Raw genomic sequence first — 115,343 nt, 5'->3', positions numbered from 1 at the left:
GAAGCCAGCGACGCAGCCAGCCCCCGTTTTTCGTTGCCTTTTTCGAAGCGTTCGTTCGGCTTAAACGTAAGCACCACGCCCGTATAGGCTTCGTCGAACTCGTCGTAGGTGACCGCGTACCGCCCCTGAGCCGGATCGCTGAGGTAGACTTTGTCTTTTGAGAAGCCCTCCAGCACCAGAAAGTGGTTGAAGTTCCAGAAGATGATGGCCGGCATTTCGACCTGCATCAGCTTCTCGACCGACTTGGCGTAGCCTTTGGCATCTAACCCGAACTCACGGGCCGCCTTAATGATATTGGTTGCTTTGAGGCCATCCCGGGATACGCCACAGGCAATCCGCAACTTTTCGAGGGGTACAAATTTGCCGAAATGGCCCAAAATAATGCTCAAAGCAGCTGCGCCACACTCTACACTCTCCATCTGTAGAACGGTGGGCACCTTAACAGGCCGCGCCTGTTTCCCAATGGGAAAAGTTGTATTGGTTGCCATCTCGAAAATCGGTATCAGTATAGATTGAAGAATTTCTTAAATGCCGGAACAACGATCGCAATCGGGTTCTCCTGCTTTATGGTAATCTGACCCATGCAGGAAGTCCCTTCTTTGATAGCGATGTCGGGGCCCTTGGCCGATGTCCACTTGAAGCCACTGTACGACTCATTGTCTTTCTCGAAGACGACATGGACTTCGAAGAGCGGGCCCATGGCTAACAGGCCTTTGGCCAGCTGGTCGTTCTTGACCGACGTCATCATACCCTGCTGAGTGATTGGGAAGTCAGACACGTAGGTAACCCTGCCTTTGATGAACCCGTACTCCTGCGGCTGCACGGTCGATGGCACCACGAAAGCCTCCATGTCGCGTTTGATCTTCTTGCCATCCTGCGACGGAATATAAAGGACCCCCTTCAGGCTGGCCAACTGGCCTTCTTTCTGGTTTTTCAGTTTGAACAGTGGGGTACCCGGCCCAACCATCACGCCCGCGTCGGTGAGTACTTCGACCACCTCGCCATTGTAGGGGCTTTTGATGTTCGACTGCGTATCGTAGCGCTCGGTCAGGAACTGAAGGCTCCGTTCGGCCTCGGCAATCTGCTGCTTTTGGGTCGCCACGCGCTGTTGCATTGAGTAGCCCGCATCGTGCTGCCGGTTGGAGACTTCGGCCAGCTGCACTTTCAGCCGTTCGATGGTGTTCTTCGACGCATCAATCTGCTGTTTGGTGTTGGCCACCTGCGCTTTTACGATCAACCCTTTTTCGAAGAGGCCCACCTCCGACTCGAGCTGGTTAGCCAGAAAAGCCAGCTTCTTTTTCTCGGCTTCTATTTCGCCCTGGATACTGACCCGGTTCTGGCTCATCAGCTCCCCTTCCAGCAAGGTGCCTTTGTTGCCGTACGAGATTAGCTTGGTCAGTTCGTATTGGCGCTCCGACAGAGTGGCTTTGGCGTTTTCGATCTGCTGAACCAGCTCCGGCTGCTGCACCGTGGCGATAACAGCGCCCTTCTGTACCTTATCACCGATCCGGACCTGTAGTTTTACCAGTTGTCCCTGCGAGGTGGCCACCACTTCGTGCACTTCGCCACCCAGCACTACTCCGGTTACGTTCAGTTTGGTACTGACCCGCCCGAAGACCGACCAGCCAATACCCGTAGCGAGCGCGGCAAAAACCACCGACAGCGTGATCCAGGCTTTGGGGCTGGTCACTTTAATCAATTGATCGAGCTTCTCGGGAGTCGACAGCTTTTCCAGGGCTGACTGTCTAAAAAATCCTGCTGCCATGACGTTAATTGTTGTTTGTATCAGGGATGGTATAAAATGCGTTTCTGTCGATCACAAAGCCTTTGTTATCGGGGACCACCAGCGTTCCGGTATCGTGTCTGAGGTTGATGATCGCTCTGGCGAATTGCTGGTAAGCCTGCAGGTAGCGAAGCTGGGCGGCCGTAAGCCGTTCCTGAAACAGGATCAGACTCAGGATGGTCGTCAGGCCCGACTGGAATTTGACCTGCTCGTCTTTGAACACGTCCTGCGTGTAGTTGAGGACTTCTTCGGCTTTCTGGAGGTTTATGACGCTGTTGTCGAGGTAGTTTAGATCGTTATTGACGTCCAGCTCGATAATCCGCTGAATGTTATTGACCACTACGTTCTGGTCGCTAAGGGCCATCTGGCTTTTGACCAGGCTCCCTCTCGCCCAGTTGTTATTAACCGGAAAGGTGAACGTTAATCGGGCACCGGTTCCGATGTTGCGACCTTCGTTGTTCGAGAAGGAGGCCATCACATCGCCCATTCGGTTGCCTGTACTGGCGCTTCCATAGGCCAGAAACCCAGTCAGGTCGAGCTGAGGTTTTGTGTTGTTTTGGGCCAGTACGAACTGCTGCTGCAGAGCCTCATGACCATGCCGGGCGGCCATCAGATCGGCGCGTCGTTCTTTGGCGATTCGGATATAATCGGCTTTGTCGACCCCTTTTCTGAACGCCGATTCGGCAATGGTTGGGAAGTCATTCTCGGGGACGTCGATCAGCAGGCTTTCTTCCGTACTTAACCCGATAACTTTCCCCAGCTGTATTCTGGCGTTATACAGGTCCTGCTGGGCCATGATGGTCAGTTTCTCCTGGTTGGCCAAATCTGACTTGACCTGTATCAGGTCGCCAGCCGGTTTTTTATCGCCTTTTACCAGCTCTTCCGTTACCGACAGTACGTTCCGAATCCGGCTTTCGCTCTGTTTGTAGATTTCCAGGCTCTTGAACGCGGTATAGTAGTTCCAGTAGGCCAGTCCGATTTGCCAGATCTCATACGAAGTCGTATACTCATTACCACTTTTTGCATTCAGCACATAGAGGGAGTTGGCCCGCTCCAGGGCGGTGGTAATGACCCTTCCTTTACCCCGAAGCAACGGCTGGGTCAGCGAGAAATTGATCGTGCTGGTATTATTGCCCAGATAAAGACCAATAGGCTGGTTGAAGCTGTTGACCGGATAATTGTTGTTGGCAAACCCGTAGTTCAGGCTAAACTCGGTTAACTGGCCGGTACGCAGCCGTTTACGTAGCCCTCCCGACAGGTTTAGCGCGTTGTTTCGCAGGATGCTGTTCTCCAGCAGGGCGTTTCGGGGATCAGCCCCCGGCAGCCGGTATTGGTTGTTCTGAAACAGCAACTCGGAGAACGAGTTGAGGTCGAACGTGCTCCGCTGAATCTGCAGGTCCGCTTCGGCGCTCCGGATGGCCAGTCCGCTCCGTACGAGCGTGGGGTTCTTATCGAACGCCTTCCGCGAAATCTCGAGTAAGTCGCACCTGACCTGGGCGCACACGTCGCTGGCCAATGCCGTTACGCCTATCAGAATGCCGTATAGACAGTGTCTCATGTGCCGGTAGATTTTCAGTGTTAAACCTCCGAGAATCTATGCAACAGCTTGACGAAGCGCGATCCGGCCTGGGCTACCCCGTCGAGTACATTAGCGTCTACCAAATCTTCGTCATCCGGGTTGCCGAAGCCAAGCTGATCCGTGGTTTTACGGAGTCGGTTGGAGAGGAACAGGGCCAGGGCGTAGTAAAAATTGGCTCTGAATTCAGAATTGGTCAACAGCCGTAGATTGATCTTTTCGCGGGAGATCTGATAAATAACCGACGGGGCCGTAACGATGACCGAAACAGACGGCGGAGTCGATTCCAGAAACGACATTTCTCCCACCACTTCACCGCTTTCGAGCTTGGCGATGCACTCATTGAAATTGTTATTGGCACAGACGGCTAACTGACCCGACAAAACGATATACAAACTGTCGATAGCCTGCCCTTTATTGATCAGCCTATCGCCTGTTTCCAGCGTCAGTTTATTGCCATTCTGAAGCATCCATTCTACATCTCTATCATTAAGATGGCCTAAGAAATACAGTACACGTTTCATAGAATTTATTGATTTATAAAATATAATATTGTGTATAAACAAATGTCTGATTTTAGAGCCAGATAATTATGCCAAAAAGACCGTTATAACTGCCAGGAGACCGGCCTATTTTCCCAAATTTTACCGAAATGAGCCCAATAATTGCTTAGGCGAAATACTATATTGTTCAGCAAAAAGTTTTGAAAAATAATGCACGTCTTTATAGCCAACCGTGTAAGCAACCTGCGAAACAGATTGCTGCACATAACTGTCAATTAATTGCCGGGCTCTATGAAGTCGAAGTATTCTAACGTATTTGTTGGGAGTCAGGAACACCAGGTTTGCTACTTTTCGGTGTAGCTGTCGTTCGCTTACCGCCATCTTATATGACAATTCGTTCAGATCCAGATATTCCTGATTTATATTACCGTATACCTCGCGTTCCAAACCTACCAGCCAATTTTGATCTATTTTTGCTACTTTCTGAGGCTGCAACTCCCCGGTGCACATCTTTCTGACGTTCTCATTAGATTCATAAATATGAAATATATCCGGACGGTCGTGGTAGGTTAAACTTAGTGTGTTTGTTCTGACTTTAGCCAGAATATCTTCTACTATATCGTTTATTTCTTTGCTGCTAGAAAATAAAATTTTTTCAATATTTTTCGGATCACAAGCAGTACTAGTTTTACTCACATTTATGATACTCTGCAAAGGGTTTCTGATGTGTTGAGCAAGTTGCTCCAATGCATCAGGCGAGTTCCAGTCAATGGTATTCTTCTTTGCTGTATGCATCGTTGATTAGATAATGTTAGTTATAATTATTTCTACATAAAAAGTTGCAAACCCTATAATGGCAACAAAAATTCATATATAGGTAATAAGTTTTTATGCTAACGCGTATTGAATAACTTTTCCCATTTCAAAATTTGTCATTGTACTGGCGATTTCACTCTGTAATTTTTTCATTACGTCATAATCTGTTAACGTGTCACTTTCAAACCTATTAATCAATTCAAGAAAAATAGTCCAATAGTTCGGATTATCATCTGGATGAGGGACATGACCCGAAACACCGAGTTCCTGTAATCTTATCGCTATGTCTTCCCGGTCGTAACATTGAGTGCCTATAGTTAAGGATGGCACTCCATTCATTATTGGGTAGTGATACATCCCTGATCCGCATTGATGAATTACTAAGTCTGAAAGTCCGCAAATATGGTGTAATGGAAGAAATTTGTTGTAAAAAATCTGACGCGCATACGTTTCATTTACTACACAACTACAAGTTGTAATAACAGCATAATTGCGTTTTACAAAGAATTCAATAAATTTTTCAATAGGTGTTTTATCTACTGTACCCGTTGTAATAAAAACGATAGGTTTCTTTTCATTATTATTTAAAAACTCTCTTAGTCTAATCGTAAGGTTCTTTGAAGGTTTATCCAAGACCAGTAGTGGACCAGAATAAAAATATGATTCTTTATCCTCTATATCTTCTGGTAAGCGCTCAATAGCTGGTATCCCAGGAATAATTTTAGCTTTTGGCTTCGCGTACTGTTGTAAAAACCGAAAGTCAGGGTTACTGTAAGTTATTAGCTCTGAACTATTTGAATTTACATCTCCTGGTTTATAACTATTACTACCTTTCTCTAATGAATGCATATGACTGGCATTTCTATAACGTTTGTCAATTGATCTAAAGATTCCGGTTCGTTGAATTGAAATTCTCGGCAAGTTATTCTTCTCCGCAATCAACGGAGTAAGAAAAGACGTATCTTCAATGACTAATGATGGTTTAACTATACAATAAGCCTCCCTCTCAATTCCCATCACATAGTTTTTTATGATTAAAGATTCATTAAGTATAGAAAGGTTATCTTCAAAACTATAATTAATAGGTACACAGGATATACCCTGCATCATTAGAAACTTTTGGGAGTTACTATCAACTAGAAAATGATTTTCAATTTCACTATTTTTTCTTAAATATTTTTGCTGTAAAACATAGAGAGGAATTAAATGCGAGAGTCCGCCAGCAAAATAGGGTATAGTCAGGGCTTTCATTGAATTAATACTATTAATAAATATTGAAATAATTAATACAAAGTGTTATACAGTTATTCCGCATTAGAATCCTGACAGAGATACCTGAACATCATTAAATGAGAAGCTATGTGTGAAAAAGTCAATAGTCTTTATCTAAGCGCTAAGCCACTGTGTAATGTATTCAAGTTGTTCTTTCTTATGGTACGTAGATAATAAGCTTGCTCTGTACTTAATATTTTCAATACAATTATACTTAAATATTTTTAATGCTTTATCTTCTTCAAAATGAAGATCTGAGCTATTGAGATGAAATAATGGAATGTCACCAGATAATAGTTGCTTAATCTCACATTCAAGAATAACTTTGTAAGTTTCTAAGTTTTTTCCTTTATAAGCTTTCGACATCAACTCATACAATTTCGATTTATATACCTCAAAACTTGTCATAAAAACTGGTCCTCTCATGTAGTTCAAAATTTTAGAATACACGAAAGTGGGTCTCCAAACATAACGTACTTTCTGATCATTGAAACGTAAAATTGGCGACTCGCTGGATAGCAATTGTTCTTTCGAATTCATGAACATATCGTATGCAGCTGAAAAACCTTCTATAAAATACTTTTTGTGATCACTAGCAAATACAAAACAATTGTTTTGTATTGGAATGTTGTTTTTTATCAATTTTCTAAAAACAAACCGGGTTACTCTTTTTGCACTGATTGTGTTTGGATTGATTACCTTTTTTTCGAAATCCATAGCTTCACAGTTCCCCTTAATGCCATATCCAGTATATTCCGAAGGAACTCCTGTATTTTGATTAGCTATTAACATACTCTCTAAAACAGAAAAAGGAGCTACTTTATGCTGATCGTCCCAGGTACGAATAGACTGCTTTGATAGAAAAGGCTGAACAATGGTTTCGTGATCTATAATAACAGGATTTTGCCCTGATGCAATTATATTCTCGTAATGGCAGTCTTTACTGCCTAAAAGAAAGGCAACGGCTAAAAGAATTCCAGCCTTATGATAATACTCATGAAGTTCTTCAGAAGTGTTAACTTCATCATTAGTAATATATTCTAGCCAACCGTAACTTTCAAAACTCAAGCTTTTGAACGTTTTAAGATTTGTTTTCAATTTTTTGTTAACCCAATCAATAAAGAAATTATAAGAATTTGTAGTATCAATATTTCTTGGTTTATAAATTAATTTGCTATCATCAGCCAATGTGATCAAAGCAGTACTTTCACCACTATGCCCATCGCCAAGATTTGTGTCTATATCTGTAATTACTGCTTTACTTTTATCTAAAGTAATAAAGAAATGATCTACAATAAGACTGAAATCTTTATAAAAATTTGAAAATATATTATTTATATATGTAGAATAATTTTTTGCTAAAGTTTTTAAAATATTATCTAATACAGGATATTTACTTTCTAAAATTAAACTGGTCTTCTTTACAAAATCCTGATAATGAATAAATCCGTTATTAACAAAAATAGTTAGTTCTTCCTGTAAAGTTACTTCAGCAATAGCGCTAAGTTCTCGCAGAAGCGTTAAATTTAATTTTTTTATTAATTCAGCTGAAACTCTATTTTTTTCAATCTCCTGCAAAAAATTCTCAGTATAAGGTAATATTATATGTATAAATGGTATTTCTTCAAGTTCATTTTCAGATAAATACTTATTCTGATTATTCATGTCAATTTGTACGTTTAAGTACTTACTTTTGTAGTCAACAGACAAAGCATATTCATATGCAAAAATTTATTTAACTTTGTCTGTTGACTAATTTTGTATAGATTACTTTTTTTCCCATTTATTTTGAGATTTGTCTTTAAATATATAAAACAACATACTTATAAAAGTTATAATATATAAAAAATCCAACCAAGGCTTTTTAAACGCCAACGTATCAAAATCAAAATGTTTAATTATTATGAAACCCAATACAAGCGATAAAATTACAGCAACTGGCCTAAACTGATTGTTATTCATAACTCTGCAATTAATAACTGAACAAATATTTATGAAAAGATTTATCAAACAATCATCTTAATTAAAATGATTGTTTGATAAATCAGAAATAGGGTTCCGATTGTAGCTTAAAGGTGAGAAACAGCCCAGCAGACAGCAGTACCTACCGCAAACCCAACCAATATACATGGAATAACTCCACCTGCAACCAGTTCTAATTGCTCGTCAGTCAATTCTAATTCATCCAGGTCAATCTTTGCCGGAATATTAAGGTAAATTATAGAATCATCAGTTTGATCTTCTACTACAATTCTTTTGTCATTGGGAATTGATAATTTTTTTCCCAAAACTTGCTCAATTACTTCGGCAGGGTTATTTACCAATTGCTCTTTAAAAGCTGTGCTTTCCCAGGCTTTCTGTGCTAGAGTTTTCATTAACTCTGCGCCTTTCTCTTGATCTTCTATTGTAATTCTCATTATATTATTATTTTAAATAGTTTTTAAGATTTTATTGATGCGTCGCAGCCCAAACTGCAACCGCACATGCGAACCCTACATAGAAGGTTGGACTTAAACCGCCTGCAACCATTTCTAATTGCTCTTCAGTTAGTTCTAAGCTATCAACGTTTACTTTTTTTGGAATATTGAAGTAAACAGTAGACTCATCACTTTGGTCTACCACTACCAGCTTTTGACCTGCAGGCAAACTAATTTTGTTACCCGTTAATTTTTCCATCGTCTCCGCAGGGTTGTCTATCAATTCACTTTTGAATTGTTCATCTTCCCATGCCCTCTGAATGACCTGAGCGTTTAGCTTTTGTTCTTGTGTAAATTCCATGACTTGACTTTTTGAGTTATTGATTTGTTATATTTTATAAAGTCTATTGATATTAAATTATGAATTACTAGTATTCAATTATTGGCAACTTAGGCAGAGGAAAGATAATGATAGGCCAAATAACAGTACCACCAGCTACAGTCTCAAGTTGCTCTTCGTTCAGTTCAACATCGTCCAAATTAGGTTTGGCTGGAAGATTGATATAAACAGTTCCTGCTTCAGTTTGATCGCGCACGACTATTGACTTACCTTCGGGTATGTTAAGTTTTTGGCCGGTCAATTTTTCGATAGCAGCTACGGGGTTTGCCGTAAGATCCGCTTTGAATTGGGCGTCATCCCAGGCTCTTTGTACGATCTGGCCATACAGTTTTTGCTCTTGTGTAAACTCCATTGTTTTGTTTGTTTTGGTTTATTGTATATATAATTAAAGGGTAATGCAATCTTTCAGATTGGGGAATAGACTAACCATAAAGCTCCCCCAAATTTGGTGCCCGCCACCGGCTACGGCTTCAAGTTGCTCTTCACTTAACTCCATACTTTCTATTTCTGGCTCAGCGGGAATATTTACGTAGATTTTTGACTTGTCAGTCTGATCATTAACAACTATGGTTTTTCCTTCTGGTATCGCTACTTTAACGCCCGTCAATTTTTCTATTGCTTTTATCGGGTCGGCAATTAACTCTTTTCTATAATTGACATCCTCCCAAGCTTTGGAGATAATCGCTTCTATAATCTCCTGTTTTCTCTGTTCCATATCTTTATTGGTATATTATAAAGAAGTAGTGTATCTATCCTATAAATTTGTTGTAGCTACTAAAAAACTACCTTATTTTTCACGCTTAGTCTATGATAGCAAGTAGACTATTTTTCAAAGAAGAGATAAATGTATATAGCCAGGCCAAAATTGGTAGATGTTGTTGAGATTAGTCGATAGCCCTGAGCCGTGTACTCATCAAGCTTAGCCTGAATCTCTTCCTTCGACTTCTTTACGATGTGCTCTGCATCGAGCGTCAATTTTGAATAATATATCAGGGATTCTACTTTACACTCTTCCATTATTTTATAGATATAAATCTTCAATCAACAGTATCCTGGCGTCCATCAAGACAGCCTATTTAGCTAAAGCAGAAATTCTGTAACTACTTTGTATAAAATAACACCAAGTGCCGCGTATAAAGCTATTTTCCAAGTATCCTTTCTTTTGTCTTCTCTGCTCTTTTCCATGATCACGCTAGTTCATACACAAACTTTTTCTCCACGAAGTACATACCCATATCCCCTTTTCCTTTGGCATGTACCTTCCCCCTGTATTCGAACGAGAAGCACTCTTCGTCCTTTATCAGATCATATAGGGTCTCACTTATATTAACTTTCCCGACCAGCCCGCTACTTTCCATTCGGCTGGCGGTGTTTACGGTGTCGCCCCACACATCGTACTGGAACTTTTTGACCCCTACGATACCCGCTACAATTGGCCCGGCATGGATGCCCAGGCGCATGTCAAAGGCGGGACGACCCTGGGCGCGGCTTTCAGCGGCTCGCTGTGTCATGAACTTCTGCATCTCCAGGCCGGCCAGCACAATGTTTTTCAGTGCCCGTTCGTCCGTATGTGGGATACCGCCTGCCGCCATGTAGGCATCACCAATAGTTTTTATTTTCTCGATCTGATATTTACCGGCAATCAGGTCAAACGCTTTGAAGCAGGTATGGATCTCTTCGACCAGGCTTTGCGGAGACATCTGCTCAGCGGTTTGCGTAAACGATTTGAAATCCGTGAATAAGATCGATACCAGGTTATATTCCCGGGCATCGACATGCCCCTTCTCTTTCAGCTCCTCTGCAATCTCTTCAGGCAAAATATTCAGCAGCAAAGCTTCAGAGCGATCTTTTTCGACCTTTAGGGCTGCTCTTGATTTCCTGACGTAGTTGAGCTGAGCCCATAAACCAGCCGCTACCAGGAGAATAAATCCCAACGACAGGATAATCATGTTCCGCTGTTTCTCCTGCCGCTGTACCTCCTCCTTATGCTTCAGTTGAATGGCATGCTCTTTTTTGACGTAGGCAATACTGTCGACCAACTGCTGCTTCTGAAACTCCATGCCCATGACCTTGTTGGCCGTTTCTGAGAGATTCAAGCTATCTTCCAGCGTGTTAGCCTGCTCAAAATAGTGCAATGCCTGCCGGTCATTTCCTAATGCCTTGTACGATTGGTATAGACAATCACATCCCCGTTTTTTTAGTGAGACAGACCCTATTTCTCTTGCCAGTCGCAAACCGTCCCGGCATTTGTTTACCGCGTCATTAACTTTTGCCAACCGATGCAAAATACTGCCAATAGCGATCTGCGATTCTGCCTGGCTCTGTAAGCTACCTATCTGATTGGAATAAGTCAGACATCGCTCATAGTAGGGTAAGGCTTTTTTATAATCTGACTGCGCATAGAACAAATCACCCAGGCTGTTTAATGCCAGAATCTGTAACTGCTTATCCTTCTTCCTGTCGGCAATTTGTAACGATTCGTTAAAACTCTGAAATGCGTTATTGTACTTGCCCTGTTTCAAATAGATATTACCAATAGCATCCTGTATCTGGGCAATTCTTTCCTGGTTACCTCCTCGTTTGTATACAGCATAAGCCTGAGTAAAATACTTCATAGCGTTGCTGTAATCTTTCGCCTTGGTATAAATTAAACCGATATTATTGGTGACGGCCGTCAAATTATCAGTATCACCAATTTCTTTAAATATGATAGCCGCCTGCCGAAAATGTTCCAGTGCTTTCAGGTAATTTCCCTGGCTATTATATACACTACCAATGTTATTCAGCGTTGAAGCAACTCCTTTTTTGTATCGTATCTTTTTAAAGGTTTCGGCTCCTTTTTTGAAAGCCGCTACTGCTTTCGAGAAATCGCCCTGATAATAATAGGTTATCGCCATGTAATTAAAGCAATCTCCTACTCTCTTTCCATCACCAATGTCCTGGTAAAGTTTTTGGCTTTTTCCAAACAATACCAACGATTGTTGATAGGCCTGCGTATCCTGAAAGCGAACCCCCTGATTAAAAAGGCTATCAGCTGTTTTCCTGTCAATGGCCTTAGTTACACTGGCCGGTGCAACTGTATTCTGTGTTGACGTGGTTTGTGCATACAACCTGTTCTCCATTCCTGTCGACAGAAGAACCCCCAGCAATATGCACATCCACGACTTCATCATCCTTTAATAATAAAACCACCATCTCCTCCACCAGATATAATATCCAACTGCTCGTCGTTCAGCTCCATGTCCTCCACCGGCTCGGCCGGGAAACTGGCAACCTTGTTAGACACATTCACCTGATCAGCAACGATCACCTTGTTGTTTTCCTGGTTGTTCTGTAGTTCCATGACTTTGTCTGTTTTGATTGGTTTTTCAGAACAAAATTGCCTATGCCTTAACTGATAAAACTGACAAAAAAACCGACAAAACCGCAATCACGCTTCCTGATTCGTTCCATTTCAGGACAATCTCCCCCGCTTCTGGTGCGGGGGAGTACCTATGCCCGCCTGGTTCGTTTTAGTATGGATCACTTTGAATCATTTCCGGTGTAGCTACGGTGCTACGCCCCGGCTTCCTAGTATTATGTGTATAAGTAGTACGCGTCTGTATAAATTCTTAGCTTTTAGTTGTGTTCTGTTGCCCTGATGACACTGTAAAGGTCTTAGTCAAAGGCATGTATATCAATAACTCGAGGTTATACTTTAGTCACTCAGGTTATAAGCGCAGGACTCTGTCAGGCTGCCTCGTCGTAGTGCTGCAACGGCTCGTCGGTGGGCAGTTCCAGGCCGTCGAACAGATCACCGGCCGACACGATCCAGTTGTCATCGAATGAGCCAATCTCGTCGGCCATCGAGTCGATGTCGTTGTTAATCCACACCTCAAAAGAGAACTCAGACGTGATGCGCTTTTTCATGATCTTACTTGTTTAGAGAGTCATTGTTCGTTTGTTTTTGTGATCGATTTGTTGATTCAAAGTTGCGACCTAACCAGACTGGTTTCAATAACCGGCCGTTATAGCTTAATCCATTTGGGCAAACTTTATTCGCTTTGGTTATACAGCCCATAAAAAAGCCCCGAAACGCATCGTCCCGTGGCTTTTCGTAAACGGATCACGTAGTATCCTATAATTTCTGCCGTGCCCATACTGAATCGTAATGCTTGGCCAGGCAGTAGTACAGCACAAGCTCATAGGCCCGCTGTTTGGATGGAAACAACCGATTCACAACCATATGGATCAGGCTGCTCAGCATGGAATGCAACGTTTGCGGATTGTACTCATAAGCGGCTACCAGCTTCTGCAACAGTTCGGTTTGCCGGCAGTGCCACTGGTTGTGTTCATCGGCCAGTGGAAAATCGGCCGATAGGGCATGCTCCAGAAGCGAGCGGTAGGTGCGGTATTTTTCGTTCAGTTGCCGACGCAGCGCCGACTCGCCCCCGAACTCCAGAAAAAAGCTTTCTTTAAGTCGGCTCATGATAGCCAGGCACCCGTCGGGCAAGAGGCCTGCCCCGGCCAGGAGCTGGTTAATTTTACGAATGGCAAACGCAAAGCGCAGGTTTTCGTCGAAGGCATCGCCGGTGCGCGCCATGAAGGCCAGCGTCGACAGACTGTCGCAGTGAAACAGCGTTTCGCAGAGGCTAATGTGTTCCATACCGTACCGTTCCAGCTCGCGTTGGTAGGTATCGATCTGAACGCGGTGTACGATACCCGCTTCTATAGATTCGGCCAGCGCCTTTTCTACCACGCGCACAACGTGATGGTAAAATTCGAGGTGCGCGTTGCCCCGAAACCTAAGCCGCAGGTGGGGGTCGGTGTCTTTGTAACGCACAAAGAAAAACTCCTGGATGATCTGCGTTTTCAGCAGCTGCTGCACAACGGGATAAATGGTTTGCAGCAACAGGGCGTCGGATGTTTTTTCGCCCGTGTACACTTTCAGGTAGAACCACTCGCTGCCTACCGAAAATTTGCGCTGGGGCAGGTGCGTATTCGTCTGGCTCAGACCGGGTAACGGCTGGGCGGCTTTATTGTGAAACGGAATAATGATTTCGTGCGTAAAATGCTCGCGTTTGTTGATCAGCGGGCAGCGGTCAGGCTGGGTCAGGCATTCGACCAGCCGAATCTGCGTCTGTTTTTTGATTTCGTCGATGAGCAGGTTGAGCGACGCCGGTACGTGCAGCGCTATGTACAATTCATTATCGCCCTGAGCCAGCATAAACTGATCGGGCAAACCTACGGCCGTCAGCTGGGCTACCAGCCGCAGCGGATTATCGGGGGTGAGATTACGGCACTGAAGCTGCCAGGTAGCCCGGCTTATCAGGATGTTGCGGTACCGAACGCGGGGCAGGTAAGCTTGGGTTCGCAAAACGCCCCAGTTCCAGACCACGTTCAGGTGCATATCCTGCGCCTGTAAATCGCAGAGAAACCGGTAAATCGGCAGGCCCTGGCTAAAATTATGCGCGTTGGTCAGACGCGGCACTACGCGCTGGTTCAGGCGTTTTGAACGCAGCACAACCCGATTGTTGCGCACCGATACCATCAGGTCAGACAACGAAATTTGATAATCGGGGTCTACCGACGACTGGCCCATGTAGGGGATTTCGTACTGGTAGAGCGTAGGCCGGATCAGGATGTTACCCGCCCGGTTTTCGGGCAGGTGTACAATTTCGGCCATGATCACGTTGGGGTGGTGCTCTTCTTCGGCGGTAGCGCAACTCCGGATGTGTTTGGCTAGCTGGGGGTCGCCTTCGCCAAAGCGGCTCATGAGATTAACGGCCGATGGCCCTTTGCAGGCCAGTAGATTGAACAGAAAATCACCTTCGTCGAGTGCCCGGGCCGAGCGGGCCAGCAGCGATCCAAACGCGTAAAAACTGCCCGGCAACGGTGCCGACGCGGTTTGCTGGCTATTGATGTAGGTCAGATCGTCGTCGGTCAGGATGATTTCGTCCTGTTTGGTTCGCAGGGTTTCGGCGTATTTGTCCATGACCAGTGTCTGCCACCAATCCCAGGCGGTGGTCTGGGCCACCGCAGCACTGGCAAACGTAAGGTCGTCGATGAGCGGGGCGTAGCCTACACCCAGCATGGAACTGTGGCCGTAGCCAATGCCGAACTCCCCGTCGAGTGCCAGCGCCAGCGGCACCTCTTCGTCTTCGTACCGATTATAAAACAGCCGCTTGAACTCGTCGAGATTGGGGCATACGTAGGGCTGGTTCAGGGCCATCAGTTTCTCCAGCGGGCGCTGCAGGTGCTGCATGGCGCGTTCGCTCAACTGCAGGCCTGGCGTATCGAAAAATGTGTCGACCTGTACGACATCGGCAGTGGGCACGGCAATGGACCGATCCAGAAACCACTGCCGAACCTGCGTATACGCCACGAGCCGGTCGGGATGCTGCAACTGGTGCTGAAGCTGGCGCAGGTCGCTGGCCCAGGCGTCGGCATTTTCCAGCGAAGCAATTTGTTCGGTCAGCCGGTCGAGGTAGTGCAGGCCCGTTACGGTAGGTTCGATCTCGAAGATGAGTAACTGTCCTTCAATGAGTTGCTCAACAAAGTCGATCGCTTCGTCGGCCTGGGCATCCCGTTCGATCAGCAGCGCGGCCAGTTCCTGGATGGTGGCGCCGGTACGGGCGGCTTTGAGGACAAGGGTCAGGTACTGATCGGCTTCAACAACGCTGATAAAGTAGTTCCGGTTGCTGGCTTCGCGCTGCTGCTCGACATAACGAAGCGACGAACCAACCGGATAGAGCGATGAGTTGGGAAAAAGGCGTAGCTGCGTCCGAATGGTGGGCTGGTTCGTGAGCCACTCCCGAATGCCCAGCAGGCAATCCATATCAACGCGGGTGTGGGTACGCAGCGAGTGGGCCGGAGCAGCCTGAAATTGGGTGTATTCGCCAAACTGACCCGTCGTGCATCCCGCAAACATACCGTAGGGCGTAGCGCGGCTGCACATTCGAATCAGGTACTTGTGTAAAGTAGCCAGCAATTTATCCTGCTCGGGCAGGACCTCACCCGCCAGCCAGCGCCGGAAACGTTCGTAGAGGGTTGGCGACGCAGCCAGGATAGCCTCCTGCGCCAGCGGATCCTGATAATGTTGCCGTAAAAGTTCTTCGAGGGGATGGGAACTCAGCTGCTGGTAAAACTGAATTAGCCGGTCGAGGGAATAAAGGGGCCGACGTATCAAAAAAAAACGGCTTAGCTGGATCATTCGGGAAGTATATCGACGTGGAGGAACTTACTAATATAGTGAGCCCTGCCAGGGGTGTCAACAAAACCCGCTTTTTTTCGACTAATTACCCAAATAAATTATTGTTAATAAACAGACCGGAACGTATTGGGAATCGTTTTCGTGTAACTACATCTTTATCCGAACACAGCGACATAGCGCTCCATACTGACCGCAAATCGGTCAAATGAATACGGTTCGGTCAGAAAATCAAAGGGATGCAGGTTCAGATAGCTGAACAGATGAGCTGGATACGGCGAGGTAACGATAACCGCCGGATGCTGGCGAAGGGCGGCCAGAAACGGCTCCGGTACATCTTCGTCAGGGGCCGACAACCGCAGAAAAACCAGCGTACACTCTCTTGACCGGATGCAGGCGAGCGCATCTTCAGTAAACGCACCAGTCTGGCCAAAACATAGCCAGCCGGTGCGCTGAAGATAGTGAGCAAGCTGGCTTCGGCTTACTCTCGAATAGTTAAGGGTGAGGTAGGTTTGCAAGAGGTACTAGCCGCCAATAGTCAGAAAATCACAAATTCGGCTCGACTTACCTGTGTTTGAATTAGTCACACCAGCGGGCGTTAGGCACACAATGCGCTCTTTTTTCAGCGTAAGGCGGGGCGATACGGTAGCTGTTTGATTCTTCATGGTAATAGGCGTTAGAAAGTTGGTTTAGAAGTTAGCAGGTCGGTAGAAACAACTGTCGCTGGTGACCAGTGGCCGTTGACATGATAAACATAGCAGATGACCCAGGCCCGCAGCAAGTTGTTTAGATCGATTTCAGCCACTTTTCGACTAATTGCCGTCTTTTTTCGATGAATGATTGCCCGTCAGAAACCAGGAGTCGTCGCACCGCCAGCTAGCGAGTCGTCTCCTGAATGGGCTCCAGGTCGATAACGAGCTGAACCCGGTACACATCGGCCGCTGGTGTAATCGTCAGCGTGTGTTTATGAGCATACAAAGCCTCCAGCCGACGGCGCACATTCACCAGCCCTACCCCACCTGATTTAGCCCTGGTGCCAGCGGCACCTCGTCGGGGCGCTACGCTGTTGACTACGGTAAACGTTAGCCGGTGTTCGACCACAGTGGCGTCTACCCGTACATAAGCATTGGACATGCCTCCCTTTATGCCATGCTTGAAGGCGTTCTCCACGAAGGCGATCAGCAGCAGCGGAGCAACCTGACACACGCCGGCATCACCCTGCTGCTGGTAGTCGATTGTGATGGGCTGATCGGCCAGACGATTGCGCTCCAGATTGAGGTAGTTCTGAATATACGCCAGCTCTTTGTCGAGGGCAATGCGAGGCTGGTCGGTTTCGTAGAGGTTGTAGCGCATCAGCTCGGCGAGTTGCAGCACCAGGTTGGCTGCGGGCTCATCGGTATCGAAGATGCGGGCGTAAATGCTGTTGAGCGTGTTGAACAGAAAGTGCGGGTTGACCTGGGCCTTCAAAAAATTCAGCTCCAGAGCCAGTTTATCGCGTTCGGCCAGGACCAGTCGTCGCTGATAACTGATAATATCCCGAAATGCTTTGAAGGTTAATAAAACGATAGGCAAGCCAAACGCATAGAACAGGTTCCATAAAGCAACCCGTAAGCTGGTAAAGCAGCCCAGCCAGCCAGCCTCCCGAACCATCGCGTTTATTTTGGTAGCATACGTTGGTTTTCCGTCTGGCCGAACTTTAGTACTAATTGAGTCCAGGTAGTTGAACAACTCACTATTGAGCTGGTACATGACAAAGAAAACCACCAGGATGACGGTAGCCAGACGCAGGTACTTCTGGGAGTAGATGAAGGCCGGAAATACATAATACCCCAGCAGATAATACAGCCCGACTGTTTCCAGAAAATCAACGACCGACGCCGTACGGACGACTCGCTCATTGTCTTCAAAAATCCGGCTGCCGGTGCTGTCGATAAGCACAACGTACACGACCAGCCACATCAGCAGATGGCCCAGCACCCGAAACAGGCGTCGGTTTGGCCGATACACTGTGTCGAGTAGCTGACGCATTGGCTGACCAGCAGACCCTGGCGTATTTGTAAACGGATTTGTCACATTACCTGGCAACTAGAAACGTATACATTGGGGCTATAGCATATTCTTTTTCAGCTCATTCATAACCGTTTCGCGGTAGGTAACGCCAATGACTACTTTCTTGCCATCAAGTGTCGTAATCTGATTGCCGTCAATTTCTTTGATGGCCTGCCGACGCACAATAAACGAGCGGTTGACGCGCAAAAACTGGGAAGGCGGTAACATGTCTTCCAGCTTGGTCATGGTCATGTGCGTGACCAGCACACGGCCAGTCAGATGCAGCTTCAGATAATCTTTCATGCCTTCGGCAAAGACAATATCTTCGGGAGCCACCCGCACTAGTTTTTTATCTTCTTTGATCAGGAAGTAGGGTACGTTCTCACGCGGGTCGGCGGGGGCCTGCGCGGGCTGGCTAACCGGCGCTACTACGGGCGCGGCAGCACCGGCGTTCGGCACGAAGCCCAACCGTTTAACAACGCGGTTGATAGCTTCCAGAAATTTGTCGAAGCCAACGGGTTTTAGCAGATAGTGCGAGACCGAATCGAAGTCGTAGGTTTCGGCCGCAAACTGGGGCGAGGCCGTAACCATAATCACCATCGGATGCGGCTGCGGCAGTGACTTCAGAAACTGAACCCCGGTCATATCGGGCATCTCCACATCCAGAAACAAAATATCAGGTTTCAACTCCTGCACCTTCTCCAGCCCCTCAAACGGGTCGAAGCTCTGGCCCAGCAATGCCAGGTACGGCATCCGACTGATGTACTTCGACATAATCACGTGTGCCGGCGACTCATCGTCTACCAGATAGCAGGTCAGGGTTTCATTCATAGCACCGGCAATATATTCATTAGCCTGCTTCGATACACAATTGGTCGATGAAGCTGACCAATTGGTCGAAATAAGTTTCTGTCAGCTACCGCCTGCGTTTGTTTTGTAGTGTTCAAGTGCTACCAAAACCTCAAATCAGAAAGTCATGAACCCAATTGCTCTCAAGATCCGCAAACTACGGGAGATTCACGGCTACCCGCAGGAATACGTTGCTTTTCAGCTTGGTGTCAGCCAGGCAGCTTATAGTAAGAAAGAAACCGGGCGTACTGAGTTGTCGCTGACGGTACTGCAGCAGGTATCGCAGCTATACGGCATTAGCCTGATCGATCTGCTGAACCTCACCACGCAGGATTTGATTATCATGGCCATCCGCCAACAATAACCACCCCACCAATCCATTAGCAAACCGGAGGTTTTACTTACCACCAAACCCTGACAGTGGTCGTAGACCCTGTCAGTGGCAAACACCCTGTCAGTGGAAAACAACCAATACCCGGATAACAACTAGTGTAGACCGCTGATAAGACACAGGCGCACTGCCCACAACCTGAGTTACAGACAACCAAAGCCACTATACGAACAAATCTGGATTGGCGTGAACACGCCGAAGGTGAAGAGCAACACTGTATACGCCAAAACCGGCCCACCCAACAAGTGCTGCCAGGTCAATTGAGTAAACAAATCAGCCGTTGGCTATTGGTTGACAATAGCCAACGGCTGCGACTAATTCAGACCAAAGGCCGATAGCTTCACAAACTCGCTGACACGCTCGTCGATTTCGTCCTGCGTCAGGTTCATGATCCGCTCAGCCCCGAATTTCTCGACGCAGAACGACGCCATGGCCGACCCGTAGATGATGGCCCGCTTCATGTTGTCGAACGATATATCGTCGGTTTTGGCCAGGTAACCGATAAATCCGCCCGCAAACGTATCGCCGGCACCGGTCGGGTCGAAGACCGATTCGAGCGGCAACGCCGGCGCGAAGAAGATTCGGTCTTCCTGGAACAGCAGCGCACCGTGTTCACCTTTTTTGATGATGACCGTCTGGGGTCCCATCGTGCGGATTTTGGCGGCCGCCTTCACCAGTGAATACTCTTTGGTTAGCTGCCGCGCTTCTTCGTCGTTTACCACCAGCACATCGACCAGTTTCAGGAGCGCCATCAGGTCCGGATTGGCAATCTCGATCCAGAGGTTCATGGTGTCGAGAACGATCAGTTTAGGGCGGCTGTTCAGCCGCTCGATAACCGTTTTCTGAATAGCGGGGGCCGTGTTGCCCAGCATCAGGTACTGGCAATCCTGGTACGAAGCCGGAACAACCGGATCGAAGTTTTCCATCACGTTCAGCTGCACCTCAACGGTATCGCGGGTATTCATATCGTTATGATACTTACCCGACCAGAAAAACGTCTTCTCTCCTACCCGCACCTGCAATCCATCGGTATTGACGCCGTGACTGTTCAGATCGCGGATCATCGACTCCGGAAAATCATCGCCTACCACAGCAACGAGGTTGTTGTTCTTCGTGAAATACGAAGCCGACAGGGTGATATAGGTAGCGGCACCGCCGATGATCTTGTCGGTCTTGCCAAAGGGCGTTTCCAGCGCGTCGAAGGCTACGGAACCGATGGTTAATAAGCTCATTGTTTATCTTTTTTTGTTTACAATTTTTCGGTATTCCAGTTACAGTTTTCGATCTCCACTGTGGTCTGTGTCCCCACTGTGGTCCGTGTCCGCACCGTGGTCCGTGTCCCCACGGACCACTCGTGCGTCAGCAACACCATCCGCATGATTGGTCCGACTGCGCGTCCCGGTGGGGTCTGCAACCGTCATTCATTTTATCTTTCCTTCTTCCGGCCGATAACGGGGCAGCGTTTGAACGGCTTCGTCCGATCGAACAGGTAGCGGTAGGTAACGTGCGTCTTAACGATCGTTGACCCGAGCTGACTCACGAACCGAACCATAATGGGGTTAAAATCGCCAACCCAGTTCATCTCCAGCGTGTCGTACTGAAAATTCGGGTTGTGGTCGGCTTCGTGCGGCATCCGGAGCGCAATGGCCGCTTCGAGACCCTTGCCCTGATGCGCGGGCGCTACGCCAAAAACGACCCCAAAGGCCTTACGGTTGGTTTTGCGCAACACATGCCACAAAAAAGTCAGTTTGCCGAAAAGATCCAGTTTGCCGTTTACGTGCTTGAAAATCTGGTTCAACTCGGGCAGGCAGACGAAAAAGGCCACCGGTTCACCCTGATAATAAGCGAAATAAATAATTTTCTCGTCGATAACCGGCTTTAGCTTCTGCATCAACACCTGCGCCTGCTCGGCCGACATTTCCTTCACGCCCGAATGCCCGCCCCAGGCTGCGTTGTAGATATGCCGGAATTGCTCGGCCGCGGCCGGCAGCTGCTTTTTATCGATGGTCCGGAACGAGTAGTCGGGATTCTCGTAGATGCGCTGCGCCCGGTCTTTAACCGACTGCGACATCTCGGTCAGCCTCGCCCAGGTAGTTGGAATGCCGAAGGTGAACTGCCGGAAATAATCCTGGAAGCCGTAAGCCTCGAAGAAACTGATGTAGTACGGTTTGGTATACGGCATGCAGTAGTTGGGCTCGCGGTCGAACCCGTCGACCAGCAGCCCCCACCACCGGTCTCGGTCGCCGAAGTTGATCGGGCCGTCCATGGCTTCCATACCGCGGCTCTGGAGCCAGACTTTGGCCGCATCGAACAGCCGGAACGCAGCCGCCTGATCGTCGATGCATTCAAAAAAACCCATGCCGCCGGTGGGCTGGTCATTATCCAGGTTGGCAATGGCATGATCGATGAAGACCGCCACGCGCCCCATGGTTTCACCCCGGTCGTTGAGCAGCAGATACCGTACGCATTCGCCCTGCTCGAACCGCTTGTTCCGCTTCGGGTCAAAAACCTCCTCAACATCGGCGTCGAGCGGCCGTATCCAGTTGGCATCAGCCTTGTACAAACGAACCGGAAACTGGATGAACTCCTTTTGGTATTGGGGATTAGTGCCTACGTCTACGATCTGCATTCCTGATCAACTCGTGGTTACTGACAAACGGATAGCGGTAAGGCCAGGCCTGAGCCTGTTTTCGTTACCACTTGTACGCTGGTCATGTCAAGTAGGCAAAGATAGCGAGTTTGGCCCGGTCCGTCATTTTCCGGGTAACAATGCGTAGCTTTGTCTACTATAAACGAGTCGTTCAGCTGTTCCGGACGAAACCGGTTTCGAACAGCCGAGCAAGCCCATTACCATGACGCAGCCGCTCAAGCTATACAATACGCTTTCCCGCCGAAAAGAACTGTTTGAACCGCTTAATCCGCCCTACGTGGGCATGTACGTCTGCGGACCGACAGTGTATAATTACGTTCATCTGGGTAACGTTCGTACGTTCCTGACCTTCGATACCCTCTACCGCTACCTGACCTTTATCGGGTATAAAGTGCGCTACGTCCGTAACCTGACCGACGTAGGCCACCTGGTCGGCGACGGCGACGAAGGCGAAGACAAAATCGGGCGCATGGCCAAACTGGAAAAAGTAGAACCAATGGAGATTGTACAGCGGTTTACGAACGATTTCCACACGGTAATGGCCCAGTTCAACACCATTCCGCCCAGCATCGAGCCGACGGCCACGGGCCACATGGTGGAGCAGATCGAAGCCGTACAAACGCTGCTGGCCAAAAAACTGGCCTACGAGTCGAACGGGTCGGTCTACTTCGACATCGAGACATACAACCAGCAGGGCGGCAACTACGGCAAACTGTCGGGCCGGATTCTGGACGACCTGCTGAACGAAACCCGCGAGCTCGACGGCCAGTCGGAGAAGCGCAACCCCCTCGATTTTGCCATCTGGAAACGGGCCTCGCCCGAGCATATCATGCGCTGGAATTCGCCCTGGGGCGAAGGCTTTCCGGGCTGGCACCTCGAATGTACCTGCATGAGCACCAAGTACCTGGGCAAACAGTTCGATATTCACGGGGGCGGCATGGACCTCAAGTTTCCGCACCACGAATGTGAAATTGCTCAGGGCGACGGACTCACCGGCCACGACCCCGTGCGGTACTGGATGCACTCCAACATGCTCACCGTCAACGGCCAGAAAATGAGCAAGTCGCTGGGTAACTCGTTCCTGCCCGCCGAGCTGTTTGCCGGAAGCCATTACCTGCTTGAGCAGGCATATAGCCCGATGACGGTGCGCTTCTTTATGTTACAGTCCCACTACCGCAGCACCCTTGATTTCTCGAACGACGCCCTCAAGGCCGCTCAGAAAGGCTACCGGCGACTGGCTAACGGGCTGCGGGTGGTCAAAACCATGAGCTACCGGCCCGACGAGAGCGTATCGGCCGACATGGCCAAACAGGAAGATATCCGCAAAGCCGTTCAGCAGTTTTACGAAGCCATGAACGACGACCTCAACACCGCCGTAGCCATTGCGCAGGTATTTACGCTCCTCAAATACGTGAATATGCTGTACCTGAACCAGCTTCAGCCGGCCGCGCTGGGCGACGATGTGTTCACGCTGCTGAAAGAGTCGTTCAGCACCTTCATGCAGGATGTATTGGGCTTGAAAGAAGAAGGCAGCGACAATCAGCCCGTGCTGGAAGGCCTGCTGACCCTCTACCGCGAATACAAAGAACAGCGCCAATACGACAAAGTCGACCAGATTCGTTCGTACTTCAAAGCGCAGGGGCTGGCCATCAAAGACATGAAACACCAGATCGACTGGGCCTACGAAGAGTAATTACCTGTATGAGCAGATTCTTTTTTAGTATCCTCGCCACGGCGCTTATTATGGCCGCCTGTAAAGAAAAACCCAGGCAAAGTGACGCGACCCAGCCTGCGGATCAACCCGTACAGGTAACGGCTCCTCCGTTCAACGCCGACTCGGCCTATACCTACATTGACCGGCAGGTAGCGTTTGGACCGCGGGTTCCGAACACGCCCGCCCACGTCGCCACCGGCAATTACCTCGTTGCCAAGCTGAAACAGTTCGGATGCGAAGTAACGGAGCAGAACTTTGTGGCCACCACCTGGGATAGCAAGAAGCTGAACGCCCGCAACATCATCGGCACTATCAACCCCCAGGCTACCAAGCGTATCGTGCTGGCCAGCCACTGGGATTCGCGCCCCCAGGCCGACCAGGACCCCGATAAAGCCGATCAGTCCAAACCCGTAACAGCCGCTAACGATGGCGCCAGTGGCGTAGGCGTGCTGCTGGAACTGGCCCGCACCATTCAGCAGGCCCAGAAAAAGCCAGGGGTCGGTATCGATATTATTTTCTTCGATGCCGAAGACTGGGGTAACTCCGAGAAAGCGGCCAACGATTTTGAACCGGCAACCGGCAATCAGTACGACTACATTGGCTTCTGCCTGGGCTCGCGCTACTGGGCCAAGAACCTGCATAAACCCGGCTATACGGCTTACTTCGGTATTCTGCTCGATATGGTTGGCGCCAAAGGGGCTACCTTCGCCAAAGAAGGCCTTTCGATGCAGTTTGCGCCCAGCGTGGTGAATAAGGTCTGGCAAACCGCCAGCGCGGCTGGCTACAGCCAATACTTCATCGATCAGCCCGGCGGTCAGATTACCGACGATCACCTGGCTCCCAATACTATTGCCAAAATCCCGATGATCGATATCATTCACACCAACGCCGGTACGGGTGGCTTCTTTCCGGCCTGGCATACGGCCGACGATAACATGAGCAATATCGACCGGGGTACCCTCAAAGCCGTTGGTCAAACGCTGCTCCAGGTCGTATATAATGAATAAGCGGGCTATGAATATGAACCTGTTTGGTACAGGCCGTCGGCTGGCAGGTGGCCTGTTTGTCGTTTGCTGGAGCCTGACCCTGCTGGCCTGTGGTACGGTACCGGATCAGTTTGGCAAGCTTAACCTCAAAAAATGGCGGGGCGACCGGGGAGGCTGCACGGGCACCCGCTCCGCCCTCGAGGCCGACTTCAGAGCTGAGATTCCGAACCTGAAGGGCAAAACAGCCAATACCATCGGCGAGTGGCTCGGCCGGCCCGACGCCAACATCCTGGCCGATCGGAACCAGAAATTCTACGTCTACTACCTCGAAAAAGGCCCCCAGTGCGATAAAGTCGGGGCAAAATCGAGCAGCCGCTCGGTAGCGATTCGGATGAGCGCCATTGGCTTGGCTACCGAAATCACCTTCCAGAACGGATTGCCGTAGGGCCGGCCCTGCGGGGCTATAAGTAGAATTTTTTACGCTCGATCATCTCCCCCACCACATCGGGTACCATATACCGGATGGATCGGTTGGCGCGGATACGCTCGCGGATGAACGTGGCCGAGATGTCGAGCAGGGGCGCTTCGACCACGCGTACGTTCGGGTGGGTTTTGAAGGCACTCTCTGCCGAGCGCGGCCTTTGGTAGACATACAGGCCGTAATACTCCAGAATAGCTTCGTGATTTTTCCAGTTGGCAAACTGCTCCAGGTTGTCTTCGCCCATAATGAGCCGAAACCGATGCTGCGGATATTTCTCCGACAGCCGCACAAGCGTATCGATCGTATAGCTTGGCTTGGGCATCGAGAATTCAATATCGGTTGCTTTCAGTCGGCTGTTGTCGGCTATGGCCCGCTCAACCATGTCCATCCGGTCAAACTCGTGCAGGAGGCTTTTGGTCTTCTTGAATGGATTCTGGGGCGACACTACGAACCAGACCTGATCCAGGTCGGTTGAGGTTGCCATGGTATCGGCAATGATGAGGTGTCCGACATGAATCGGATTAAACGAGCCGAAAAAAAGACCTACGTTCAAGAGTACACGTGTGTTTATGACGGTGGGGTATGTACGCACCGAAACATCAGTAAGCAACCCCAAATCCGTTTGCCTTACAGTATCGACGCTTTGGGCGGAACCTTATCTTCGTTGACGAAGTCGTTCACCAGCTTCTGGGCTTTTTGCAGCGATGTTTCCAGATCGTCATTGACCAGAATCACATCGAACTCGTTCTGAAAGCTCATCTCGAAGTGCACCTTGAACAGCCGTTTCGACAGGCTTTCTTCTGTTTCAGAACCGCGGCCAATCAGGCGCTGACGCAGGGTTTCTTCGTCGGGTACTTTCACGAACACGGCCAGGGCTTTGTCGCCATAATATTCTTTAAGCTTCAGCCCACCTTTTACATCGACATCGAAGAGAACGTGTTTTCCACTGGCCCATACGCGTTCGATTTCGGATTTCAGCGTGCCGTAGAACGCGCCGACGTACACTTCTTCCCATTCTACAAACTCGTGGTTATCTATTTTCTGCTTGAAATCTTCGGGTGTCAGAAAGTAGTAATCCTGCCCGTTTTGCTCCGAACGGCCTCTGCGGTCGCGGGTACAGGCTGAAATAGAAAAACCGAGATTGTTATTCTCGGCCAGCAGATGCTTGACGATGGTTGTCTTACCAGAACCTGAAGGAGCCGAAAAAATGATGAGTTTCCCGTTCAATGTGTGTTGGTGGTTTACCGGTTATAAAGAAAATCGGGGTAACCAAGGTGGCGTGGGCCAGATCCTTAATTACCCCAATTCGTGTAATGTCTTTCTTAACTAAACGTCAGAATCTTGGCTTTGATCGTTGCCACCAACTGATCGGGGCAACACCGTTTTTCCATGCGTTTGGTCAACAACTCTTTTACTTCTTTTTCGAGGTGGTACATCTCGATGCAGGGTTTGCATGATTCGAGATTGACCTTCAGTCGGGCGAGCTGCTGTTCGGTAGCTTCCCCATCCAGAATCAGCTGGATCATCTTCAAGCAGTCTGCCTGATGACTGCAATGTTCTTTCATCGCAGGCTCTGCGCTGGATGAAGATGACGATGGCAAAGACGTTTGCATTGGAAAAATTTTATTTATTCCAAGAATAATAATACGTTAAGTTATCAGCAGAACCAAAATACAGATAGAAAAAGTTCGGTTTATTCGTCAGTTTCTTCGTTATATCCCATGGATGCTGCGTAATCCCGTAGTTTCTCTTTCAGGAGGTTACGGGCGCGGTGCAACCGGGAGCGAACGGTACCGATCGGGATGTCCAGAATCTTAGCCATCTCTTCGTAAGTAAACCCTTCGATATCACAAAGGATAATTACCGTTCTGAAATCAACCGGCAACGCGTTAAGCGCTGTGGCCACTTCATCACCAATCAGATCTGAGACTGACTCAGCCCGCAGATCAACCGTATGCTCTGTTTCGGCGTCTTCTGAATTATAGGTCGTTTCAACGTCCTGATAATCTACTTTAGCCGGCTCTTTGCTTTTCTTACGATAATCGTTGATGAAGCTGTTCTTCAGTATTCGAAACAGCCATGCTTTAGCGTTGGTTCCCTGCTCAAACGACGAAATAAAGCGGAAAGCCTTTAGATACGTATCCTGTACGAGGTCGTTGGCATCATCCTCGTCAGTTGTCAGGCGGAAAGCAAAGTTGTACATGGAGTCAATGTGGGGCATGAACTCCTTGTTAAATACCTGATACTTCTGCTCGTCGGTATATCGGCGGGCAGGGGCATCAGCCGAGGGCTGCTCAGTAGAACCGCCATCGGGTGTTAGTTGATCGTCGTCGCGAGTTGGCGTATCTGACATAACTTCGGGTATGGTCGCCATAAAAGTAAGCGTTTATTGCCGTTTGCAAGCGGCAGACTTCAACGAATTCCTGAATCAACTGAGACCAATCCGCTGAGTATGATCAAAGGTTGACTGCAAAAACCAATCCTTTGTTCAAAAAAAAGGTTTAAAATCAATGGCTTATGCCGAATTGTCAGTGAACGTTTCTAAATCGGCGAATGTTAAAGCCGGCCAGTGATTAATCATCCGTGATTAATCACTGGCCGGCTTTGAGAAACGGACGCTGTCAGGCCGTAATAGATGAAAAGTAGCGTTTTAGCCACGAATCGGCCGCCCTGATCTGCCAGTCTGTCAAAAATTCAGCTTTCGTTTTCACCAGCGTGTTGAAAACCGGCGTGTCAGGCTGGATCGTCCCATCGGCCACCGCGGCTTTGATGGCGGGCAGCGCAAACGTGCCCACCGACCCATCAGCCTGCCGGATGGCAGCCGATCGGTCGAAGAAATCGACCGACAATTGCTGGCCAATTTCGCGCAGGGTCCGGACCGACGCATCGATCGAGCAACCACTTGGCAGGTTATATCCTTCATCGACACCCACGACCACAAACCGGTTCTCGACAACCTGGGCCGAAGCCAGCAGGGGTTGCCCGTGCGCGGCCCAGTCGCCAAGCGCCGGTTTCAGCCGCTGTTCGATAGCCAGTACATCAGCATCCGAAAGCGACCGGCTGGCCTGGTAAACCCAGACGCGGGCACCATCGGGCAAGGTTTTAAAATCGGTATACATAAGTTGAATGATAGATCTATAATGATAAATGATGAGTGATAAACGATGAATGGGCTTGTTGGCTATTACCTGGCAGCCGCATTCATCGTTCATCACTCATCATTTATCATTTGTTTACAGTCCTTCGCGCTGAGCGATTAGCTCCGCAATATCGTAGACCCGAACGCTGTCTTCGCGGTTCTGGTTCTTAACGCCGTCAGACATCATGGTCATGCAGAACGGGCACGAAACCGCAATGGTGTCGGCGCCAGTGGCCAGGGCTTCCTGAACCCGCTCTACGTTTACATCTTTATGGCCGGGTTCGGGTTCTTTGAAGTATTGGCCGCCACCGGCTCCGCAGCAGAGACCGTTGGCCCGCACGCGCTTCATCTCAACCAGATCGGCGTCCAGAGCCGCCAGCACATCGCGCGGGGCTTCGTAGATTTTGTTGGCCCGGCCCAGGTAGCATGAATCGTGAAAGGTAATTTTACGGCCTTTGAACGACTGCCCGTCTTTCACCCGCACCCGTCCTTCGTTGATCAGGCCCTGCAAAAATTGCGAGTGATGAATCACTTCGTAGTTGCCGCCCAGCTCCGGGTATTCGTTCTTGATGGTGTTGAAGCAGTGCGGACAGGCCGTCACTATCTTTTTCACGTTATAGCCGTTCAGTACCTGAATATTGGCCATGGCCTGCATCTGAAACAGGAACTCGTTACCAGCCCGCCGGGCCGGATCGCCGGTACAGGCTTCTTCGGGCCCCAGCACGGCGAACTTGATACCCACGTGGTTCAGGATGCGGACAAAAGCAATGGTCACGCGCTTGTAGCGATCATCGAACGAGCCCGCACAGCCCACCCAGAACAGCACTTCCGGCTCTTCGCCAGCCGCAGTCATCTCGGCCATTGTTGGAACACTATATGTTTTCTCGGTTGTCATTTTCAGCAGGTAGTTTTTTCAGTATTCGGTTTGCAGTGGTTCGTTGTATGGTCCATCACCGTGGTTCGTGTCCTCACGGACCACTTGTCCGGACGGTTTGCTGACGCCTGAGAGGTCCGTGAGGACACGGACCACGGTGAAGCGCAGAACGCACAAACCAACGGCGCATACTGGAGCAAACCGAATGGGTGTATCTGGTTTATTTAATTACAGACTCGTTAACCTGATCGGCCCAGTTGAACCGGTCGCCGGGCGAGAACTTCCAGGGCGCCATGTTGTTCTCGATGTTGCTGAACATCGCGTTCCAGGAAGCGGGGGCCTGCGACTCTTCCATTACCCGATACCGGCGTAACTGAAGAATGATATCAAGCGGGTTAATATTGATGGGGCAGGCGTTAATGCAGGCCTGGCAGGTGGTGCAGGCGTTCAGCTCCTCGGCCGTGATGTAATCGTTCAGCAGCGATTTGTCATCCTTATAGTCGTCGCCCTGGGTTTGCCAGCCGCGCTGAATCTCTTCGAGCCGGTCGCGGGTGTCCATCATGATTTTGCGGGGCGATAGTTTTTTGCCGGTGATATTGGCCGGACAGGCGGCCGTACAGCGACCACATTCGGTACAACTGTAGGCGTTCATGAGGTTGATCCATTTCAGGTCATGGACATCTTTGGCGCCAAAGCGACCAACTTCAGCCGGCTGCTGCCCATTATCATTCTCCTGCGACCCATCGGCCTCGGTCGTAAGCGGTAAACCCAGTGCCAGCTGCACCTCTTTGGTGATCTCGGGCATATTCTGCATTTCGCCTTTGGGTTGCAGATCTGAGAAGTAGACGTTTGGAAAGCCCAGTGCAATGTGCAGGTGTTTCGAGTAGGTTACATATACCGCAAAGGCCAGGATGCCGAGAATGTGCAGCCACCACGCCCCGCGTTCGTAGGCTACCAGCGCCGTATCGCTAAATCCGGTAAACAGCGGTTTCAGATACTGGCTGATAAGGAAATCGGGCACCACGCCCTGCAGCTCGCCATAGTGGCCAACCCCCCGGTCGCGCAGTACACTATCTGACGCATTCCAAGTCAGGAAGGCAATCATCAGCACGATCTCGGCTGTCAGGATAATGGTAGCATCAGGAACCGACCAGCCGCGCAGTTCCCGGTGTCGGCCGGCCTGTAGGCGGCTTACCCGCGTCACAAACCGGCGCGTCAGAAACACGACGCATACGGCCAGCACGCCGAACGCCAGTACTTCGAACACATCGATCAGGATCGGGTAAACGGGAGTGATATATGGCGCAAACAGCCGGTGCGTACCCAGCACCCCATCCAGAATGATCTCCAGAATCTCGAGGTTGATGATGACAAACCCGGCGTAGATCACAAAGTGCATTATACCGACCAGCAGATTGGTGAACATCTTCTTCTGGCCAAAGGCAACCAGCAACATGGTCTTCCAACGTTCGGCAGCGTTATCGGTGCGGTCTTCGGGCCGACCGAGGTTAATAGCGCGGGCTATAAGCTTCACGCGTTTGGTTATGTACCAGGCCGTAACTGCCAGGGCGGCTACGAACAAAATTTGCTGAATTATTTCCATGTGTATTTCAGAGCAACCTTGCCTGATAGTCAGCAATCTAAACGCTCAACCAGGACTTACTTAAAAAATATTCCGTTACAAGTATTGCAAAAGGCCGACAAACCCGTACTTTTGCACCCACGTTTCGCAGTTCAGCGCAACCCGGTGATGTAGCTCAGTTGGTAGAGCAAAGGACTGAAAATCCTTGTGTCGGCGGTTCGATTCCGTCCATCACCACCAGAATATGAGGCAGTTACAGCTACAAGTTGTGACTGCCTTTTTTGTTGGTACAACATAGGTACAACATTCACGTTTTTTGCGGTCTTGCTCGACCTTTGGACAAGGACAACGACTGATTCTAGTGCACTACAAAAAAAGCCTTGAATCTTCATACTCTATAACGACTAAAGTACCCTCTTCGTTTTCGTAATAATAAAATAGTATGCGTGCATACTATTTTTAAAGAAGTAAAAGTACGAAGCTTGATGGAGAGTCACAAGTGGCTATAGTGGACAGTCCTTCATGAACAGAACCTTATTTGACCATATTTTACCGTGATGAGTGAACAGGCAATAGACGAATAGTATCAATCAGCCAATCATCATGGATACGCTTACACGTCACACGGTATAAGCGTTTGAGTTCGGTATGTTTGAAGGTGGGAAACACAAGTGGAATATCATCTCGCTTGATTCTACACTTGTACCAAACGTATTCGGAAGCAGCTGGTTCAAACAGTTTATAAAGCTCAATTCGGTCAAAACCACGCCCACCTGCTGCTTCAACCTCTGCCTTAAGCCTTTTTACTTTGCTGACAAACTCGTCTAGATGGGCTACTGTGAATTCATCCCATCCACTTAAAGTCGGTGATCGGTAATTACGAAACTCATCGATGTAATAAACAGAACACTCAACTGCACCCTCGGCGCTACTGGCGACGTTGAACACCTTAATGTTCTTGATTGCAACCGTATTATTATAACCTTCACAGAAGCGGTCAAAATCGGACTCACAAATGCTGTGTTGCAACCTAGGCGTTAGACAGGACCAAGCCTCTTCATAATGAGTAGGTCCGTTATTAATTGCATCGTAAAAGCGCAAGACGGTAGCGGTCGCCTGGTCCCATTCGGATTTCTGTGGGAGTGATTCAGCCTGCGCAATTGCGCCGGTATTTGCATTTTTTTTTCGGCTGGGGCGCTTAAGGCTGTTACGAAAATTGGGATTCATTTCCGTAAAAGTACGCCCCGTGATTCCGATGTAGCCTAATACAGCGACAGCCAAGCGTTCGTCCAGGCTAATAGACTTGCCTTGTTTAGCACGACAGTATCGATCATAAAAATACTCTGCATTAACCTCGAAGCGTTCAAAAACGAGACGCCTTTTCTCGCCCTGCTTAAGCCATACACTATATTTTCCCTTAGATACAGCTTCATCATTACCCCATTCCTTGCGAATGAATGCCTCTTTCAGCATCTCATACATATCCATGTATTCGGTAGGAGTGTATGTATATCGACGTATTGGTGCGGTTAGCATAATTGCGCAAATTTTAGCGCAAAATATTATCCATTGACTTCACTGTCAATGGGTTCACATCTTTGTCTTGCTCAAGCGGCCGCACTGAATTGAGCAGGTCACGCTGGAAAACCTGTAATCATCCAGCACGTCAAAAATTCCTTATTGGATGACCACTGTTGAAGACGCGTGTGCACATGGCTGGATTTATCATGAAAACGGCATCATGACTAACCTCGACGGAAATCGTGTACTAGATACCCTGATTGGGGAGACCGGCCAGCTGTACGTGAAGCGTCTTGGCGACGATGATGTTTACAGGCCTTACAACTCTGATAAACATCTGTCCGACGTTTGGATCTGATGAGTGCCGTAATTCTAACCATCGGTCTTTTCCTGTGCGCAGAAGTCAACTGTTTCAAATGCTCTATTAATTCTAACAATTATGGCACAGCCAACTAGTGATGATCTCGAGCGCGCTTTACGCGAGTCCGATTTCAGGAAAGATGCACACGATGATTACTATTACCGGATCAAAGATGGCCGGGTTGAGAAGCGCTGGACGGACGGTGACCATTCTCAGTCCTCTGAAAATGGTCACCGTTGGGAAAGGCACCAAAGCGGGAATGAATACTAGTCTTTTTAGACTCAATTGATGATCGCTAACGGCGTATTGCGGGTCAAAGTCAGCCTACTTTGACCCGCTCTTAAAAGAGATTGCAACGACTGTTTGGATAGTAAACCGCGACAATTCTATGAGGACATTCGATCTAGATACCCCTCTTATGGATTTGGTATCCAGCACACAACGGTCAGCCTTCCGTATCCGTCACAGCGTGGAGGGAATTCTGGTCACCGGAGGTATAGGCTCGGGCAAAAGCTCCGGCTCGGGTCGCATGATCGCATTGAAATATCTACAAGCAGGCTACGGTGGTCTGGTACTCTGCGCTAAACCGGATGAAAAAGAAGTTTGGCAGGCATATTGCCGCATGACTGGGCGCGAAAGCGATTTGCTCATTATAGAGCCGAAAGGAAAGCATCATTTCAACTTTTTGGAATACGAGTCTGCTACCTCAGCAGGCATTTCCAGCACTGACAATCTGGTTCAAGTTCTTAAGACGGTTATTCGTGCAGGCCAGGAACAGAGTGCAGGCAAAAGTGATGATGCCTTTTGGGAGACAGCACTGGATATGCTAATTGCCAATACCATCGATCTATGCAGAATGGCGTATGGTAAGGTCTCTGTACAGGCGCTCTATGATATTGTCCAATCCATCCCCAAAAGCCGGGAGGATTTACAGGATGGTCAAGAAAGCGATGAGGTCAAACCGTTTTTTAAAGCGTTTATAGCCGCCCGTCGCTATGTAATGGATCAGATTGATGCATGGCATGACAAGCAGCCCAAGCATATGCATGCGCGTTGGGCCGATGATGCTCTTTATGAAGCCGACATTTTAGATGCTTTACCGGACGCGCGGCTGTTGCGCGTACTGGATAGCTTTTTCAATGAAACGTTGATTGATCTCAGCGATAAAACACGCTCGATTGTCGATTTTTCCTTCAGCGGGTTTTTGTTCCGCCTGCTCCGAGAGCCTCTTTACTCTCTGTTTTGTCACGGTCGCTCAACTCTGACCCCTGAAGACTGCCTGGAGGGTCGTATCATCCTAATCAACCTACCCGTCAAAGTGTATGAAAAATCCGGACGAGATGGACAGATTCTGTTTAAGTACTGTTGGCAACGGGCGATGGAAAAAAGAGATATCACGAAGAATCCACGGCCTGTCTTTCTGTTCGCCGACGAGTGCCAGTTCTTCCTGCACGAGCATGACCAGGCCACCCAGACAACCGCTCGCAGCAGCCGGATCGCGACCGTTTACCTGACACAAAACTTGCACAATCTGTATGCAGCGATGGGCGGTGAAAAATCCGAACATAAGGTCAAGTCGTTCCTGGGAACGCTCGCGTCCAAGATTTTCCACGCGAACAGCGACGAAACGACGAATGACTACTCATCGAAGCTGATTGGGGACGCCTACTTTGTTGATGAATCCGAAAGCACCACAGTTTCCCAAAACTTTTCACAAACGCGCGGCCGCTCGCTTAAGCTCGAACGGGTCGTGAGGCCTGAAGAATTTCAACGCCTGCGGTGTGGCGGCCCCCTGCATGACTGTCGTGTTGATGCTTACTTCTATCGTCAAGGTGATTTGATGAATGGACGTAATTACATCAAGTTGACCTTCAATCAAAATTACCAACCCGATTACACTCTCTAATCTAAACGATCCAAAGCCATGCAAAAGAAGACTTATTTTCAGACCATGTACCGGCGTCGCGACCCTATTAAAGAGACGTTACTCGCGTTCTTCCTCGGATTGAGTTCATACCCGCGTATGCTGATCGAGACCCTCATCCGGCGGGACATGGGCGAGCGCTACTTTAGTTTCTCAGGAGCCATGACCTTAGCGATTGTGCTTGGTTTTATACCTCTATTCTTAATGAAGGGACTGGAACGTCTATATGGCGGCATAACGACCTTTCAATTCCTGGGAACGTATATGAGCTGGTATCTGTACCTAGCCGTGTTTGTTTACATGGCTATTCAACGGCGCGATGAAATTAAACACCTACCCGGTGTCTTTGATTTTGCACGTTTCAGCCTGTCTACCGGTCTCATTCATCCCTGGTTTCGGAGTCTCGAATGGCAAGGGAGACGGTTCGATGTGCGCACAATCGAGACCGTTCTGGAGCCCGGTGTCTTTTTCTTTTCAGGCATGATTCTTTGGTTCTCCGGTCAGCCCATTGGGTTTATCCTCGTCGTTAGCAGTATTTTCTATTCGTTCAGTTATCGGGCGGCCTATCATGCGGGTGACAACTATATCATGGACAAAATAGACGAGCGGATCTGTAACGAAGAATTAGTTAACACGTTTGTGGACGACAAGGACGACGCCCAAGCCAGAGGATTTCACTTCTACGGCCGCCGTCCAGCGGACCCGGATGCGCGCCGTCTTGTGGCCGAAATGTTCATGCAGGAGGACGAATCGGTAGAGGTTATGTAATTCAGAGCTGTGCTCCGAGAAGACGTCTGATGGAAAAATGACTATACGACGAGCCGCCTTCCCGCGCACAGCTCTGGCTTAGATTATCGGTGATGCACCGTGTCTAAGAAACGCGCAAAGTCCCGTCAATGTGAGCCAACTCCTGTACACTGACTGCTATGATCCGCATGGTCCAGTCTAAATCCAGTGGACACGCCAAGGCTTATTTTTCCGAAAGCCTGGTGAGGTCCGATTATTACCTCTCCGGTCAGGACCAGGAGATTAGCGGACGGTTGCAAGGGAAACTGGCCGAGCGTTTGGGCCTCGCCGGTCCGGTCACGAAGGAGGTGTTTTTCGACCTGTGCGAAAACATAAATCCCACGACCGGCGGGGCTTTAACGCCGATCACCAAGCATGACCGGACGGTCGGCTATGACATCAACTTCCACTGCCCGAAAAGCGTCAGCATCATACAAGCCCTCTCCCCTGACAATCATATCCAGGAAGCTTTTCAGGAGGCCGTCCGGCAAACCATGCTGGACATCGAGAACGATGCCAAGACACGTGTGCGTAAAGACGGTATCGTCGATGAGCGACAGACGAGCGAACTGCTCTGGGCCGACTTTACCCATTTGACTGCAAGACCCGTTGAAGGCCATACCCCTGATCCGCACTTGCATATGCACTGCTTTGTCATGAATGCAACGTGGGACGCTGAAGAACAGCAGGTCAAGGCTGTGCAGTTTCGAGACATCAAGCGGGACATGCCATTCTATCAAAGCCGCTTCCACAAGAGGCTGGCCGACAATCTGATTGATCTGGGGTATCAGATCCAACGAACTGATAAATCGTTCGAGCTAACTGGCGTCCCTGAAAACGTCATTGACCTGTTCTCAAAGAGAACGGATGAGATTGGTCGTGTCGCCGAGGCAAAAGGCATTACAAACCCTGACGAGCTGGGCGCATTAGGAGCCCGGACACGCGCCAAAAAGCAAAAAGGCTTAACAATGGCGGAGCTAAAAGATGACTGGAAACGGCAGATCAGCGAACTGGGTAAAACGTCTGAAAAGGACGGGAAACAGATCCTTCGTTATGCACCGGTCCAGGACAAAGAGGCCCCCTCTCCCCAACGCTGTGTCGATCATGCCATCGAACATGGCTTTGAACGGGCTTCGGTGGCGCAGGACCGGAGATTATTGGCTGAAGGTTACCGGCATAGCCTCGGTCACCGCAGCGTCTCACTGGACGAGATTACAAGCGCGTTTGCAGCAGACGAGCGATTGATCCACGTCACGGACGCTGGCCGTACATTGACGACCACGAAAACGGTCCTACGCGAAGAACAGCATATGGTGAATTTAGCCCGTCAAGGTCTGGGCAAGCTCAAGCCATTGTATGCCCAAGCGCCTGAGCTGACGTTGGAGGGACAACAGGCCGATGCGGTCACGCATGTGCTCACCACCACAAATCGGGTGTCTATCATCCGGGGGGCGGCAGGCTCGGGTAAGACCACCTTAATGAAGGAGGCCATTGGGCAGATGGAGAAAGCCGGGAAAACCGTCACCGTCGTGGCGCCAACGGCTCAAGCGTCGCGGGGCGTCCTGCGTGACGAAGGATTCGATAAGGCAGAAACCGTCTCCCTACTGCTAAGCGACCCTAGAAGGCAGGACGCTTTAAAAGGACAGGTTCTTTGGGTGGATGAAGCGGGGCTGTTGGGGAATGCCGATATGACAGCGCTCCTTGAACTAGCGAACAAGCAGAACGCCCGCTTGATCCTGGGAGGCGATACCAGGCAGCATAGCGCGGTCGTGCGGGGTGATGCCTTGCGTATACTGAACACCGTTGCTGGCATCAAAACGGCGGAAGTCAACAAAATTTACCGCCAACGGGATACGGATTACCGGGCGGCTGTCGAAGATCTCGCCAAGGGAAATGTCGCGTCCGGGTTTGGCCGGTTGGATGACATTGGCTTTATCGAAAACGTTGATCCTTTAAAACCGCATCAAGGACTGGTGCACACTTATGCCGATGTTCTGCAACGTGGCAAATCGGCTCTGGTGGTGTCTCCAACCCACGAACAAAGTGACGCCATTACCAACAGCATTCGCACAAAACTAAAGGAAGGAGGATTGCTGGGACAACGTGAAATCCAAGCCAAGCGTTACACGAACCTCAATTTGACAGCTGCCGAGCGGGCCGACTGGCGCAATTTTAAACCCGGCCATAAGGTTCAGTTCAACCAAAATGTACCGGGCTTTAAGCGGGGGAGCCTCTGGCAGGTCAAGAGTAGCACGAAAGAAGGTGTTGAAGTCGTAGATGAACACGATCAGATGATGCGCCTGCCCCTCGATAAGGCCAATTATTTTGACGTACTGCGGCAAAGCGAGATTGCACTTGCCAAGGGGGATAAAGTTCGTATCACCCGGAATGGCTTTGACATGAATGGCAACCGGCTTAGTAACGGCCAGCTGCTGGATGTGGTCAAGGTCAGTAAAAATGGCCCCATTCTGCTACGTAACGAAACCAGCAAAGTTGAATACACGCTGAAACAGGATTTCGGTCACATCGCGCATAGCTATTGCGTGACCTCGCATGCTTCTCAGGGCAAGACCGTCGATGAGGTCCTGTTGTGGCAGCCTGCCGCCACCTTCCCCGGCACGGATGCCAAGCAATTTTATGTCTCTGTCTCACGCGGACGCGACCGGGCGCGAATCTTTACGGATGACAAAGACGAATTGTTGAATTACGCGAAACGGTTGGGTGACCGGCAATCAGCCCTTGAACTGGTTGCCAGCCACGACCAGACACGCGAACACATCCAGCACCGCATCCGTGAGGAATTAAACCGGACGCCTGCCAAAGCAGACAAAGGCAATGCAATTACGAAAGCACCGCGTGTAAAAGACCGTGACTATGAACCAAAGTTTTAAACTCCGCTTTGACCAAATGCGGGACAATAACCCCACCAGCGACAACATTTCGCTGGCCGAGATAGACAGCGACTACCATGCGCCAGGGCATGCGCGTAATTTATGTCTTGTCTGGCCGGATGGACGCAAGGTGTTTCTCAACTATGCGTATTTAATCGAAGCGGAGTTTGACGTGGGGAGTGAGAAGAATATCATTCGCCTAAACTTCTCGGCGCATAATGTCCTGTTGCAAGGATATGGTCTAGATAGGCTATTTATGGAGCTGCTGGATCATCTACCGCGTATTATTAAAGCAGCAGACGAGCGATATACGATTGAAACAGAGGAATCAGCAATTATTACCAATATAGTCGTCTCGCAACACCATTAATTTTTTTAACGCTCAGACCAGCTTCGGCTCCGTTCTTGCTATTGCCAGATTCTCACGCTTAATTTCTTTGCATGCAGCGTTGAACCCAGACTGCGCTAGAATATTGGTTACTTCACAGACCTCTCTAATCGTCCATCGCGCACTATGTTTCTCAGGGTCATAGCGCATCAACTTCAAAGCAATTTCGAAACTATCTTTATACGCTTGACCCGTGCCACCTGCGACACCTCTATCATCCCGAACTTGAAGCGGCTGGACGCGCTCCGGTTCATTAACCTCGACGTCTAACACAAGATTTTTTCTATTCTTCACTGGATGATGCATGTTCTCAATAACATCATTGTTTTTGGGATCGATCCAGTGAAGCGTGAATATAGGCGGGGCTTTGGATGCATAGTGGATCAGCGTTTCGCGTGAATCGTGAATGAGGCTCAACCCCAATGATGTTTGTATGGTGAACTGATAAGCCATTGTAAGTATCCTTTCACTTACACATATATAGCTTATTACCTCTTATGTCAATGTAAGCCCCTGATTTTAAGAAGATTTTACACGCTATTTCAACCGCCCAAATACTCTCGTTTTATGAATTGATAATGGTCATGCGGAGAATATATACTATAATCTCCGCATAAAATGCGGAGATTATAATTGACAGTGCGAAGAATAGCTGCTATATTCGACGCATATCGTGCGGAGAATAAAATGTACATTTATCAATACAGTCACTGGCCGCATTTTCACTGGGATCAGAATAGACTTATCAACACACTGGCTGATCTGCGCCATAAGCAAGGCCGCTTGATTGGTCAAATGGCAGGTTTAGGCTTCTCATTGCGTGCAGAAGCTATGCTACAAACCCTGACGCTTGAAGTCCTCAAAACCAGTGAAATCGAAGGCGAGATTTTGGATCAAGATCAGGTTCGCTCGTCTATTGCCAAGCGTTTAGGGATCGAAACCTTTGGCCTGGTCCCTGTTGACCGGGACGTGGATGGCGTTGTGGAGATGTTATTGGATGCCACTCAACAGTATGACAAGCCACTGACCAAAGATCGATTATTTGACTGGCATGCAGCCCTCTTCCCAACGGGGCGCAGTGGTATGTTCAAGATTATGGTCGGCGACTGGCGTAACGGGAATGCGGGCCCCATGCAAGTCATCTCAGGCCCTTTGGGCAAAGAGCGAGTCCACTTTCAAGCACCGGATGCCAGTGTGCTGGATCATGAAATGCAAGCGTTTCTCGACTGGTTCAACAGTGAAATAGCCCTTGATCCGGTGGTCAAAGCAGGGATCGCGCATTTATGGTTTGTGACCATCCATCCTTTTGATGATGGCAATGGCCGTATCGCCCGCACGATTGCCGATATGCAGCTAGCCCGTGCCGACAGAAGTGCCCAACGTTTTTACAGTATGTCCGCTCAAATCCGTAAGGAGCGAAATGCGTATTACGACGCTTTGGAGAAAACGCAACGGGGCGATCTCGACATCACAAACTGGTTAGAATGGTTTCTGGGCTGCCTGGATCGTGCGTTATCCGCAACGGATGAAATATTATCCAGTGTGTTGTTGAAGGCCCGTTACTGGGAATGGTTGAGTACGAAAACGCTCAGCGAGCGGCAACGCATGATGATTAATAAATTGCTGGACGGTTTCGACGGTAAACTAACAACGTCGAAATGGGCAAAAATTGCTAAATGCTCACAGGATACGGCGTTGCGCGACATTCACAATCTGATAGAGCAAGGGGTGTTGATCAAAGACGAGTCGGGCGGGCGAAGCACGAGCTACTTACTGATGACCATCGCGTAGAGCTTATCCAAACGTGCTGAGTCGTCAAAGCTTTTTCGAATTTTGTCAAAATAACTATTCATGCGGTCCGTTGCGCTTATGATGATATTATCCAGCTGCACAAAAATATTGGCGTCAGCATCACTATAGATCCGAGCTAGTAAAATGCATACACTCAACAGCGTATCGCGCAACCACATTTAGAGTTGCATCCGAATCAATAAAAAATCCCTGGGTGATGCCTAGGGATTTTTTATTGATTGTTGAAGTAGTGCATTTTCGACGACTATCGAATTCTGGCCTTTGTCATGTCTAGCACCATACTTATCAAGTAGATGCAAACAATTACCACGATACAAGCCATATTTTCTAGATTTATAATGATAGAACAAAAATTGGGAATGCATTCTTTTTCAACGAGCAAAACGATAGTTTACAATCATTTTACAAGTAATTGTAAGAATGATGAGACCGCAGAATGATAGCATACCGATATGATCGCTAGACAGAATAACCAACCAACCGATTATCGCTAATATGATAAGGCTAAACACGATCATTACCACTGAGCAGAATATGTTTTCAAGCATGGCTTTTAGCGTTTAGATGTAATCTATCGGAGCACTGTTGAGTGCTCCGATAGATTACGTTCGAGATTACTATTTGTTATTTGATTGATTAAAGAGCTTTTTTTTGAGCTGATCAATACCCTTGAGTATGGCTACTGCGATAGTATGAAGCGTTATAAGTCCCAATATCTCAACACGGTGCTCTATGGCGTAGAGTGTAGCCTCCCGAAAGGTCAGGAGCACCTCTAGTAGGAGGAGTAAAATCGTGGTTATCATGACGAAAGCAAGCTTTGTACTGATGAGCGAGACTAATCCTGTCAACACCTAGCGATTTTTTTGGATCGCTTCCCCGTCCCCCTTGGAGAGACAGGTTAAGATTTGCGTTTCCAGATTGGATACTACGTCGCGGAGGTATGTCGCTTTTCATTTTTGTAACCGTTTGGTTTTTAGGGTTAAAACAACTAATTTTGCTTTTATAATGGATCAATCCGTTATAAACCTAGTGATAAAAAAGTGTTATCCAAACACTTTTCAGAATTTTTATTTTTATTTGACTTAAACACGTGTATTATGGCACTAGACGCGGTTGTTCAAACAATTGCTCATTACAGACAACTAGAAGAAGTTGGCAGAAGGCCTGAATTACAATACAATGGTGTTTCCTCTGAAGGAAACAATGTTGAGCTGTTCATTCGAGCCCAAACCTTAAACACCCTCTACAAGATAAATGCTATACCACCTAGCTTAAACCTTGTAATAAAACCGGAGATTAACTCATTGCTTGACAAATCATCTGAAACATCACTGCGTGAATTTGAATCATCAACAGAAGCTATTCTGAATGCGATAATAAATGGCAAAACAATAGAAGGCGTAGATATAGCCGAAAGTATTCAGAATCCACAGTTTCGTTTCAAATCAACTAAGGATCCTGTTATTAGTGCCTCCATGTCAGAAGCGTTTGCCATTTTAATGAGCCGCGCTCGTTCAGAAGCCGGAAAGAAAGGAAGCGCAGAACGCAACCGAAAATCCGACGAGTTTGCTGCTAATATGTATAATGTTATTCAAAATATGCAAGTAGAGTCAGGTGTTACGACGCTCCAAGCAACTGTTGATTTGTTGAACGAACGAGGTGTCAGAACATATAGTGGCCAAGAAGGAAGTAAATGGCACCTCAAAACACTTCAAGATTTACAAAAACGCTGGGCGAAGCTAGGATTAACGGATAAAAAGCCTAACATTGAATGATTGAGTAAGCTCCCAACACACATAAGTCAACAGAACTCTTGGTAGAACTAGCGGTGTCGGTAGAACCGACACCGCTAGTCCGATGAGAAGCCTTATGATGGTTGTAAGGCATGAATGTAATCTACAGCCTTTTGGGCATGTGATGCTGCTTGAAAGATAAAGCGCTTGTCGTCTTGCAAAGCTTGCAGCCAGGATTGAATATAAGCCGCATGATGCCTCTCCGGCATCGGTTCAAAGCCAAGATCGGCAGCTAGGTAACATGCTCCTAATTCCGCCACTAATTCTTCTTTGGCATAACCTGCATCGCCGTACACCTTGCGGCCTAAGTCACGATCCAGACGGCTTGGATGGCGGGTCCAGTGGGTGATCTCATGGGCAAGTACAGCGTAGTAACTCTTAGCGGTTTCAAAGCTCTCCAGCGGTGGCATCTGAACTCGGTCAGTGGTGATGGAATAGGCCGCCTGTGTACCGGTGTAGATATCCGCTTTCGTCTGGGCAAAGAAGCGCTCAATTGATTGATCTCGGGTGATAGAATTGGCAACTGGCACTTCGGGTTTTGTATAGAATGCATCGGAGAGACCATCGATCTGGTGCGCGTTGAAGACGGTGTAGCATTTGAGGAATGGAATCTGCCGGGTGCTGGTCTCACCGTTTTGACCTTCCTCTTCCTTGACCATTTTGTCAGCATAGACGATTTGCGTCCCTTTTTCGCCCTTGCAAACGTTGGCTTTTAATTCAATGGCTTGATTATACGTCATCCAATAGGGTGAGATATAGCCCTGCTCGGCAGCAGTCCCCCACAACATCAGGGTATTGATACCGGTGTAAGGAATGTCATTCCAACGCAGGGGCTTCATGACGTGACCGTTCAGATGATCAGCGTTCCAAGGCTTGCGCCAGGTGAGATTGCCTTGTTCGAGATCGGTGAGGATCTTATGCGTGATCCGTGTATAAACGTCGCTTTGAGATATAGAGGTGTTATGTGGAGTTGTTGTTTTTCGGCTGCGGCTGGATGATTGATGGGGAGTGGTTGTCATCGTCTATTCTCCATGGTTGAGGGTTACGGGAATGACACGACCCGGCTCTAACGAAGGAGCCAGCAAGAATTTTGGAGCGCGAGGAAAGGCCGTTAGGCCTGGGGAAAATTGTTGTTGGCGGAATGAGTGAGCTGGGTACAGTCCCGCTCGAGCCGTCATGCCTTGGCAGAATGAGTGAGAACAACCGCCCTCACCGTCCAACCCTTGTTAGAAGCCAAGAGCATTAACCCGGCATTAGACCGTCATCCGCAAAAGAGCGATAGTTGTGCGGGGTGACAATCAGGTGATCGAGTACGGCAATGTCGAGGAGCTTGCCGCCGTCTTGCAGCTTACGCGTCAGCGTCTTGTCCTGCTCGCTCGGTGTTAAATTGCCGCTCGGGTGATTGTGGGCCAGAATGATGCCGGTCGCACGAGCTTTCAAAGCCGTGGCAAAGATGACTTTTGGATCAGCCAGACATGACGACATACCACCGGTCCCAATGTCGGATACGCCAAGGCAGTTATTTTTCTGGTCAAGCAAGAGGATCTTGAACTGTTCCACCAGTTCTATACGGTTTTCAGCCCATGTTGCCAGGAGGATTTCATAAGCAGTCGAGGAAGACCGAATCTGGATGCGATCCTGGTACGGCACCGTGTTACGGTAGATGATCTCGATCTCGTTGACCTTAAAAAGCGATTGCAGCGATAATTGATCCATAGGAAGCGCTCCTTACAGGGTGAGACCTAATTGATGCATGTGCCAGGCGTTAACATCTTTATGCGGAGCGTAAAGCCGGTTCATGCACTTGTGGGTAAGATCCACTTGCGTCTTGAAGAATTCGCCCAATGTGCGCGTGGCAGTTTTACCGGCTGTATCATTGTCAAGCCAGGTGTACGCCGTCCGGTAGCCGTAATTGTGCACATACGGCAGAAGCTGTTTGAGGCAGGACAATGAGTTGAGAACTATCGTGTCGCCCTTGAAGCGTTCGCCTTTTAGCTGAGCGACAGCTGAGAGATAGTCAATTGCCCCTTCAAAGATGTGGATGCCATTGGCTTGCGGGTCGGTGCCACGAATGAACGATACAGATTTTCTTCCCAGTGAGCCTTTAAAGAACGGGTTGCGCAGTTCGTAACCGCCCTCTTCATTGTCGAAACCGAGAGCAAAAAAGCTTTTGCCCGTACGTTTGTTGCGCACATGAACTTGTTTGAGGTGCATATTGGCCACAGGCGTTGGAATACCACGCTTATGCACGTAGTGAACAAGTCCGACGTGCTCAATAGGGCCTACTTTTTTGAGGGAAAGACAATGGTCGTCCTCTTCGGCAGGTGCATCAATATAAACGGGCGCAAACGCGTAAGGCGTATTGTGCATGTTGGTTATCCACCGCAAGGCGTCTACAACGGTGTGATCTTCTCTAATATACCTAAGGTAGGCGCATATAAGATCGACCGGATCACCGCCCTGCCCGATACCATAGTCATGCCATCGATTCGGCTTGAGATAGACCCAAAAGCTCGGTGTCTTTTCCTTACGAATGGGTGAGAGATAGAGGAGCTTGTCGGGGCTTGTTTTGCGCGGCTGGATATTGAGCTGTCCTAGAATGTCGGCAATAGGAATCGTCTTCGCCTGATCAATGTTCATGGCGACCTCCAAAGATGCAGAAGGTGAAGAAACGGCTTACGTGTTAACGGCGTGCACTATCGGGCGGGTCCGCGTTTGTCTTGTGCGACGACCAAAGCCGCTGTTCAATGAATTTATCGAGATCTGCCTTACGGTAGCGGACAGCGCGGCCGATTTTGATGGGACTAAGATCATAGCGTTTGGTACAGTCCCAAACGGCTAAGGTACCTGGCGATAGGTTAAGGTACCTAGCCGCCGTTTTACGGTCGAGTAGAGGTTCGTTTTTGTCTGACATCATCTCCCCCTTTGCAAGAATCAGGCTTTCATCCAATCATCCCCCTTGATCTAGGAATATATTCATGGTACACCAAGAAATACGCATACACAATAGGATCACTGTCCTATTAATATCAGATAACAAGAAAACGCGGATCAAGCTATACAGGAAATAATTCTGCTTTTGGATTTTGGCACTTTTTCAACTCTGTTAAGTAGACTGTATCAAGGAAGTCAGCGTAGCGTTGCATCATTTCGATACGTTGAGGCAAAAACTGCGCACGGTCATAAGCACGATCTACACTGCTTTTCGGCACGTGGGCAAGTTGGCGATCAGCTATATCATGCGTGTAGCCTAGCTTTTCTTTTAGGATTCCAAGAGCTAAGGTCCGGAAACCGTGTCCAGTCATTTTGCGGTTATAACCCATTCGCTTGATAGCGACGAGCATTGTGTTTTTGCTCATGGGCTTTCTCCAGCTGTAGTAACCAGGAAAGATAAACGCGCGGTGTCCATTCATCCCTTTGAGCTCACGAAAGATGGCTAGCGTCTGTTGAGACAACGGAACGAGGTGAGGCAGATTCATTTTCATTCGTTCGGCTGGAATTACCCACATTGCTCTTTCAAAATCGACTTCTTCCCATTTTGCTTCGACAAGCTCACAAGTACGCACAAACGTTAGAAGCAGTAATTTGAGAGCAAGAAAAGTTTGGCGATTGACACGATTCTCATAATTCATCAAGCATTGTAGAAACTCAGGCAATTCATCCACAGAGATCGATGCGTAATGTCCTCTCCTGAACTTCTTCATGGCGGCCTCTAAGCCATATGTCGGATCACGTTCAGCCCGACCGGTCGCCATAGCGTATTTAAAGACATGGCTACAAAGCGCCTTCATCCGGCGGGACAGATCAGGCGCGGTTTTTTCAATCTTTTGTACGCAGTTCAACATCATCATCGGTTGTATCTCTGCAAGCGGAAAGTTTCCCAAAAACGGAAACACATACTTTTCAAAGCGGTGTTTGATGATATCAGCGTGTTTTGGCTTCCATAAGGGCGTCTGTTTTTGATACCACTCCATGGCCATCGATTTAAAATCGAGTTGTTGGATCAAGGCCTGGGTCTGAGTTGCCTGCAACCGTTTTAGAATAGGGTCAATACCAGTCTTTATATCGCGCTTAATTTCATCTTTGGCCTTTCGGGCATCCGCTACTGAAACGGAGGGATAAGCACCCAGTGAAATGCGCTTTTCTTTGCCGCGAAGTCGATACTTGAGCCGCCAGAACTTGGTTCCCTTCGGAGTGACTTCAAGATACAGCCCTTCACCGTCGGCCAGCTTATAAGGCTTGGTTTTAGGTTTAGCGGTCTGACAGGTCATGTTAGACAAGCCCATTAGTACCCCCCTTGATTCATGCTACCCAGATGGGCAGTGCCCAGGGTCAATTTGATGCCCCCATTCATGCCCCCACTTTGGGTTACTGTGGGTCTATCTGGAGAATTGATCGATAAAGGAAGGATAGCCTTAAGCCGTTGCCAGAATTGAAAAATTCTCGCTTCGCTAAAAAACAATAAAGTCAGTAAAAAAAAGAGTGGTGCCGGATGTCGCATCGCCATTTTCGTCCTAAGTGCCTGAATTCATTAGTAGTAAAACGGATTATTCGGCTGGCTGCCCCCAATCATGCCCCCAGTCACGATGAATGTCCATATAGCCTAGAGTATCATCTCGCTATTGGTTAGGCAACACAATAGGTCAGAAGCCATATTGACTATCCCCGCTGTTCTATATTCGTATTCGGCGGAATCCCACGACCGCCCAATTCTCAATGGGTGAACGGTTCACTATTCGGATGAACCTCATTATCAAGGAAGTAGGTAAATTCGCTTAGGTCTAACCGGGAGTTTCAGCTATATTGACCACCCGTGAGGGCATGCGGTAATCAGTGAGCTTCATAAACGTTTTGTTTGTTGCTTGTTGTATAGATAAATCAACTCGATCCGGTGAACGTGGGTAACCTGCCGATTCACGGAGAGGTTGGAAAGTACGTACACAACCATAGCTATTCCCCCCGAAGCTACTTTAGCGATAGTATTTGCCAGCGTTGCGATAAAGAAAGAAGTGGTGAGATGGTACCTCACCGCTGGGGATTTCGGGGATATTGACCATATAGTTTCGTAGTAAACAGATCAGGCGTTTCCTTTCAAAAAGAACAGGATACATGGCTGTATACCAGCCTGTTGTTACCAATGATTATTTTCTGCCCCTTGATCAGTTATTCGCGAAATAGAGTGCTCTCGGTAACTGAAATTATTACTGACAAACTTTTTCATAACAGGCATTTTGTTTATTTATATCACTATATTCTGTACATAAGATTAAATATAAATTATCATAAGTAACTAATGGATTCCTATGTGTAATAAAGGTAACTTTACATCTCATATACCACTTACCGATGACAGCATCACCGTCTGCTTTCGTCTGGGAGGACCAACACTTTGTCATTCCCTTTGGCATTATGCATTCCCGGGCTATTCGCAACCAGCAGGGCGAGTTAGTTAATTTTGAGGTGTGCTCCTTCAACCATTATGCTACCCTCGATCTGCCTGCTTTGCAGGACTGGTACCGGGGCGCCACCTTTTGGGAGTTATTCCGCCAGGACGCCCGGCAGGGTTTGTTTCTAGCCTACCAACGCGTTCTCTCGTCAGGCGTGGCCCAGGAAGAAATATATCACTCGCCCACTACCGGCAAAGAGTACTATTCGCTGCTCAAGCCCTGGCAGGATGGCATACTGGCTATTGGATTAGCCCTGGACCGCCTAGACCAGCTTGATCAGCCGGGAACGCTGGCACCGCAGTCCCAGCCAGTTCCCCCACCCACCCCCCAGCGCATTGCGTTAGCTCAACCCGCCCGGAGGATTACCTCTCTGAGTCAGCAAATGACCGCCTGCCAAAAGGTTGTTTACAGCTACTGCCAGACTTTGTTCAGCGTCTGACGACTCAACTTTACCCGTTAGTTCGAAATGGGGTGGTTACTGGTTTATGCTCCCTGCCCACCGGATTATACGTAGTTAACTTGATCATGAAAACGTCGGCTGAACAACTTATTTCCAATCTACAGGAGATTATCGCTCTGAAACAGGTCAATTTAATCCGGATCTACCGCGTCGACTCCTCACCCGCTGCCGGCTCTGTGGCGCTACACCAGCAGAGTGCCATCTGGTCATTTGGCAGTGAGTTTATCAAACTAGAGCAAACGGTATATCCCGTCCAGCAGGTACTGGCTTTTTACCACACGGATAACATTCTCTCGCTCCATGTTCATAGATTCGTGCCTCGCTCATACGGCCGCTTAATCACCACCGGGCAACTAACGAGGATCTAAACGAGCCCCCATCAGGCGGGCCGATATAGTTTACATAGAAAATCTAACGTATAGCTACCTATCGTTCAATACATTAAGTGATCTTTGAGTGCACACTCCTCTCTTTGCCAATGGATGAGCTCTCAACCAATCAGGCCGATGACCTCCTAAACTATCCTTTACGGATTCACTCACTGACGGAGCAACCCGCTTCGGCAGACTCGTTGGCTACCCATTCTTCTGGGGCGATTGTGACGCACTACGATGACGTTGCTTCATTGCTGGTAGCCTGGCGCAAACACCAACTAGAGCCGGGCATCATCCTGTTTAGAGGACCAGATACGGACCAGACTGAAATAAACTAGACCTAGCTCAGCCGGAAGCGAAGTTAAGTTACTGGATAACAACGATTTAGGGGTCAGTCCCTTCCCCGTAGTGACCACTTACTGATTAACAGCCAGGTGGCCTACCGCGAGATAGAGTAATCAGCATACTGGCAATTTCAGTCATCAAGAGCACTGTATTTCGCGAATAGCTGACCAAGGGGTAGAAATCAATAATTGGCAACAACGTGCTGATATACAGTCGTGTAGCCTAGCACGAAAATACTGCGTATCAACGAACCCCTGATAAGCTACTTACCAAGTAGTTCCCACCTAAGGGTCCTATACAGGATTTTAGGTAGGTGCACCCGGAAAACAGACGAGTACCTGGCAACCTAGGGTTGAGCGGCCGCGTCATGCCCGAACTAGTCAAGCGAACGATCTGCCAGTGATCAAAAGTACGAGTTACCGTCGGTGCTCAGCCAAGCAGGCCGCAGAAAGCCTGTGGGTGCAAGTACGATGTGGAAAAAAGCGATTCTATGAAAGCCCATTTCTTGTAGCAAATAAAATACCGTTCCTTCGACTCATTAAGGAGCGTTTTTGCGAGATTGTTAGACTTAACTCAAAAAACAGGTGGCTGCCCTCTATCGACAAATTTACGGCCACTTTGGCGGCCCGGCTGGGGATAGCCCCCACACCTGTACGCAGGAGTGGGCCCATCGGTATCCGGGAAATTAACAGGGTATCTGAAGAGGAGCAAAATGTGCTGCACTAATCTGTTTGAAAAAAGCCACGTTCATTTCGTCTCCACGCAGCTTCAACTCGCTGAAAAGTGTGCTGGTGTGGTCACCATATCTTAATCACATTGACAGGCTGGCGACTAACCACTAATTGGGTTGACTACAAACCCATAGCGGCACATGAAATCACCAGAGGTTATTATAGCCATTTCTTGATATTAATACGTACCAATTTGCGCTCAAGATGCGACTATGAACTACTTAGCTATACGCTTAATAAATATTTAAGCGTAAAAAAATGAGGATTAAAGTATAAGCTAACTTTATAAAAAATCATATTGATCATGAGACCACACATATACTTGCTCTTCTTCATAAACTTATTTACCTGTAACGTATTCGCCCAATCGATACGGGTTGCTGACGGCTCTCCACTTACAGTTCAGACCCGATTACATGTAACAGGTGGAACAAACCAATCTGGACTCCGCTTGGGCGGACTACCGTATAACTCTACGCCAACCGTTCTTAACCGAACTAAGTTTTTAACCGTAGACGAAGAAGGTAATGTCATCTTGGGAAGCTTAAATAATACCGGTCGCCTGCCTGCCGAGTCGGCGATTTTATGGCAGTCAGTAGGTGTACATGTACAGAATAATAATCCGGGTGGCGTAGTCATCGGTGCCGGACATATGCGTAAGCCCGATGGGTATAGCTTATATGTAACAAAAGGCATTTTGACTGAACGGCTACGCGTAGCCGTGAAGGATACCGACGAGTGGTCTGATAAAGTATTTAGTCCTTCTTATAAGCTGCTTAGTCTTCCCGAAATAAAACGCTACATCGAGCAACATCATCACTTACCCGGTATTAGTAGTGCTACCGAAGTTGTCAAAGACGGTGTAGATGTGGGTGTAATGCAGGCGAAACTACTGGAAAAGGTTGAAGAAATTACACTTCACTTGATCCGAATGCAGGAAGAAGTTCTGCTGCTGAATCAGCAGAACGAGCTGATGAAGCAGCAGTTGCAGCAGTGTCAGGCTGATCGAAAATAGGCGTTCCGGACCTTTCTGTTCTTTTCACACCATCATGGCAGCATCTTTTCGGTTGGTAGCCCTGTTTATGGGCTTTACTTTTTGTTGGTCGCTCAGTTTGGCCCAGACGCCCACCCCCGTGCGTGGGTCCCAGTCTGGTGTTTGGACCAAGGCGAAAAGCCCGTATATTCTAGAGAGTGCAGTAACCGTACCTGCTGGTCAAACCCTGATTATTGAATCCGGCGTGACCGTTGTGTTTTCACATTTCGATTGCCATCTCTATATTCAGGGAGCTTTATTGGCCCAGGGAACCGCTACTGATTCGATACGTTTTCGTGGGCGGGCCAATCGGGCTTATAACGGTAACTCAACCCACGGAGGGGGTATTTATTTTTTCAATAACGGGGGTCCGTCAGTATTGGACTACGTTACGCTCGACAGCTTGGGCGATACCTCCAGAGATGGAAATGCCATCCAGATTCGTCACGCTCAAACCCCCACGCTTCGTAACGTAGTCATTCGCAACAGTGAGCAGTATGACGTACTGACGTGGGTGGGCGGAGCCAGAAACTTCGCTAATGTGCGGGCAGTGGTCAGCGTCAACGGTGATGCCGGGAAGCTGGATGCCTTAATGCCCAATTTTGGGACTGGAACGCGCTATCGACTGTTACGCGATGTATACATTGACAGGGATTATAAACTTACCATTGGGCAAGGGGTAAATGTCGAGTTTCTGCATTTCGATTGTCACATTCACGTCAATGGTACATTGCTGGCCCGGGGAACCGTCGGCGAACCCATCCGCTTTCAGGGGCGGGCCAACCGGGTTTATAACGGCAACTCAACCCACGGCGGAAGTATCTACTTCAACAACGGGGGGGGAGCTTCGGTACTCGAGCATGTGCTGCTCGACAGCTTGGGCGATGCATCGAGGGGGGGGAGTACCATACGCATCAACTATCCCCAGACGCCTGCACTTCGTAACGTAGTCGTCCGAAATAGTGAGCAGTATGACGTACTGACGTGGGTGGGCGGAGCCAGAAACTTTGCCGATGTGCGGGCAGTAGTCAGTGTCAATGGTAGTGCCGGTAAGAGCGATGCACTGATGCCCAGACTGGGGCCTAACACCCGCTACCGATTGCTGAACGACGTGTATGTTGATAAAGACTACAAGCTTACTATTGAATCCGGCGTGACCGTTGAGTTTTTACATTTTGATTGCCATCTCCACATCAATGGTGCTTTGTTAGCTCAAGGCACTCCAAATGAACCCATCCGCTTTCAGGGACGGGCAAACCGGGCTTATAACGGCAACTCGACCCACGGCGGAGGTATCTATATCAATACTGGGGGTGGGACTTCCACTTTAGAGAACGTTACCATCGACAGTTTAGGTGATGCATCGAGGGGAGGGAACGCCCTTCGTGTCAACTACCCCCAAACGCCTGCACTTCGCAATGTGGTTATCCGCAACAGTGAGCAGTATGACGTACTGACGTGGGTAGGTGGGGCTAGAAACTTTGCCAATGTGCGGGCAGTGGTCAGTGTCAATGGCAGTGCCGGTAAGCTCGATGCGCTGATGCCTAAACTGAGCAGTGACTCACGCTACCAGTTGCTGAGCGACGTCTATATTGACAAAGATCATAAACTCATTATTGACCATGGCGTGACGGTCGAGTTTCTGCATTTCGATTGTCACATTCATGTCAATGGCACATTGCTGGCCCGGGGAACCGTTGGTGAACCCATCCGCTTTCAGGGACGGGCCAACCGGGTTTATAACGGCAACTCAACCCACGGCGGAAGTATCTACTTCAACAACGGGGGCGGGGCTTCCGTGATGGAACACGTCAACATTGACAGCTTAGGCGATGCATCGAGGGGCGGGAGAGCGGTTGTTGTTAATGCTAATTGCACCCTTAAGTACCTAACCGTTAGTAACAGTGAGCAAATCGGTGTCGACATCGGTGGGAATACGATTTCGCCAGTCATCCAAAACATTACATTTTTGAACAACCCCACCCCGTTGCGGGCTTACCCCGGTAGTTGTAGTGGACTGGCAAATATCCCAAATATACCCATCCTGCTGCAAAGTGCCGGCTTAACGGCTAATACATCGTGGCCATATCCTGGGCAAAACTCTTTCTACCAGCTTACAGGCCAGGCGCAGGTACCGCAGGCCTATCAGCTCACGATCGGGGCGGGTACTGTAGTCGATTTTGGTATACAGGGCCAGTTGGTCGTTAACGGATCGCTCCGCGCCATCGGCACTGAAAACGCCCCCATTCGGTTTACCCGCCTTGCCACTGAGGGTGCCTTCACTGGGCGGTTTGACTTGACCTCTACCAGCACGAATTCAGTGCTAAGCTTTGTCAATATCGACAAATTAGGAACCAACAGCAGGGCCGCTTTAGACATTGCAACCCCAAATTTTTCGTTAGCTAATGTCACTATTTCTCAGGCTGCTAACCGCGGGCTTGAGTTACGCAGTGTGGAGAACGCTGTTATTTCTGGCTCCACATTCTTCGGTAATAAAACAGGCGTTTACGTCAACAGTGGACGCCCTACCTTCGCGAATTGCAGTATTTATGGCAACACCGATTTTGGTATCAACAACGGAAGCGGAGTGGTAGCCGATACCGTTGATGCCCGAAACTGTTACTGGGGCGTTGAGTCGGGGCCGCTGCACCCAACGCTCAACCCAACTGGCAAAGGCAATGCGGTTTCCAACAAAGTCAAATTTAATCCGTGGCGACAAAAACCGCAGAACGGCCAGCTCATCGACATGGGTATCAGTGTACTGGTTGCACCCATTACTGACTGTAATTATACGGCACCAGCCAACGTAACCGTACGCATCCGCAATTACGGCAACACTGGCCAAACCAACATTCCGATCGCCTATCGCATAAATAATGGATCTATAGTCACCGAAACCATATCGACTACGGCCCTATCTCCCGGCGAATCACTCGATTACACCTTTACGCAAAAAGCGAACCTATCGGCAATTGGCAGTTATACGGTGTTAGCGTATACGGTATTTCCTGTCGATACATTCCGGCTGAACGATACGCTTCGAGCCACGTTTCGTCACCTGGCGGGGGTGGTGGCTCCTGCCAACTTGCTACCGGCCAGTAATACCGTCGATCTGGCTATACCTGTCAAACTAAGCTGGGCGGCTGTTCCGGGGGCGTTGGCCTATGACCTGTACGTCTGGAAGTCGGATGCTCCTGTACCTGCCAAACCGCTCGTGGCCGACCTAAGCCAGATTTCTTATACCCTGTCAGGAAGCAGTTTTACCTATGGTACGCCGTATTCCTGGAAAGTGATTGCTAAACAGATAAGTTGCCGGGCCGAGTCGGCAGTAGCTGTCTTTACAACCCGGCGGCAGGCCGACCTTATTGTCGAAACCATTACCGCGCCCGTTACCGGTACGTCGGAAAACGATTTTTCGGTGAGCTGGAGCATTAAGAACCAGGGAAACGGCGCTACACTCGAAAAAAATTGGCTCGACGCGGTTTACCTATGCGATCAGCCGGTTCTGAACGCAGGCAGCGACAACTTCCACATCAGTAGCAGACCTAATCTGAGTGCACTGGGTGTCGGTCAGTCGTACCAATCCGGGACGCTTACGTTTCGGCTTCCGCAGGGTATTCAGGGAAAATATTACCTGATTGTTCAGACCAACCCGGCCCGCACCGTACCCGAAGTTCAGACGGGCAATAACCAGCTCGCGAGCCAACCTATTACTATATCGTTGGCCCCGCCCCCTGACCTTCAGGTAACAAATCTGGTGGTTGCTCCGCTCAACGCGTTCTCGGATGATTCGGTTACGGTAACCTTCACAGTCAAGAACGTTGGCACCGGCCCAACCACGACCGCTAATTGGACCGATCAAGTCTTTTTAACGCAAAACCAGACCGTTGACGTAGCAACTGACCGGCTGCTATACACACACCGCCGTCTGCAGGCGCTGTCCGTCAACGGCGAATACATCGTTACGACGAAGGTGCGCGTACCCAACCGTATCAACGGTACGTATTATTTGCATGTGGTAACCGACCGTTTAAATCAGGTTTTTGAGTATAACAAAGAAGACAATAATAGCCGGGTTAGCCCGGCAATGACCATTATTCAGCGACCGACACCCAATTTGCTGGTGCAGGGGCTAACCATTTTGGCCGATACGATTGCTGCCAGACAATCATTAACGATTCAGTGGACAACCACCAACGACGGAGCAGTAGCTACCTCAACCGGCTGGCAGGAAGCTATCTATATGTCGGCAGATACAATTTTCAATGAAACCACCGACCGGCAATTAACCAGACGTTCACGAACAGACCAGCTACAGTCGTTGAGCAGTAGCAGTGTCCAGCAAACCGTTACCCTGCCCGCATCGACTACGGAAGGTACGTATTATTTCTTTGTCAAAACCGACGCTGCCGATCAAATTTATGAAAGCTTGGGCGAACAGGACAACGTATCGGCCCGTTCCAAAGCGGTTCGGATGGAAATCCCCGATCTGAGACCTATGCAACTGACGGCCCCGACCAGTGCTATCTCTGAGCAAACCGTAGCTGTGCAATGGCGGGTACGCAACGACAGCCCAGCTGGCATCTTTGGTACGAACTGGAAAGACAAACTGTATTTATCTACCAATAATACGTTCGAAGCAGCCACCGACCGGCTGCTGACTACGGTTGTCGTAAATCAGCTATTGGTAGCGGGGGGTGAGTACAGCAAACAGATTTCGGCAACCCTGCCAACAGGCGTAGCAGGCAATTATTTTTTGCTATTAGTCAGTGATGCCGACAGCAGCGTTTCCGAAAAGGTAGAAACCAATAATCTTCGAACGGCCCCCATCGCTATTACGCTGGCCCCGGCTTCCGACCTTCAGGTACTGGACGTAGCAGGTCCCCTTGCTGATACGCTCGGAACGCCCATGCAGCTGCAATACGTGGTTCGGAACAGCGGGCCTGGTACTGCCGACAACAAAACCTGGCGCGATAGCGTGTTTTTGTCGCCTACCAGTACGCTCAATCGGGCTGCGTTATTTTACCTCGGTCATACGGTACAAAGACGTTCGCTCACCAATGGGCAGAGTTTTACGCAGTCAGCTACGTTTACGTTGCCCACCAGTCTCAACGGTGGTCGCTATTTTGTGGTGGTGAAAGCCAATGCCGATAGTACGCTCTTCGAAAACAACGCCTACGCCAACAACACGACCATAGCCGCCACATCGGTTAATTTGGTGGTGCCTCCCTCGATTGATCTGGCGGTAACGGGGGGTACCGTCACCACAACACCCCTGATTGCCGGTCAGCCCGCTGCCGTGCGCTGGACAGTGCGTAACAACAGCCCGCAAGCCACTGTAGTACCGAATTGGACGGATGCGGTTTACCTCAGCACCAATCCTGTGCTGGATGCCAGTGACCGGCTACTGGCTACTTTTCCAGTGACGGGTCCGTTGGCGGCTATGGCTACTTACACCAACGCACAAACCATTTCCTTACCCCCCGACGTGGCCGGTACAACCTATCTGCTGGTGGTTACGGACAAAGACAATCGGCATGTTGATACCCAACGGGCCAACAATACGCTGGCAGTTAGCAACGGAGCCGACAATGGGCAACCCGTGAGCGTTATGATACCACCTCCTGCCGATCTGGTGCCAACGGGGCTGACTGGCCCCGCCGAGGGCGTGGTGTCGCAGCCAATCAATGTTTCGTTTACCGTCAGAAACAACGGTGGTGGTTCTACCCCCTCCAGCACCTGGACCGACGAACTGTATTTGTCGACCGACCAGACACTCAGAAGCGATATACGGATTGGGACATTTGCCCGTAACGGCACTTTACCGGCTGGGGACGAATATACCATTACTCGGCAGGTGTTTCTGCCCGATAACGTATCCGGAAACTACGTGCTGCTACTAAAGACCGACGCAGGCAACACGGTGTTTGAACGCGGTAACGAAGACAATAATCTTGCCTTTGCCAATCTGACGGTAGTAGCGCAGCCACCCAGCGATCTGGTGGTTACCGATATATCGGTGCCGGCAGGCGAGCAGTTTGCCGGCAGCAACGGCACCATCCGCTGGAGACTGACAAACGTTGGTACAAATGCCACTAACGGGTTTCTGCGCGAGGCGGTGTACCTCTCGAAAGACACGCTGGTAGATGCAACTGATGTGCTGTTGGGAGTAGTCGATAAAACAACGTTCCTGCCCGCACGGGCCAGCGAAGAACGCACCTTGACCAGGCCACTGACCGCACTGGCCCCTGGCGACTATTTTGTGATTGTCAGAACCGACGTGCAGAACAACATTGTGGAGTCGAATGAGAGCAACAATCAGGTCGTATCGAGCCAGCCTGTCCGAATTGCTGTGAAAGAACTGGTTCTGAACAAATTGACTACCGATAGCATAGCCACCGACGCGCCGGTCTATTACCGCCTTGAGGTGCCAGCCAACTTAGTCGATGAAACGCTGCTGATCACGTTACAGGGCGACTCGACCCGCAGCGTAATGAATCGGTTGTTTGTTCGGAAAGACAGTCTGCCGTCTGCCAATCAGTTTACCTACTCAGCGGCTGTGCCGTTCAAAGCAAACCAGCAACTGCTGATTCCGGGTTTACGGGCTGGTACGTACTACCTGATGGCAATCGGTGCCGATACAACCCGCAATCGGCTACCTATTCAGTTACTGGCGAAGATCGTTCCGTTTGGCATCGAGACTATCGACGCCAGAGAAGGTGGCAACACGGGCTTAGTGACGGTGAAGATTTCCGGTGCCCGTTTTGAATCCAGCACCCGGTTCAGTCTGCGCAAAGCTGCTGGTCAGGTTACCGCCCGGCGCGTACAACTGATCAATCAGACGCTGGCTTATGTTACGTTCGATCTGCAAAATCAACCACTGGGCCTGTACGACGTACTGGTCGAACGACCCGGTAGCCAGACGGTAGTACTGCCCAATGGCTTCACCGTAAAACAAGGGCCGACGAACACCCAGGCGGCCAACGGGAACGGTGGGCCAGCCTATGGAACGGGCTTTGTTTGCAGCATTACCAACGACGGGCTGGATCAGCAGTTGGCGGCTGATTTTGTGACGCCAGCCGGTATTCGGTTCAACACCATTGGTTCGTTCACCATTCAGTACAAGAATGAAGGATCAGTGGACATACCTGCTCCAACCCGCTTCCTGATTTCGCTGAACGAAGGTGTTTCGGTGACTTTAGCTGCTGACAAATTAGACGAGAACAAAACAGACCTGATTTTACTGTGCGAGGAGGAAAACGGCCCTCGAGGTATTCTACGACCCGGTGCCAGCGGCTTTTTCAAGATTTACACCATCTCCAAAAATCGAGGTGTTACGTCCATCGACCTACTCCTAATCGAATAAACAGCTACCCACACTCATGATCGAAAACTATAGACTTTTTCTGCTGAGTTTACTCTGTTTTTTGAGCCAGCCAATCCTGGCGCAGAACAACACGCGCCCCAACGTACTTGTGCCTAACGGCTTTTCGGTTAACAGTTACACAGGTAATTTACATCAGGCCCGAACCGATCTGAAAATAACCGGGCAGGGGCTGCCTATCAAACTGGCGTTCTCGTATAACGTTAGTCGACGCAATCGTGACTGGGGCTTTGGCAAAGGCTGGACCTTTGCCTACAACATCGCCTATCGATCCGACTCAGCAGGTATCTGGATTGAGCGGGCTGATGGCCGACGCCATTTATATCGCAAGTCGGGCAGTACTTATACGGCACCTACGGGCGTATTCGATGCATTGGTAGAGTATCAACCGGGGAAATTTTACCTCCAGACAAAAGAAAATGAGCGATATTATTTTGACAATACGACGCACAAACGGCTCACCAAAGTACAGGATGCAAAAGGCAATCTACTCAATCTTGTTTACAAAGATAGTCTTCTGAATACCCTCACGGATGATGCGGGCCATAGTATTGGCTTCACCTGGACTAATGGCCGACTAACCGAAATCGCCGATAATTCATGCCAGCCTATCCGAAAAGTAAGTTACGAATACGACAACCGGGGTAATCCCATAAAGGTTACCAACCCTCTGGGCGACTTTGTTCGCTATTACTACGATTCAACGGCCCGTGTTGTTGGCTACACCGATGCCGGGGGGAACAATATGAGCATACTGTATAATCTGAACAATGCTGTTGTTCAGATTGCTTCGTGCGGCACCACCCACTTGTTTACCTATGTACCCACTCAACGCAAAACCTACGTTACCGAGAAGATTAGCGGGCGTAGTGTTGTAACAGTCTATACGTTTGACGTACAGGGTCGTATTGCATCTAAAAAAGGCAACTGCTGTGGTTTTAATCTCGATTATACCTACGACCATCAGGACAACGTGTCGGCAAGGCGAGATGGCAATAATAAGCAAACGAAATATGAATATAATGACCGTGGCAACGTGCTTCGTGAGACCGACCCTGCCGGTTATTTCAATACGTATGCCTACGATCCAGTACATAACAAACCCACGAGGCTTCAGGATAAAAATGGGAATGTTACTACGTTTCAGTATGATGCGAGTGGCAATCTGACGCAGGTGAATAAGCCGTTGTCGGTAACATTGGCATATACCTATGATGCCAAAGGCAACAAACTCACGGAGACCGACGGCAACGGTGGGGTTACGGCCTACGAGTACAATCAAAATGGGTATCTCGTTAGCATGACCGATGCTGAGGGCGGCATTACCCGTTACACGTACGACTGCCGGGGGAACCGCCTGAGCATGACTAATCCGCGTAGTTTTACAACTACGTATGAATATAACGCACAGGATCTATTAGTTAAGAAAACAGATGCGCTCGGCCAGATTAGCACCTACGCTTACGATAAACTCGGGAATCTGATAGTGGAGAGAGACGCATTGGGACGGGAAACGACCTACGCGTATGACGGACTCAACCGGCGCATCAGCGTAATACTACCTTTAGGTAATATACTACGAACAGCCTACGACGAACAGGGCAATATTAGCACACAGACTGATGCGAACGGCAACAGTACTACCTATACCTATAATGATCGTAAGCAACCCCTAACTAGTACTGACGCACTCGGCAATACCATTTCATACACCTATGATGAAGCGGGTAATCGGTTGAGCGAGACCGACAAGCGTGGCAACACTATTCGATTCTCCTACGATGACCAGTATCGACTTATTAAACGAATTGACGCGCTGGGCAACTCCGTAGCGTATAGCTACGACCCCGCAGGCAATCGCGTTGCCGAACTGGATGCTAATGGACAGGCAACAACGTATCAGTACGATGCGCTACAACGGTTGGTAAAAGTTACGGATCCGATGAGTAAATCGGTTGAGTATACCTATGACCGAAATAACAACCGCCTGACGGTAAAGGCAAAAAATGGAAACGTTACGACGTACGCTTACGACAAACTCAACCGAATTAGCTCTATCACCGATGCGCTAGCCGGTGTAACAGCTTTCTCCTACGACGCTACCGGCAATCGCCTGACCGAAAAAGATGCCTTGAATCATACTACGTCGTATACTTACGACGTCAGAGATCAGCCGCTTACGATTATCAATGCCCTAAATGAAGTAACAAAATTTACATACGACGCGGTAGGTAATGTTAAAACGACCACGCTCCCGAACGGCAATGTAATTACTAATACCTTCGATGCGAATAACCGATTGGTTAAAATAGTCGATGCCGTTGGTACAGTCATGTCCTATGCCTACGATAATAGTGGTAATCGAGTGTCGGAAACAAACGGCATCAACAATACAACCGCCTATCAGTACGACCGATTATACCGGGTAGACAAAATCACCTTTCCGAACGCTACGACGTTTCAGTTTCAGTTCGATGCAAACGGTAATAAGGTAAAGGAGATTAATCAGAAGGGGTTGACTACTACGTTCGAGTACGATGAGCTAAACCGTATCTCTGCTATAATCGACGCGCTTGGCTACCCGAACCGAGCTACCTATGACGAACGTGGAAATCTGGCGACGATTACAGACGCCAAAGGAAACGTAACCTCCTATAGCTACGATGCCAGGAATCAACTGGTGAAACAAATCTATGCCGATGGCTCTACAAAAGCGTTTGCCTACGATGCCAACCAACTGCTGACGAGCCGCACGGATAGCAAAGGCGTATTGACGCAGTATCGCTACGATAAACTGAACCGGCTGACAGAGCGCGTTTACCCAGGAAACCTAAGCGACCGCTTTACCTACGATGCCGTTGGACGAATACTTTCCGCCGTCAATGCCAATGCCACCGTTACGTACAGTTACGACGCGTTGGGCCGATTGACGAAGGAAGACCTCAACGGTAAGGCCAGTACGTATGAACACAACACAGCGGCTAAAACAAGCAAAAAGAACTACCCGAGTGGTACGCAACTTGTTTGGCAGTTAGACAACCGGGGCCGCCTGACCGATATTCAGGAGAGCGGTTCGTCGTTGGTTAGTTTTCAGTACGATGTAGCCAATCAGCAAACCGGTCTGCGATTTCGGAATGGCGTTACGACCGCTTATCGCTACGATAAAATGGGCAACCTGACCAACATGGTCACAACGCCCAATACCATTGCTAACTACACGTACCGCTACGACGAGGCCGACAAACGAATCAGTACTGAACGCTTGCACCAGCCCACGCGCTCAGAACAGTACAGTTATGACAATCTGTTTCAGGTAAACAGCTTTGCAACGGGCCAGTACACAAACGGTAGCCTTACGCCATCGACTACGCAGCAGTTCACCTACGATGCCCTTGGCAACCGGCTTTCGGTTAAAGAAAACGCGCTGACAAAGACGTATGCAGTTAACAATCTGAATCAGTATATATCCATCAACGTTAATGGAGTGAATGCCCCACCCTCTTATGACCGGGCCGGCAACCTGCTCAAAGATGAAACGAATACATACAGCTACGACTACGAAAATCGGCTGACGGGAATTCAGAGCAGTAGCGGCACGGTTACCTACAAATATGATGCGCTGGGCCGTCGCGTCAGCCGTACGGTGGGCGGCACCGAAACACTCTATGTCTACGACCAGGACAACATAGTTGAGCAGTATACTGGTAGTGCTGTACGAAGCTTCATGTACGGTTCTGCACTCGATCAGATTTTAGTTGCCAAAGTTGGAGCCGCCACCTACTTCTACCACACAGACGACCTGAACTCGGCCCAGGCACTAACCGATGCTACCGGTGCATTAGCCGAATACTACACCTACGACCCGTTCGGAACTCCCCATATCTTTAATCCGGCCAACGTTGAAATTACTACCTCTGCGATAAATACGCTTCTGTATAAAGGGCGCGAGTATGATTTTCTGACGAAGACCTATAACTACCGCTTCCGGGAGATGAACCCAACGCTGGGGCGGTTCACCCAGCGCGACCCGCTCGAATACCTCGACGGGCTTAACTGTTACGCCTACGTCAACAACAACGTCATCAATAATACCGACCCAATGGGGCTGGTAAACTGGGGTGGAGTAGGGAGTTCTATAGGTGGGATGATTGGCAACGGTCTTGGCTTTGCCGGTTCAGCGGCTGTGGCTATTGGGGGTGCTCCAACAGTAGCCGGAGCAGTTGCCGGAGGAGCCGGTATGGCATATTTTGGATACGGTTTTGGAGCGAATTTAGCTAATTTTAAAAATGCTCTTTACGACGAAGAGCCGGTCAGTACGGGCGGAGCAGCCGGTGACGCAACGCGGGAGTTATTCCCTTGTAACGAAGCAGCTCAGGCGGCAGGGCAGTTAGCCGACGCCTTGATAGGGCCACCCGGTAAGAACCCAGCCGCCCTGGGTAACGCAGCCGCCAAAGCAGGAGGGCTAGTTGATGATGTTGCCGAGGGAACTGCTAAGAGTGGGCTTCTTGATGATGCTGGAAGGGTACTCGGAGAGGGAGTAGAAAACTCTCTTAAAAAAGAGACAACAGTTTTAGGACATCATCCCGAGTACTTAGATCTTGCAGATGAGTTGGGAGCCAATCGCTTTAGCATCCCCAAAAATATTTGGGATAATATGACTCCTGACGAGCAATGGTTGGCAAATCAAAAATTCCTTGATCGCATGATAAGAAGAGGGGATGACGTAAGATTGGCAACGCCACTTGACCAAGTTAGACCCGGTACTTATTATCATAGAGAGTTAGAGTATCTATTTAGAAATGGTTACAGAATAGGTTCCGATGGGCGTACATTGATTAAATGATTATGAAAAATATGCTTGCAAGCTATATCTACAAATTGCTTTGTACTAAGTCATTTGAGTTGGTTAATCATAATACATCAAAATTTTTTGATGATTATTTTGAAATTTTTACCAATGGTTCTGTTGATATAAGATTTAGTAGCTCCAAATCTTATTCAACAATTGATGTTCGTATTGCAAGCGAGGAAGCAAAATGGTATGATTTAGCTTTAATCATAGCTTATTTGCTATCCGAAAAAGATTTGAGTAAAGCCAAGAAAAGCGAAGAATATTTTGAGTTTTTCAATTGCTATTTCGATCAGATTATTGAGCTATTCAACGAAATAAATTATTCAATCACTCAGGAAAAACTCGATGAGTTGGGGAGTGAACGAGCCAGACAATTATTTCCCGGAATAATAAGCCAGTAAATCCACATGAAACGCCTTTCTCTTTTTCTCTTTTTCCTCTTTATCTCCGTCGCGAGTTTCGCGCAGAGCGGGGAAGACCCTTGTAAAGAAGGCGACCCAGACGGGCAACCTGGTTGCCCAGATGGTAATTGTGGCGGTGGCAACGGCAATGGTGGAGACGGACCCAATGGACCTGGAGGACCAAACGGCCCCGGAGGACCAAACGGACCTGGTGGGCCTAATGGACCTGGGGGCCCCAACGGACCGAATGGTCCCGGCAGTGGTGAAAATCGCACATCCATCCCCGTACCCCGCCCGGTTGATCCGAATGAGGTTATCGGGCCGGGGGGCTATGACAGTCTGCGTTGGGTGTCGGTGAAGCAGACACTGCCGTATAAGGTGCTGTTTGAGAATGATCCTAAATTGGCTACAGCACCTGCCCAGAACGTAACCATCTACGTACCTATTCATCCCAAACTTAATCCGTCGTCGCTGCGGCTGAGCGATTTTGGCTTTGGGTCGTTCAACTTCACCGTGCCCCCCAATACCAGCATCTACAGCAGACGCTTAGACGTGCGCGACAGTCTGGGTGTGTTCGTCGACGTTACGGCGGGCTTAGATGTAGCCAAACGGCGGGCATTCTGGATTTTTCAGAGTATCGATCCCAAAACAGGATTAGCCTCTACATTACCCGCTAACGGTGGTTTTCTGCCCGTTAACGACACTACTCAGCACAACGGCGAGGGCTATGTTAACTTTACCATTATTCCGTCGGCACTGGCGCAAACCCGCGATACCATCAGCGCAACGGCCAGTATTATCTTCGACAGCGAGGAAACTATTATTACCAACAAATGGGTGAATACCATCGACGCTGTACCGCCCACATCGAAACTTGGTACGTTGAGTGCCGTAGTCGATAGCGTGTTCAACGTTAGCTGGACCGGGCGAGACGACCCCAACGGGTCGGGCGTGAAAGACTATGTGCTCTACGTTTCCAAAAACAACGGCCCCTTCACGATCTACAAAGACAAACTAACCGTCACCGCCGAAAAACTGACTGGTGAGCCGGGCATTACCTATGCGCTTTACACCCGTGCATCTGACAATTCAGGGAACGTAGAAGCTGATAAAACCACCGGAGATCAAGTTGTTACGGTTAGCTTGCCAAACGAATCGGGTATTATCTGTTCGGGGGCAAGTGCCCACTTCTCGGTCTCGCTGACTGCAGGTGCCACCTATCAGTGGCAGGTAAACACAGGAGCAGGGTTTACCAATCTCTCGGACAATGGCACGTATGGCGGCACGACTACCCGGCAGTTGACTATCAAACAAGCTCCCGAAACCTACTATGGCTACGTGTACCGCTGCCGGATTACCGTGGGCAGCACTACCAGTAACGGCCCCGAACGCACCCTTACGTTTACATCAAAGTGGCTCGGCGTAGCAGGCGAAAGCTGGCACAATCCGGCCAACTGGAGTTGTGGTGCTGTGCCAGGCAGCGCAACGGATGTATTTATTTCGGCCAATGCCCCAGCTAGTCCGGTGTTAAACACCAGTGGCCTGTGCCGAACGTTGACTTTTGAAAAACAAAGCACACTTACACTTCGCAAGGATGTGGAGTTAATGTTGACAGGTAAATAAGCGCATCATGTTTAATCTACTTAAGAAAAGAAAGTTACTAATTCTAAAGTTGTGCTAGAATAATTGTCCATTGCAGTAGTATAGTGTGCTGATGAAATAACACTGACAGCCTTGAATCGATGAAACTGGCTAACGCATGTTCATGCGTTAGCCAGTTTCATAACGTATTGCCGAAATTACCCGATTTTCAACTTTGACAAGTCTTAGCGTAATCTTTTGGGTATCCACTAGTGGATACCTTTCTCCTCACCACAGACCTACCCTCAGGTGGGGTCCATACCTCGACGGGCACATACCCTCCCGAAGAGCTAAACCGCCTGGTGGCAGGCTTCAGCCAAGCATCCGGTCAATCCCAGCGCGAGACGCTCCGGCACTTTGGCCAATACCTGTTTGGCTCTTTTCTAACGGCCCACGAGCATTTTATTCAAACGGCTCCGGACGCCTTTTCTTTCCTAGCGTCGGTACCTGCCTACATTCATGTGGAGGTGCAAAAATTGTATCCTGAAGCGGAATTACCTCACTTCACCATCGCCCAGCTCGATGCGAACACGCTACACATGCGCTACCAATCCAACCGGAGGATGGCTGACCTAGCGTACGGGTTGATCCAGGGTACGGTTGGCCCATTTTAACGAACGGGCCCAGATCACCTGCATTCCGCAATCGGCGGATGATAGTCTGGTCGATTTTATCATTGTCCGACAGACAAATGACCACGATAGCGAGTGAGTATACGAGCCTAGTCAAATTCACAATTTATGCCTGCTATGCTTCGGAACTAGCAAAGTCGTGTTCAAATGCTGTGCGGGAAAGATACTTGGTATAAATATCTAGTAAGTGTGTGGACAGCGGAATTCTGATATTGCATACTCGATGCATATTATAGCTTATAGAATCTGTCGAATACTGAGGAGCAGGTAAACGATAGGTCGGATTAGTTGATAAATTTTTGAATGGAGTAGGTAGCAGTGAAAGGATTAAGTCCTTGTCCTTTCCAGCGGGCATACTATCGCTAATTGTTTTAATGCTTAACGCAGTTTGGTTAACCTGGTGCAAATCCTCGTATAGATGAGAGAAGCGTTTTTGCCAAGTACTTTGTAATTCTTCTGGACATTGTGTATCCGCCGAAAAGTACAATGTGCAGTTTCCATTCTTACTAAGTACGGCCAAATCTAGCACTCTAACTTCCACGGAGACTAATGAATTTAATTCTACAAATGCCAACCCAGCCGCATCTGCTGGATAACTATCCAATTTCCAGACCGTCTTGTCGTAAGACTTTTCTTTCCTCAGGTGACCATCGTACTCCTCTTGATTAGTGAAAGTTCGGATAGGTGCCATCGTCACAACGACAGACTTTCGCTTCCCATTCTGCCGCACTATTAAGTCGCACGGCTGAGCTAGTAGCACAAAATCCTGCACGCCATCTGGGAGCGTAGCCCGAAAAATATCGCCCGTCCGCAACTCCGAATGGATTTCGTTTAGGCTCTTGATTTCAAATAATTCCTGCCGCCGTAGTCGATAACGCTCCTCGACCGGTATCTCAGGCACATATTTTAGAAGCTTATTTATCTGTGATACTTTGCCAATATTCTTATTAAAAAATATCGCAAAGTCCTCTTTCACCATTTTATCCTTAACTTGCTCTTGCCGCAATATTTCATGCAGACGCATCAGAGTAGAGGCTTCCCAGACCCCCTCCTTAACAGAAGTAGTACTGACCATGAAATCAAGATTATAGAGGTGAATCGCGTTCAACTCACGCTGAGCCGTCGAAGTAGCCTCATTGAGCAGTCGTACGGTTTTCTGGCGTAACACGTCGTATAGCGCGTTGAGTGCGCTGAGTTTAATACCTTCCGCAAACGAGCGTCGGCTCAAAGTTCTATCTTTTGAGAGAGGGAAGAATTGGCTAGAAGCAAGACCCGCGTCTGCCGTACTCCGACTCCAGTAGTCCAACTCACTGTCCGTTAATACTTCTCCAGTAATATCGCCTGTAAATAGTACGCAAAAGACTAATTCTCGATTCCCATCTAATTCAAGAGAACTCCGAATCAAACTTAAGCCTGTTAGGGACGCCCCAGAACCTAAATGTCCAGGGCCACCTAAGTTCTGGTCGAAGAGGCAGAACAATCGACTAGATGGGGTTGCCGCTTTAATAACTAATTCTTCTTTCTCCTGCCATTCTTTTGGACCAAGGCAATGAACCGTAATACCTTGCCGGTTCGCCAGAAATAGCTCTTGTAAAAACCTTGCTTGATCGTTTAGAACAGGCTGTGATTTTATGTGTAGCAGATCAGCTGTTTTACGGACAATCTCTTCCCGTTCCTCTACCCCTTGTTGAGCTAAGAATTCCGTCAAAGCTCGTTGTCTTAGGGTTGGCGGCACGTTTAATACTTCAATCGGCACGAACGCACTAGCCGCCTCCCGCTGCAACGCATCAGCATTGAGTAATCGCTGTACCACTTCATTTTCATCAATTTCGGAGGGCTTTAATTCGTCATCTATGTAGTAAATATCTTTGACGTCTAGAACACCTAGCATCTGGATTATTTTATTTCGGTAATCTTGGTCGGTCATACTTGGATGGCATTTTTAAGATCTATTATGAATTTGTATCGGCGCTGATGCTCATTACGCTCCGGCAATAACGCGATGGTGGAGTTCATCGTATCAAGCAATTGCTCTACGATAAATAGGCCTAGTCCCCGGCCGGAACCGTCTGTTTTAGTTGTCGTAAAAGATTTGAACAAAGAGTGTTCCACATCTGGCTCTACGCCCAGACCGTTGTCCCATATTGTTAGCGCCTGCTGGCTGCTGGCGAAATACACTTCTGGTTGAAAGTCAGGAACCTTTTCCGCTCTGCTTTTTACCCAATAGATGGCATTGAGAACCACATTATCAATAATTTGGCTAAGCTTGCCTTTGTTAGCGCGAATTGTAAATTCTTGGAACGGTTCTACTTCTGTAAAGCGCACCGTCGGGTAGTTATGTCGGTAAAATGTTATCTGTTCGCTCATAAAGCGCTTTACCGCAACTGACTCCTGTTTTTCCCGCACATACTTCAGCGACGGCGCTAAATGGCTGAGTTGCTTGCGCAAGGAGCCCACTGAGCTTCTTACCGCATTGATATAAGCAGTAAATTCTTTAACACTTAATTTACTTGCCGCATCCTCTGCCTGCTGCGTCTGTAAATCTAACCGGTTAGAGATATTGACCAATTCGTGCGAAAAGCTCTCTGCCACCAAGCCTAGTGACGCTAATTCAGAAAACTCCCGCAATTGCCGGCTCAACTCATTAAAGCGCGGCTCAATGATTCTAGCCACGCTCGTAATCTGTTTGATGCGCGGCAGAACCTTCTTGGTAGATTGAATCTGCTGGTCGGCATCTATTAGATTTTGCCTCAGCCTCTCTAGCAAAGGAGTTAGCGCCACCGCCGCCGCCGTAGAACCCTCGGCTTGTAGGGCCTCGTTTGTCTGACTGAGCGTCACATTCGCTTGATCTACCGCATCTGAAAGCTGTCCAATCTGTTGCTCCACCTTGGTAGCCTCTTGGGAAGTGGAATTCAACAGCCTAACGGACTGTTGATATGAAGTTACGTCCAGACCGATCGCGTCCCCAATCTGTTTGGTACGGAACTCAACATAGCCGCGGCGTACCGTTTCGATGAACGTATTGATCCGGTCGCGCACAACGCTAGTAAGCAGAAAAAAATTACGTGAGTAATCATTCTCCACAAACCCCTCGCGGTCGGTCTTTTCCTTGAGCTTCTTATTGATCTCACCTCGTAAATTGACAAAGCCGATAACGTTATTGGGCCGTAGTCCATAAAATGATGAGCCGGAAGTCTGATTTCGTCCTAGTCCAAGCCAATCCTGCCCTTCGTAGCCATAAGGCCGGATCCCAAATCCATCCCGGAAAATACGAATGCCAACCTGACGCTTGACAAACTCTTTGTACTCGGAGGCCTTATTGAATATGTTGTCCAATGATTCATCCGGCCGTAGCTTGAAATCATCTATCTCGCCAGCAAAACTTCCTGGGTCGGCCAGTACGGGAACAAATAGTTTTTCTTGCTCGCTACCGTCGTTTCTTTCGCTTGGCTGCTTTTCATCTTGGCTGGATTTGGCCTGCTTAACTCGCTCGCCTGATTCTGGTTGCTCAGTTGGACGCTGGTAGTGCAGCCCCGCTAACCCTTCCAAATCAATGACCTGCTCATAATCAATAAACCACCCATTTTCCCCCCTATAAGTGATGTTAGACAGATAGTATTCACTAGCTGGGTTAGTCAGGTAAGCAAAAAACTCTCGACCTTGGTCTGGTACAATAAGTTGCTGATAAATATCCCGGTCTGAGCCAGTAGAGTCTATTTTATTGAGTTTGACGCTGCCTTTGATAGTTAATTGGCCTTTATCATTTAAACCCGCTCCAGATTTGTAATTAAATGAATAGGTGCTAGAGGCTGCTTCCCGAATGCGCTTTGCTATCTTATCCAGTTCAATCGGTTCCCCGTTAATGGTCAGAAATACCTGGAAAGAACGAGCTTCGCTGAAAGGAGAAATTAATTGAGAGAGTTTATTCTGAATCGTGATGCGTTCCTTATCCCAAATTTGAGTGTCCCGTAGGTCAGTAATGAGTAGTTTTGTACCGTGCTCTCCAGCCGACTTAGGAATATCCCAAATATCAACCAATACGTCCGTCAGCAACTTTTCTGAGTAAAAGTCTCCCCAATTGAAGGACACCACGTTTTTCACTTTATCTTCAGCCCGCGTAGTTACCATTTCCAGCACGTTTCCCAAGCGTTGAGTACTTAACCGACCCAATCCCTTGTCACCCATTGGGGTACGCCCGCCGCGTGTCGTCTCGCCAAGCATTTTCATTTTGCGCTTGTGCGAGAGCGAGATAACCAGCCAGCCCTGCTCAATATCCATAAGGCCCATACCTCGCCCGTCGTCTTCAATTGTGATATAGCCATTAGGGCATGGTTTGCCTAATTCTGCATCATCCACCACGCGGGCCGCCGTATTAATAATTACGTTGGCGTAACTAGCGTCGGCGTCATAGGAATTCTTTACGAGCTCCATAAGCGCCGTAATCTCATCGGATACCAGCTCCTCGCCTAGCTGGTACACAACGGCCGCGCTAATGTTAAAATTTGCCATACTTATTCGTCAAAGTTAACTACCCTGCTTGCGTAACAGCAGAATTTGTTCATTAGCCATAGTCTTGCCCGAACGATTACGATGCGGCATTCGCTTACTGTGAATAATACGCTCCAACTCCGTTACGTAGACACAACCCATATTTTCTAAGAACTCCCGTAAGATGGCATCATTGCGAATCAGCATCTTGTTCACCCGGCGATTCCCCAGTGTCCAAGCCAAGTAAGCATTCGGTTTAAGGCTCGTCGCAATCAATTGTAATGACCGGTAAAAGTCGTCGTAAAACGCGATTACCTTACGATAACTTATGTTAGGGGCATTTGCCTCTGCCAAATCAAGCAAGTGTGAGCAGAGCGTGGGCGATGCCTCCCGCAGCTTCTCGACGGTTTCCGCATCCCGCTGGTAAAACTTGCCGCCCATGCTAAACTCATCGAGCGCGCGGGTCGTCAACAACCACTCTTGCTTTACTGCCGGGTCAATATCATCTAAGTCAATCCATTGCAACGGTAAAAAAGCATGTTCTCCATAAGGAATGGTCGTCCGATTATCTCCGTAAGGAGGAGACGTAACCAGTAAGTCGAAGCCAGTAGGGTCACCCGCTGGCAAAATATGCTCCATGCTATTGAGCAATTCAATCGTGATAGTACCCCGATATACCGTTTCATCTGCATAACCAGCTTCCCAAAGCTCTTGGTGAAAATGGCGGATATCCACCACGTTGCGGATCACCTGCTCCCGGAATACACCTACGACATCAAGCACCCGACTTAAAATCTCATGCTTGGGCCGAGCGTGCAGCTTATAGGTGGAAGTGCGATCATTGCTAGTGAGTCGGATAGTTTCTGCAAGCGTCAGCCAAAGCACCCGGCGGTAGTCAAGGTTGGGCTCTCGTAAGATGGCTCGCCGCAGCTTGCAAAGCTCAACCGCGACATCGGAGCGAAACCACTTGGTAATACCAGGAAAATAGACATCCAAATCCATTCGGGTATCGGCAGATACATAAGCCAACGTTCGTAGAATGCTCTCCCGCAATGCCTCGCTGTTCAGCCACGTGGTCTTTACACGCCCAATCAGAATAGCGAGCGGATTAATATCTTGCCCATAACAGTCTAAGCCTTGATACATACTAGCGACCAGTGAAGTAGCTGACCCCATGTATGGGTCAATCACCGCCTGGATGGTGGGCTGAGTATCTCGAATAGCCTGTACTAGTGCTTTTTGCACTTCTGGAACCATACGACCGGGATATTGAAACAGCGAATGCGTGCCCTTCCGACGGTCAATATTTGGCGCGGACCAGCGATTCAGATTGGCCTCGCTGGCTGATTTAATATGATTGACAAGTATTTGGTCATTAGCCGTTAATTCTATTGCGGGGGTGTGAGTAACCTGTTCAACGTCAGAGTTAAATATTTCTATCTGTGTTACCATCTATTCTGTATATTTATAGCGCAAGATATTAAGCAAAAATTGCTTGATTCATAAACGCCCAATTAATTCACGCTTGAAGTATTGAAATCTGTTTTTATCATTACAAAGGTTAGTTGATCATCACCTGACGTTAGGGTTCCTTGAGTTGGCCTCTCTTGTTTTAAAAATAGTATTGGCATTACCCATATTGACTCCGGAATCTGTTTGAGGTCTTTCATCACATCCACAAAGCCCAGCATTTGGTAATTATTGTCCGTGACGTCTACATAGCTCTTGACTGTCGTTGCTTCAAGAGTGCCTGCATTGACAAATATTCGCTAGCATCGGCTAACTATTTTTAGAACGTCTGGGTTAATTACAACCTGCCAACTATAAGCTTACCGCTCAACAGCATTTGCCAGACTATATCTGGAGAACCATTGCAACTCCCGCTTAATGGTCGACTTGTTATCGTAGATGTCACGGAAGGCAACCTGCAACCCGATGGAGCTCAGCTGCTGACGGACCCGGTGCGCGTCCTCCCCGCTCTTTTCCAGCCGGGTCTCGAAGATGATCAGATGGCTATTAGGCAAGATCACTTTACGCACGGACTTGTTCACGCTGATGCGCGTGTAAGATCGAGGATATAAGTCGAGGCAGTCTTCAATAGCCGTATATGTTTTACCTTCTTTCACAAAAAAGAGTTGGTCGATTATCATTGGCCCCAGGCCATTGTTTGTCACACGAACGTAAATATAGCCCTGTCGATCTTCCAGATCAATCTGGCCTAAGGGTTTGACTGATTTTTCATTATGGGTTCGCTGGAGGTATACCTGATAGAGCAGGGCAAACCAGGCCAGCCACGAAATCACAACTGTTATGTCCCCTGTCATTGGACCTCCTCCGCATTAGTATTGTAAAACTCAGCATACCTTTTGGGCTGCTTGCACACACCTTAATGCATCAGGATGAAAAGTCTATTTGCTGTAACCGTTCCGAGGAAATTAACGACGGACTAAACAGCTTAATACGGATGCGATTTACAGCTCCTGATTGTTCTTGACCAGGTTAGCCAAAAAAATCGTAAAATCAGTGATATCCTGCTCCACGCTGGCTTTTTCCAGGGCATGCATATAATTGTTTCTCTCGCTGAGGGGAACAATAGTCCAGGGATAGCCACCTGATGCCAGCATTGCATTCATCAAAAAACGGCCTATTCTGCCGTTACCATCCATATACGGATGAATATAGACGAAGATAAAATGCCCAAGTACTACTCTAACCGCTGGTTCCGATTCCGTCTGAAGTAACTCAAAAAATATCGGCATCACATCCCGAACGGCATCCCGATTCAGCGGTACATGTTTAGAGCCTCGGATATATACCTGTCCATTGCGATAACCGGCCAAATCGCTGGCATTCAACAATCCGATACTCACACTGGGCGCAAATAATTCGCGGTACCAGATGCGGTGGTCGTTTTCGACCGCTTCACCCGCGTTCTGACCTTGCAAAATAGTTTTGATCGTTTGCTTGACCGCTTGATGGGCTTGCCAGTAGCCCCGTGCAGCCAGGGCGTTCTTTTGATCCTGATCGGCCTCCACCTGATCGGGATTCCATTGGCCTTGCCGGACGCGCTCAATCAAGGCAGGAGTGACCTGATAACCCTCTATCGAAAGCGAATTGTAGGCATCAGTTATAAAAGCGTCATCCACCTGTTTCAGGTACGCATCAATGTTGGACGGTCGTCCCGGAGCCGCCGGAAAGTGCTCTAACACGGTTTCCCGCATGCTTTGCCACAGAAGCCGAATTCGGTTCACATAGGGAGAGCTTTCCCGAAACGATAAGATACTGGGAAGCTTTGCCGTAAAGGGATCTTCTTCCCGCACTTCGTACCCGGCGGAGCGCATCGTCTGGATCAGATCATCCGCTAGCCGATCATTGCCAATATTGCGGAAGGCACCAGCCAGTCGCCCCGCCACGACCGTGTGCCCTCCCCGCAGCAGGATTGCAAGCAAGTCCGACGTATCTCGCACCAGCGACAAAGCGCTACGGGCATCCATCGCTGAACGAATAAAATAAACCGGCGAGCAGAGTACCAGCGCGGCAGACAGGGCGTAAATCCGCAACCCTTCCTTTACCTCGACTTCATCATCGGCGGGACTGGCGACCCGGATATCGAACAGGGAGGTGCCCAACAAGAGCTTGGTCTCGTTGTTGTTGGCTTCAGGAGACCTGACCAACAATTGCTGAGGCACTACCCAATTCCCGCTGTGTAGGGCGAGCGATTGCTCAGGTGACAGCACCCACTGCTCGTCGAAGCGTTCATTCAGGTAGGAAGCGCAAAATTGCCAGAAGGAGGTATACCATCCGGTCGTATCACCTGGTCGTTCATCGGGCCTAGAGGCAAGGTACCATCCCTTTAGAACCTCTTTCAGGAAGCCACTTTTAAGCAGTCGCTCCCGATGGGTACGCGTTAAATCTTTCGTTCGGATGGCAACGGTCTTTTCGATTTTTTGCAGAGAGTGCAAGGCTTCAAGAGATTGAGCCAGTTTTTCCGCTGGAGTTGCCATAAGGGACGTCTATTCGTTTTTCATGCTGTATCAAAATTAGTTTTTTATGTTGTATAGTAATTAGTTTTTGATGTCAAGACTCAAATATGCACTGAACAGAGTACGGAAATGTGCATAACTGATGTTCTTACAAGCGCCATCAACTATGCCTTGTCAATCCGCTTTGATTATATGCCTTGAGAACCACCCGAAGTCTCGCTTGATAATGGCTTTGTTATCGTAGATGTCGCGGAAGTCAACCTGCAACCTGATGGAACTTAGCTGCTGGCGGACGCGGTGCGCATCCTCTTCACTCTTTTCCAGTCGGGTCTCGAAAATGGTCAAATAGCCGTTGGGTAAGATCACTTTGCGTACGGACTCGTTCACACTGATGCGTGTGTATGATCGACTGTCCAATTCCAGACAGTCTTCAATAGACGTATAGGTTCTACCCTCTTTTTGAAAAATGAGCCGATCGACGATCATCGGCCCCAGGCCATTGTTGGTGACACGGACAAAGATATGGCCATGGCGATCTTCCAGATCGATCTGTCCGAGTGGTTTGAGCGATTTTTCATTATGGGTTCGCTGGAGGTACACCTGATAGAGCAAGGCAAACCAGGCCAGCCACGAAATCACAACCGTTATCTCTCCCGTCATTTTCAGCCTGACCTTTCTTTTCCACATCTCAAAAGAGAATAGCCGGCAGGGGTTAAAGGATCTTAAAGTCTCGCAGTGCTTTTAACCGTTCTTTGGCCTGGAGGTCATAGAGTAACGGAATGATCCGGTGATATAGACTGCATTGGGGGTCTTTGCCATTCACCCGGTAGACGGGACAACCACTCGTACAAACCGCATTATAGCGGCAAGCCTTGCAGTCATTGGAACGGATATCCTCTTCGTGACTGCCCTGCTCGATCATGTCCACCAGGTCCAGTTCAGGGCTGAAAATGGAGTGAGCCGATTGAGTTTGATCGCCAAAATGGACATGGCAATAGTTAAGGGTACCATCGACGTAGATAGCGCCCCCGGAGAAACCGGACGCGCAGGTTTGAAATCCCAATTCGTGGGGCTTGAGATCACAGAACTGATGACGATGGGAAAATTGCCAGCCAGTCTGAATGGCGTCCTCCATCAACGCATAGGATTCCAGGAGACTGTTTTCTAAAAGCTGCGCATCAAGCGCCTCACCTTTAATAATCGAATAGCGAAAGGGCACATCCAGATCAATCAAATAACGCGTTAGATTGGGAAGCCCTTTCAGGTTTTGATTACTAACGACCGTATTGACCATGACTGGAATTCGGTGAGCTAGTAACGTTCTTAAATTACAATTGATCCGTGTGAACGTGCCTGCTCCCTGTTTAAACGGCCTACTAGTATCGTTATATGTTTCGACCCCATCCAGCGAAACGCCAAAGCTAACCGCATGTTCCCGACAAAACGCAATGATATCGTCGGTGAGCAGGGTTAGATTGGTAATAAAGGAGACCTCAAAGCGGCATCCGACTTCGCTCAATTTCTGCCGAATGGCCGGGATAAACGATTTCCAGGATTTGAACTGGGTCAAAGGTTCGCCACCAGCCAATCTGAATTTGATATGCTTGAGCTTGCGCCTGACCACGGTTTCCACCACCTTCTCCAATAATTGCTGCTTGGTGGCATCCGTCATTCCTTCGGTGGTATTTAGGGTCGAGATATAGCAATAGCTACAGGCCAGATTACAGCGATTGGTGGTATGAATCCAGAAATTGAGTGATTGAGGAGAAGTAGGCTTTTGGGGTTTGCTGAACCGGTCATCAAACCGAATGATCTCGGTTTGAGCGAGAAGGTTAAAAAACTGTTCTAAAACGGAAGCTGACACAGCGAGCCGGTCGCTGAGCATATCGATCGTGGACTGACCATCAATGGCTGCCAGAATATTCACCTGCGGCTGGGTTAACAGGCGAAGCGACTGCGGATAAGCGCAATTGACCACATAGGAGTAGTCCTGGTCAGCCGGCCTGAGCAGCAAATTCGGTGACTTGATGGGTATCAAAAGTTTCATCGTCTTCAATCGAGTAGTAAGATGAGCAATCGCAATCTGAGACTGGCGATGAAAGAGCGTGTGGGTTCTGACCGATTACCTGTTTCAGCATGGAAACATCATCGAACAGAAGGTCTGTATTCGTTGTCACTGTCATAGATGAAAGCTTTTGAGTGTTTGCTAAAATTAGCTGTTCGATCACGGTCAAAAGCTATTGAGTCACTTGTATCGCACAAGGTGACAGCTTGTAAAGAACAAGGTTATTTCAATTAGTTTTGTACATGAACAACACTTCAGCTATGGTGCATCACGGCCGCAACATGAAACGGATTAGGGAAATCCTTGGCGTCAAACAGGATTTTCTAGCAACCTCATTAGGCATGAGCCAGCAAGCCGTATCCCAGCTCGAACAAAAAGAGGTATTGGATACAAGTGTGTTAGAAAAACTGGCAAAAGCTCTTGGCGTACCGGAGGAGGCAATCAAAAACTTTAAGGAAGAGACCGCCATTCAAATATTTTCTAATACGTACCATGACCATGCTGCATCGGTGCAGTACAATTTCAATCCCGTTGATAAATGGCTTGAAGCGATTGAAGAAAACAAAAGATTATATGAACGGCTTCTTCAATCTGAACGGGAAAAGAACGAGTTACTACAAAGACTTCTAGATTCTGGACGATAGTGAAGCAGCAGACCACAGTGCACTGTAAATCAGGTTTTTTACAGATATTTTCTTATCAAAGCAAGATAAGTGGAGATGAGCCTGCCGCTGTTTGTCCCTCTGTCAAAAGAACTGCCCGTTATCTAACAGAGTGATAGCCCAAATATCATCAGGTGTCAATTCATCCAGCACCTTGTGTGTGCCATCTGACATAATGTCACGTATCAAAAGGATCGCAATCAAGAAACGATTAAGCTGTAGTTCGTGCTCAGAATAGGAGTCAGTCTGTCTCGACTGGTACAATCCTAAGAGGTAATAGTTTCGAAATAGTTTTGATAACTTGCTTATCCTCTATCATAATGTGTAAACATGACAATATAGATGGGCTTATTTCATAGTGAGTTGTCATTAATCCTACTACGATATAAACGATCAATTATAGAATAATTGCCGAAAGTAATTGAGCCAGGGCATTTAATGCTACCTTTAAATGGAATCCTTTTGAGTAGGTTCTTATCAATGTATATGGGTATAACTACACTGTCTGCTTCTGCCCACGATTTATTTATACTTAATTTTCCTACATATTGTAATTTAATATATGGTAATTTGACCCTGATGTTTTGATTTTCATTCAATTGTTCAAAAGTAGAATAATGAACCTTTACATATGATAGTTCATCTTTAACTACAACTTGAGTTTGAACTAACTTAGGAAATGATATTTGTGTAGCTATAAAGTAAATTAGAATAATAAAAAAAATCATCACTCCCACTCCAAAATGGGTAATCCATTTTGGAATGGGATTTAGAAAGAAATCATTTTTGTAATCATCTATGTTCTTAAACATCGCCGGTATGTTTATCCACCTAACTCTAATTGATTTTTAACTAGATTAAAATACGTTCCCTCATTATTAATCAACTCATAATGAGTACCTATTTCTACCACCTCGCCTTCTTCTAAAACAACAATTTGAGAAGCGTTTTTTACGGTGCTCAACCTATGGGCTACAACGACTACCGTTTTATCTTGGAAAAATCGATTAAGATTTTCCATTATCACGTACTCATTTTTCGCATCCAGAGCGCTTGTTGCCTCGTCAAAAAATAAAAATTCAGGATTTTTATAAATTGCTCTAGCAATTAACACTCTTTGCTTCTGGCCAACACTTAAGCCCATTCCTAGAGGGCCAATTTTTGTTTCAAAATGAAGAGGTAATTGGGAGATAAAGTCTCCAATGTTTGCCATTTCCACCGCATTTACTAGACGATCTATATCATAATATTCATCTCCCATTATAATGTTTTGTTTTATTGTGTCAGAAAAGATATATCCTTCCTGCAATACAGCTCCACATTTTGCACGCCAGTCTTTGGGGGAAATATTAGCCAAATCAAGTTTGCCAAGCTGAATTTTACCAGATGTTGGATCAAAAAACTTAAGCAAAAGTTTAAGTAAAGTAGTCTTGCCGCTTCCACTACTACCAACAATTGCAGTAACTTTCCCTTTAGGAATTTTAAAGCTAACATTCTTCAAAACATAAGTTGAATCTGGACCTTCATATTGAAAATTCAAATCCTTGATATTGATACTAAATTCACTAAAATTAATAGGATTGTCACTATTATCTAGAATGTGTCTTTTTTCCTCCTCCTCCTCCACAAAAACTTCATTCATCCTTTCTAAGCCTACACTTGCGTTTTGTGCACCGTTAAAGAAATCAGCCATTTGCTTAACGGGAATATTGAGCTGCCCTATAATGTAAGAAATAGATAACATTACACCGAGCGTTATCTCTTGAGACATAACAGCCTGAGCAGCTACAAATGTTATAATAATTATTTTCACTTGGTCTATAAAATTTGCACCTATTTTTTGATATTGCTCCAACGACATATTGGATATGTTTATCTTAAATAGCTTTACCTGTATCTCTTGCCATTCCCATTGCTTATAATTCTCAAAATTATTTAACTTAATTTCTGATATGCCATTCACTAATTCAAATAGTTTATCACCCGAATTAGATAGCTCTCTAAATCGTTTGTAATCGATTGACTTACGCCAATTCATGAATAACAATGTCCAACATATAGAAGCAACACTCCCTATGACAAAAATTATCATGAAAGCTGGATCATATTTGTTTAATATAAACAAGAATACACCCATATTGACGAATGAAAAAATTGTCGTCAACAAAGTACTTGTAACAAAGTTCTCTATTCTTTGATGATCATTCATGCGTTGCATAATGTCTCCACTTGCTTTCGCTTCGAAAAACGAAAGTGGTAACTTCATCATTTTGATCAAAAAATCCGACAGAATTGATGAATTAATACGCGCTCCGATATGCAAGAGTAAGTGACTTCTGATTATATCGGAAATCACCCCACTTACAAAAAGAATAATTTGAAAAGCTGAAATCAATATTATAAAGTTTGTATCCTTATTTGCTATACCATAGTCTACAATACTTTGTGTTAGAAATGGAGGAATCAATGAAACCCCAGCAGCAAATAACATTGACAATATTACCTGAAAGTAATTTTTCCTATATTTAAAAAAATACTGTTTAAAGAAATGGAAAATACTCCGTTTGTTGTTCGAAGTTTCGGTTTCAGTAGAATAATCATAAAATAGCTGAGTTGGTTCGAGAAACAACGCAAAGCCCTTTTTTTCTCCTGCCAACCAGTACTTAGTGAAAATATCCTCATCTAATTTGATTTTACCTCTGCCAGGGTCAGCAATGTGAAAAGTTTTTTTGCGTTTTATATTACTACTTATCTTATACAAAACCACAAAATGACTTTTATCCCAAAAGAGTATACAAGGTAATTTTGCCTTGGTAGTTAAAAAAGTCAGAGATAGTTCTCCAATAATTGTTTTAAAACCTAAATGTTCTGCTGCTTTTCCTAGATTATATAAACTGACGCCTTGGCGTCCTACATATGAAATTTTTCTTAAATGAAAATTACTATATAGTCTTCCATAGTAGTTGGCTACCATTCTTAAACATGTAAGACCGCAATCTTGCTGATCATGTGGCGCTAAATACTGCATGGTTTATTGGCAATTATGATTCACCCTCATTCTTAGATACAACTAATCACACAATTGAAAATAGGGCATTTTAGATAGGTAGTATTCGTAGGGGGCAGTTATCCATTTGCTTCAATTGTTCTGCATTCCTCATAATGAAGAGAGGGCAAGGCGATGCTGCGCCAGTATGATCTTACAGTTTAAACCAAACGAGGGAGAGTAATCATCAAAATAACTCTCCAAAGACTAATGGCGGTATCAGCCTTCTCAGTAATGGACGCCTATGTAATTCATTGTCCCATTGAGCATAGCGATCTAGCTGAAGGTAGTCATCAACGGCTCCCAGATAGCTTCTAAAATACAATTTACGCTTGAGCATTCATCAGAATCTTACGGCGAATACGTCGTCCGCACTTTACTGTCTGTATTGGAGCGATTACAACTCCCTCTATCAGTTTCATAAAGACGATAGAGAGGAGTTGTGCCTTTGTCTAAATCTGCAATTCATTTGGTGCTTACATATGGGGAAGGCTATCAGACGATACTCATAGCCAGATTACCTTATATACATGCTAATTACATCCATCAAACAATAGGAAAGATATGCCCTGTAACAGACATATAGATTTAAATTTACTGATTCAGATTGAGCCCTATTAGTTGAAATGGATGAATCATGGATGTTTTTCCCACGCCAAATCCAAAAGTAGTTAGCTCTGGATAAATCGTCCACAAACCCACAGGTCTTACATATTCTCTTTATCCACTGTAGATCACAACACAGCTGCTATTTGAAAACAGGGAGTACTGAATTCGTATGCACTGTGAGTGAATTTTATACGTATTATAAGGCATTACGTGTCATCAGTTGATATGTTGTAAGATCGCTCGGCCAGTTGATGTATGATTTACTACCGGTAGCCCTTTATACCTAATTATACTGTTACCGTATGACTCTATATTTAAATTATTTTCAACATACAAGTTAACGTTTGCACCTGTCGAGGCCAAAACCCGCGCATTCATTGACTTTAACTCGTAGGCATGAACTTGAGAAACATCAGATGAATGAAGATCTACATCTTTTACCTCCCCACTCAAAATGACCTGTGATGAACCAAAACTATTTACTTTCAATTTCGGTCCAGACATTTTCATTTCCAGCTTTGCAGCTCCATGGATATCCATTGACATGGTTTTCAAAGTACTAAATTTATCTATTTTACAATTTGAAGAGCCATGCATATCAATGTAGACCAACTCAGGCATTGTTACATATAACTTGATTACATTGCATGAATTCCCAGAAACACACGAAATAGCTAATGTTTTCTCAGCTCTTCTCAGCTGAAATGCTAATTGCTGTATGTCTGCTTGCTGTCCTACAGCTTCAACTTTAAAAGTTTCGCCAGGACTTATTTTAATTTCAAAAGAACCCAAAAAAACTAATTTATCGATTTGATCAGCTAAAAAAACTCGACTTGAATCCTTTTGGGCTATTGCCAGATTCACCATTGAGCCTATTAGTAGGCTCATGAGCAATACACGTTTCATGGAACTATAAGTCTAGAAGATGGAAAATTAATTAATGTAACATTCATTAGGACATTTGTTCAAATGACGCGTAAATCTAACTTAGAGGCTGCATAAGCAAGCGCCAGCTTATCTTTTATGTTAAATTTAGTAGTTGGGCATGCGCGCATATCTTCATGCCAGGATTTTGGGCAACCACCACCACATACAGGAAGCATTTTACACGTGTGACATGGAAACTGATCAGTCAACAGAGTATCATTCCAGTTAGTAAGTGGACGTGTCTGGGATATACGCAGTGGGTCTTTACCTAGATTACCTAAAACATATTCTGTATTTTCATAGTGAGAAGTGTAAGATACTTCTGTGCAGTTAAAGATATTCCCATACGCATCATACATTTCAGATACAGGAGAAACAGCTAGGCAAACTTTTTTATTTCTATTCGGCAGTATTGATGGCTGGAATCCAGCTTCAAACATTTCAATTAACCAATCAATTTCTTTTTGAGCAAATTCTTCCTTTGTAAGCGACTGCTTATGAGCATCATTGCCGCCCCAAGAATACACTCCTGCCAAATAAAAATAAGCAATCTTCTCATTTAATCCATTTTCTGAAAGGAATGAAATTAAATTAGAAACATCCTCCCAATTCCTTCTATCTACATTACACCTGATAGATATACGACAGCCTGAATCAGCATAATCCGCTCTATTAAATATCTTCATTAAATTGTTGAAGATGTGCCTAAAACTTTTCCCTCCTTCTTTGGTATGCCGACGAGAATCATGAAACGTTTCTGTTCCATCCAAGGTGACTTCTATATGCTTAATTGATAATTCCTGTGCAAGCTCTAAGAAAATATTTTCTTTTAAACTCAATCCGTTAGTAACTAACTTCGCTCCATAGTTTATACCGAATTCGTTCGCTAAATTTTTGAGTTCTTTTGTTAATTGACGTATCTGTGATAAAGCCATCAGAGGCTCTCCTCCAAACCACCCTATGTTGAGTGATTTGTACTTTTCTTGTCCAAGAGAGAGTTTATGTCTTATCCGCCTAATTAATCCACTATATAAATCTGAATTGATATTGTGTTTTACGTGCGTTTGACCACAATAGTCACAACCTAATTGGCACATGGCCGAAGGTTGAATGACTTCATACAATTCGTTGCTTGAATCTATTGCTTCTTTATTTTCATCGACAATATTTACTAGTTCATTTTCACTATAATGAACAATAGCTTTCACGTTTAGTAGCTGTTGTAGCATTGAGTCATCAATACTTGCTACCTCATTATTCTCTAACAATTCTCGAATTTTCTTTGAAACAACTAACGCTTGTGCGGTTCTAGTGCAAAATAGAACGCTGTCTCCCTTGTCATTCACCGACTCGGAAAAAAGTGTATAATACGATGTCTTGTATTCCATAATAAATAAGGTTTAGAAATTAAGGCAGTACAAAAATCTCTATAGATAAGTATCTGAATACTACTTATCCTTTACTCACTAACATCAAACACCTATTAGTTACTCGTCCCCCCAGAACAATTACTGTTACAAGTCCCGTTTCCAGTACATGATGTATTGTCCGAACAAGATGTATTGTCCGTACACGTAGAGTTGTTGTAACAGAGCTGATTACTCGACCCATAGACACCGAGTAGGTTCTTGGCGAGTGAATCATTGAGACTGATCAGTAGATCATCGCTCTCAGCTGAAGTTTCCTCCTGAGCTGCTTTAGCCAGCAAGCTTTTAAGTCTGCTATTGTTCATGATAATTAAAAGTTTGATGTGTGGAATTGGTTTTTAATTACTGGTACCCCCGGTACAGTCGCCATTACAACAACTATTTCCTGAGCAGTTCCCATTATTATAACAATCTGTGTTATTCTGACAGGTGCCGTTATTACCACATCCTGTATTCCCCCCATAAACACCGAGTAGGTTCTTGGCGAGTGAATCATTAAGACTGATCAGTAAATCATCGCTCTCAGCTGAAGTTTCCTCCTGAGCTGCTTTAGCCAGCAAGCTTTTAAGTTTACTATTGTTCATAATAATTAAAAGTTTAAGATGAAAAATAAGATTAATCTTTGCCTTCCGTAAAAAGACACTTTTGAGTATAAAGAATTGTACTGCCTTCTAGTCAATAACGTATCTCACCAAAGTCATTACTCGATTTCGATTTAGCTTGAAATTTATTACCTGATTTGAACTTGTACGCTAGGCTAATTCGAACTTGACGCTGATTAAATTGAGGTATCGTTTGAATTGTTAATATATTATAGTCGTAAAACCACCTTGGCCGATTAGTACCTAGTAGGTCATCCACACCAAGAACCACAAAAATTTTATTTGCATTATATCGTATTGCCGCGTTAACGTTAAATACGGAACTTATTTTATAATACTCTGCTATGAATGGAGATGCATATCGAATCGAAAAGTCTGCATTTAACTTAGAGGAAATTTTAAATGCTTGATTAGTAGTGAAATCAAAAGATGTCGTTTGCCTAACATCGTTATCTAGCAATGTCAAGTAATAGGAATAAATATTACTGTTGAAATTTACCTGCCACCAAGGAGCTATGCTGTAGTTATAAGAAGTGCTTAAGTATATATCTCTGCTGATAGTATTATATGGAATTGTAATTAGTTGTCTATCACCACCAGCTTCAGTGTATAGGGCTCTCACACCATTTCTGTGCTGTAGCCCGAGCGCGAGGTATATATTCTTATAACTTATACTCCCTTCTATCTTATTAATAATTTGAACAGAAAGTAAGCTATTGCCTCCTCTTGTATAATAAACATCATTGGCATTTATATATCTGACTGGATTAAAATCCCCATAAAATGGCCTATTTATCCTTTTTGAATATGAAATATTCAATTTCATATTTTTAGATAAATTACGCTGAATTATAAATGAAGGAAAAAAGTTAATGTAATTTCTTTTGGTCGTCGTATCCTCACTTAGTACTTCGCCAAATGAAGACGTATACTCTCCTCTTATTCCAAATTGAGTAGACCACTGTTTCCAACTTCTTCTACTGCTAAAATAAAAAGCTGTTATTTTTTCTTTAAAGTTAAAAACCTGTGTTTGTAAATTATTATTATAAAGATACTCCTCTCTATTTCTAATATATGTTTGTTTGAAACCCATCTCAGAATCATATCCTTTTGCCGTAAAGCTATAGTCAATTTTAGCTGCATTTATATCTACGCTATACTCTCTATCTTGATCTAATCTACTTATGTTTTCGTTTTCATCAATTGTAGTATATTCTGACAATGCAGTTAATTTTTGCTGTCCTCTTAATATTAGTACGTTAAGGTTACTTTTCCCGTCTTTATCAAACTTGTGAGTATAGTTAATATAATATTCTAGATTTTTAGTCTTAAGCTCGTTTGAAATATTTGTTGAAGAATTTTGATCATTTGGATGATTATTCTTAAAATAATCAAAATTCAGTGTCTTGTTTGAAGTTAATGGTACATTTGAAAACCTTATATTGAAAATCAATCCATCTTTTTTTGTTAAATCATATGTCGATTTATTATTAATAAATAATCTAGTAGTGCTTGACTCAGAATATCTGTAATTGGTTCTGTAGTAAGATATACCATTGTAATAAGTGCTATCAGCCGATACATTATCTGTGGAATGCGAATAATCGACCACAGTATTCGTTTTAAGCTTATTAAATGCATAATTAAAGTTTGTACCTAATGATAATAGGTACATGCCTTGTCCATTTACTTTCTCTGACGGGTGAATACGTTGGCTATAGGTAGAGTGAAAATCACTCAAGGCCTTATCCTTTTTTAATATAATATTTATTACTCCTGTTCCTTGAGCATCAAACCGAACAGGGGGATTTGAAAAGATTTCTATCTTATCAATATTTTCTGCTCTTAAATTATTTAGAAGTGTATTTATTTCATTGTTCGATTGTCGATTACCTTGGCCATCAATAAGTATCAATACCCCATTTGCACCATTTAATCTTATACCATTTATTGGATCTACCGATAAACCTGGTAGCTTACCTAATGCTTCGTAAGCTGAATTACCTGTCGTTAAAGGGTTATCTCTAAGATCTATTACCAATCTGTCAATTTGACGATCTAAAAAGGGTTTGCGCGCCCTGACACGTACCTCTTTTAACTCACTTGTTCCGTCATTTTCAAGATATATTGTGTCAATTTTAGAGCTCGATATTGAATCTATTGTAACTTTCTTACAGAACCTTCTTGTCTTATCTGACATGCTGTATGAAAGTAAGTAGTTTCCTGGCGCGACATTATTGAAAACAAATGCTCCAAGTGAGTCTGTAAGCGATCCTTTAGTTAAAACAGAATCTACGGCCCTGTGTAAACCGATCACATTTATAGTTATCGAATTTCCGCTCTGGCTTCTCAAATTTCCCTTGTATACATAGCTTTTTTTCGGTTGACTATTGGCTAAATTGTAGCATAAAACAATGAGCAGAAGTGTAGAAATATATATTTTCTTCATAAGAAACAGGTTTCAGAAGCTGATTCAAATTTCATCCAGCTTTAGATTATAAATCTAAACAGTTGTTAAATTTTGTGCCTAAGTAAATATTGGAATAAATTACTCTATTCATATATATAATGAAGTAAACAATGAAAAATTGGCTTTAGGAAAATCAAGATTCCACACTCTCGACTTATTGCTTTTCAGCCTCTTTAATGTACTTTTGGCTATATCTCCGAATTAATTCTGATGATAAAGCCCAGCTCATTAACTACTTTTAATCTATCTAGGATCGCACCATCTTTGACAAGGTGCTAAACATGTTTGAAAGAACGACGATCATGCAGGCGAACTATTCCTTCATTAATAAGCGCATTTTCATCATCCATAGTTCGTAATTTGTTCCTTCGCTGCTTTTCAAATAAGAAAGTCTACCAGCCTTTAGCTTGACACACATTTCTCCACTTATTATTGTTGTCGAACTGAATTATTTTATTAATCAAACTAACTCGAGCACTGGCCGTCTTTTGTTAATTAAGAATATTTAAGCCCACTACCCACTCTGTTCAATCTACGGCCAGTTGAACAAATTTGAGCTGAACACTGCATTACAGACATGTATCTGAATAATGGTTACGCTTATTTTCACATAGAGGTCTCCTACAGATTACGATGTGCTTCCCGTAGCTTTCCTATACACAGAATCTGCTAGCTCGGCTTATAAGATTATAACCTATTACTTGTTCAAACAGATTATATCTTTTCTATCGGGAATAACCCTAGCTTTAATCTATTAATTCTTTAGGATTACATGGTTTGAAGATAAATAAAAAACATTTATCCGCGCAACTTACAGTAAACTGATTTTATTAAACGGTCTCATGTATATACACCTATTACACTACTATGTTACATACATCTCTTCCTGCAAAAGTAGGCTTGGTCGATTATTCATTAGCATTCTTGCCATATACTTTTTTGTATGGACTACACTAACAGTGCTTTAGTTGTCAAAGGTCGCTTTAAAGTAACTTTAAAATGTAAACTTTACAGACTTACTCACAGGTCAACAAGTACTAAAGCATCCCAATCAAAGATGATTGGGAAGCTACACCCTGTCCATGCTCTAAGAGTATTTCGCGGTACTTGATGAGGGTTATAGCACGAGCATCATCATCAGTAGCCACAGCAGGCATTTTATACGTATCATTCGACATGATGTCACGCATCCAGAGTTCCGCGATCAGTGAGTGTTTAAGCTGCGGCTCATAGCCCAAGAAGCGGCTAACCCTTTCCCTCACAGCGTAACCATACATTGCAAAGTTTGCGTAGTAGTTTCGATAGATAGACTCATCGTATTCCAAATAGGTATTATGCTTCATGTCTGCGTTACGGATGAGCTTTACGTGACCCTCTACTTGATCGTAAAAGTCGTCTTCCGCAATCTGTCCGTTCCAGTAGCTTTGAATCATTGCCCGTAGATATGGCTCAAAGGGTAACATCACATCAGCTGGCGGGAGATAGCCAAGATTGATTTTTATTAGGATTTGCCCGATATCTTTCAAATGCGGCAAGGTCGTCGCATCAACGATTAAGTCGTTCCAGTGAACGGCATGCAAGTCCATTTCGGCAAAATCTGCTTTAAAGCGCCTGACATCTCCGCCATAAACCTCCTCTATAACCTTTTGCTCTACAGACATTTTGACCTCGGTCTGCAACTGTGTCGAATGTTTTTTATTTTAGCATAAATCACCAGGTTTTCAATACAAAACTACTTGAGCGATGAGCAAGACAGATGATAATGCCCCCCAACTGCCTGAAGGCTATGAGCATGTCGAAGTACGTCTGAACGAGACGCTGCATAAAGTTGAGCAGATAGACAATCAACTGAAAAATATTCCGAAAGAGCGAGGACCCAAACCTCAATATAATCCTCCTCACTATGTCGGAGGTCTCGTGCCGGGGCAGCGCGATAAGATGCGGATTGCCTTGGAAGAAAAACAGTATCAGTTGAAGATGGATACACTGTCAAAGACAGAGGTTGATACCAGCGAATCAATGGGCCAAGATGGACGTGTTGTCAGGGACACGGTACGAGAAAAGCTTTTCCCAAACCCCTATCGGCAGATGAGTCTACAGGATTTGGAACAGGAGCGACACACAGTCAAGGAAATTGAGCAATCGCAAGACTATATGGATGCTAAGCTGGTTGAACGAGCCGCCCAACGCAATACAATGCCTCAACCTGATAAGCCAGTTACTAGCAAGTTGGACAAATCAGAGATGTCAGCAAGGTTTTCTATGTCGCTGGCCTTCACCAAAGCGACCGATAAGAACGGCGGCCCGGCCGACAAAGCGCGAGGACGCGACATCGAGCCGGACAAGAATTAACTTCAACTGGTCAATCCTTGTCTGGTTCAATATCCCTGTCCTTTGATTTGGTGAGAATGCTTCGGCTGGAACTGGTTGGATCACCTTTTAACCATAACGGTAAGCGCTCCCTTTCCTGTTCTTTCTGGTATTGATTTCGGCCGTCTTTAAAACCGACAAGGCGGATAAAATCACTGTCGATGCTGGCGAGCTTCTCAGCTAGATCTGGCTGGTACTGGGCTATTGTATAACCTTCATTGAACCCTTTTAAATATTCTGGTTCAACCTTATTTTCGTCTTCCATCGTTAAATGTGCTACGAGCGTTTCGTTCAAGATAGGCTTCTATAGAGCCGCGGTCGTATAGAATAATTTTTTTCTGCGGCTGAGAAAAACGGATTTTACCTTCGTCGCGGAGCTTCTGTAAGGTAGTTTTCGACGTAATGTTGAGAAGTTGCATGGCCTGTTCGCCGGATACCCATTTTTCCTTTTCCTGGTTGTGTTTATCGCGCAAACGCTCAACAACCTCCTCAATGAGTGCGTAGAAAGCTTTGTCTTCAAGGCAGATGACTTGCATTCGGATGATTACCTAGTGTTCAAGATTAAATTTCACTTCAATTGATGTTATATTCGTGCTGCCGCGTGAATATGGCATCTCTCCAGAAACTTCCAATCTCATGATTTTTCTATCATCTGTTTTGAAAGGCCAGCATTCAATGAGTGTGATATGTAAGTGATTTCGGCCGTATCTGAGTCAATATCAGAAAGACTGATTAACTCTTTGTTCTAGCCGTGACCCGAATGAACATGAACACCCCAATGTGACCAAAAACCTGCATCCCATATGTTTACAAAGTGCTACTTACCTATTTGTCTGTCAGCTATCACGTAGCTATCTTTAACATTCGCCAACGCGGTTTACCAGTCAACACGGTTAGAACTATATGTAATTTAGGCCTATTGGAATTGAGAGATACTTTCTCGTAGCCCCAAATACTTCACCTGAATGTGGTGTTTTTAACACCTCGGATACTATTAGTTGATCATATACGGTCTCAAGGTTGAATGCGTGTCTCCTTGACATTGTTCCTATTAGTTTAAGTTGCCTAATAAGTTACGTCCCTGGTCTAAAAGTATTATCAGATAGCCATGAGAATTTTCAACCGGAAATCGTGCTTTTACCCTATATACCGCTAAAAAATTAGGCATTCAATCCAGGATAAAATTCCGGTTTTTGACAAAATCATCTCATAATTAAACTCGTTTTATTTCCTTGTCATCTATTCTTATTATGTCATTCGCATCTACTGCATAAGAAAATACCTAGGAGTTCAACTATTCCAATGAGCCAAGCTGCATTTACCTTGTAATTTTAAAGTAGAGTACGAGAAAGTGTATCATTCAGTTTCATAGAAAAATGTTCGTACTTTTATATCAATATTACGTTCACAAATAGTTAGATTATTATTGTGCTCATACTGGTACGATGATGTTAAGATAGTACTAAAAAATATAAATCTGTCACAAGCAACTGATCAATTAGGTTTATTTTTCGCTCACTTGAACTTACATTTTCCCAAAGAACACATTGTTGGCATCATTCAGAATTTTATCCAACGTATACTCAGTTTACTGATTGGTAAAGTTAAAGTGGTAACCGATCTTCGTGAAGATGTACTATGCCGATACAAAAGTTTTAAGGTTACAAGCAGAATCTTATATCCAGCCCTTTGGACGAAGGTATCTCATGTCAAGTGCATGATAAGTTTCTTATCAATCATTGCAACTTGGTTATATAGATAGTGGTGCATTTTGCGACGGCACTGATATTTACAAAACATGCTAATTGGTTACAATTTATATTCAAGATAGCGTTTTTTGAAAGATGCTATTGTAAGAGCCTGTTTAAGAGCCTTCGCTACATCTAACTAATTCAACGAGCCACCAGTAACTGACTATATATAATCATATAAGCATATAATTTGTTATCCCAATATAACTATCATTAGATAAGCATTTTAAGGAAGAAAAATTAGGACTGTACTAATTCGTTAAAATATTAGCTAACTTGCGCAAATCCATACAGATCCGTACAGATATGTACCGATCCATTCAAAACTGTTTAAACTCGCATAGACTGATGGCGTCCTCCGAAGTTTTATTGCCTGCTGCCAAGCTAATTCTAGAAAAAAAACATCAGGACTTAATAACTCAATACACTAATGCATTAGCAGAATCAATTAAATTTGATACAGAAAATGTCCCACCACGTCTATCAAGCGCTCAAGACATTTCCGATGATATCGGCGTTAGCATCGCTGACCAAGTAGATTGCTTGATATGTCTTACAAGGAAGGAAGCGCAGACATTTTTAAAAAACTACGGCAAAACAATAAAAGGTAATAAACTAGCTAGAAATTTCCTAAACATTAAGAATTATGAAAAGGTATTTAGCCGACCAGTATGCCGCCTAGGTAACAAAGATTTAGTCTTCACATATGCAGAAGTCCAATATCTTGTGCAATATGGTACTCAGCTAGTGCTTCCAGAGAAGCTTAAATAACAACATAGAAATGAACATTGATGTCGACTCTTTATTTTTTCCGGCTCAAGCGATAAAATCTGAGAAGAGCTTTTTCGCTGGCAGAAAAACTTTGCTTCAGGATGCGGTTAAAGCGGTCAATACTCCTGGAGTTTCAGTGGTTCTCTATGGAGAACGAGGTATTGGAAAAACTTCTGCGGCTTGGCAATTGTATGATTTATTACAAGGTGATAAGACATTATATAAACTTTGGAACACTAAACCTATTGAACTAAGATATAAATTTAAGTGTGTATGGGTGAAGTGCCGGGAGTATATGTCTTCAACCGAAGACATACTTCTAAAACTTCTGATGCCTTCTTCTGAAAGATCAACATTTTATGATGTATTTCCGAACGTTTTCAATAATGATAGATTTTTGGAGTCTATCAAGCTAAAATTCAAAATTGACTTAAAAGTAGTTGGTGCAGAAGTTGAAAATTTCGAAAAAGCAAAAGATAACTTTTATGAACAAGCGAAAACATTACTTGATAAAAAAGTCGCTATTCATTCTATCTTTGAAGAAGTTCTATTAGAAATTAAGAGACAAGACCCCGAAAGCGAAGTAATTATATTTGTGGATGAAATCGATCGTATTCAAGAAAAGAAGGGTCTCGGAAGTTTAATTAAAGATACTGATCATGCCAAATTTGTGTTTATTGGTATAGCTGAAAGCTTAAATTCTTTGATTGCCGATCATAAATCTATAGCTAGAAAATTAGGAACATCTGCGTTCAATATGGATGGGCTTACTGAATCAGACATACGCTGGATATTCACCAAGGTTCAACATATGTTTCCAAACAAAATAATATTCACAGAAGAATTTATCTTACAAGTTATTGAAAAATCAGGAGGGTATCCTTACCCAGTACAAATTTTTGGTCACCTTGGACTTACTCACGCCTTGGAAACAACTTTAAATCCACCGTACAAAGTTACAAAAGACCATTTCGGATTTATCGTGAAAAAATTTCTAAGTTTCCAAGAAGGTTACGAAGAATATTCAAATTTATTAAACATCTTAAATGGAGATTCCACCTTTAAGCGAGAAGTATTGCATATCATAGCAAGTAGCCCTTATAAATGGACCCCATTTAATTACATAAAAGACGGACTTAGCTCAAGGGGACTTAGGCGCTTTTTTGATACTAATATTAATAATTTAGTGGAAAAAGATACAATTTTAAAGTATAAGCAAGACGATAAACAGCAAGTCCGATTCACTGATCCTATTGCAAGAATTATTTCTATGTTACACAAACAAGAGGCAGGGTAGTGTTAATTTTTTTCTATCATTATATACCTCATTCAGCTCCTGTAGCATTAATATTATAACTATGCTTACATGAGATTTCTCAAATAAGATTGATCTCTTCAATTCTGAAAAAAGGAAATTAGTAATGCATAAAACAAGCTTAAATCCGGCAGTAGAACAAATGCTTTTTCTAGAAAAGTATTTTAAAAAAATTAAATCCTATAAGTGTTATTCTGGCCCTATTAGCGAACTAGAGTTAGGATATTTAAACATGTCTCAAATCTCAAACATATTTCCGACTATTCAACACCTGAGTAGCGACTATAAAGTAAATCAATTCTATAACTCTGAAGCAGCTGTTCTACTTGGAAGGAATGATAAACCGCACAAACAATGGCTCGAAGGAATTAGAAGTAAGGTTGATAATAAAATGATAAATGATAAAAAAATTATGAGTACACTTATTTCATTTCAATATAACAAAAACTCCCCCAACATTGAACAAACTGGATTATTATTGATTGGGAACATTGAAGATATTGTTCAATGTTTACCATCAGACAGTTTGCCGGTCGAACTTGATTATATCTCTAGAACATTCAAAGAAGTTAAATCAACTTTGTAGTCTTTTATTTGTTTAATAAGATTTATTAGCTTAGAGATATGTTTATATAAAGTATAGGTAGTTAGGTTTAACCAATATTTAAATAATTAAATGTTGCACTACTGTTTGAAACATGAATAGTCAAGGTAATTTGAGATTTCAATATTTGCCATCAATGATTAGAAATATTCATCCTACAATAATCACTCTTTTACACAGCTCCACAACCACCACTTAAGTATATGTCACGAATATCGTTGGTCAAGCTCTTGTTTAGTTGGATATGCTATAATCGCATTTCTTGCTCACAAATTTCGACCTTTTAACACCGTATCTAGTGCGTCATCCGCTTCCTGCGTCGTAAAATTAGACTGATAACCCATTGTTGTAACGATGCTGCTGTGTCGATACAAGCGTTGTAATGTTTTCAAAGGGATCTTATCCCCGGCTTCTTGGGCAAAGGTGTGACGTGCCAGGTGCATGGTCAGTTTCTTGTCTATTTTAGCAACAGGAGCCACATGGTTTTTCAGGCACTTGTCAATGGCGCTGGTTTTGAAGGCAATCGTGCGTTCCGTAACAAACTTATCATCCTGATTAACGTCTTTTAGTTCAGGAAAGACAAGATCGTCCTGATTGCGTTTGAACGCCTTATACTGCTCTAGAATGGCAGCTGCCTTATCTGGTACTTTCAATGAACCGCCTTTATTGTTCTTACCCATCTCATAGTGCAGGCGCTCATTCTGAAAGTCAGACCATTTCAGGCGTAGCACGTCACTGACACGCATCCCAGCAAAGTAATAGGAAAAGAGCCACAGGTTGCGAACATGGTTCGGCTGGCCTTCCAATGAGACGCTTTCCAGCTTTTTCAGTTCCTCGGCACTAAGACCGACCTTGGCGCTGTCGGGAAACTTGATTTTCATCTTGCCCTTGCCAAACGGATAGTACTTCTCGTCAACAACGCCCTCCTTTATGGCGAAACTGAATACGGAGCGCATCATGACGATATGATTGACAGCAGAGCGTTCGGACAAGTTAAGTGTGGAGCGAACATAACCTTTGAAGCGCTCAAGGACGGCAACCGTCACTTCCTGAAACGGCAGGTCATGTTTGATAAATTCTTTGAAGTGCTTAACGCGTGGCTTGTCGGCGGTGTACTGGTTGTACTTACCTGCTTCCTTTAAGCGTTGCAGATACAAATCGGCCTGAGCAAAAAAGGTACTGCCTGCGGATGGTTTAATCCTTTGCTTGACAGCACGCGAGGAAACGTGCGTTTTCTGGGTTTCAAGCTCTAGCGTATGGTCGGTTGCTTCAAATAACTTTTTGCGGATGAGGTTATTCAAGCGAACGCTATTCGGGTGAGACTTCTTGACGCGCTTCTCTACGTCGTCCCACTCTGACGGGTCCAAGCTATACCCAAGGTGAACAAACGATGATTTTCGGTCTTTGGTGATGCGTAGCGCCAAAGGCAACTTGCCTTCCTTATTAGGTTTCTGGCGCAGAACGATCTTAACGTCAGCCATATAACACTCACTGTTGGTACAACATAGGTACAACAATGCGTGGTTTTACTCGGTTTCAGTTGATCTAATATGTTTTATAAATAATTGATAATCAGTATTATCGAACCATATGAATACACATCAAACCATTTCCTTAAGGACTGAAAATCCTTGTGTCGGCGGTTCGATTCCGTCCATCACCACACTTAAAAGCCTTTCCGTTGTCGGGAAGGCTTTTTTTGTTGTCACCCTCTCTCCGATTTTTCCCAAAAAACAGTATGCATGCATACTGTTTTTTGACTTAGCAAAGATACGACTTTCTAAAAGCCTAACAAGTGAAAGCAAGGGATGTTTTGACTAATTCGAAGATAAAAGAGGGCAATTCTTACCGCAACTCCTTCACAAACAGCCACTACGGCTTATTGCTGGCCGTACCGAGCGCAGCATTCATCTCAATACCAATTGCCTGCATGAGCTGACTGGCGTTGAAACTCTCGCAGATTCCATCCCGCAGGGTATAGTCGAAGATGAGCTTGCCGTCCTGAATGTCGGACTGAAAATGGTAGTTGCTCACGAACCCGGCCGCATCGGTGAGCTGCCCCAGCTCCAGGTCATGCGTTGATACGAACCCGAACGCGCTGGTGCGGTGGAGCTGACGAATAAGCGCTTCGGCTCCACGGTGCCGGTCGGCGGAGTTGGTTCCTTTTAGAATTTCGTCGAGGAAATACAGGACCGGCGTTCCCGAAGACTGCTGCGTGAGCCGAATCAGGGTCTGCAGCCGGATCAGCTCAGCGTAGAACGATGAGGTGCTTTCTTCGAGCGAGTCCTGCGTGCGCATGCTCGTAAACACCCGTACAACCGAAACCGTAAACGAGTCGGCGCTTACGACCGCACCCGCCAGCGCCAGCACGACGTTGGCACCTACCGTACGCAGAAAGGTACTCTTGCCCGACATGTTCGATCCTGTTATGAGCACCGTTTTTCCGGAACCCGCCAGCGCCAGCGAATTGGGAACACTCCGGTCGGGTGGTAGCAGCGGGTGAGCGGCTCGGGTCAGCCGGAGCGTGGCGGCTCCATCTGCTATGTCGGGGGTGGTGTAAGCTGGATGCGCGTAGGCAAATCCGGCCAGGCTATTGAGCGCTTCGAGCTCGCCCAGTGCTTCGAACCAGCGTCCCAGATGGGGGCCGTACTGCGCCTGCCAGGCCGACAGCCGGAACAGGTAATGGATGTCCCACAGGCTTGCCACTCCAAACAGCAGGTAGAAGTACGGATTACGCCGGAAGTTTAGCCCTTCGGTCAGCCGGGCTAGCTGACCAATCGCCTGCGAGGCCCGGTTCCCGTTGGTGTTTAATGCCTGCCGGACAGCGGCTATCCGTACAGACTGGCCGGGAGCCTGCTCAGCCTGCGCGAACAGCTGCTGAAATGACCGGAGCGCTACCGAGAGCGCAAACGTTTGCTCACTTACTTCTTTGGCCTGGGCCGATAGCTGGCTCAACACGAGACTATGCACAGCCAGCGCGGCCAGAACGGCTAAACCGGGCAGGTAGCCCAACAGCCAGGCTACGAATACAGCGGCCGTTATTGCCGGCAGCAGAAACCGGATAATAGCCAGATAGCCGGGCAGCGAAGGTCCTTTACCGGCGCCCCACTGAATTAGCGATTCGGGTGAGCGGCCAATGGTTTCTTCCAGATCGGCCAGCGCTTCGACCTGCTGCCGCCAATCGATCTCAGGCCGCAGATCGGCCGTTGCCTGCTGACGGAGCCGGATAACGTCGGCGGGGGCGGGGGTTTGCAGCCAGGCTGCCAGTTTCTGCCGGCCTTCGTAGGTATGGGTCCGGTTCAGCAGCCGGAACAGTGAGTGCTTACCAAAAATATCGAGATCATGAGTATACGGGTGGGTCGTATGCGCAAAGGTGTCGCCGGTGTCGGTGCGCAGGTACTGACGATCGAGCCGGGCCAGTTCGTCCTGGTTGATGAACGCTTTTTTGCGGGCCAGATCCCGGTCGCGCCGGACGGCCTGATGTCGTTTGAGCAGAACCAGAAACCCGGCCAGCCCAACGACCAGAACCACCACCGCAGCGGCTGACTGATCGGCCCTGGCCAGTACCCAAACGGCTACCACGGCGCTGATAAACCAAATAAGCCGCCCGATAGCCAGCTGATTATACTGGCGCTGGGCGGCTTGCTGAACCTGTATGAAGTCCTGTTGTCGCTTACTAAATGTATTCCTGGGCATTCGGTAACACGACCGCTGGGCCGCTGTTTCTCTACGGGTTATGGGTCTGAGCCCGTATTATTTGTTGCAATCCTGACACACGCCCTGAATGAGCAGATTCATTTCTTTCCGGTCGTAGCCCGTCGGGAGCGACACCGTCGGAATCCGGACTTCGTTGAGGCAGGTCGTTTGTCCGCAGGCTTCGCACTTGAAGTGAACGTGGTCGTGGTGGTGATGACCATCGGCGCAGGCATCCCGGCAAAGGGCGTATTTGGTTCCTCCCTCATCGTCGAGCACTTTGTGAATAAGGCCGGCGTCGACAAACGTCCGTAGGGTACGGTATACCGTTACGCGGTCGTGGTCCGGGCCGAGCCCGTTTTCTACGTCATTATGGGCCAGCGCATGACCAGCGTTCAGAAACAGATTGAGCACCTGTTCGCGGCCCGCGGTATGGCGTAGGTTAAACACTTTTAAGGTTTGCGCGGCATTCATGGCGTTAGGTAAAGAGACTGAATACGGTAAATGAAGCAAGTCTACACGGAGTAAACAATCCGGTTACCGTATTCATTCATTAGTCATTATCGAGCACCTCGAACTGCAATTTAACCAGGTTCGCATAGATGCCGTCTTCGTAGGCAGCCAGTTCGTCGTGGGTGCCCTGCTCGGCCACCTGGCCTTCGCGCATGACGTAGATCCGGTCTACTTTGCGGATGGTGGCCAGCCGGTGGGCAATGATGATGGTCGTCCGGTTCTGCATCAGTTCATCGAGGGCTTCCTGCACGAGCCGTTCCGATTCGGCGTCGAGCGAGCTAGTTGCTTCGTCCAGAATCAGGATAGCCGGATTTTTCAGGATGGCCCGGGCAATGGCAATCCGTTGCCGCTGCCCACCCGAGAGCTTAACGCCCCGCTCGCCCACAACCGTTTGCAAGCCCTCCGGAAAGGATTCGATAAAGTCGAGCGCGTTGGCTTTACGGGCGGCTTCCCGAACTTCGGCTTCAGTGGCACCGGGTTTTCCGTACTGAATATTTTCTAGGATAGTACCGCCAAACAGCATGACTTCCTGCGGCACAACGGCAATGTTCCGGCGTAGTTCGGTGATGTTGAAGTTGCTCAGATCCCGGCCGTCGACGGTGATTTGTCCGCTGCCGACCTGGTAGTAGCGCATCAGCAGCTGCACGATGGTCGATTTACCGGCTCCGCTCTGCCCGACCAGCGCAATTTTCCGCCCGGCGGCCACATCGATCGAGATGCCTTTCAGCACCGCTACATCCGTACGGGATGGATACGAGAACCGAACGTCTTTGAACTGTACGTGACCATGTACCGGTACAAACAGCGGTAGCTCTTCGCGCGGATCCACTTCCGACTCCTCTTCCAGAATCTCCAGAATCCGGTCCGAAGCCCCGAGGGTTCGCTGCACCTGCGCGTACATATCGCCGATGCCCGCTACCGAGCCGCCGATAAAAGCCGTGTAGAAGATAAACGTCAGCAGATCGGCAAACGGAATTTCGCCCGACTGCACCAGGCTACCGCCGTACCACACAATGCCCATGATACCGCCGAACATGGCGAAGATGACAAACGAAACGAATACCCCCCGGAAACGGGCTGTACGCAGGGCCGTGCCGACCATCTTCTGCAGGGCAGCTCCGTAACGGCCAATTTCGATGCGCTCGTTGGTAAACGCTTTTACAATGTTGATCGATTGGAGGGTTTCCTCAACGATGACACTGGCTGCGGCCAGCTGATCCTGCGCTTCTTTCGACAGTTTGCGGATATACCGACCAAAAATCATGGCCGCTACAATGATGACCGGAAAGGTGGCCAGCATGAAGAGCGTCAGTTTCCAGGACACGTACAGAATAAACAGTGTACCGCCCACCAGCGTAGCCACCTGCCGGAACAGTTCGGCCAGCGTGATGGACAACACATCCTGAAGTTGCGACACGTCGGCCGAGATCCGGCTTGTCAGCTCGCCAACGCGCCGTTTTTCGAAGAACGGAATTGGCAGCGTCACGATCTTGCTGTACACTTCGCGCCGGACGTCAGCCATCGACCGCTCGCTGACCTGCGCGAAGAAATAAATTCGAAAGAACGAGAAGATGGCCTGCAGCACCAGAATGGCACCAAAGATCAGAATGACCTGCCCCAGCGTAAAGGCCGACTTACCCTGAATAACGCTCGTTACCTGCCCGATCAGGGCCGGAAAACTCAGGGTTGTCAGGGTCGATAACACCAGGAAGATGAACCCCATGGCAAACTGCGCCCGGTACGGCCGCACGAACCGAAACACCCGCAGTGCTTTCTGGAGGCTTTCCCGGTTTACTTTTTTCTTGTCTTCTTCGTTGGCGTCCTCGCCAAAGTTTCGTCCGCGTTTTGCCATTATAAAAACGGTTTACGGTCTTCGGTTTATGAAATTCGGCAGACAGCCCGATTGGTTGTCGGTATGCCAGCCGCCTGCTCCCCTAAACCGCCAGCCGATTATTCTTTTTGACCTTTATAGCCAGACTGTTCAAACAGCTGGCGGGCATCGGCGTTGCGCATCAGTTCGGCAATGCCAACGCTACTGTGTTCATCGTGATACTGTCCTACGATGCGCCAGCCCAGCCAGCGCCCAATCGCCCCCGGGCAGCCCTGCCCGATTTCGGCTGTAAAGGGCCGTTCGTTCAAATATCGCTGTTTTATGGCCGGATTAGTCTGGTAAAGCAGTTGATTATCGATAAAATGTCCCCAGACGATATCCTGCGCATTAAACGTTTCGGTCAGTTGTTTGTCAGAATAGCCGATGACCAGACTATCGGCCACGTCGGGCAGCATGGTTTTGGTGAATACGTACCCTTTGCCATAGTATACCATATCGGCCAGCATGGTCTGGTCGGCCCGGTTTGTAGCATTGTATTTGTCAGAAATGGCAAAGACGATGGCCGGTACGATATAGTCTTTCTGGTAACGTCGTAAAATGTAGGCCGGAAATTGTGGACCCTGGGGCCGATAGGTTGCGGTTGGCCCCGCGAAGTAGTCGATCCCGATCACGATCAGGCTATCGGTAACGACCAGGTCGGGTCCCATGAAGCCGGTTACGAGGGTAACCACTTTGGGGTTCCGGAAATCGGGAAAGTCTTTACGTATATTCGTGAAAGCTTCGGCCAGCTGGTTTTGCAGGTCGGTCATGTCGCCGAACTCCTGCTGAACCTGCTTATTGAGTTCGTTCAGGGCGGGGTTGGCGATCCGGTTGCTCAATTCGCGGACCAACGCTGTATCAGTTGTGGTCTCATTCGCGTTAAAGTACAATTGAGCCACCGCCGGGTTGCGATTCAGAAAAGCCCGGATACTATCGGGCAACGGACTGGAAAACAATTGCCGGTCGAGCCGAACTAGCGTAACTTCTTCGTTTTTAGTACACGAAGTCAGATAAACCAAACAAAAAAGCCCGATGAGGGCTGCCCAGTATCGCATCAAAATCGTTTGTTTTCTTTATTGAAAACGTGCAAAATTATGAAAAAAGTTGCAGGGATCAGCCTGATTTTGACGCTGCTGGTAGCTACCGCCTTCGGTCAGTCCGTATCGCGCCAGAACATTACCCGTCCCCGAGACAGTTTCTCGAAAGAATCGGACAAGCGATTCCGCAAGATTCTCGGCGATCAGTATGATGAGCGTACGCAGCGCGGCCGGTCAGATAACGAAGAAGCCTATGACGAAGAACGTCGCCGACGCCGGAAACGGAAGCAGCAGCAGTCGGCCGAGTACGACGGCACCGGCCCCGATTATGCCCGGCCCAACAAACTGATCGAGATGAGCATCCGGTTTGCGCCCTCGCTCAATCTGAACACGGCCGAAGGGCAGGGCAGCTATGCCGGCTTTCTCGATAATGGCATTGGCGCCCGGATGAGCGTTGGCCCTTCTCTCGATTATTTTTTCTTCAAGGACCGCTACGCGTTCAGCAGTGGCTTGTGGTATACCATCAAACGGTCTGGCTTTCAGATGCCGGGGTCTTTCGGCGAGTCTCGCTTTACACCGGGCGCGCCTTATAAAGAGTCTCTCTATAACCTCCAGTATCTGCAGGTGCCGGTATCGGTAAAAATGTTCGCCAACAACATTGCACCCCGTATCCGGCTGTACGTACAGACGGGCGGGCTGCTGAGTCTGAAAGTAGCCGAACGCGCCCTGCAAACCGAACGCAACGGCTTATACCAGGCCGAAAGCGGTGGCGACCGGCGGCAGTACGGCTTCGGTGATGTTGAGCTGCTGCTCGGCACCGGGGTCCAGTATAAAATCAACGATACCAACGCGTTCAACCTGGGCGTCAGCTACCAGCGTGGTTTGTTCGACGTAGCACGGGGTAGTCAGCTTACGTCCAAAAACCGGGTCGTTTCGCTCGATCTGGGCTTTAAGTTCTAAACCGGCCTTGATTCGCAACCCGGGTTTTACAACCTCATCTCGATTCCGTTGGCGCGCAGGTAGGTTTTGAGAGCCGGAATCTCGATTTCTTTGAAGTGAAAAATACTGGCTGCCAGGCCGGCATCGGCTTTGCCCCTGGTAAAGACATCGACAAAGTGGTCCATAGTACCGGCCCCACCCGAGGCAATAACCGGAATATTGGCCGCGCCCGAAATCTGCGCCGTCAGCTCGAGCGCGAAACCGGCTTTGGTTCCATCGGTATCCATGGACGTAAGCAGGATTTCGCCCGCTCCCCGCTCCTCTACTTCTCTGGCCCAGGCCAGGGTGCGCAGCTCGGTAGGCTTGCGCCCGCCGTGGGTGTGTACGACGTGGTCGTAGGACGGTGAGCCGGATCCGCCGGTAGCGGGCCCTTCAGCGACCTCGATCCAGCGGGTGTCGATGGCGACAACGATACACTGGCTTCCGAACTCCAGCGCCAGTTCATCGACCAGGGCCGGGTTCCGGACGGCCGACGAGTTGATCGAAATTTTGTCGGCTCCGGCGTTGAGCAGAGCCGATACGTCGGCAACTGACGAAATACCCCCCCCCACCGTAAAGGGAATATTGATGGTATGCGCCACGTTCCGAACCAGATCGATCAGTGTCTTGCGGCCATCTACGGTGGCGGTGATATCCAGAAAAACCAGTTCGTCGGCGCCCTGCTCGGCATATACGGCCGCCAAAGCTACCGGATCGCCGGCGTCGCGGAGGTTAACGAAGTTGGTTCCTTTAACGGTGCGCCCGTCTTTGATGTCGAGGCAGGGAATAATGCGTTTGGTCAGCATGTGTCAGTACGTTTCGATCAGCTTGCGCTGCATAAAGAAGTCGGGGTTGTCGATCGCTCTGAAGCCAAATTGTTCGTAAAGCGAGTGCGCATCGCGGGTAGCGAGCATCCACCGGCGCAGGCCCTGCAGTTCGGGCCAGTCCGATATAGTCTGAATGAGCCATTTCGACAACCCTTTGCCCCGGTGTTCGGGCAGAATAAACACGTCAGAGAGGTAAGCAAACGTAGCCTGATCGGTAATTACCCGAGCAAAACCGACCTGCTGCCCATGCTGGTAAACGCCGAAACACAACGAATTGGCGATGGACCGCTCCACGATGTCGAGCGGTATGTTTTTAGCCCAGTACGACTGCTGGCTCAGAAACTCCCGGATCAGCGGAACGTTCAGCTGGCTTTTGTCGGTGCTGATGGTGTAGTCAGTTATCATACAGTAACCCGGATTTGAGGTATATCGACAGCACAAAGAGACGACGTTGGCGTATCAAAAAGGGTAAAGATTCGCTTCAGCAGCGAAACCACTTTCTGTAACTCTACTACCCGTGGCGTAACACCGGCGTAACCGACCGGACAGTGGTAGGTATAACTCCTTCGGATATTGGCCGATATGATGTCGAACCGATAGTTAACCCCGTCGCTCATGATAGCCCGTGGTTCTGTTTTTTTCGCCCTGATGGTAACGCCACTGTCTGAGTGTACACTTACCCTCACCGTGGTGTCGCGTGGGTTTGGTTTAGGATTGATGTTGTCTTTCAGAAGCGATTGATCGGGTAGAGTCAGCAGGTCATCGGCCAACAACTGCTGCCAGACAAGGGTATCTGCAACCTGCTTATGGACAAGCCGACGGGCTTTTTTGATCGTATTCTGGTGCCACTGTAAAGCATAGTGTGACAAAAACAAGCCCGTCTCCTTCTTATCGATGACATAAAGCTCGTCCGCATCGCCGTACGTGAGCGATTCGTTTATCCAGATACGCACCTGATACTCGGCCGGTTTCAACCTCAAATCGCGTAATCCCACTTGTTGGGCTAAATGCTCAAACCGGGCCGAGGCCTTGACAGAATCATCGACAACGCCCCCGGCCCAACCCGTCTGGCCGATAAGAAGGAGTAAGCTTATACGTATGACCTGGCGCATACTCCGTACGTTTAAAGGCCGCTGAACAGCATTAGCTCTTTCAGCGTAACCCGCCCTTCGTAGATCGCTTTGCCAACGATGACGCCAAACAGGTTCATATCAGCCAGCGTCTCGATGTCCTGCATGTTGCTGACGCCCCCGCTGGCAATGATGTTCAGATCCGGTGCCCGGTCCTGCAGGTTTCGGTATAGATCGAACGATGGTCCCTGCAATAACCCGTCTTTCGATACATCGGTGCTAATCACATACTTAACCCCTTTATCCACATAGTTATCCACAAAATCATAGACCCAAAGCTCGGTACCTTCTTCCCAGCCACTAACGGCTATTTTCTCGTGTTTGGCATCGGCCCCCAGAATGATTTTGTCGGCGCCGAAGCGGCTCAGCCAGCGCTCGAACACGTCGGGCTGCTTTACGGCAATGCTACCGCCCGTTACCTGTTTGGCCCCGCACTCAAACGCCACCCGCAAGTCGTCGTCCGACTGTACGCCCCCGCCAAAATCAATGTGGAGCCGGGTTTTGGCCGCAATCTGTTCCAGTACTTTCCAGTTGATAACCCGTTTTTCGCGGGCTCCGTCGAGGTCTACCAGGTGCAGGCGCGTCAGGCCGGCATCTTCGAACTGCTGGGCCACCTCCAGCGGACGGGCGTTGTATTCTTTCTTCTGGCGATAATCGCCCTGGGTGAGCCGAACGGCTTTACCATCAATGAGGTCAATTGCGGGAATGATATACATCAATTTGGAGGAAAGAAGAAGGACGTAAGAAGAAAGATACCATATCGACCGAATGTTCGGCTTAGAATTGGCAGCGGTAGCCAGAGTGAATGTAAAAAGCCTCTTGTCAGCTTTCTTTGCAAACCGTAAATCATTCGTTGTATCTCCTGAACATTGGCGATGAGTTTTTCTACCTCTGCCTGATGAACGAACTGAAGATCACAAGCCAAAATAAGTTGCGTTTCCACTTCGTAAGCCGAGGATAAACTTATCGCCAAAAACCGAACAAAATCTTTATCAGATCGTCCGGAACCTTCGGCAATATTGGATGGTACCGACACTGTAGCGCGTCTTAGCTGTGACGTCAACCCAAACCGCTCACTGGCGGAAAAACGAGCCGTGAGACCATAAATATCTTTTACGAGTCCGCGGGCTAACTGCCAAACGTTTAGTTCTCTGAAGTTGTGTGCTTCCATGGTTTTAGATAAAAAGAATAAGACATAAAAAGAGCGGAAAAAGAACATCTTTCTTCTACTATCTTTTTTCTTTCTTCTATAACCTGAGAAAGTTCTCCAGGATCCGCTGCCCAACGTCGCCACTGATTTCGGCATGGAACTGGGCCGCGTAAAAGTTATCGCGATGCAGCATGGCACTGAACGGACGAACGTAGTCGCAGACGGCCGTTGTTTCGGCGCATACATCGGCCGCATAGCTATGCACGAAGTAGACATAGGCGTTGTCGGCCAGACCGTTCGTGAGTGGGCCGCGCATCGAGTGAATGTTATTCCAGCCCGTATGCGGCACTTTAAAGCCGGGTTCGGCCGGAAAACGGCGCACGTCGATATCGAAAATGCCCATGCAGGTCGTGTTATTCTCTTCGGAGTAACGGCACATGAGCTGCATACCCACACAGGTACCCAGCACGGGCTGTTTCAACGACGGAATCAGCTGGTCGAGGCCCCGCTGTCGCAGGTAAGCCATGGCAGTACTGGCCTCGCCCACGCCCGGAAAGATAACCTTGTCGGCCGATCGAATCTCAGCCTCGTCATCAGTCAGCAGGTAAGGCGCGCCCAACCGATCGAGCGCAAACATGACCGACTGCACATTGCCGGCGTTGTATTTTATGATAACAGTTTTCATGGCAACTCCTGGCAATGAACAATGGATAATAAACAGCTGGTACCTCATTATTAATTATTCATTATCCATTAAAAAAAGCCCGGTTCTTGGATCAGAACCGGGCTTTGTGTGTATCTGTATGAACAATCAGTCAAAACAAATCACAAAAACAGTAGCACCCCGTTCTGCGGCTATGGCCGAACGTGATGATGGTGCGAACGCGCTGTCTTCGTGGTAATCATAGGGCAAATATACTTCATTTCCGGCGCACAAAGCAAACGGCAGCCGTGGTTTGGCTGGGCTGATTAGTTGGTCAGGATAGCCAGCCAGGTCGTGATGCCTTCTACGTAGTTGCCAACCCGCAGGTTCTCGTTGGCCGCATGCTGGTTGTTATCGAGGTTGACCATGGGTACGTGGATGGCGGGTATGTTGAGCGTTCGCAGAAACGGCACGATCGGCACCGACCCGCCCGTCATCCGGATCTTCACGGGTTCGCGTCCGAAAGCCCGTACCATAGCCCGGGTTAGCCAGACATCTTCCGGAATACCGATCTCGGTGCGGAACGGCAGCATTTCTCCGCTGGCTTTCAGCTGGATTAGTTTCGGGTACTGCATGCGTTCGGCTTCTGTCGGTTCATGGTCCAGCACCCGAAATCCTTTTCCTTCGATATAGGTACGAATCAGCGATACCAGCCGGGCCGGGTCGGTTTCGGGTACCAGCCGCAGGTCCAGCTCGGCAATGGCCCGGTCCGGAATAACCGTGCCGGCCTGTTTACCTACGTAGGCACTTTGCAGCCCCCGGATGTTCAGCGACGGGTATTGCAGCGCTTCCTGGTAGTTACGCCCCACCCGGTCGGGCGCGGCTATGCCCACGGTTTTTGCAATCTGCGCCGGATCGTCGGGTACCGCGGCCAGTAGTTTAGCTGCTTTTTCGTCGATCGTAATGCCGTCGTAATAGCCGGGAATGGTTACGCGTCCGTCCTCGTCTTTCATACCCGCCAGCAACTGAACCAGCCGGAGAGCCGGGTTGGGCGCGTAGTTGCCATAGTGGCCGCTATGCTGCGGGCCGCGCGGTCCGAAGGTGGTCAGCGTAACGGTTGTGATACCCCGGCAGCCGTAAATCAGGGTTGGCAGGTTAGACAGGTGCCGCCCACCGTCCATCACCAGCAACAGATCGGCAGCCAGTTTTTCTTTGTTAGCCAGCACGGTACTGGCCAGGTGCGGAGAACCGATTTCTTCCTCGCTGTCCAGAATCACTTTCAGGTTATAGCGCTGGGGTATTTTTTCTTTCTCGAGCGCGGTCAGGGCCGCCAGCAGCATGGCAATGGGTCCTTTGTCGTCGGACGACGACCGGCCGAAAATGCGCCAGTCGGGGTTGTAGTTCGTCTGGAGCTTACTCCAGTCCATGGGTGCCCAGCTGCCGTCTTCGCCCAGTTCTTTGAGCACAGGCCGGTAGGGGTCGGCTTGCTGCCATTGGCTCGGCACAACGGGTTGCCCATCGAAATGCATGTAGAGCAGCAGTGTTTTGGGGATGCCAGCGGGGCTGGCGGTACGGGTAGCGGGTGCTTTTTTCTCGGCCAGTACCAGCGGATTGGTGGGGGTAGACAGGGTAGACACCTGGAAGCCGCGTTGCTCGAAAGCCCGCCGGAGCCAGTCGATGTTCGGCTGCATCTGCCCGTCGATGTGGGCGTTGTTTGGAATACTCAGCAGCGCATCCAGCTCAGAAAACGAAGCCCGAACGTGCTTTTGGGTAATGGCCTGCAACTGAGCCGTCGTCAGCGTTTGGGCGAAAGCACCCGAACACGCCAGTGCGATAGATAGAAGTAACACCTGTTTCATTCGGGAAAATACGAAGCGTTTCCCAAATCTGGCTGTCTCTGCGCTCTAAACGCCTGTTCATGCTCAGTTAGTTACCACACCAGCCCGGCCTGACTACCTAAAACAGACTACCCTGCACCACTTTTGGCTGCAGCACGGGCTCTTTCAGGTTCAGTCCGCAATGCTGGTTCAGCTGACGGGTCCAGTACAGAATCAGTTCGGGCGCGGTATCGTTGTCGGCCCCGCCGTGCACAAAGATATAGGCCGTTTGCAGCCCCTTGTCGAACCAGGCTTTGAGCCGCTGTACCCAGGCGTCGACCCGGCTATAGTCGGTGGGGTGGCCTTCGTTGGCAATGAACCGAAGCGTCAGAACCGGGCTGCTCAGGCCCATGTGCAGAACGTCGCGCCGACCGGCTACGTCGGTCATAACCACGTGTCGGCGCAGCAGGTAAAGCTGTTCGAGCGTCTGGTTCCAGGTTGCCGTTCGGAACCAGTCCGGATGGCGACACTCCACCGCCACATCGAGTTCGTCGGGCAGGCTTTTCAGATAGGCTTCCAGCACCGGCCATTTTTCCGGTCCAAACGAGGGCGGCAGTTGCAGAAACGGCATACCCAAAAATTCTTCGAGGCCGAGTACGGCGTTGACAAACTCATCAGTCAGCGCTTCGGTGGCCACCAGCTGCCGCTCATGGCTGATGATCTGCGGAAATTTTGGGCAGTAGGTGAACCCGGGCGTAGCTTCCTGTTTCCATTTCCCGATCATGCCCGCCGTCGGAATTTGGTAATGGGTCAGGTTTAGCTCGATGGTATTGAACTGGCGGGTATAGTGGTGCAGGTAGTCGCGTTCTTTGGCAGTAGAGGGGTATACCTTACCCACGTAATCTTTATTGGCCCAGATTGGTCCGCCAATATAGACCTGCGGGCGCGGATTAGGCTCCACGGCGGCCCAGATACGGGCGTTGAACGCAGCCCCCGGCGGAAGCGAAAAATTGACCGCGTCGAGGTTATGTACCTTTCCAAATTCCATACGTATTCTAATGAAGTGTAGCCTTGAAACTGCCCAGGCCCGGGTTTCGTTTTTTAGCCCTGTTCAATTTAGCTAATTTTGTGCTTCTGCCTACCAGATCGGCTAGTATCCGGCCTAACCACAGGTGCAGTTGGTCTGGATTGCGCTTACTCCGAATGACTTATGATCGCCAAGACATACAATCCTAAAGACATCGAAGAAAAATGGTATCAATACTGGCTTGATAACCAATTTTTCAAGTCTACGCCAGACGAACGGGAGCCGTATACCATTGTTATTCCGCCCCCGAACGTGACGGGTGTCCTGCATATGGGCCACATGCTCAACAATACCATTCAGGATGTACTGATCCGGAAGGCGCGTATGGAGGGCAAAAACGCCTGCTGGGTGCCCGGTACCGACCACGCCAGTATTGCTACCGAAGCCAAAGTAGTAGCGATGCTCAAAGAACGCGGTATCAACAAACACGACCTGACCCGCGAGCAGTTTCTGGAATACGCCTGGGAATGGACCCACAAATACGGCGGCATCATTCTGCAGCAACTCCGTAAACTGGGTGCATCGTGCGACTGGGACCGGACCCGCTTCACGATGGAGCCTGCACTCTACGATGAGGTCATCGATACGTTTGTAGACCTCCACGAGAAAGGTAAAATTTACCGGGGCGTTCGTATGGTTAACTGGGACCCACAGGGGCTCACGGCCGTATCGGACGAGGAAGTCATTACAAAAGAAGTTCAGCAGAAACTGGTTTATATCCGCTACGATATAGCGGGCAGTAACGACCAGGACTCCATCACGATTGCTACCGTTCGGCCCGAGACCATCATGGCCGACGCGGCTATCTGCGTAAACCCCAACGACGAGCGCTACAAACACCTCCACGGTAAAAAAGCCATTATTCCCCTCATCAACCGGGAGATTCCGATCATCACAGATGAGTACGTAACGATGGACTTTGGAACGGGCGGCCTGAAGGTAACCCCGGCTCACGATCCGAATGACTATGCCCTCGGAATCAAATACAACTTGCCCGTACTGGACATTCTGAACGACGACGGCACCCTCAACGAGAAAGCCCAGATTCTGGTTGGCCAGGATCGTTTCGCGGCCCGGAAAGCCATTATCAAACTCCTCGAAGAGTCCGGTAATCTGGAAAAAACGGAAGACTACAAGTCGAACGTAGGCACCTCTGAGCGGACCGGAGCCGTTATTGAGCCCAAACTGTCATTACAGTGGTTCCTGAAGATGGACGAGATCGCGAAGCCAGCTCTCGAGAGCGTACTGTCCGATACGGTTCAGCTCAACCCGGCCAAGTTCAAGAACATGTACCGGTCCTGGATGGAAAACCCGCACGACTGGTGTATCAGCCGCCAGCTGTGGTGGGGACAACGGATTCCGGCTTTCTACCTGCAGGACGGCACCTATGTAGTGGCCCGCAACAAGCACGAAGCGCTGGAAAAGGTACAGCACGAGCGACTCCTGTTCGCTATGACCGAGGCTGACCTGACGCAGGATGAAGATGTGCTGGACACCTGGTTTTCGTCGTGGCTCTGGCCCATGTCGGTGTTTAAACCATCCGGCAATCCCGACGAACCCAAGGCCGGCCCGAACGATCTGGACTACTATTACCCGACCAATACGCTCGTTACCGGTTTTGACATTATCTTCTTCTGGGTTGCCCGGATGATTATGGCAGGCTATGAGTTCAAAGGCGAACGTCCTTTCGAAGACGTATATTTCACGGGTATGGTCCGCGACAAACTCGGCCGCAAGATGTCGAAACAGTTGGGTAACTCGCCCGATCCGCTCGACCTGATCGATCAGTTTGGTGCCGATGGAGTCCGGACGGGCATGCTTTTTAGCTCGGCCGCTGGTAACGACCTGCTGTTCGACGAGAAGCTGGTTGAGCAGGGCCGTAACTTCAGCAATAAAATCTGGAACGCCTTCCGGCTCGTGAAAGGATGGACGGTCGTAGAGACGCAATCCGTTGCGTCTCATTCGCGCCAGCCAAACTCGGCCGATCAGGAGACGCAACCGCCCGGCAGCCCGGCCTTTGCATCTCTACCCATCCAGTGGTTCGAGGCCAAGCTGAGCGCCACGCTGATTCAGATTGAGGACGATTTCAGCAAGTTCCGGATTTCGGACGCTCTGCAGGCTATTTATAAGCTCATCTGGGACGATTTCTGCTCGCAGTACCTCGAACTTATCAAACCGGCATTCGACGTGTCTACGGGCACCGCAACGCCCATAGACGCCCCTACATACAATGCTACGATCGATTTCTTCGAGCGACTCATGCAACTGGCCCATCCGTTCATGCCGTTCATTACCGAAGAAATCTGGCAGGAAATCAGAGAAAGGAAACCCGGCGACAGTATATGCGTAGCCAGCTTCCCGAAGCCCGCTGCGGTCGACGCGCAGATTCTGTCTGATTTCGAAACGCTTTTCGAGATTATCACGAACGTTCGAAACATTCGGAATACAAAACAGATTTCTCCTAAAACCGAACTGCCGCTGGCGATCAAGACAGCGGCCCCGGCCCGGTTCGCGTCCCTGGAGCCTCTGATTGAAAAGATGGCGAACGTATCGACCATCAGCTATCTGGACGAAACCGCCGAAGGACGCTCGGCCGATTCGGTCTCGTTCCTGCTGAAAAGCGATGAGTTCTTCGTCAACATAGCCGGCGAGATCGACATGGAACAGGAAGCAGAAGCCGCCCGCAAGGAGCTTGACTACCTGACGGGTTTCCGCGAGTCGATTTTGAAGAAACTGTCAAACGAGAAATTCGTGGCTAACGCAAAACCCGAAGTTGTTGACCGCGAACGGCAGAAACTGGCCGATGCCGACGCAAAAATTCACGCGCTGGAGCAGCGTCTGCGTGATCTGGTGGCCTAGACCATGCGACCGAACTTCGGCCCGGTACCCGCAGAACGAGTACCGGGCCGAAGTTCGTAGTATAAGTTTAATAGAGATTTTTCGCGTAATATTTCAAGTAAATAAGAGAATAGTCGTATAATTGACCCATCAACAAATGGTATAATGATGAACAAGTGCATTTTCTTAGATCGTGACGGCGTATTGAATGAAGACAGAACTGACTACGTATATCGGGTCGAAGACTTCATCATACCTGAAGGCGTTCCGGAGGCACTGCGTTCGTTTAAAGCAGCGGGTTATCTGCTCATTGTAATTACCAACCAGGCCGGCATTGCCAAGGGACTCTACACGCGCGACGATGTGATGGCCTGCTATCATTACCTCCAGGAGCGCTGTGATCACCTCATCGACGATATTTACTATAGCCCCCATCATCCGAACTACGACTCTGAATCGCTGACCCGCAAGCCTGGTTCTCTGTTGCTTGAAAAAGCCATGGCCAAGTATGACATCGTCCCCGACGAATCGTGGATGATCGGGGATGCTTTGCGCGATATGCAGGCCGGCCGCCGGGTAGGCGTACGCACCGTTCGTATTGCCCATTCGCCCGAGCTAACCCCCGAATGCGACGGCTGCGCGCCTAACCTGCTGGAGGCTTCGCGCTTCGTTCTTGAGGTAGCCCACAAAAGCAATACCGCCAACCAGGCAGCCTAGGCTATCTGATTGGCGGCAAATCGACAATGTCTTGTCTCTAGGCCCGTACCTGCTGCGTCGACGCGGGCTTCTGCACGCTTCCGTAGGCAGGACAGTTGGCTTTCCGCGCACACGATCCCAGCGATACTGTCGCTAGCAGAGCGCCCAAAATCAGTAGTTTTTTCATGAATAAGATGGTCGTTTGAATCTCTATTGCGGTCAGATGATTAACGAAACTAAGCATCTGAATCGTACAAAAAACGTACCACGCCAGCCGGTGGAAACGAAAGACTTTCGTCTCCACCGGCCTATCGGTCAGGTATCGTCTCGTACGAGTTCAGCTTCCTCTTCGCGTTCCTCTGCAGCTTCTGTGGCTTCCAGCTCGGTCATACCCGGTTCGGCACCGCCGTAGCCCAGTATTTTCAGCATTACCTCACTATTCTGCTCCGGCGCAAACAGGCGGGTTCGTAGGTTGCCCTCGTCATCTTTGTCGACAATGACGTGCTGCGGGGCCGGAATGAGGCAGTGCTGAATACCACCATAGCCGCCCAGCGACTCCTGATAGGCACCTGTGTGGAAAAGACCGATGTACTGGTCTTCGGCATCCTGATCAAAAATGGGCAGGTACAGGTCAGCGCTGTGAGTTTCGGTATTATAGAAGTCGTGAGAGTCGCAGGTCAGACCGCCGAGGTTCACTTTCTGGTACGGGTTGTCCCAGTTGTTGACCGACAGCATAATGTATTTCTGCCCCAGGCCCCACGAGTCGGGCAGTTGGGTAATGAACGAACCGTCGATCATGTACCACAGCTCTTTATCGTTCTGGAGCTTCTGATCGATCACTTTATAGATAACAGCACCGCTTTCGCCGACGGTATAGGAGCCAAATTCGGTGAAAATATTTGGAACCGGTACATTGTTCTTGTTACAGATCCACTGAATGCTCTCCACAATCTGATCAATCATGGCCTGGTAGTCATACGTGAACTGGAACGAAGTCTGGATAGGCATGCCCCCCCCGATATCGACAGAATCGAGGTCTGGACACATCTTCCGTAACTCGCAGTATTTGTACATGAACCGGCTCAGCTCACTCCAGTAATACGCGCTGTCTTTAATGCCCGTATTGATGAAGAAGTGAAGCATTTTCAGCTTGAACCGCTCGTTAGTCGCGATTTTGCTACGGTACAGTTCGTTCACATCGCTGTAGCGAATGCCTAGCCGCGAGGTGTAAAAGGCGAAGTTCGGCTCCTCATCTGTAGCGATCCGGATCCCGAAGTTGACGGTTTCGGCCGTAACCGAGTTCTCGTAGGCTTCGATCTCTTTCAGATTATCCAGAACGGGAATACAGTTCGTGAATCCTTCATTCAGTAGTTCGCTGATGTACTGCGTATAGAGCGGCCGCTTATAACCATTACAAATAATATAGGTGCTCTTACTCACCTTGCCTGCCTTGTAAAGTTCCCGAATTATCGGAACATCATAGGCCGAAGACGTTTCGAGATGGACGTTATTTTTGAGAACCTCGTCGAGTACAAATCGGAAATGGGATGACTTCGTGCAGTAGCAGTACGTATAGTTCCCTTTGTAATTATACCGCTTCATGGCATTTTTGAACAGCAGCTTGGCGTGTTCAATATGCTCCGTGATTTTAGGCAGGTAGGTCAGCTTCAGGGGCGTACCGTACTCTTTGACAATGTCCATCAAGGGGACATTATTGAACATCAGTTGGTTGTTCTCAACATTGAACTCCCGCGTAGGGAACTCAAATGTCTGATCAATGAGGTCATAGTATGTCTTCATCCCTCCGATTATCGCATAAAATGGGCTGTCCGCTGAAGCGGTTTGTGGTTCAAAAAAACAGGCGCGAAACTGGCTACTAAAAATGGGGTTTCCAAGACCAACACGCGTGCAAGATAGTCAACGAAAAATGCGGGGGTTTGATTCGACACAGGCCTAAAATTAATGATTGCGCAACATGCGACAGCCTTCTGCCCGGCCACAAAGCGGTTTGATAACAACAGGTCAGCAAATTCGTTTTTCCATAATCACACCGATGCCTGTCGATACCCATACCGAGTATTGACATCGAAAAAACGTACTTTTGCCTGTTTACCGACCGTTATACGGAATGTCTAAATCAATACACTTTATTTCGATTGGTGGCAGCGCCATGCATAACCTCGCGCTGGCACTTCATCAACAGGGCTACATCGTTACCGGCTCCGACGACGAGATTTACGAACCATCCCGCTCCCGATTGCAGCAACAGGGTCTGTTACCAGCCATAATTGGCTGGTTTCCGGAAAAAATCCATGCTGAACTGGAAGCCGTTATCGTTGGCATGCACGCCAGAAAAGATAACCCGGAACTGGTTAGAGCCCAGGAAATGGGGTTGCCCATCTTTTCTTACCCGGAATACATTTATCAGCAAAGTAAGCAGAAACAGCGGGTGGTCATTGCGGGCAGCCATGGTAAAACAACCATAACGTCGATTGTTCTTCACGTACTGAAGTACCACAACCGGCAGTTCGATTATCTAGTAGGCGCGCAGCTGGATGGCTTCGAAACGATGGCCAAACTTTCTGCAGATGCTCCCCTCATTGTGATCGAGGGCGATGAATACGCATCATCACCGGTCGATTCTCAACCTAAATTCCTGCATTATCATCCCCACATTGCGCTGATCAGCGGTATTGCCTGGGATCATGTCAATCTATACCCGACCTGGGAGCTTTATGTCGATCAGTTCGAAATGCTGGCCGAAGCCATGCCTAAAGGCGGTATCCTCATCTTCGACGAATCTGACGACATGCTCGACGTCATCGGTCAGAAGGAGCGGGCCGACGTTAACGAAATTCCTTACCAGGCCCACCCGCATACAATTGTCGACGGAGCAACCTTTCTGATTACCCGACAGGGAAAGCAAATTCCGGTGCAGATTTTCGGCGAGCATAACATGAAAAATCTGTCTGGTGCCCTGACGGTACTGGATCAGATTGGTATTACAGATGATCAGTTCTACCAAGCAATTTCTTCGTTTAAAGGAGCGGCTCACCGGCTCGAGAAAATTGCCCAGAATGGCACTCGAATCTTTTTTCGCGACTTTGCCCATTCACCTTCCAAAGTAGAAGCAACTACAGAAGCCGTAAAGCAACAGTTTCCCAATAAACGCCTGCTGGCCGCTTTTGAACTGCACACGTACAGCAGCCTCAACAAAACGTTTTTAAGCCAATACAAAGGAAGTCTGGACTCCGCAGATACAGCCGTTGTCTATTTCGACGCCAACACGTTTGCCATCAAGCAGCTTTCGCCCATCAGTCCTGACGACGTAAAGGTCGCCTTTGAACGGCCTGATCTGACTGTATTAACCGACCCGGCTGATCTGGAGTCTTACCTTTCCAGTCAGCGCGAGAAGGCCGACGCTTTCTTGTTCATGAGTTCGGGCACGTTTGGAGGAATCGATCTTGAAACTCTTTCGGATCAGCTTATTTAACCATTATCCTATCAACTCTCAACGGGCTGGACGCAAACACAGCCCTTATTTTATGCACAGTATCGTTGTTTATTGCGGCTCAAGCCCCGGAACCAACTCAGTTTATAAAGAAGTAGCCATCGAATTGGGTGAGAAGCTGGCGGCTTTCAACATCAGGCTCATTTATGGCGGTGGCGGCTTTGGCCTGATGGGTAATGTGGCCGATGCAGTTATGCAGAATGGCGGAGAAGTGACGGGCGTAATACCAAATTTCCTGGCAGAACTCGAAGTTGCGCACAACACCCTCACCGAACTACATTTTGTGGAGACCATGCACGAACGTAAGTTCAAGATGGTTCAGCTGGCCAAAGGCGTTATTACGCTCCCGGGTGGCTACGGCACCTTCGATGAGCTGTTCGAGATATTGGCCTGGCGTCAGCTAAAGTTGTATGACGGACCGATTGTCGTCATAAACGTGAACGGCTATTATGATTTGATGCTACAGCAACTTGACCGGTGCGTTATCGATGGCTTTCTAAAAGCTGAAAACAGAGCATTGCTTATCGTTGCCGAATCGGTTGACGAAGCTCTGTTTAGAATTAAAGAATTCTGGGATCAGGTGTATTGATCTCCTCATTGTTTTACGTGCAAAAAGCCGTTACCCGGATCGGGTAACGGCTTTCGCGTTTAATAACAGCAGGTGGCACCTTCCTACTCTCCCACTTGTGACAGCAGTACCATCGGCAGTACGGGGCTTAACGGCTCTGTTCGGAATGGAAGAGGTGTTCACCCGCCTTACCAGCACCAACCTGCTTGTTGTTCGTCAACCTTCATCAGCCCTAAGGCTGATATGGTCTAATGATTTATTCTTTAACCCTACAGGAAGAAGAGACAGTCTAAAACGCCTAGAGAGACTTTTGAACAATACAATCAGGTTATCAATAATTTCAGACAAAGCGAAGCACACGCGTCCGGGGCCATTAGTACGGCTCAGCTCAACACATCTCTGTGCCTACACCTGCCGCCTATCAACGTCGTCGTCTCCAACGCCCCTT

The 115,343-nt window shown here is 47.7% G+C and carries 91 protein-coding genes, 1 tRNA gene, 2 rRNA genes and 1 pseudogene (1 of these 95 running past the window's edge); 29 read left to right on the top strand and 66 right to left on the bottom strand.

Going from position 1 to position 115,343, the window contains the following annotated elements:
• From EQG79_RS26905 to EQG79_RS26820, 18 genes are all read right to left on the bottom strand, one after another.
• Positions 1 to 488 carry the beginning of an NHLP family bacteriocin export ABC transporter peptidase/permease/ATPase subunit gene (locus EQG79_RS26905; protein WP_129605810.1) on the bottom strand. 1,705 nt of this gene lie to the left of the window's left edge, so the window shows 488 of its 2,193 coding nt (coding positions 1-488); the start codon lies at positions 486 to 488; its stop codon lies off the left edge, out of view.
• A 14-nt stretch (positions 489 to 502) separates the two neighbouring features.
• Positions 503 to 1,765, bottom strand: coding sequence for an NHLP bacteriocin system secretion protein (locus tag EQG79_RS26900; RefSeq protein WP_077922424.1), 1,263 nt, complete (start codon positions 1,763 to 1,765; stop codon positions 503 to 505).
• A 4-nt stretch (positions 1,766 to 1,769) separates the two neighbouring features.
• Complete coding sequence (locus EQG79_RS26895; RefSeq protein WP_077922425.1) at positions 1,770 to 3,341, bottom strand: TolC family protein; 1,572 nt, start codon at positions 3,339 to 3,341, stop codon at positions 1,770 to 1,772.
• Between the two features lie 20 nt (positions 3,342 to 3,361).
• Positions 3,362 to 3,883 carry a cyclic nucleotide-binding domain-containing protein gene (locus EQG79_RS26890; RefSeq protein ID WP_077922426.1) on the bottom strand — a complete coding sequence of 174 codons (522 nt, stop codon included), beginning with the start codon at positions 3,881 to 3,883 and terminating at the stop codon, positions 3,362 to 3,364.
• A 120-nt stretch (positions 3,884 to 4,003) separates the two neighbouring features.
• Positions 4,004 to 4,657, bottom strand: coding sequence for a helix-turn-helix transcriptional regulator (locus EQG79_RS26885; RefSeq protein WP_129605808.1), 654 nt, complete (start codon positions 4,655 to 4,657; stop codon positions 4,004 to 4,006).
• Positions 4,658 to 4,750: 93 nt separating this feature from the next.
• Positions 4,751 to 5,929 carry a glycosyltransferase gene (locus EQG79_RS26880; protein WP_129605806.1) on the bottom strand — a complete coding sequence of 393 codons (1,179 nt, stop codon included), beginning with the start codon at positions 5,927 to 5,929 and terminating at the stop codon, positions 4,751 to 4,753.
• 135 nt (positions 5,930 to 6,064) lie between these two features.
• On the bottom strand, positions 6,065 to 7,615 hold the full coding sequence (locus tag EQG79_RS26875; RefSeq protein ID WP_129605804.1) for a type 2 lanthipeptide synthetase LanM: 1,551 nt from the start codon (positions 7,613 to 7,615) through the stop codon (positions 6,065 to 6,067).
• A gap of 404 nt (positions 7,616 to 8,019) precedes the next feature.
• The gene (locus EQG79_RS26870) at positions 8,020 to 8,367 is read right to left on the bottom strand and encodes an NHLP leader peptide family RiPP precursor (RefSeq protein WP_129605802.1); all 348 of its coding nucleotides are present in this window, start codon (positions 8,365 to 8,367) and stop codon (positions 8,020 to 8,022) included.
• A gap of 31 nt (positions 8,368 to 8,398) precedes the next feature.
• Positions 8,399 to 8,728: a class IIb bacteriocin, lactobin A/cerein 7B family gene (locus EQG79_RS26865; RefSeq protein ID WP_129605800.1), complete on the bottom strand. Its 330-nt coding sequence runs from the start codon at positions 8,726 to 8,728 to the stop codon at positions 8,399 to 8,401.
• Positions 8,729 to 8,795: 67 nt separating this feature from the next.
• Positions 8,796 to 9,119, bottom strand: coding sequence for an NHLP leader peptide family RiPP precursor (locus EQG79_RS26860; RefSeq protein WP_077922433.1), 324 nt, complete (start codon positions 9,117 to 9,119; stop codon positions 8,796 to 8,798).
• Between the two features lie 33 nt (positions 9,120 to 9,152).
• Complete coding sequence (locus tag EQG79_RS26855; RefSeq protein ID WP_077922434.1) at positions 9,153 to 9,482, bottom strand: NHLP leader peptide family RiPP precursor; 330 nt, start codon at positions 9,480 to 9,482, stop codon at positions 9,153 to 9,155.
• A gap of 472 nt (positions 9,483 to 9,954) precedes the next feature.
• Complete coding sequence (locus EQG79_RS26845; RefSeq protein ID WP_077922436.1) at positions 9,955 to 11,940, bottom strand: adenylate/guanylate cyclase domain-containing protein; 1,986 nt, start codon at positions 11,938 to 11,940, stop codon at positions 9,955 to 9,957.
• Positions 11,937 to 12,110, bottom strand: coding sequence for a hypothetical protein (locus EQG79_RS31125; protein ID WP_161492783.1), 174 nt, complete (start codon positions 12,108 to 12,110; stop codon positions 11,937 to 11,939). Before EQG79_RS31125 ends, EQG79_RS26845 begins: the two co-directional genes overlap by 4 nt.
• A 386-nt stretch (positions 12,111 to 12,496) precedes the next feature.
• Positions 12,497 to 12,676: a hypothetical protein gene (locus EQG79_RS26840; protein WP_077922437.1), complete on the bottom strand. Its 180-nt coding sequence runs from the start codon at positions 12,674 to 12,676 to the stop codon at positions 12,497 to 12,499.
• A 208-nt stretch (positions 12,677 to 12,884) separates the two neighbouring features.
• On the bottom strand, positions 12,885 to 15,935 hold the full coding sequence (locus EQG79_RS26835) for a lantibiotic dehydratase (RefSeq protein WP_240699468.1): 3,051 nt from the start codon (positions 15,933 to 15,935) through the stop codon (positions 12,885 to 12,887).
• Positions 15,936 to 16,114: 179 nt separating this feature from the next.
• Positions 16,115 to 16,474, bottom strand: coding sequence for a response regulator (locus tag EQG79_RS26830; RefSeq protein WP_129605796.1), 360 nt, complete (start codon positions 16,472 to 16,474; stop codon positions 16,115 to 16,117).
• 358 nt (positions 16,475 to 16,832) lie between these two features.
• Entirely contained in the window at positions 16,833 to 17,984 is a 1,152-nt protein-coding gene (locus EQG79_RS26825; protein WP_129605794.1) for a sensor histidine kinase, read from the bottom strand.
• 78 nt (positions 17,985 to 18,062) lie between these two features.
• Positions 18,063 to 18,836, bottom strand: coding sequence for a LytR/AlgR family response regulator transcription factor (locus EQG79_RS26820; protein WP_077922441.1), 774 nt, complete (start codon positions 18,834 to 18,836; stop codon positions 18,063 to 18,065).
• Positions 18,837 to 18,981: 145 nt separating this feature from the next.
• On the opposite strand from EQG79_RS26820, the gene EQG79_RS26815 reads away from it, so the two are divergent.
• Entirely contained in the window at positions 18,982 to 19,218 is a 237-nt protein-coding gene (locus tag EQG79_RS26815) for a helix-turn-helix domain-containing protein (RefSeq protein ID WP_077922442.1), read from the top strand.
• 341 nt (positions 19,219 to 19,559) lie between these two features.
• Here the strand turns inward: EQG79_RS26815 and EQG79_RS26810 are convergent, their stop codons facing one another.
• Entirely contained in the window at positions 19,560 to 20,477 is a 918-nt protein-coding gene (locus EQG79_RS26810; RefSeq protein ID WP_077922443.1) for a PfkB family carbohydrate kinase, read from the bottom strand.
• Between the two features lie 194 nt (positions 20,478 to 20,671).
• Positions 20,672 to 21,874 carry a hypothetical protein gene (locus EQG79_RS26805; protein ID WP_077922444.1) on the bottom strand — a complete coding sequence of 401 codons (1,203 nt, stop codon included), beginning with the start codon at positions 21,872 to 21,874 and terminating at the stop codon, positions 20,672 to 20,674.
• Between the two features lie 223 nt (positions 21,875 to 22,097).
• On the opposite strand from EQG79_RS26805, the gene cysS reads away from it, so the two are divergent.
• Genes cysS through EQG79_RS26790 form a run of 3 tightly spaced genes read left to right on the top strand, consistent with a single transcriptional unit; the run spans position 22,098 to position 25,040 of the window.
• Positions 22,098 to 23,588, top strand: a complete 1,491-nt coding sequence (gene cysS / locus EQG79_RS26800; protein ID WP_129605791.1) for a cysteine--tRNA ligase — start codon at positions 22,098 to 22,100, stop codon at positions 23,586 to 23,588.
• Positions 23,589 to 23,596: 8 nt separating this feature from the next.
• Positions 23,597 to 24,616 (top strand): M28 family peptidase, encoded by a 1,020-nt coding sequence (locus tag EQG79_RS26795; protein WP_129605788.1) that lies wholly within the window; start codon positions 23,597 to 23,599, stop codon positions 24,614 to 24,616.
• Between the two features lie 13 nt (positions 24,617 to 24,629).
• Positions 24,630 to 25,040, top strand: coding sequence for a hypothetical protein (locus EQG79_RS26790; RefSeq protein WP_240699470.1), 411 nt, complete (start codon positions 24,630 to 24,632; stop codon positions 25,038 to 25,040).
• A gap of 16 nt (positions 25,041 to 25,056) precedes the next feature.
• On the opposite strand, the gene nadD is transcribed toward EQG79_RS26790, so the two are convergent.
• The 7 genes from nadD to EQG79_RS26755 form a co-directional block, all read right to left on the bottom strand.
• Complete coding sequence (gene nadD / locus EQG79_RS26785; protein WP_077922447.1) at positions 25,057 to 25,629, bottom strand: nicotinate (nicotinamide) nucleotide adenylyltransferase; 573 nt, start codon at positions 25,627 to 25,629, stop codon at positions 25,057 to 25,059.
• 74 nt (positions 25,630 to 25,703) lie between these two features.
• Positions 25,704 to 26,303, bottom strand: coding sequence for a guanylate kinase (gmk, locus tag EQG79_RS26780; RefSeq protein ID WP_077922448.1), 600 nt, complete (start codon positions 26,301 to 26,303; stop codon positions 25,704 to 25,706).
• Positions 26,304 to 26,398: 95 nt separating this feature from the next.
• Complete coding sequence (locus EQG79_RS26775) at positions 26,399 to 26,602, bottom strand: hypothetical protein (protein WP_236648818.1); 204 nt, start codon at positions 26,600 to 26,602, stop codon at positions 26,399 to 26,401.
• A gap of 167 nt (positions 26,603 to 26,769) precedes the next feature.
• Positions 26,770 to 27,450 carry a sigma-70 family RNA polymerase sigma factor gene (locus tag EQG79_RS26770; protein WP_236648819.1) on the bottom strand — a complete coding sequence of 227 codons (681 nt, stop codon included), beginning with the start codon at positions 27,448 to 27,450 and terminating at the stop codon, positions 26,770 to 26,772.
• A gap of 247 nt (positions 27,451 to 27,697) precedes the next feature.
• Positions 27,698 to 28,195 carry a hypothetical protein gene (locus EQG79_RS26765; RefSeq protein ID WP_129605786.1) on the bottom strand — a complete coding sequence of 166 codons (498 nt, stop codon included), beginning with the start codon at positions 28,193 to 28,195 and terminating at the stop codon, positions 27,698 to 27,700.
• A 114-nt stretch (positions 28,196 to 28,309) separates the two neighbouring features.
• A complete protein-coding gene (locus EQG79_RS26760; protein WP_240699467.1) occupies positions 28,310 to 29,077 on the bottom strand; it encodes a (Fe-S)-binding protein in 768 nt (255 codons plus the stop codon).
• Positions 29,078 to 29,309: 232 nt separating this feature from the next.
• Positions 29,310 to 30,692, bottom strand: a complete 1,383-nt coding sequence (locus tag EQG79_RS26755; protein ID WP_077922452.1) for a 4Fe-4S dicluster domain-containing protein — start codon at positions 30,690 to 30,692, stop codon at positions 29,310 to 29,312.
• 143 nt (positions 30,693 to 30,835) lie between these two features.
• Here EQG79_RS26755 and EQG79_RS26750 point away from each other — a divergent pair.
• Positions 30,836 to 30,911: transfer RNA gene (locus tag EQG79_RS26750), tRNA-Phe, on the top strand.
• Positions 30,912 to 31,220: 309 nt separating this feature from the next.
• Here the strand turns inward: EQG79_RS26750 and EQG79_RS26745 are convergent.
• Positions 31,221 to 32,153, bottom strand: a complete 933-nt coding sequence (locus EQG79_RS26745; protein ID WP_129605781.1) for a hypothetical protein — start codon at positions 32,151 to 32,153, stop codon at positions 31,221 to 31,223.
• Between the two features lie 788 nt (positions 32,154 to 32,941).
• On the opposite strand from EQG79_RS26745, the gene EQG79_RS26740 reads away from it, so the two are divergent.
• The 4 genes from EQG79_RS26740 (at position 32,942) to EQG79_RS26725 (ending at position 38,524) form a co-directional block, all read left to right on the top strand.
• On the top strand, positions 32,942 to 34,459 hold the full coding sequence (locus EQG79_RS26740; RefSeq protein ID WP_129605779.1) for a type IV secretory system conjugative DNA transfer family protein: 1,518 nt from the start codon (positions 32,942 to 32,944) through the stop codon (positions 34,457 to 34,459).
• Between the two features lie 18 nt (positions 34,460 to 34,477).
• On the top strand, positions 34,478 to 35,245 hold the full coding sequence (locus EQG79_RS26735; protein ID WP_129605777.1) for a hypothetical protein: 768 nt from the start codon (positions 34,478 to 34,480) through the stop codon (positions 35,243 to 35,245).
• Between the two features lie 158 nt (positions 35,246 to 35,403).
• Positions 35,404 to 38,154 carry a MobF family relaxase gene (gene mobF, locus EQG79_RS26730; protein ID WP_240699466.1) on the top strand — a complete coding sequence of 917 codons (2,751 nt, stop codon included), beginning with the start codon at positions 35,404 to 35,406 and terminating at the stop codon, positions 38,152 to 38,154.
• Positions 38,138 to 38,524: a hypothetical protein gene (locus EQG79_RS26725; RefSeq protein ID WP_129605775.1), complete on the top strand. Its 387-nt coding sequence runs from the start codon at positions 38,138 to 38,140 to the stop codon at positions 38,522 to 38,524. The genes mobF and EQG79_RS26725 overlap by 17 nt, the downstream gene beginning before the upstream one ends.
• 12 nt (positions 38,525 to 38,536) lie before the next feature.
• Here the strand turns inward: EQG79_RS26725 and EQG79_RS26720 are convergent, their stop codons facing one another.
• Entirely contained in the window at positions 38,537 to 38,995 is a 459-nt protein-coding gene (locus tag EQG79_RS26720; RefSeq protein WP_129605773.1) for a hypothetical protein, read from the bottom strand.
• 234 nt (positions 38,996 to 39,229) lie between these two features.
• Between EQG79_RS26720 and EQG79_RS26715 the strand changes: the two genes are divergently transcribed.
• Together EQG79_RS26715 and EQG79_RS26710 are read left to right on the top strand one after the other, a co-directional pair.
• Complete coding sequence (locus EQG79_RS26715) at positions 39,230 to 40,333, top strand: Fic family protein (RefSeq protein ID WP_129605771.1); 1,104 nt, start codon at positions 39,230 to 39,232, stop codon at positions 40,331 to 40,333.
• Between the two features lie 1,118 nt (positions 40,334 to 41,451).
• Positions 41,452 to 42,129 (top strand): hypothetical protein, encoded by a 678-nt coding sequence (locus tag EQG79_RS26710; protein ID WP_129605769.1) that lies wholly within the window; start codon positions 41,452 to 41,454, stop codon positions 42,127 to 42,129.
• A 92-nt stretch (positions 42,130 to 42,221) separates the two neighbouring features.
• Here EQG79_RS26710 and EQG79_RS26705 read toward each other — a convergent pair whose 3' ends face one another.
• From EQG79_RS26705 to EQG79_RS26685, 5 genes are all read right to left on the bottom strand, one after another.
• Positions 42,222 to 43,166, bottom strand: a complete 945-nt coding sequence (locus EQG79_RS26705) for an ArdC family protein (RefSeq protein WP_129605767.1) — start codon at positions 43,164 to 43,166, stop codon at positions 42,222 to 42,224.
• Between the two features lie 223 nt (positions 43,167 to 43,389).
• Positions 43,390 to 43,863, bottom strand: a complete 474-nt coding sequence (locus tag EQG79_RS26700; RefSeq protein WP_129605765.1) for a JAB domain-containing protein — start codon at positions 43,861 to 43,863, stop codon at positions 43,390 to 43,392.
• Positions 43,864 to 43,875: 12 nt separating this feature from the next.
• Positions 43,876 to 44,787 (bottom strand): toprim domain-containing protein, encoded by a 912-nt coding sequence (locus EQG79_RS26695; protein ID WP_129605763.1) that lies wholly within the window; start codon positions 44,785 to 44,787, stop codon positions 43,876 to 43,878.
• Positions 44,788 to 44,830: 43 nt separating this feature from the next.
• On the bottom strand, positions 44,831 to 45,061 hold the full coding sequence (locus tag EQG79_RS26690) for a helix-turn-helix domain-containing protein (protein ID WP_129605891.1): 231 nt from the start codon (positions 45,059 to 45,061) through the stop codon (positions 44,831 to 44,833).
• 142 nt (positions 45,062 to 45,203) lie between these two features.
• Positions 45,204 to 46,418 carry a tyrosine-type recombinase/integrase gene (locus tag EQG79_RS26685; RefSeq protein ID WP_240699465.1) on the bottom strand — a complete coding sequence of 405 codons (1,215 nt, stop codon included), beginning with the start codon at positions 46,416 to 46,418 and terminating at the stop codon, positions 45,204 to 45,206.
• Positions 46,419 to 47,493: 1,075 nt separating this feature from the next.
• Between EQG79_RS26685 and EQG79_RS26680 the strand changes: the two genes are divergently transcribed.
• The 8 genes and pseudogenes from EQG79_RS26680 to EQG79_RS31655 form a co-directional block, all read left to right on the top strand.
• On the top strand, positions 47,494 to 48,033 hold the full coding sequence (locus EQG79_RS26680; RefSeq protein WP_129605759.1) for a hypothetical protein: 540 nt from the start codon (positions 47,494 to 47,496) through the stop codon (positions 48,031 to 48,033).
• An 86-nt stretch (positions 48,034 to 48,119) separates the two neighbouring features.
• Positions 48,120 to 48,422, top strand: coding sequence for a hypothetical protein (locus EQG79_RS26675; protein ID WP_129605757.1), 303 nt, complete (start codon positions 48,120 to 48,122; stop codon positions 48,420 to 48,422).
• Between the two features lie 1,386 nt (positions 48,423 to 49,808).
• On the top strand, positions 49,809 to 50,519 hold the full coding sequence (locus EQG79_RS26670; RefSeq protein ID WP_129605755.1) for a hypothetical protein: 711 nt from the start codon (positions 49,809 to 49,811) through the stop codon (positions 50,517 to 50,519).
• A gap of 397 nt (positions 50,520 to 50,916) precedes the next feature.
• Entirely contained in the window at positions 50,917 to 57,903 is a 6,987-nt protein-coding gene (locus EQG79_RS26665) for a CARDB domain-containing protein (RefSeq protein ID WP_165358961.1), read from the top strand.
• A gap of 16 nt (positions 57,904 to 57,919) precedes the next feature.
• The gene (locus EQG79_RS26660; protein WP_129605751.1) at positions 57,920 to 62,764 is read left to right on the top strand and encodes an RHS repeat-associated core domain-containing protein; all 4,845 of its coding nucleotides are present in this window, start codon (positions 57,920 to 57,922) and stop codon (positions 62,762 to 62,764) included.
• A gap of 2 nt (positions 62,765 to 62,766) precedes the next feature.
• Positions 62,767 to 63,174 carry a hypothetical protein gene (locus EQG79_RS26655; protein WP_129605750.1) on the top strand — a complete coding sequence of 136 codons (408 nt, stop codon included), beginning with the start codon at positions 62,767 to 62,769 and terminating at the stop codon, positions 63,172 to 63,174.
• A 6-nt stretch (positions 63,175 to 63,180) separates the two neighbouring features.
• Positions 63,181 to 64,797: a DUF7619 domain-containing protein gene (locus EQG79_RS31235; RefSeq protein ID WP_206445613.1), complete on the top strand. Its 1,617-nt coding sequence runs from the start codon at positions 63,181 to 63,183 to the stop codon at positions 64,795 to 64,797.
• Positions 64,798 to 65,024: 227 nt separating this feature from the next.
• Positions 65,025 to 65,429, top strand: a pseudogene (locus EQG79_RS31655) (heme NO-binding domain-containing protein); the annotation flags it as partial.
• A 133-nt stretch (positions 65,430 to 65,562) separates the two neighbouring features.
• Here EQG79_RS31655 and EQG79_RS26640 read toward each other — a convergent pair.
• The 7 genes from EQG79_RS26640 to EQG79_RS26610 form a co-directional block, all read right to left on the bottom strand.
• A complete protein-coding gene (locus EQG79_RS26640; protein WP_129605746.1) occupies positions 65,563 to 67,374 on the bottom strand; it encodes a hypothetical protein in 1,812 nt (603 codons plus the stop codon).
• The gene (locus EQG79_RS26635; RefSeq protein ID WP_129605744.1) at positions 67,371 to 69,956 is read right to left on the bottom strand and encodes a sensor histidine kinase; all 2,586 of its coding nucleotides are present in this window, start codon (positions 69,954 to 69,956) and stop codon (positions 67,371 to 67,373) included. Before EQG79_RS26635 ends, EQG79_RS26640 begins: the two co-directional genes overlap by 4 nt.
• A 15-nt stretch (positions 69,957 to 69,971) precedes the next feature.
• Positions 69,972 to 71,387, bottom strand: coding sequence for a TRM11 family methyltransferase (locus EQG79_RS26630; protein WP_129605742.1), 1,416 nt, complete (start codon positions 71,385 to 71,387; stop codon positions 69,972 to 69,974).
• Between the two features lie 377 nt (positions 71,388 to 71,764).
• Positions 71,765 to 72,238, bottom strand: coding sequence for a hypothetical protein (locus EQG79_RS26625; protein ID WP_240699464.1), 474 nt, complete (start codon positions 72,236 to 72,238; stop codon positions 71,765 to 71,767).
• 168 nt (positions 72,239 to 72,406) lie between these two features.
• Positions 72,407 to 73,939 carry a Fic family protein gene (locus EQG79_RS26620; RefSeq protein WP_129605740.1) on the bottom strand — a complete coding sequence of 511 codons (1,533 nt, stop codon included), beginning with the start codon at positions 73,937 to 73,939 and terminating at the stop codon, positions 72,407 to 72,409.
• A gap of 153 nt (positions 73,940 to 74,092) precedes the next feature.
• Positions 74,093 to 74,605, bottom strand: a complete 513-nt coding sequence (locus EQG79_RS26615) for a hypothetical protein (protein WP_240699463.1) — start codon at positions 74,603 to 74,605, stop codon at positions 74,093 to 74,095.
• Between the two features lie 25 nt (positions 74,606 to 74,630).
• Positions 74,631 to 75,965, bottom strand: coding sequence for a radical SAM protein (locus EQG79_RS26610; protein ID WP_129605738.1), 1,335 nt, complete (start codon positions 75,963 to 75,965; stop codon positions 74,631 to 74,633).
• Between the two features lie 260 nt (positions 75,966 to 76,225).
• On the opposite strand from EQG79_RS26610, the gene EQG79_RS26600 reads away from it, so the two are divergent.
• The gene (locus EQG79_RS26600; RefSeq protein WP_129605734.1) at positions 76,226 to 76,627 is read left to right on the top strand and encodes a helix-turn-helix domain-containing protein; all 402 of its coding nucleotides are present in this window, start codon (positions 76,226 to 76,228) and stop codon (positions 76,625 to 76,627) included.
• 371 nt (positions 76,628 to 76,998) lie between these two features.
• On the opposite strand, the gene EQG79_RS26595 is transcribed toward EQG79_RS26600, so the two are convergent.
• From EQG79_RS26595 to EQG79_RS26570, 6 genes are all read right to left on the bottom strand, one after another.
• A complete protein-coding gene (locus tag EQG79_RS26595) occupies positions 76,999 to 77,457 on the bottom strand; it encodes a hypothetical protein (protein ID WP_129605732.1) in 459 nt (152 codons plus the stop codon).
• Between the two features lie 11 nt (positions 77,458 to 77,468).
• A complete protein-coding gene (locus tag EQG79_RS26590; RefSeq protein WP_129605730.1) occupies positions 77,469 to 79,673 on the bottom strand; it encodes a peptidase domain-containing ABC transporter in 2,205 nt (734 codons plus the stop codon).
• Positions 79,674 to 80,516: 843 nt separating this feature from the next.
• Complete coding sequence (locus tag EQG79_RS26585) at positions 80,517 to 81,188, bottom strand: GIN domain-containing protein (protein WP_165358960.1); 672 nt, start codon at positions 81,186 to 81,188, stop codon at positions 80,517 to 80,519.
• A gap of 77 nt (positions 81,189 to 81,265) precedes the next feature.
• A complete protein-coding gene (locus EQG79_RS26580) occupies positions 81,266 to 82,615 on the bottom strand; it encodes a radical SAM/SPASM domain-containing protein (protein WP_129605725.1) in 1,350 nt (449 codons plus the stop codon).
• Between the two features lie 714 nt (positions 82,616 to 83,329).
• Positions 83,330 to 85,705 carry an outer membrane beta-barrel family protein gene (locus EQG79_RS26575; protein WP_129605723.1) on the bottom strand — a complete coding sequence of 792 codons (2,376 nt, stop codon included), beginning with the start codon at positions 85,703 to 85,705 and terminating at the stop codon, positions 83,330 to 83,332.
• Between the two features lie 1,058 nt (positions 85,706 to 86,763).
• Complete coding sequence (locus EQG79_RS26570) at positions 86,764 to 87,387, bottom strand: hypothetical protein (RefSeq protein WP_129605721.1); 624 nt, start codon at positions 87,385 to 87,387, stop codon at positions 86,764 to 86,766.
• A gap of 82 nt (positions 87,388 to 87,469) precedes the next feature.
• Between EQG79_RS26570 and EQG79_RS26565 the strand changes: the two genes are divergently transcribed.
• Positions 87,470 to 88,078 (top strand): hypothetical protein, encoded by a 609-nt coding sequence (locus EQG79_RS26565; protein ID WP_129605719.1) that lies wholly within the window; start codon positions 87,470 to 87,472, stop codon positions 88,076 to 88,078.
• Between the two features lie 10 nt (positions 88,079 to 88,088).
• Here the strand turns inward: EQG79_RS26565 and EQG79_RS26560 are convergent, their stop codons facing one another.
• Together EQG79_RS26560 and EQG79_RS26555 are read right to left on the bottom strand one after the other, a co-directional pair.
• Positions 88,089 to 88,391, bottom strand: a complete 303-nt coding sequence (locus EQG79_RS26560) for a hypothetical protein (protein ID WP_165358959.1) — start codon at positions 88,389 to 88,391, stop codon at positions 88,089 to 88,091.
• Entirely contained in the window at positions 88,345 to 88,632 is a 288-nt protein-coding gene (locus EQG79_RS26555) for a helix-turn-helix domain-containing protein (protein WP_129605715.1), read from the bottom strand. The genes EQG79_RS26560 and EQG79_RS26555 overlap by 47 nt, the downstream gene beginning before the upstream one ends.
• Positions 88,633 to 90,195: 1,563 nt before the next feature.
• On the opposite strand from EQG79_RS26555, the gene EQG79_RS26550 reads away from it, so the two are divergent.
• The 3 genes from EQG79_RS26550 (at position 90,196) to EQG79_RS26540 (ending at position 92,519) form a co-directional block, all read left to right on the top strand.
• Positions 90,196 to 90,618: a hypothetical protein gene (locus EQG79_RS26550; RefSeq protein WP_129605713.1), complete on the top strand. Its 423-nt coding sequence runs from the start codon at positions 90,196 to 90,198 to the stop codon at positions 90,616 to 90,618.
• 10 nt (positions 90,619 to 90,628) lie between these two features.
• A complete protein-coding gene (locus EQG79_RS26545; RefSeq protein WP_129605710.1) occupies positions 90,629 to 91,915 on the top strand; it encodes an ATP-binding protein in 1,287 nt (428 codons plus the stop codon).
• A 124-nt stretch (positions 91,916 to 92,039) separates the two neighbouring features.
• A complete protein-coding gene (locus tag EQG79_RS26540) occupies positions 92,040 to 92,519 on the top strand; it encodes a hypothetical protein (protein WP_129605707.1) in 480 nt (159 codons plus the stop codon).
• A gap of 284 nt (positions 92,520 to 92,803) precedes the next feature.
• Here the strand turns inward: EQG79_RS26540 and EQG79_RS26535 are convergent, their stop codons facing one another.
• From EQG79_RS26535 to EQG79_RS26515, 5 genes are all read right to left on the bottom strand, one after another.
• Positions 92,804 to 94,018, bottom strand: coding sequence for a site-specific integrase (locus EQG79_RS26535; RefSeq protein ID WP_129605704.1), 1,215 nt, complete (start codon positions 94,016 to 94,018; stop codon positions 92,804 to 92,806).
• A 391-nt stretch (positions 94,019 to 94,409) separates the two neighbouring features.
• Positions 94,410 to 96,233 (bottom strand): MutS-related protein, encoded by a 1,824-nt coding sequence (locus EQG79_RS26530; RefSeq protein WP_129605701.1) that lies wholly within the window; start codon positions 96,231 to 96,233, stop codon positions 94,410 to 94,412.
• 57 nt (positions 96,234 to 96,290) lie between these two features.
• The gene (locus EQG79_RS26525) at positions 96,291 to 96,704 is read right to left on the bottom strand and encodes a Fur family transcriptional regulator (RefSeq protein WP_077922454.1); all 414 of its coding nucleotides are present in this window, start codon (positions 96,702 to 96,704) and stop codon (positions 96,291 to 96,293) included.
• 79 nt (positions 96,705 to 96,783) lie between these two features.
• Positions 96,784 to 98,595, bottom strand: coding sequence for an ABC transporter ATP-binding protein (locus EQG79_RS26520; RefSeq protein WP_077922455.1), 1,812 nt, complete (start codon positions 98,593 to 98,595; stop codon positions 96,784 to 96,786).
• 98 nt (positions 98,596 to 98,693) lie between these two features.
• The gene (locus tag EQG79_RS26515; protein WP_077922456.1) at positions 98,694 to 99,668 is read right to left on the bottom strand and encodes a gliding motility protein GldB-related protein; all 975 of its coding nucleotides are present in this window, start codon (positions 99,666 to 99,668) and stop codon (positions 98,694 to 98,696) included.
• 39 nt (positions 99,669 to 99,707) lie between these two features.
• On the opposite strand from EQG79_RS26515, the gene EQG79_RS26510 reads away from it, so the two are divergent.
• Positions 99,708 to 100,610 carry an outer membrane beta-barrel protein gene (locus EQG79_RS26510; RefSeq protein ID WP_129605698.1) on the top strand — a complete coding sequence of 301 codons (903 nt, stop codon included), beginning with the start codon at positions 99,708 to 99,710 and terminating at the stop codon, positions 100,608 to 100,610.
• A 26-nt stretch (positions 100,611 to 100,636) separates the two neighbouring features.
• Here EQG79_RS26510 and hisF read toward each other — a convergent pair whose 3' ends face one another.
• The 8 genes from hisF to EQG79_RS26470 all read right to left on the bottom strand — a co-directional run bounded on the left by hisF (position 100,637) and on the right by EQG79_RS26470 (position 107,243).
• A complete protein-coding gene (gene hisF, locus EQG79_RS26505) occupies positions 100,637 to 101,434 on the bottom strand; it encodes an imidazole glycerol phosphate synthase subunit HisF (RefSeq protein ID WP_129605695.1) in 798 nt (265 codons plus the stop codon).
• Between the two features lie 3 nt (positions 101,435 to 101,437).
• Positions 101,438 to 101,860 (bottom strand): GNAT family N-acetyltransferase, encoded by a 423-nt coding sequence (locus EQG79_RS26500; protein ID WP_129605692.1) that lies wholly within the window; start codon positions 101,858 to 101,860, stop codon positions 101,438 to 101,440.
• Entirely contained in the window at positions 101,857 to 102,567 is a 711-nt protein-coding gene (locus EQG79_RS26495) for a hypothetical protein (protein ID WP_129605689.1), read from the bottom strand. Before EQG79_RS26495 ends, EQG79_RS26500 begins: the two co-directional genes overlap by 4 nt.
• A gap of 11 nt (positions 102,568 to 102,578) precedes the next feature.
• Entirely contained in the window at positions 102,579 to 103,301 is a 723-nt protein-coding gene (hisA, locus tag EQG79_RS26490) for a 1-(5-phosphoribosyl)-5-[(5-phosphoribosylamino)methylideneamino]imidazole-4-carboxamide isomerase (RefSeq protein WP_077922461.1), read from the bottom strand.
• Positions 103,301 to 103,891: a four helix bundle protein gene (locus EQG79_RS26485; RefSeq protein ID WP_240699462.1), complete on the bottom strand. Its 591-nt coding sequence runs from the start codon at positions 103,889 to 103,891 to the stop codon at positions 103,301 to 103,303. The genes hisA and EQG79_RS26485 overlap by 1 nt, the downstream gene beginning before the upstream one ends.
• On the bottom strand, positions 103,833 to 104,420 hold the full coding sequence (gene hisH, locus EQG79_RS26480; RefSeq protein WP_129605685.1) for an imidazole glycerol phosphate synthase subunit HisH: 588 nt from the start codon (positions 104,418 to 104,420) through the stop codon (positions 103,833 to 103,835). The genes EQG79_RS26485 and hisH overlap by 59 nt, the downstream gene beginning before the upstream one ends.
• Positions 104,421 to 104,704: 284 nt before the next feature.
• Positions 104,705 to 106,237 carry a M20/M25/M40 family metallo-hydrolase gene (locus EQG79_RS26475; RefSeq protein WP_129605682.1) on the bottom strand — a complete coding sequence of 511 codons (1,533 nt, stop codon included), beginning with the start codon at positions 106,235 to 106,237 and terminating at the stop codon, positions 104,705 to 104,707.
• Between the two features lie 97 nt (positions 106,238 to 106,334).
• A complete protein-coding gene (locus EQG79_RS26470; protein WP_129605680.1) occupies positions 106,335 to 107,243 on the bottom strand; it encodes a DUF72 domain-containing protein in 909 nt (302 codons plus the stop codon).
• 162 nt (positions 107,244 to 107,405) lie between these two features.
• On the opposite strand from EQG79_RS26470, the gene EQG79_RS26465 reads away from it, so the two are divergent.
• Complete coding sequence (locus tag EQG79_RS26465; protein WP_077922465.1) at positions 107,406 to 110,141, top strand: valine--tRNA ligase; 2,736 nt, start codon at positions 107,406 to 107,408, stop codon at positions 110,139 to 110,141.
• Between the two features lie 147 nt (positions 110,142 to 110,288).
• Positions 110,289 to 110,837: a D-glycero-alpha-D-manno-heptose-1,7-bisphosphate 7-phosphatase gene (locus EQG79_RS26460; protein WP_129605883.1), complete on the top strand. Its 549-nt coding sequence runs from the start codon at positions 110,289 to 110,291 to the stop codon at positions 110,835 to 110,837.
• 37 nt (positions 110,838 to 110,874) lie between these two features.
• Here the strand turns inward: EQG79_RS26460 and EQG79_RS31500 are convergent, their stop codons facing one another.
• Positions 110,875 to 111,003 carry a hypothetical protein gene (locus tag EQG79_RS31500; protein WP_262708638.1) on the bottom strand — a complete coding sequence of 43 codons (129 nt, stop codon included), beginning with the start codon at positions 111,001 to 111,003 and terminating at the stop codon, positions 110,875 to 110,877.
• A gap of 128 nt (positions 111,004 to 111,131) precedes the next feature.
• Positions 111,132 to 112,616 (bottom strand): type III PLP-dependent enzyme domain-containing protein, encoded by a 1,485-nt coding sequence (locus tag EQG79_RS26455; RefSeq protein WP_077922466.1) that lies wholly within the window; start codon positions 112,614 to 112,616, stop codon positions 111,132 to 111,134.
• Positions 112,617 to 112,944: 328 nt separating this feature from the next.
• Between EQG79_RS26455 and EQG79_RS26450 the strand changes: the two genes are divergently transcribed.
• Both EQG79_RS26450 and EQG79_RS26445 read left to right on the top strand, forming a co-directional pair.
• Positions 112,945 to 114,309: a UDP-N-acetylmuramate--L-alanine ligase gene (locus EQG79_RS26450; protein WP_129605677.1), complete on the top strand. Its 1,365-nt coding sequence runs from the start codon at positions 112,945 to 112,947 to the stop codon at positions 114,307 to 114,309.
• Positions 114,310 to 114,361: 52 nt separating this feature from the next.
• Positions 114,362 to 114,916 carry an LOG family protein gene (locus EQG79_RS26445; protein WP_077922468.1) on the top strand — a complete coding sequence of 185 codons (555 nt, stop codon included), beginning with the start codon at positions 114,362 to 114,364 and terminating at the stop codon, positions 114,914 to 114,916.
• A 70-nt stretch (positions 114,917 to 114,986) separates the two neighbouring features.
• Here EQG79_RS26445 and rrf read toward each other — a convergent pair.
• Both rrf and EQG79_RS26435 read right to left on the bottom strand, forming a co-directional pair.
• Positions 114,987 to 115,097 (bottom strand): 5S ribosomal RNA (gene rrf / locus EQG79_RS26440).
• A gap of 150 nt (positions 115,098 to 115,247) precedes the next feature.
• A 23S ribosomal RNA gene (locus EQG79_RS26435) occupies positions 115,248 to 115,343 on the bottom strand; the annotation flags it as partial.

This window comes from Spirosoma sordidisoli, assembly GCF_004138325.1.
In the GTDB taxonomy this organism is placed as follows: domain Bacteria; phylum Bacteroidota; class Bacteroidia; order Cytophagales; family Spirosomataceae; genus Spirosoma; species Spirosoma sordidisoli.
This window is presented reverse-complemented; position numbering and strand designations above follow the sequence as displayed.

What these genes read in the sequence shown, in the direction of transcription:
- EQG79_RS26755 (WP_077922452.1), bottom strand. Translation starts at nt 30,692, where the DNA reads ATGGAAATAATTCAGCAAATTTTGTTCGTAGCCGCCCTGGCAGTTACG.
- EQG79_RS26640 (WP_129605746.1), bottom strand. Translation starts at nt 67,374, where the DNA reads ATGACCGACCAAGATTACCGAAATAAAATAATCCAGATGCTAGGTGTT.
- EQG79_RS26600 (WP_129605734.1), top strand. Translation starts at nt 76,226, where the DNA reads ATGAACAACACTTCAGCTATGGTGCATCACGGCCGCAACATGAAACGG.
- EQG79_RS26530 (WP_129605701.1), bottom strand. Translation starts at nt 96,233, where the DNA reads ATGCCCAGGAATACATTTAGTAAGCGACAACAGGACTTCATACAGGTT.
- EQG79_RS26890 (WP_077922426.1), bottom strand. Translation starts at nt 3,883, where the DNA reads ATGAAACGTGTACTGTATTTCTTAGGCCATCTTAATGATAGAGATGTA.
- EQG79_RS26680 (WP_129605759.1), top strand. Translation starts at nt 47,494, where the DNA reads ATGACAGCATCACCGTCTGCTTTCGTCTGGGAGGACCAACACTTTGTC.
- EQG79_RS26635 (WP_129605744.1), bottom strand. Translation starts at nt 69,956, where the DNA reads ATGGCAAATTTTAACATTAGCGCGGCCGTTGTGTACCAGCTAGGCGAG.
- EQG79_RS26895 (WP_077922425.1), bottom strand. Translation starts at nt 3,341, where the DNA reads ATGAGACACTGTCTATACGGCATTCTGATAGGCGTAACGGCATTGGCC.
- hisF (WP_129605695.1), bottom strand. Translation starts at nt 101,434, where the DNA reads ATGCTGACCAAACGCATTATTCCCTGCCTCGACATCAAAGACGGGCGC.
- EQG79_RS26710 (WP_129605769.1), top strand. Translation starts at nt 41,452, where the DNA reads ATGGCACTAGACGCGGTTGTTCAAACAATTGCTCATTACAGACAACTA.
- EQG79_RS26580 (WP_129605725.1), bottom strand. Translation starts at nt 82,615, where the DNA reads ATGGAATACAAGACATCGTATTATACACTTTTTTCCGAGTCGGTGAAT.
- EQG79_RS26540 (WP_129605707.1), top strand. Translation starts at nt 92,040, where the DNA reads ATGCATAAAACAAGCTTAAATCCGGCAGTAGAACAAATGCTTTTTCTA.
- EQG79_RS26805 (WP_077922444.1), bottom strand. Translation starts at nt 21,874, where the DNA reads ATGCAGATCGTAGACGTAGGCACTAATCCCCAATACCAAAAGGAGTTC.
- EQG79_RS26525 (WP_077922454.1), bottom strand. Translation starts at nt 96,704, where the DNA reads ATGAATGCCGCGCAAACCTTAAAAGTGTTTAACCTACGCCATACCGCG.
- EQG79_RS26510 (WP_129605698.1), top strand. Translation starts at nt 99,708, where the DNA reads ATGAAAAAAGTTGCAGGGATCAGCCTGATTTTGACGCTGCTGGTAGCT.
- EQG79_RS26735 (WP_129605777.1), top strand. Translation starts at nt 34,478, where the DNA reads ATGCAAAAGAAGACTTATTTTCAGACCATGTACCGGCGTCGCGACCCT.
- EQG79_RS26725 (WP_129605775.1), top strand. Translation starts at nt 38,138, where the DNA reads ATGAACCAAAGTTTTAAACTCCGCTTTGACCAAATGCGGGACAATAAC.
- EQG79_RS26660 (WP_129605751.1), top strand. Translation starts at nt 57,920, where the DNA reads ATGATCGAAAACTATAGACTTTTTCTGCTGAGTTTACTCTGTTTTTTG.
- EQG79_RS26760 (WP_240699467.1), bottom strand. Translation starts at nt 29,077, where the DNA reads ATGGCCGAGATGACTGCGGCTGGCGAAGAGCCGGAAGTGCTGTTCTGG.
- EQG79_RS26865 (WP_129605800.1), bottom strand. Translation starts at nt 8,728, where the DNA reads ATGGAATTTACACAAGAACAAAAGCTAAACGCTCAGGTCATTCAGAGG.
- EQG79_RS26565 (WP_129605719.1), top strand. Translation starts at nt 87,470, where the DNA reads ATGAGCAAGACAGATGATAATGCCCCCCAACTGCCTGAAGGCTATGAG.
- EQG79_RS26675 (WP_129605757.1), top strand. Translation starts at nt 48,120, where the DNA reads ATGAAAACGTCGGCTGAACAACTTATTTCCAATCTACAGGAGATTATC.
- EQG79_RS26875 (WP_129605804.1), bottom strand. Translation starts at nt 7,615, where the DNA reads ATGAATAATCAGAATAAGTATTTATCTGAAAATGAACTTGAAGAAATA.
- EQG79_RS26495 (WP_129605689.1), bottom strand. Translation starts at nt 102,567, where the DNA reads ATGCGCCAGGTCATACGTATAAGCTTACTCCTTCTTATCGGCCAGACG.
- EQG79_RS26685 (WP_240699465.1), bottom strand. Translation starts at nt 46,418, where the DNA reads ATGACCTGTCAGACCGCTAAACCTAAAACCAAGCCTTATAAGCTGGCC.
- EQG79_RS26765 (WP_129605786.1), bottom strand. Translation starts at nt 28,195, where the DNA reads ATGTATACCGATTTTAAAACCTTGCCCGATGGTGCCCGCGTCTGGGTT.
- EQG79_RS26450 (WP_129605677.1), top strand. Translation starts at nt 112,945, where the DNA reads ATGTCTAAATCAATACACTTTATTTCGATTGGTGGCAGCGCCATGCAT.
- EQG79_RS26705 (WP_129605767.1), bottom strand. Translation starts at nt 43,166, where the DNA reads ATGACAACCACTCCCCATCAATCATCCAGCCGCAGCCGAAAAACAACA.
- EQG79_RS26855 (WP_077922434.1), bottom strand. Translation starts at nt 9,482, where the DNA reads ATGGAACAGAGAAAACAGGAGATTATAGAAGCGATTATCTCCAAAGCT.
- EQG79_RS26870 (WP_129605802.1), bottom strand. Translation starts at nt 8,367, where the DNA reads ATGAGAATTACAATAGAAGATCAAGAGAAAGGCGCAGAGTTAATGAAA.
- EQG79_RS26670 (WP_129605755.1), top strand. Translation starts at nt 49,809, where the DNA reads ATGAGACCACACATATACTTGCTCTTCTTCATAAACTTATTTACCTGT.
- EQG79_RS26900 (WP_077922424.1), bottom strand. Translation starts at nt 1,765, where the DNA reads ATGGCAGCAGGATTTTTTAGACAGTCAGCCCTGGAAAAGCTGTCGACT.
- EQG79_RS26455 (WP_077922466.1), bottom strand. Translation starts at nt 112,616, where the DNA reads ATGAAGACATACTATGACCTCATTGATCAGACATTTGAGTTCCCTACG.
- EQG79_RS26715 (WP_129605771.1), top strand. Translation starts at nt 39,230, where the DNA reads ATGTACATTTATCAATACAGTCACTGGCCGCATTTTCACTGGGATCAG.
- EQG79_RS26880 (WP_129605806.1), bottom strand. Translation starts at nt 5,929, where the DNA reads ATGAAAGCCCTGACTATACCCTATTTTGCTGGCGGACTCTCGCATTTA.
- EQG79_RS26720 (WP_129605773.1), bottom strand. Translation starts at nt 38,995, where the DNA reads ATGGCTTATCAGTTCACCATACAAACATCATTGGGGTTGAGCCTCATT.
- hisA (WP_077922461.1), bottom strand. Translation starts at nt 103,301, where the DNA reads ATGTATATCATTCCCGCAATTGACCTCATTGATGGTAAAGCCGTTCGG.
- EQG79_RS26475 (WP_129605682.1), bottom strand. Translation starts at nt 106,237, where the DNA reads ATGAAACAGGTGTTACTTCTATCTATCGCACTGGCGTGTTCGGGTGCT.
- EQG79_RS26860 (WP_077922433.1), bottom strand. Translation starts at nt 9,119, where the DNA reads ATGGAGTTTACACAAGAGCAAAAACTGTATGGCCAGATCGTACAAAGA.
- EQG79_RS26465 (WP_077922465.1), top strand. Translation starts at nt 107,406, where the DNA reads ATGATCGCCAAGACATACAATCCTAAAGACATCGAAGAAAAATGGTAT.
- EQG79_RS26570 (WP_129605721.1), bottom strand. Translation starts at nt 87,387, where the DNA reads ATGTCTGTAGAGCAAAAGGTTATAGAGGAGGTTTATGGCGGAGATGTC.
- EQG79_RS26775 (WP_236648818.1), bottom strand. Translation starts at nt 26,602, where the DNA reads ATGATCCAGCTGATTCTGGATGGGGAAGCTACCGAACAGCAGCTCGCC.
- EQG79_RS26585 (WP_165358960.1), bottom strand. Translation starts at nt 81,188, where the DNA reads ATGAGCCTACTAATAGGCTCAATGGTGAATCTGGCAATAGCCCAAAAG.
- EQG79_RS26815 (WP_077922442.1), top strand. Translation starts at nt 18,982, where the DNA reads ATGAACCCAATTGCTCTCAAGATCCGCAAACTACGGGAGATTCACGGC.
- EQG79_RS26535 (WP_129605704.1), bottom strand. Translation starts at nt 94,018, where the DNA reads ATGGCTGACGTTAAGATCGTTCTGCGCCAGAAACCTAATAAGGAAGGC.
- EQG79_RS26545 (WP_129605710.1), top strand. Translation starts at nt 90,629, where the DNA reads ATGAACATTGATGTCGACTCTTTATTTTTTCCGGCTCAAGCGATAAAA.
- EQG79_RS26690 (WP_129605891.1), bottom strand. Translation starts at nt 45,061, where the DNA reads ATGTCAGACAAAAACGAACCTCTACTCGACCGTAAAACGGCGGCTAGG.
- cysS (WP_129605791.1), top strand. Translation starts at nt 22,098, where the DNA reads ATGACGCAGCCGCTCAAGCTATACAATACGCTTTCCCGCCGAAAAGAA.
- hisH (WP_129605685.1), bottom strand. Translation starts at nt 104,420, where the DNA reads ATGAAAACTGTTATCATAAAATACAACGCCGGCAATGTGCAGTCGGTC.
- EQG79_RS26630 (WP_129605742.1), bottom strand. Translation starts at nt 71,387, where the DNA reads ATGGTAACACAGATAGAAATATTTAACTCTGACGTTGAACAGGTTACT.
- EQG79_RS26790 (WP_240699470.1), top strand. Translation starts at nt 24,630, where the DNA reads ATGAACCTGTTTGGTACAGGCCGTCGGCTGGCAGGTGGCCTGTTTGTC.
- EQG79_RS26885 (WP_129605808.1), bottom strand. Translation starts at nt 4,657, where the DNA reads ATGCATACAGCAAAGAAGAATACCATTGACTGGAACTCGCCTGATGCA.
- EQG79_RS26655 (WP_129605750.1), top strand. Translation starts at nt 62,767, where the DNA reads ATGAAAAATATGCTTGCAAGCTATATCTACAAATTGCTTTGTACTAAG.
- EQG79_RS26500 (WP_129605692.1), bottom strand. Translation starts at nt 101,860, where the DNA reads ATGATAACTGACTACACCATCAGCACCGACAAAAGCCAGCTGAACGTT.
- EQG79_RS26845 (WP_077922436.1), bottom strand. Translation starts at nt 11,940, where the DNA reads ATGATGAAGTCGTGGATGTGCATATTGCTGGGGGTTCTTCTGTCGACA.
- mobF (WP_240699466.1), top strand. Translation starts at nt 35,404, where the DNA reads ATGATCCGCATGGTCCAGTCTAAATCCAGTGGACACGCCAAGGCTTAT.
- EQG79_RS31500 (WP_262708638.1), bottom strand. Translation starts at nt 111,003, where the DNA reads ATGAAAAAACTACTGATTTTGGGCGCTCTGCTAGCGACAGTATCGCTG.
- EQG79_RS26590 (WP_129605730.1), bottom strand. Translation starts at nt 79,673, where the DNA reads ATGCAGTATTTAGCGCCACATGATCAGCAAGATTGCGGTCTTACATGT.
- EQG79_RS26595 (WP_129605732.1), bottom strand. Translation starts at nt 77,457, where the DNA reads ATGTTTAAGAACATAGATGATTACAAAAATGATTTCTTTCTAAATCCC.
- EQG79_RS26740 (WP_129605779.1), top strand. Translation starts at nt 32,942, where the DNA reads ATGAGGACATTCGATCTAGATACCCCTCTTATGGATTTGGTATCCAGC.
- EQG79_RS31125 (WP_161492783.1), bottom strand. Translation starts at nt 12,110, where the DNA reads ATGGAACTACAGAACAACCAGGAAAACAACAAGGTGATCGTTGCTGAT.
- EQG79_RS26620 (WP_129605740.1), bottom strand. Translation starts at nt 73,939, where the DNA reads ATGGCAACTCCAGCGGAAAAACTGGCTCAATCTCTTGAAGCCTTGCAC.
- EQG79_RS26825 (WP_129605794.1), bottom strand. Translation starts at nt 17,984, where the DNA reads ATGCGTCAGCTACTCGACACAGTGTATCGGCCAAACCGACGCCTGTTT.
- EQG79_RS26515 (WP_077922456.1), bottom strand. Translation starts at nt 99,668, where the DNA reads ATGCGATACTGGGCAGCCCTCATCGGGCTTTTTTGTTTGGTTTATCTG.
- EQG79_RS26470 (WP_129605680.1), bottom strand. Translation starts at nt 107,243, where the DNA reads ATGGAATTTGGAAAGGTACATAACCTCGACGCGGTCAATTTTTCGCTT.
- EQG79_RS26795 (WP_129605788.1), top strand. Translation starts at nt 23,597, where the DNA reads ATGAGCAGATTCTTTTTTAGTATCCTCGCCACGGCGCTTATTATGGCC.
- EQG79_RS26520 (WP_077922455.1), bottom strand. Translation starts at nt 98,595, where the DNA reads ATGGCAAAACGCGGACGAAACTTTGGCGAGGACGCCAACGAAGAAGAC.
- EQG79_RS26555 (WP_129605715.1), bottom strand. Translation starts at nt 88,632, where the DNA reads ATGCAAGTCATCTGCCTTGAAGACAAAGCTTTCTACGCACTCATTGAG.
- EQG79_RS26700 (WP_129605765.1), bottom strand. Translation starts at nt 43,863, where the DNA reads ATGGATCAATTATCGCTGCAATCGCTTTTTAAGGTCAACGAGATCGAG.
- EQG79_RS26770 (WP_236648819.1), bottom strand. Translation starts at nt 27,450, where the DNA reads ATGGCGACCATACCCGAAGTTATGTCAGATACGCCAACTCGCGACGAC.
- EQG79_RS26695 (WP_129605763.1), bottom strand. Translation starts at nt 44,787, where the DNA reads ATGAACATTGATCAGGCGAAGACGATTCCTATTGCCGACATTCTAGGA.
- EQG79_RS26820 (WP_077922441.1), bottom strand. Translation starts at nt 18,836, where the DNA reads ATGAATGAAACCCTGACCTGCTATCTGGTAGACGATGAGTCGCCGGCA.
- EQG79_RS26745 (WP_129605781.1), bottom strand. Translation starts at nt 32,153, where the DNA reads ATGTATGAGATGCTGAAAGAGGCATTCATTCGCAAGGAATGGGGTAAT.
- EQG79_RS26610 (WP_129605738.1), bottom strand. Translation starts at nt 75,965, where the DNA reads ATGAAACTTTTGATACCCATCAAGTCACCGAATTTGCTGCTCAGGCCG.
- EQG79_RS26460 (WP_129605883.1), top strand. Translation starts at nt 110,289, where the DNA reads ATGAACAAGTGCATTTTCTTAGATCGTGACGGCGTATTGAATGAAGAC.
- EQG79_RS31235 (WP_206445613.1), top strand. Translation starts at nt 63,181, where the DNA reads ATGAAACGCCTTTCTCTTTTTCTCTTTTTCCTCTTTATCTCCGTCGCG.
- EQG79_RS26485 (WP_240699462.1), bottom strand. Translation starts at nt 103,891, where the DNA reads ATGCCGAAATCAGTGGCGACGTTGGGCAGCGGATCCTGGAGAACTTTC.
- EQG79_RS26615 (WP_240699463.1), bottom strand. Translation starts at nt 74,605, where the DNA reads ATGTGGAAAAGAAAGGTCAGGCTGAAAATGACGGGAGAGATAACGGTT.
- EQG79_RS26840 (WP_077922437.1), bottom strand. Translation starts at nt 12,676, where the DNA reads ATGAAAAAGCGCATCACGTCTGAGTTCTCTTTTGAGGTGTGGATTAAC.
- EQG79_RS26575 (WP_129605723.1), bottom strand. Translation starts at nt 85,705, where the DNA reads ATGAAGAAAATATATATTTCTACACTTCTGCTCATTGTTTTATGCTAC.
- EQG79_RS26550 (WP_129605713.1), top strand. Translation starts at nt 90,196, where the DNA reads ATGGCGTCCTCCGAAGTTTTATTGCCTGCTGCCAAGCTAATTCTAGAA.
- EQG79_RS26445 (WP_077922468.1), top strand. Translation starts at nt 114,362, where the DNA reads ATGCACAGTATCGTTGTTTATTGCGGCTCAAGCCCCGGAACCAACTCA.
- EQG79_RS26810 (WP_077922443.1), bottom strand. Translation starts at nt 20,477, where the DNA reads ATGAGCTTATTAACCATCGGTTCCGTAGCCTTCGACGCGCTGGAAACG.